The sequence below is a fragment of the Pantoea sp. EKM21T genome, from assembly GCF_011800405.1.
Classification (GTDB): domain Bacteria; phylum Pseudomonadota; class Gammaproteobacteria; order Enterobacterales; family Enterobacteriaceae; genus Pantoea; species Pantoea agglomerans.
Map to the genome: position 1 here is coordinate 285,744 of NZ_JAALFV010000002.1, position 115,343 is coordinate 401,086.

General features: G+C 56.4%; 109 protein-coding genes (2 of these 109 cut by a window edge). 59 read left to right on the forward strand and 50 right to left on the reverse strand.

What is annotated here, in order from left to right; all coding sequences use genetic code 11:
• Positions 1–774: the 3' portion of an NAD(P)-dependent oxidoreductase gene (locus tag HFD87_RS04865; RefSeq protein ID WP_167423012.1), read on the forward strand. The gene continues 117 nt to the left of window position 1, outside the view; only the last 774 of its 891 coding nucleotides appear in the window; the start codon falls outside the window, past its left edge; its stop codon occupies positions 772–774.
• Positions 771–1,550 carry a helix-turn-helix domain-containing protein gene (locus tag HFD87_RS04870; protein ID WP_061901464.1) on the forward strand — a complete coding sequence of 260 codons (780 nt, stop codon included), beginning with the start codon at positions 771–773 and terminating at the stop codon, positions 1,548–1,550. Before HFD87_RS04865 ends, HFD87_RS04870 begins: the two co-directional genes overlap by 4 nt.
• On the opposite strand, the gene leuA is transcribed toward HFD87_RS04870, so the two are convergent.
• Complete coding sequence (gene leuA, locus HFD87_RS04875; RefSeq protein ID WP_089414204.1) at positions 1,471–3,186, reverse strand: 2-isopropylmalate synthase; 1,716 nt, start codon at positions 3,184–3,186, stop codon at positions 1,471–1,473. The two genes, HFD87_RS04870 and leuA, sit on opposite strands and share 80 nt — an antisense overlap.
• A 656-nt stretch (positions 3,187–3,842) precedes the next feature.
• Positions 3,843–4,853 (reverse strand): hypothetical protein, encoded by a 1,011-nt coding sequence (locus HFD87_RS04880; protein ID WP_167423013.1) that lies wholly within the window; start codon positions 4,851–4,853, stop codon positions 3,843–3,845.
• Between the two features lie 349 nt (positions 4,854–5,202).
• Here HFD87_RS04880 and HFD87_RS04885 point away from each other — a divergent pair, with 349 nt between their 5' ends.
• The 17 genes from HFD87_RS04885 to HFD87_RS04965 all read left to right on the forward strand — a co-directional run bounded on the left by HFD87_RS04885 (position 5,203) and on the right by HFD87_RS04965 (position 19,365).
• Positions 5,203–6,219, forward strand: coding sequence for a dipeptidase (locus tag HFD87_RS04885; protein ID WP_033757585.1), 1,017 nt, complete (start codon positions 5,203–5,205; stop codon positions 6,217–6,219).
• A 143-nt stretch (positions 6,220–6,362) separates the two neighbouring features.
• The gene (gene pqqA, locus HFD87_RS04890) at positions 6,363–6,434 is read left to right on the forward strand and encodes a pyrroloquinoline quinone precursor peptide PqqA (protein ID WP_167423096.1); all 72 of its coding nucleotides are present in this window, start codon (positions 6,363–6,365) and stop codon (positions 6,432–6,434) included.
• A 54-nt stretch (positions 6,435–6,488) separates the two neighbouring features.
• On the forward strand, positions 6,489–7,406 hold the full coding sequence (gene pqqB / locus HFD87_RS04895) for a pyrroloquinoline quinone biosynthesis protein PqqB (RefSeq protein WP_061901461.1): 918 nt from the start codon (positions 6,489–6,491) through the stop codon (positions 7,404–7,406).
• Positions 7,407–7,409: 3 nt separating this feature from the next.
• Positions 7,410–8,165 (forward strand): pyrroloquinoline-quinone synthase PqqC, encoded by a 756-nt coding sequence (gene pqqC / locus HFD87_RS04900; RefSeq protein ID WP_010245074.1) that lies wholly within the window; start codon positions 7,410–7,412, stop codon positions 8,163–8,165.
• A 3-nt stretch (positions 8,166–8,168) separates the two neighbouring features.
• A complete protein-coding gene (gene pqqD / locus HFD87_RS04905) occupies positions 8,169–8,447 on the forward strand; it encodes a pyrroloquinoline quinone biosynthesis peptide chaperone PqqD (protein ID WP_010245072.1) in 279 nt (92 codons plus the stop codon).
• Positions 8,410–9,576: a pyrroloquinoline quinone biosynthesis protein PqqE gene (pqqE, locus tag HFD87_RS04910; RefSeq protein ID WP_161939645.1), complete on the forward strand. Its 1,167-nt coding sequence runs from the start codon at positions 8,410–8,412 to the stop codon at positions 9,574–9,576. The genes pqqD and pqqE overlap by 38 nt, the downstream gene beginning before the upstream one ends.
• Positions 9,576–11,858, forward strand: a complete 2,283-nt coding sequence (gene pqqF, locus HFD87_RS04915) for a pyrroloquinoline quinone biosynthesis protein PqqF (RefSeq protein ID WP_167423014.1) — start codon at positions 9,576–9,578, stop codon at positions 11,856–11,858. The genes pqqE and pqqF overlap by 1 nt, the downstream gene beginning before the upstream one ends.
• 114 nt (positions 11,859–11,972) lie before the next feature.
• Complete coding sequence (locus HFD87_RS04920) at positions 11,973–12,557, forward strand: YceI family protein (RefSeq protein ID WP_167423015.1); 585 nt, start codon at positions 11,973–11,975, stop codon at positions 12,555–12,557.
• A gap of 458 nt (positions 12,558–13,015) precedes the next feature.
• A complete protein-coding gene (locus HFD87_RS04925; RefSeq protein WP_064691303.1) occupies positions 13,016–13,996 on the forward strand; it encodes a 6-phosphofructokinase in 981 nt (326 codons plus the stop codon).
• A gap of 10 nt (positions 13,997–14,006) precedes the next feature.
• Positions 14,007–14,321: a PTS sugar transporter subunit IIB gene (locus HFD87_RS04930; protein WP_010245062.1), complete on the forward strand. Its 315-nt coding sequence runs from the start codon at positions 14,007–14,009 to the stop codon at positions 14,319–14,321.
• Positions 14,314–15,681, forward strand: coding sequence for a PTS sugar transporter subunit IIC (locus HFD87_RS04935; protein WP_008925155.1), 1,368 nt, complete (start codon positions 14,314–14,316; stop codon positions 15,679–15,681). The genes HFD87_RS04930 and HFD87_RS04935 overlap by 8 nt, the downstream gene beginning before the upstream one ends.
• The gene (locus HFD87_RS04940; RefSeq protein ID WP_010245055.1) at positions 15,668–16,510 is read left to right on the forward strand and encodes a class II fructose-bisphosphate aldolase; all 843 of its coding nucleotides are present in this window, start codon (positions 15,668–15,670) and stop codon (positions 16,508–16,510) included. Before HFD87_RS04935 ends, HFD87_RS04940 begins: the two co-directional genes overlap by 14 nt.
• 95 nt (positions 16,511–16,605) lie before the next feature.
• A complete protein-coding gene (locus HFD87_RS04945; protein WP_010245053.1) occupies positions 16,606–16,875 on the forward strand; it encodes a hypothetical protein in 270 nt (89 codons plus the stop codon).
• 9 nt (positions 16,876–16,884) lie between these two features.
• Positions 16,885–17,322, forward strand: a complete 438-nt coding sequence (locus tag HFD87_RS04950) for a PTS sugar transporter subunit IIA (RefSeq protein ID WP_167423016.1) — start codon at positions 16,885–16,887, stop codon at positions 17,320–17,322.
• Positions 17,319–17,942 (forward strand): ATP-binding protein, encoded by a 624-nt coding sequence (locus HFD87_RS04955; RefSeq protein ID WP_163851504.1) that lies wholly within the window; start codon positions 17,319–17,321, stop codon positions 17,940–17,942. The genes HFD87_RS04950 and HFD87_RS04955 overlap by 4 nt, the downstream gene beginning before the upstream one ends.
• Complete coding sequence (locus HFD87_RS04960; RefSeq protein WP_167423017.1) at positions 17,911–18,351, forward strand: thiol-disulfide oxidoreductase DCC family protein; 441 nt, start codon at positions 17,911–17,913, stop codon at positions 18,349–18,351. The genes HFD87_RS04955 and HFD87_RS04960 overlap by 32 nt, the downstream gene beginning before the upstream one ends.
• A gap of 114 nt (positions 18,352–18,465) precedes the next feature.
• On the forward strand, positions 18,466–19,365 hold the full coding sequence (locus HFD87_RS04965) for a LysR family transcriptional regulator (protein ID WP_010245041.1): 900 nt from the start codon (positions 18,466–18,468) through the stop codon (positions 19,363–19,365).
• Here HFD87_RS04965 and HFD87_RS04970 read toward each other — a convergent pair.
• The 5 genes from HFD87_RS04970 to HFD87_RS04990 form a co-directional block, all read right to left on the reverse strand.
• The gene (locus HFD87_RS04970; protein WP_033757594.1) at positions 19,340–20,149 is read right to left on the reverse strand and encodes a substrate-binding domain-containing protein; all 810 of its coding nucleotides are present in this window, start codon (positions 20,147–20,149) and stop codon (positions 19,340–19,342) included. The two genes, HFD87_RS04965 and HFD87_RS04970, sit on opposite strands and share 26 nt — an antisense overlap.
• 10 nt (positions 20,150–20,159) lie before the next feature.
• Positions 20,160–21,467, reverse strand: a complete 1,308-nt coding sequence (locus tag HFD87_RS04975; protein WP_088234226.1) for an MFS transporter — start codon at positions 21,465–21,467, stop codon at positions 20,160–20,162.
• A gap of 325 nt (positions 21,468–21,792) precedes the next feature.
• A complete protein-coding gene (locus tag HFD87_RS04980) occupies positions 21,793–22,503 on the reverse strand; it encodes a helix-turn-helix transcriptional regulator (RefSeq protein WP_167423018.1) in 711 nt (236 codons plus the stop codon).
• Between the two features lie 4 nt (positions 22,504–22,507).
• Complete coding sequence (locus tag HFD87_RS04985) at positions 22,508–22,891, reverse strand: amino acid-binding protein (protein WP_010245033.1); 384 nt, start codon at positions 22,889–22,891, stop codon at positions 22,508–22,510.
• 1 nt (position 22,892) lies between these two features.
• A complete protein-coding gene (locus HFD87_RS04990) occupies positions 22,893–23,207 on the reverse strand; it encodes an antibiotic biosynthesis monooxygenase (protein ID WP_010245030.1) in 315 nt (104 codons plus the stop codon).
• A 125-nt stretch (positions 23,208–23,332) separates the two neighbouring features.
• Between HFD87_RS04990 and HFD87_RS04995 the strand changes: the two genes are divergently transcribed.
• Positions 23,333–24,226 (forward strand): dihydrodipicolinate synthase family protein, encoded by an 894-nt coding sequence (locus HFD87_RS04995; RefSeq protein ID WP_167423019.1) that lies wholly within the window; start codon positions 23,333–23,335, stop codon positions 24,224–24,226.
• A 19-nt stretch (positions 24,227–24,245) separates the two neighbouring features.
• Here the strand turns inward: HFD87_RS04995 and HFD87_RS05000 are convergent, their stop codons facing one another.
• The 3 genes from HFD87_RS05000 to HFD87_RS05010 form a co-directional block, all read right to left on the reverse strand.
• Positions 24,246–24,740, reverse strand: coding sequence for an ATP-binding protein (locus tag HFD87_RS05000; protein WP_010245024.1), 495 nt, complete (start codon positions 24,738–24,740; stop codon positions 24,246–24,248).
• Positions 24,741–25,061: 321 nt separating this feature from the next.
• Positions 25,062–25,301 (reverse strand): hypothetical protein, encoded by a 240-nt coding sequence (locus HFD87_RS05005; protein ID WP_010245020.1) that lies wholly within the window; start codon positions 25,299–25,301, stop codon positions 25,062–25,064.
• Positions 25,302–25,567: 266 nt separating this feature from the next.
• Positions 25,568–25,897 (reverse strand): cupin domain-containing protein, encoded by a 330-nt coding sequence (locus tag HFD87_RS05010; RefSeq protein ID WP_167423020.1) that lies wholly within the window; start codon positions 25,895–25,897, stop codon positions 25,568–25,570.
• A gap of 139 nt (positions 25,898–26,036) precedes the next feature.
• Between HFD87_RS05010 and HFD87_RS05015 the strand changes: the two genes are divergently transcribed.
• Positions 26,037–26,675, forward strand: a complete 639-nt coding sequence (locus tag HFD87_RS05015; protein ID WP_003853539.1) for an RpiB/LacA/LacB family sugar-phosphate isomerase — start codon at positions 26,037–26,039, stop codon at positions 26,673–26,675.
• A gap of 70 nt (positions 26,676–26,745) precedes the next feature.
• Here HFD87_RS05015 and HFD87_RS05020 read toward each other — a convergent pair whose 3' ends face one another.
• From HFD87_RS05020 to HFD87_RS05045, 6 genes are all read right to left on the reverse strand, one after another.
• Positions 26,746–27,510, reverse strand: coding sequence for an ABC transporter ATP-binding protein (locus tag HFD87_RS05020; RefSeq protein ID WP_167423021.1), 765 nt, complete (start codon positions 27,508–27,510; stop codon positions 26,746–26,748).
• Positions 27,511–27,519: 9 nt separating this feature from the next.
• Positions 27,520–28,386 carry an ABC transporter ATP-binding protein gene (locus HFD87_RS05025; RefSeq protein ID WP_167423097.1) on the reverse strand — a complete coding sequence of 289 codons (867 nt, stop codon included), beginning with the start codon at positions 28,384–28,386 and terminating at the stop codon, positions 27,520–27,522.
• Entirely contained in the window at positions 28,358–29,263 is a 906-nt protein-coding gene (locus HFD87_RS05030; RefSeq protein WP_167423022.1) for an ABC transporter permease, read from the reverse strand. Before HFD87_RS05030 ends, HFD87_RS05025 begins: the two co-directional genes overlap by 29 nt.
• Entirely contained in the window at positions 29,260–30,291 is a 1,032-nt protein-coding gene (locus HFD87_RS05035) for an ABC transporter permease (protein ID WP_010245000.1), read from the reverse strand. Before HFD87_RS05035 ends, HFD87_RS05030 begins: the two co-directional genes overlap by 4 nt.
• Positions 30,288–31,919: an ABC transporter substrate-binding protein gene (locus HFD87_RS05040; RefSeq protein ID WP_167423023.1), complete on the reverse strand. Its 1,632-nt coding sequence runs from the start codon at positions 31,917–31,919 to the stop codon at positions 30,288–30,290. Before HFD87_RS05040 ends, HFD87_RS05035 begins: the two co-directional genes overlap by 4 nt.
• A 123-nt stretch (positions 31,920–32,042) precedes the next feature.
• On the reverse strand, positions 32,043–33,197 hold the full coding sequence (locus HFD87_RS05045; protein ID WP_167423024.1) for a mandelate racemase family protein: 1,155 nt from the start codon (positions 33,195–33,197) through the stop codon (positions 32,043–32,045).
• Positions 33,198–33,543: 346 nt separating this feature from the next.
• Here HFD87_RS05045 and HFD87_RS05050 point away from each other — a divergent pair, with 346 nt between their 5' ends.
• The 4 genes from HFD87_RS05050 to HFD87_RS05065 all read left to right on the forward strand — a co-directional run bounded on the left by HFD87_RS05050 (position 33,544) and on the right by HFD87_RS05065 (position 37,805).
• Positions 33,544–34,659 (forward strand): ABC transporter substrate-binding protein, encoded by a 1,116-nt coding sequence (locus HFD87_RS05050; RefSeq protein ID WP_167423025.1) that lies wholly within the window; start codon positions 33,544–33,546, stop codon positions 34,657–34,659.
• A gap of 165 nt (positions 34,660–34,824) precedes the next feature.
• Positions 34,825–35,232 carry a hypothetical protein gene (locus HFD87_RS05055; protein WP_010244987.1) on the forward strand — a complete coding sequence of 136 codons (408 nt, stop codon included), beginning with the start codon at positions 34,825–34,827 and terminating at the stop codon, positions 35,230–35,232.
• A gap of 12 nt (positions 35,233–35,244) precedes the next feature.
• Entirely contained in the window at positions 35,245–36,546 is a 1,302-nt protein-coding gene (locus tag HFD87_RS05060) for a sorbosone dehydrogenase family protein (protein WP_010670132.1), read from the forward strand.
• A gap of 626 nt (positions 36,547–37,172) precedes the next feature.
• Positions 37,173–37,805: a DapH/DapD/GlmU-related protein gene (locus tag HFD87_RS05065; protein ID WP_010244979.1), complete on the forward strand. Its 633-nt coding sequence runs from the start codon at positions 37,173–37,175 to the stop codon at positions 37,803–37,805.
• A gap of 16 nt (positions 37,806–37,821) precedes the next feature.
• On the opposite strand, the gene HFD87_RS05070 is transcribed toward HFD87_RS05065, so the two are convergent.
• Positions 37,822–38,706 carry an EamA family transporter gene (locus tag HFD87_RS05070; RefSeq protein ID WP_022625667.1) on the reverse strand — a complete coding sequence of 295 codons (885 nt, stop codon included), beginning with the start codon at positions 38,704–38,706 and terminating at the stop codon, positions 37,822–37,824.
• The gene (locus HFD87_RS05075; RefSeq protein WP_167423026.1) at positions 38,703–39,914 is read right to left on the reverse strand and encodes an MFS transporter; all 1,212 of its coding nucleotides are present in this window, start codon (positions 39,912–39,914) and stop codon (positions 38,703–38,705) included. The genes HFD87_RS05070 and HFD87_RS05075 overlap by 4 nt, the downstream gene beginning before the upstream one ends.
• 129 nt (positions 39,915–40,043) lie before the next feature.
• On the opposite strand from HFD87_RS05075, the gene HFD87_RS05080 reads away from it, so the two are divergent.
• Entirely contained in the window at positions 40,044–40,499 is a 456-nt protein-coding gene (locus HFD87_RS05080) for a helix-turn-helix domain-containing protein (RefSeq protein WP_167423027.1), read from the forward strand.
• Positions 40,500–40,854: 355 nt separating this feature from the next.
• Positions 40,855–42,285, forward strand: coding sequence for a cytosine permease (locus tag HFD87_RS05085; protein WP_167423028.1), 1,431 nt, complete (start codon positions 40,855–40,857; stop codon positions 42,283–42,285).
• A gap of 92 nt (positions 42,286–42,377) precedes the next feature.
• On the opposite strand, the gene HFD87_RS05090 is transcribed toward HFD87_RS05085, so the two are convergent.
• Positions 42,378–43,700 (reverse strand): MFS transporter, encoded by a 1,323-nt coding sequence (locus tag HFD87_RS05090; protein WP_167423029.1) that lies wholly within the window; start codon positions 43,698–43,700, stop codon positions 42,378–42,380.
• Positions 43,701–43,891: 191 nt separating this feature from the next.
• On the reverse strand, positions 43,892–44,905 hold the full coding sequence (locus HFD87_RS05095; RefSeq protein ID WP_132498621.1) for a GT-D fold domain-containing glycosyltransferase: 1,014 nt from the start codon (positions 44,903–44,905) through the stop codon (positions 43,892–43,894).
• A 667-nt stretch (positions 44,906–45,572) separates the two neighbouring features.
• Between HFD87_RS05095 and HFD87_RS05100 the strand changes: the two genes are divergently transcribed.
• From HFD87_RS05100 to HFD87_RS05130, 7 genes are all read left to right on the forward strand, one after another.
• Complete coding sequence (locus HFD87_RS05100) at positions 45,573–47,930, forward strand: membrane-bound PQQ-dependent dehydrogenase, glucose/quinate/shikimate family (protein ID WP_010244959.1); 2,358 nt, start codon at positions 45,573–45,575, stop codon at positions 47,928–47,930.
• A 308-nt stretch (positions 47,931–48,238) separates the two neighbouring features.
• Positions 48,239–49,219: a TIM barrel protein gene (locus tag HFD87_RS05105; RefSeq protein WP_022625661.1), complete on the forward strand. Its 981-nt coding sequence runs from the start codon at positions 48,239–48,241 to the stop codon at positions 49,217–49,219.
• 55 nt (positions 49,220–49,274) lie between these two features.
• On the forward strand, positions 49,275–50,315 hold the full coding sequence (locus HFD87_RS05110) for a substrate-binding domain-containing protein (RefSeq protein WP_010244953.1): 1,041 nt from the start codon (positions 49,275–49,277) through the stop codon (positions 50,313–50,315).
• A gap of 16 nt (positions 50,316–50,331) precedes the next feature.
• Positions 50,332–51,834: a sugar ABC transporter ATP-binding protein gene (locus HFD87_RS05115; RefSeq protein WP_167423030.1), complete on the forward strand. Its 1,503-nt coding sequence runs from the start codon at positions 50,332–50,334 to the stop codon at positions 51,832–51,834.
• A 32-nt stretch (positions 51,835–51,866) separates the two neighbouring features.
• Positions 51,867–52,838 (forward strand): ABC transporter permease, encoded by a 972-nt coding sequence (locus HFD87_RS05120; RefSeq protein ID WP_010244946.1) that lies wholly within the window; start codon positions 51,867–51,869, stop codon positions 52,836–52,838.
• A complete protein-coding gene (locus tag HFD87_RS05125; protein ID WP_010244943.1) occupies positions 52,838–53,695 on the forward strand; it encodes a MurR/RpiR family transcriptional regulator in 858 nt (285 codons plus the stop codon). Before HFD87_RS05120 ends, HFD87_RS05125 begins: the two co-directional genes overlap by 1 nt.
• A 2-nt stretch (positions 53,696–53,697) precedes the next feature.
• Positions 53,698–54,558, forward strand: coding sequence for a PfkB family carbohydrate kinase (locus HFD87_RS05130; protein ID WP_061703957.1), 861 nt, complete (start codon positions 53,698–53,700; stop codon positions 54,556–54,558).
• A 41-nt stretch (positions 54,559–54,599) separates the two neighbouring features.
• On the opposite strand, the gene HFD87_RS05135 is transcribed toward HFD87_RS05130, so the two are convergent.
• Positions 54,600–55,631, reverse strand: coding sequence for an NADP-dependent oxidoreductase (locus HFD87_RS05135; RefSeq protein ID WP_167423031.1), 1,032 nt, complete (start codon positions 55,629–55,631; stop codon positions 54,600–54,602).
• A gap of 319 nt (positions 55,632–55,950) precedes the next feature.
• Here HFD87_RS05135 and HFD87_RS05140 point away from each other — a divergent pair, with 319 nt between their 5' ends.
• A complete protein-coding gene (locus tag HFD87_RS05140; protein ID WP_167423032.1) occupies positions 55,951–56,349 on the forward strand; it encodes a VOC family protein in 399 nt (132 codons plus the stop codon).
• 120 nt (positions 56,350–56,469) lie between these two features.
• Positions 56,470–56,988 (forward strand): glutamate racemase, encoded by a 519-nt coding sequence (locus HFD87_RS05145; RefSeq protein ID WP_167423033.1) that lies wholly within the window; start codon positions 56,470–56,472, stop codon positions 56,986–56,988.
• Here the strand turns inward: HFD87_RS05145 and HFD87_RS05150 are convergent.
• Positions 56,981–57,730 (reverse strand): DeoR/GlpR family DNA-binding transcription regulator, encoded by a 750-nt coding sequence (locus HFD87_RS05150; RefSeq protein WP_010670143.1) that lies wholly within the window; start codon positions 57,728–57,730, stop codon positions 56,981–56,983. The two genes, HFD87_RS05145 and HFD87_RS05150, sit on opposite strands and share 8 nt — an antisense overlap.
• An 83-nt stretch (positions 57,731–57,813) precedes the next feature.
• Here HFD87_RS05150 and HFD87_RS05155 point away from each other — a divergent pair, with 83 nt between their 5' ends.
• A complete protein-coding gene (locus HFD87_RS05155; protein ID WP_010670144.1) occupies positions 57,814–58,398 on the forward strand; it encodes an NUDIX domain-containing protein in 585 nt (194 codons plus the stop codon).
• A 43-nt stretch (positions 58,399–58,441) separates the two neighbouring features.
• On the opposite strand, the gene HFD87_RS05160 is transcribed toward HFD87_RS05155, so the two are convergent.
• Both HFD87_RS05160 and HFD87_RS05165 read right to left on the reverse strand, forming a co-directional pair.
• Positions 58,442–59,542: an NADH:flavin oxidoreductase/NADH oxidase gene (locus HFD87_RS05160; RefSeq protein WP_031592311.1), complete on the reverse strand. Its 1,101-nt coding sequence runs from the start codon at positions 59,540–59,542 to the stop codon at positions 58,442–58,444.
• Positions 59,543–59,806: 264 nt separating this feature from the next.
• Positions 59,807–60,556 (reverse strand): glucose 1-dehydrogenase, encoded by a 750-nt coding sequence (locus HFD87_RS05165; RefSeq protein WP_033787857.1) that lies wholly within the window; start codon positions 60,554–60,556, stop codon positions 59,807–59,809.
• A gap of 152 nt (positions 60,557–60,708) precedes the next feature.
• On the opposite strand from HFD87_RS05165, the gene HFD87_RS05170 reads away from it, so the two are divergent.
• Positions 60,709–61,632 (forward strand): LysR family transcriptional regulator, encoded by a 924-nt coding sequence (locus HFD87_RS05170; protein WP_050679537.1) that lies wholly within the window; start codon positions 60,709–60,711, stop codon positions 61,630–61,632.
• Positions 61,633–61,646: 14 nt separating this feature from the next.
• On the opposite strand, the gene uraH is transcribed toward HFD87_RS05170, so the two are convergent.
• Entirely contained in the window at positions 61,647–62,069 is a 423-nt protein-coding gene (gene uraH / locus HFD87_RS05175) for a hydroxyisourate hydrolase (protein ID WP_010244915.1), read from the reverse strand.
• A 739-nt stretch (positions 62,070–62,808) separates the two neighbouring features.
• Here uraH and HFD87_RS05180 point away from each other — a divergent pair.
• The 8 genes from HFD87_RS05180 to HFD87_RS05215 all read left to right on the forward strand — a co-directional run bounded on the left by HFD87_RS05180 (position 62,809) and on the right by HFD87_RS05215 (position 72,563).
• The gene (locus HFD87_RS05180; RefSeq protein WP_010244912.1) at positions 62,809–63,828 is read left to right on the forward strand and encodes an alpha/beta hydrolase; all 1,020 of its coding nucleotides are present in this window, start codon (positions 62,809–62,811) and stop codon (positions 63,826–63,828) included.
• Positions 63,829–65,568: 1,740 nt separating this feature from the next.
• A complete protein-coding gene (locus HFD87_RS22925) occupies positions 65,569–66,087 on the forward strand; it encodes a LuxR family transcriptional regulator (protein ID WP_223565442.1) in 519 nt (172 codons plus the stop codon).
• A 20-nt stretch (positions 66,088–66,107) separates the two neighbouring features.
• Positions 66,108–66,653 (forward strand): fimbrial protein, encoded by a 546-nt coding sequence (locus HFD87_RS05190; RefSeq protein ID WP_010670150.1) that lies wholly within the window; start codon positions 66,108–66,110, stop codon positions 66,651–66,653.
• 57 nt (positions 66,654–66,710) lie between these two features.
• A complete protein-coding gene (locus tag HFD87_RS05195) occupies positions 66,711–67,457 on the forward strand; it encodes a fimbria/pilus periplasmic chaperone (protein WP_010670151.1) in 747 nt (248 codons plus the stop codon).
• On the forward strand, positions 67,429–69,990 hold the full coding sequence (locus tag HFD87_RS05200; protein ID WP_243207461.1) for a fimbrial outer membrane usher protein: 2,562 nt from the start codon (positions 67,429–67,431) through the stop codon (positions 69,988–69,990). The genes HFD87_RS05195 and HFD87_RS05200 overlap by 29 nt, the downstream gene beginning before the upstream one ends.
• Positions 69,968–71,320 (forward strand): fimbrial usher protein StbD, encoded by a 1,353-nt coding sequence (gene stbD, locus HFD87_RS05205; RefSeq protein ID WP_050482648.1) that lies wholly within the window; start codon positions 69,968–69,970, stop codon positions 71,318–71,320. The genes HFD87_RS05200 and stbD overlap by 23 nt, the downstream gene beginning before the upstream one ends.
• Positions 71,286–72,002: a fimbrial assembly chaperone gene (locus tag HFD87_RS05210; protein WP_167423099.1), complete on the forward strand. Its 717-nt coding sequence runs from the start codon at positions 71,286–71,288 to the stop codon at positions 72,000–72,002. The genes stbD and HFD87_RS05210 overlap by 35 nt, the downstream gene beginning before the upstream one ends.
• Positions 72,003–72,227: 225 nt before the next feature.
• Positions 72,228–72,563, forward strand: coding sequence for a gamma-glutamylcyclotransferase family protein (locus tag HFD87_RS05215; protein ID WP_158149307.1), 336 nt, complete (start codon positions 72,228–72,230; stop codon positions 72,561–72,563).
• Positions 72,564–72,927: 364 nt separating this feature from the next.
• Here HFD87_RS05215 and HFD87_RS05220 read toward each other — a convergent pair whose 3' ends face one another.
• The 5 genes from HFD87_RS05220 to hipB form a co-directional block, all read right to left on the reverse strand.
• A complete protein-coding gene (locus tag HFD87_RS05220) occupies positions 72,928–74,973 on the reverse strand; it encodes an FUSC family protein (protein ID WP_052271942.1) in 2,046 nt (681 codons plus the stop codon).
• A 114-nt stretch (positions 74,974–75,087) separates the two neighbouring features.
• A complete protein-coding gene (locus HFD87_RS05225; protein ID WP_167423034.1) occupies positions 75,088–76,470 on the reverse strand; it encodes a Xaa-Pro peptidase family protein in 1,383 nt (460 codons plus the stop codon).
• 171 nt (positions 76,471–76,641) lie between these two features.
• Positions 76,642–76,848 carry a type II toxin-antitoxin system MqsA family antitoxin gene (locus tag HFD87_RS05230; protein ID WP_010244885.1) on the reverse strand — a complete coding sequence of 69 codons (207 nt, stop codon included), beginning with the start codon at positions 76,846–76,848 and terminating at the stop codon, positions 76,642–76,644.
• Positions 76,849–76,952: 104 nt separating this feature from the next.
• Positions 76,953–78,266: a type II toxin-antitoxin system HipA family toxin gene (locus tag HFD87_RS05235; RefSeq protein ID WP_022625645.1), complete on the reverse strand. Its 1,314-nt coding sequence runs from the start codon at positions 78,264–78,266 to the stop codon at positions 76,953–76,955.
• Positions 78,266–78,514, reverse strand: coding sequence for a type II toxin-antitoxin system antitoxin HipB (hipB, locus tag HFD87_RS05240; RefSeq protein ID WP_010670157.1), 249 nt, complete (start codon positions 78,512–78,514; stop codon positions 78,266–78,268). The genes HFD87_RS05235 and hipB overlap by 1 nt, the downstream gene beginning before the upstream one ends.
• 180 nt (positions 78,515–78,694) lie before the next feature.
• Here hipB and HFD87_RS05245 point away from each other — a divergent pair, with 180 nt between their 5' ends.
• Positions 78,695–79,132, forward strand: a complete 438-nt coding sequence (locus HFD87_RS05245) for a GNAT family N-acetyltransferase (RefSeq protein ID WP_167423035.1) — start codon at positions 78,695–78,697, stop codon at positions 79,130–79,132.
• 33 nt (positions 79,133–79,165) lie between these two features.
• Here the strand turns inward: HFD87_RS05245 and HFD87_RS05250 are convergent, their stop codons facing one another.
• From HFD87_RS05250 to HFD87_RS05265, 4 genes are all read right to left on the reverse strand, one after another.
• Positions 79,166–79,960, reverse strand: a complete 795-nt coding sequence (locus HFD87_RS05250; RefSeq protein ID WP_033767265.1) for an inositol monophosphatase family protein — start codon at positions 79,958–79,960, stop codon at positions 79,166–79,168.
• 23 nt (positions 79,961–79,983) lie between these two features.
• The gene (locus tag HFD87_RS05255; protein WP_033757668.1) at positions 79,984–81,045 is read right to left on the reverse strand and encodes an ABC transporter ATP-binding protein; all 1,062 of its coding nucleotides are present in this window, start codon (positions 81,043–81,045) and stop codon (positions 79,984–79,986) included.
• The gene (locus HFD87_RS05260) at positions 81,042–83,267 is read right to left on the reverse strand and encodes an iron ABC transporter permease (RefSeq protein WP_062757662.1); all 2,226 of its coding nucleotides are present in this window, start codon (positions 83,265–83,267) and stop codon (positions 81,042–81,044) included. The genes HFD87_RS05255 and HFD87_RS05260 overlap by 4 nt, the downstream gene beginning before the upstream one ends.
• Positions 83,268–83,354: 87 nt before the next feature.
• A complete protein-coding gene (locus tag HFD87_RS05265; RefSeq protein WP_033779163.1) occupies positions 83,355–84,380 on the reverse strand; it encodes an ABC transporter substrate-binding protein in 1,026 nt (341 codons plus the stop codon).
• A 221-nt stretch (positions 84,381–84,601) separates the two neighbouring features.
• Between HFD87_RS05265 and HFD87_RS05270 the strand changes: the two genes are divergently transcribed.
• The 3 genes from HFD87_RS05270 to HFD87_RS05280 all read left to right on the forward strand — a co-directional run bounded on the left by HFD87_RS05270 (position 84,602) and on the right by HFD87_RS05280 (position 88,721).
• Complete coding sequence (locus HFD87_RS05270; protein ID WP_022625638.1) at positions 84,602–85,636, forward strand: LacI family DNA-binding transcriptional regulator; 1,035 nt, start codon at positions 84,602–84,604, stop codon at positions 85,634–85,636.
• A 264-nt stretch (positions 85,637–85,900) separates the two neighbouring features.
• Entirely contained in the window at positions 85,901–86,794 is an 894-nt protein-coding gene (locus HFD87_RS05275) for an SDR family oxidoreductase (RefSeq protein WP_167423036.1), read from the forward strand.
• A gap of 103 nt (positions 86,795–86,897) precedes the next feature.
• Entirely contained in the window at positions 86,898–88,721 is a 1,824-nt protein-coding gene (locus tag HFD87_RS05280) for a glycoside hydrolase family 15 protein (protein WP_010244855.1), read from the forward strand.
• A gap of 39 nt (positions 88,722–88,760) precedes the next feature.
• Here HFD87_RS05280 and HFD87_RS05285 read toward each other — a convergent pair whose 3' ends face one another.
• The 5 genes from HFD87_RS05285 to HFD87_RS05305 form a co-directional block, all read right to left on the reverse strand.
• Positions 88,761–89,231: an RES family NAD+ phosphorylase gene (locus HFD87_RS05285; RefSeq protein ID WP_010244853.1), complete on the reverse strand. Its 471-nt coding sequence runs from the start codon at positions 89,229–89,231 to the stop codon at positions 88,761–88,763.
• The gene (locus tag HFD87_RS05290) at positions 89,231–89,683 is read right to left on the reverse strand and encodes an antitoxin Xre/MbcA/ParS toxin-binding domain-containing protein (protein ID WP_010244850.1); all 453 of its coding nucleotides are present in this window, start codon (positions 89,681–89,683) and stop codon (positions 89,231–89,233) included. Before HFD87_RS05290 ends, HFD87_RS05285 begins: the two co-directional genes overlap by 1 nt.
• 89 nt (positions 89,684–89,772) lie before the next feature.
• Entirely contained in the window at positions 89,773–90,927 is a 1,155-nt protein-coding gene (ampC, locus tag HFD87_RS05295; RefSeq protein WP_167423037.1) for a class C beta-lactamase, read from the reverse strand.
• Between the two features lie 31 nt (positions 90,928–90,958).
• Positions 90,959–91,204 carry a hypothetical protein gene (locus HFD87_RS05300; protein ID WP_022625634.1) on the reverse strand — a complete coding sequence of 82 codons (246 nt, stop codon included), beginning with the start codon at positions 91,202–91,204 and terminating at the stop codon, positions 90,959–90,961.
• 67 nt (positions 91,205–91,271) lie between these two features.
• Positions 91,272–92,453, reverse strand: a complete 1,182-nt coding sequence (locus tag HFD87_RS05305; protein ID WP_022625633.1) for a glycosyltransferase family 4 protein — start codon at positions 92,451–92,453, stop codon at positions 91,272–91,274.
• A 619-nt stretch (positions 92,454–93,072) separates the two neighbouring features.
• Between HFD87_RS05305 and hpxO the strand changes: the two genes are divergently transcribed.
• Entirely contained in the window at positions 93,073–94,230 is a 1,158-nt protein-coding gene (hpxO, locus tag HFD87_RS05310) for an FAD-dependent urate hydroxylase HpxO (protein WP_010670169.1), read from the forward strand.
• Positions 94,231–94,281: 51 nt separating this feature from the next.
• Here the strand turns inward: hpxO and dcp are convergent, their stop codons facing one another.
• From dcp to guaD, 5 genes are all read right to left on the reverse strand, one after another.
• Positions 94,282–96,327 carry a peptidyl-dipeptidase Dcp gene (gene dcp, locus HFD87_RS05315; RefSeq protein WP_010244836.1) on the reverse strand — a complete coding sequence of 682 codons (2,046 nt, stop codon included), beginning with the start codon at positions 96,325–96,327 and terminating at the stop codon, positions 94,282–94,284.
• Positions 96,328–96,388: 61 nt separating this feature from the next.
• Positions 96,389–97,165, reverse strand: a complete 777-nt coding sequence (gene xdhC, locus HFD87_RS05320) for a xanthine dehydrogenase accessory protein XdhC (RefSeq protein WP_010670170.1) — start codon at positions 97,163–97,165, stop codon at positions 96,389–96,391.
• Entirely contained in the window at positions 97,152–99,518 is a 2,367-nt protein-coding gene (gene xdhB / locus HFD87_RS05325) for a xanthine dehydrogenase molybdopterin binding subunit (protein WP_167423038.1), read from the reverse strand. The genes xdhC and xdhB overlap by 14 nt, the downstream gene beginning before the upstream one ends.
• Positions 99,508–100,950 carry a xanthine dehydrogenase small subunit gene (xdhA, locus tag HFD87_RS05330; RefSeq protein ID WP_167423039.1) on the reverse strand — a complete coding sequence of 481 codons (1,443 nt, stop codon included), beginning with the start codon at positions 100,948–100,950 and terminating at the stop codon, positions 99,508–99,510. Before xdhA ends, xdhB begins: the two co-directional genes overlap by 11 nt.
• On the reverse strand, positions 100,947–102,275 hold the full coding sequence (gene guaD, locus HFD87_RS05335) for a guanine deaminase (RefSeq protein ID WP_167423040.1): 1,329 nt from the start codon (positions 102,273–102,275) through the stop codon (positions 100,947–100,949). Before guaD ends, xdhA begins: the two co-directional genes overlap by 4 nt.
• A 401-nt stretch (positions 102,276–102,676) precedes the next feature.
• Between guaD and ydfG the strand changes: the two genes are divergently transcribed.
• Positions 102,677–103,423 (forward strand): bifunctional NADP-dependent 3-hydroxy acid dehydrogenase/3-hydroxypropionate dehydrogenase YdfG, encoded by a 747-nt coding sequence (ydfG, locus tag HFD87_RS05340; protein WP_033757999.1) that lies wholly within the window; start codon positions 102,677–102,679, stop codon positions 103,421–103,423.
• 31 nt (positions 103,424–103,454) lie between these two features.
• Here ydfG and HFD87_RS05345 read toward each other — a convergent pair whose 3' ends face one another.
• The gene (locus tag HFD87_RS05345) at positions 103,455–103,781 is read right to left on the reverse strand and encodes a YnfA family protein (protein ID WP_031292947.1); all 327 of its coding nucleotides are present in this window, start codon (positions 103,779–103,781) and stop codon (positions 103,455–103,457) included.
• A 279-nt stretch (positions 103,782–104,060) separates the two neighbouring features.
• Here HFD87_RS05345 and HFD87_RS05350 point away from each other — a divergent pair, with 279 nt between their 5' ends.
• Together HFD87_RS05350 and HFD87_RS05355 are read left to right on the forward strand one after the other, a co-directional pair.
• Entirely contained in the window at positions 104,061–104,384 is a 324-nt protein-coding gene (locus HFD87_RS05350) for a DUF1283 family protein (protein ID WP_010244816.1), read from the forward strand.
• 45 nt (positions 104,385–104,429) lie between these two features.
• Positions 104,430–104,726 carry a DUF1161 domain-containing protein gene (locus HFD87_RS05355; protein WP_010244813.1) on the forward strand — a complete coding sequence of 99 codons (297 nt, stop codon included), beginning with the start codon at positions 104,430–104,432 and terminating at the stop codon, positions 104,724–104,726.
• Between the two features lie 39 nt (positions 104,727–104,765).
• On the opposite strand, the gene HFD87_RS05360 is transcribed toward HFD87_RS05355, so the two are convergent.
• Positions 104,766–106,232 carry an MDR family MFS transporter gene (locus tag HFD87_RS05360; RefSeq protein WP_061703939.1) on the reverse strand — a complete coding sequence of 489 codons (1,467 nt, stop codon included), beginning with the start codon at positions 106,230–106,232 and terminating at the stop codon, positions 104,766–104,768.
• 392 nt (positions 106,233–106,624) lie between these two features.
• Here HFD87_RS05360 and HFD87_RS05365 point away from each other — a divergent pair, with 392 nt between their 5' ends.
• Genes HFD87_RS05365 through osmV form a run of 4 tightly spaced genes read left to right on the forward strand, consistent with a single transcriptional unit; the run spans position 106,625 to position 110,063 of the window.
• Positions 106,625–107,341: an ABC transporter permease gene (locus tag HFD87_RS05365; protein ID WP_010670176.1), complete on the forward strand. Its 717-nt coding sequence runs from the start codon at positions 106,625–106,627 to the stop codon at positions 107,339–107,341.
• Between the two features lie 17 nt (positions 107,342–107,358).
• On the forward strand, positions 107,359–108,270 hold the full coding sequence (locus HFD87_RS05370) for a glycine betaine ABC transporter substrate-binding protein (protein WP_167423041.1): 912 nt from the start codon (positions 107,359–107,361) through the stop codon (positions 108,268–108,270).
• A 9-nt stretch (positions 108,271–108,279) separates the two neighbouring features.
• Complete coding sequence (gene osmW, locus HFD87_RS05375) at positions 108,280–108,927, forward strand: osmoprotectant ABC transporter permease OsmW (RefSeq protein ID WP_010244802.1); 648 nt, start codon at positions 108,280–108,282, stop codon at positions 108,925–108,927.
• Positions 108,927–110,063, forward strand: coding sequence for an osmoprotectant ABC transporter ATP-binding protein OsmV (gene osmV / locus HFD87_RS05380; protein WP_010244799.1), 1,137 nt, complete (start codon positions 108,927–108,929; stop codon positions 110,061–110,063). Before osmW ends, osmV begins: the two co-directional genes overlap by 1 nt.
• Positions 110,064–110,571: 508 nt before the next feature.
• Here the strand turns inward: osmV and HFD87_RS05385 are convergent.
• From HFD87_RS05385 to HFD87_RS05400, 4 genes are all read right to left on the reverse strand, one after another.
• Positions 110,572–111,948, reverse strand: a complete 1,377-nt coding sequence (locus HFD87_RS05385; protein ID WP_167423042.1) for a nucleobase:cation symporter-2 family protein — start codon at positions 111,946–111,948, stop codon at positions 110,572–110,574.
• A gap of 180 nt (positions 111,949–112,128) precedes the next feature.
• On the reverse strand, positions 112,129–112,827 hold the full coding sequence (bioD, locus tag HFD87_RS05390) for a dethiobiotin synthase (RefSeq protein ID WP_010244793.1): 699 nt from the start codon (positions 112,825–112,827) through the stop codon (positions 112,129–112,131).
• 113 nt (positions 112,828–112,940) lie between these two features.
• On the reverse strand, positions 112,941–114,158 hold the full coding sequence (locus HFD87_RS05395; protein ID WP_010244790.1) for an ROK family transcriptional regulator: 1,218 nt from the start codon (positions 114,156–114,158) through the stop codon (positions 112,941–112,943).
• 130 nt (positions 114,159–114,288) lie between these two features.
• The gene (locus tag HFD87_RS05400) at positions 114,289–115,182 is read right to left on the reverse strand and encodes a LysR family transcriptional regulator (RefSeq protein ID WP_167423043.1); all 894 of its coding nucleotides are present in this window, start codon (positions 115,180–115,182) and stop codon (positions 114,289–114,291) included.
• A 95-nt stretch (positions 115,183–115,277) separates the two neighbouring features.
• Here HFD87_RS05400 and HFD87_RS05405 point away from each other — a divergent pair, with 95 nt between their 5' ends.
• Positions 115,278–115,343: the beginning of an MFS transporter gene (locus HFD87_RS05405; protein WP_167423044.1), read on the forward strand. Its footprint extends 1,188 nt past the window's final position; only the first 66 of its 1,254 coding nucleotides appear in the window; it begins with the start codon at positions 115,278–115,280; its stop codon lies beyond the right edge, outside the window.

Below are 115,343 nucleotides of genomic sequence, written 5' to 3' on the forward strand. Positions count from 1 at the left end.
CATGGCTGGAACCGCACCCGCGCGCGCGGCGAAGATCTGCTGGATGCGGGTTTGCAGCTGGCTGACTCGCCAGCCGAGGCGGTGCGTGAAGCAGATGTCGTGATCGCCATGCTGTCTGATGGCGACACCACTGAGCAGGTGCTGCATCAGGTCAAAGAGGCGTTTAAGCAGGGCGCGACGCTCTGCCAGATGGGCACCATCGGCGTAGAAAAAACCGACGCGCTGATCGCCTTTTTCGCAGAAAAACGCCCCGATTTGTTACTGATCGATGCGCCAGTCTCCGGCACCAAAGCACCAGCAGAGAATGCGCAGATTCTGGTGCTGGCCAGCGGCGATCAGAGCCGGGCGCAGGCCGCAGAAGCGGTATTTGCTGCCATCAGTAAAGGCACTCAGTGGCTGGGCGAGGCGGGAAAAAGCACCCGGATGAAGCTGGTGATCAACAGCTGGCTGATTGGCATGATGCAAAGCCTGGCGGAGAGTACCCGGCTGGCAGAGCAGTTCGGCTTTTCCACCGACGATCTCTGGCAGGTGCTGGAGGGCGGTCCGCTGGCCGCACCCTATGCGAAAATGAAGCTCGGGATGATCGCCAGCGACGACTTCACGCCGCAGATGCATCTGGTCTGGGCGCTGAAAGATGCCCGCCTGGCGCTGGATGCCGCAGAGACGCCGCTGCCGGCGCTGGAGAATATCGCCCAGCTCTGGCAGCAGGCGGTGGAGGCCGGACACGGTGAAGAGGATCTGGCGGTGATCTACCGCTACCTGAAGGCGCAATGAGTCAGCAGCATTTTGACTTCAGCACGCGTCCGCTGGTGCCGCTGGCGCACGATTACCTGCACGGTGCCAGCGAACCCTGGCACCAGCACGCCTGTGCCCAGCTGATCCACACCCTGAGCGGCGTGGTACGGGTGGAGACGGAGTATGGCAGCTGGATTGTGCCGCCGAGTCGCGGCGTCTGGCTGCCCGCATTTACCCGTCATGCGTTGCAGATTACCGGCAGTGTGGCGGCGCGCACGCTGTTTATCGATCCGCTGGCGCGCGCCGATCTGCCCGCCAGTTGTCAGGTGGTGCAAATCTCACCGCTGCTGCGCGAGCTGATTGTTACGGCGCTGATCCTGCCAGAGCGTTACGCCGCAGGAAGTCGGGCCGAGCGGGTGATGGAGTTGATTCTGGATGAAATCCGCGGCATGGATGTGCTGCCCTTTGCGCTGCCAACGCCCGACAGTCCCCGTTTACAGGCGCTGTGCGAGCTGATTCAGCAGACGCCCGGTGAGAGCTGGACGCTGCTGCGGGCCAGCGCCCACCTGAATGTCTCGGGCCGCACTCTGGCCCGCCATTTTATGCGCGAAACCGGCCTGCAGTTCAGCGACTGGGTGCGGCGTGCCCGACTGGCTATCGCCCTGACGCGACTGGCTCAGGGCGACTCCGTGCTGCGGGTGGCGCTGGAACTGGGCTATGAAAGCCCCAGCGCCTTTAGTGCGATGTTTCGTCGTCTGCTGGGCGTCTCTCCGACTGACTATTTTCCGCCTGCAGAAACTGGCCTGCCGCGCTGAGCAGCGCCTGCAGGGCGGCGCGGGCGGTGTCATTGTCGATACTCACTCCCCAGGCTCGCGCGCCACGGGCATCCACGCAGCTGATATAGGCCACCGAGCGGCTGTCACTGCGTCGTCCCAGCGTATGCTCGTGATAGTCCTCAATGGTCAGATGCAGATCAAACGCGCTGCGCAGGGCATTGACCGCCGCCGACAGCCAGCCGTTGCCGCTGCCGGTCAGCATCAGCGATTGCGTCTGATACACCACGCTGGCGCTAATCTGCGTCTGCCCGCCACTGTCACTCTGGCTGTCAGCCCGCTGTAAGGCCACCGCGGGCTGCGTGACGCCATACTGGCGGCAGAAGAGCTGCCACAGCGCGTAGTGCGTCATCTCTCCGCCGTGCCGGTCAGTCTCCTGCTGAACACAGCGGCTGAAATCCTGCTGCAGCGCTCGCGGCATTTGTAACCCGTGATTCTGCTCCAGCAGCCAGGCGGCCCCGCTTTTTCCCGACTGGCTGTTAACGCGGATCACCGCCTCATAGCTGCAGCCAATGTCGGCCGGGTCCAATGGCAGGTAGGGCATCTGCCACTCTGTTTCCTGCTGTTCGGCGCGGATGGCGAACCCTTTTTTAATCGCATCCTGATGAGAACCAGAGAAGGCGGTGAAGACCAGCTCGCCCGCATAAGGATGGCGCGGATGAACCGGCAGCTGGTTGCAGCGGGTTACCACTTCAATCACCTCATGCATCTGGCTGAAATCGAGCTGGGGCGAAACGCCCTGGGTATAGAGATTCAGCGCCAGCGTCACCAGATCCACATTGCCGGTGCGTTCACCGTTACCAAACAGACAGCCCTCGACCCGGTCAGCGCCCGCCAGCAGCGCCAGTTCTGCGCAGGCAACGCCGGTGCCGCGATCGTTGTGCGGATGCACGCTGATGCAGACGGCATCACGGCGGCTGAAGTGACGGCAGAAATACTCAATCTGATCGGCATAAACGTTGGGGGTATTCACCTCTACCGTGGCAGGAAGGTTAATGATCATCGGGCGCTGGGCGTCCGGTTGCCAGACATCGGCTACCGCCTCGCAGATCTCCAGCACAAACTCCGGCTCGGTAAAGCAGAAGGTCTCTGGCGAATATTCAAAGGTCCAGTGGGTTTCCGGCTGCGCCTCGCATTCGGCGCGGATCTGCCGTGCACCAGCGGTGGCCAGCGCCACGATTTCCGCTTTGCTCTGTTTAAATACCCGCTCGCGAAACAGCGGCGCGGTGGCGTTATAGAGATGTACGATGGCGCGTGGCACACCCTGCAGCGCCACAAACGTGCGGGCAATCAGGTCCTCCCGCGCCTGAGTCAGCACCTGTAACGTCACATCCTCCGGGATACGCTGCTGCTCAATCAGGTCGCGGACGAAATCGAAATCAGTCTGCGACGCAGAGGGAAAGGCGACCTCGATCTCCCGGAACCCGCAGCGCAGCAGCAGATCCCAGAAGGCCATTTTGCGTTCCCGATCCATCGGTTCTGCCAGCGCCTGATTGCCGTCACGCAAATCGGTGGAGAGCCAGCGCGGCGCCTGGGTCAGCTGGCGTGAGGGCCACTGGCGATCGGGCAGGGTGATCAGCGGGGAGGGACGATATTTATCAGCGGGTCGGGTCAGCATAAGAGTCTCCTGTGGTTTTTTTATCAGTCTGCCGACACGCCTCCGGGTCCGCGCGCGCAGGGCTGACAACCTGACGCGCAAAAGTGACAATACACATCAAGGCGAATACTCAAACTGTAACAGGGCTGTTGCGCCTGAAAGCGCAGATGGCTGATGGAGCATTGAAGGGCTTTAAGTCGATGGCAGATTTGGTGCTGGATAGGCGCTGTAGTCGCGTACTAAGCCCACATAATGGGCTAGTAACGTTATGTGGCGATAAGCTTAGTTTTCACCTGAGAATGCTCAATATCAGAACAGCCAGCGCTGTTCCGAGATAGCAGATTCCTGCAAACATCCACAGTCGTGATAAATATATCATCCACCGACTTACTGACAGTCTGTTTTCGCTGAAAAAGGAATAAGCAGGACTATCCTTGTTAAGGGAGGATATTCGTTTATTCATGCTCAGCTTAATGAAAAACCTGCACACCTGGTATGCGCCAAAAAAACCGACCATGTGATAGAACGAATAGGGGGGAGGGAACTGATATTTTTCCAGAAACAATGAAATGAGTTTGTCATATTCTTTTTTGTTAAAAAAATAAAGGAAGAAAGATATGAAAATAAAAAAGCTGCCTGCCAGGCCAAAGAACAACCCCATTCTTGATATATAAAAATCAGTCACCTGTTGACCCCAGTAAATAATCAACTGCTTTTTCGCCGGCTGTACTACCGATATAACCGCCGACCACGGAACCCACAGCCGCGCAAGCAACACCTCCGGCCCCTGCGGTCACTATCCCAATGGCCGCGCAACCCGCTAACGCAGCAGAACCCCCCCATGCACCAGCATACATTGCACCACCGGTGCCGACAGCAAACCTTGTGTAATCTCTTACAGCTATTTTCCTGCATTCATTTTCGCGCCCTTCTGAGCAGGCATTCACCACATCGTTACTTGTCCCGACGAAAGCAAACCCGATACCTATATATCCTCCGGTCTTAAGGAAGCGCGCTGCCCTTGCTGCATTGCCGACATAATACGAATATCCTGGAATGCCACCTAACCCAACGGTAGACCACTCATGCACAATCGAACGACTGGAGAGGTTTAATGCTCGCTTCATATTGTCATACTGTTGGAATTTCACGATATACCGGGCGAGAGATTTTAACAGGGGTTTATTGACGAGTTCCTTTAGCTGATTAAGCAACTGATTACGTTCCACAAAGAACTGCTGGCTGATTAATGTCCCCTGAGTACGAAATTGATTCTGATAGCTGGCTTCAATTTTTTTCAGTGTCTGCTCAATAGCTTTAAAATACTTTTCGCCGACATCGCCCACAGTGCCGAAAACCTTGTCTCCGGCACCAGTCAGCGCAGCAATCATTCCGTAATGTTTCTGCATAAATCCGGCATCGTCGCTACCCAAGCCTATAAGCGCTGCGTTGGTTTTATTTTTAGCCTGTCTGAGTGTCGTCAGCATCTGCATTGTCAGGTGATCAGGCGTGTACGGATCAGCAACAATTAAAATTTGGCCCGGTTTCAGATACTGCGTATCCGCATTAAGTTTCATAAACAGACTGGCAGCCGGGGAGCGAATATCCCTGAAGAGTTCCCGTGCCTGATACTCCAGCGTGCCAGGTCTTTCCACAACACAATATCCGGGGGCTATGTTACGCGCCATGCTTCCATTCTCCATCAGTATTGGTGTTAAAGGAACAGCACTTCATATTCCTGAAAAACTGAAATAAAGATAAATAAATTTACTGCGTTACGCAAAAACAATTCTAAAGTGTTGTGGTACAGTTTAAAGCCGATATCTGCCCATTAAGGATCAGGATCCGGGCTGTCACCCTTAGTGATGCACACCTGCCTTCCAAATCGCGCCTGCTTCTTTGATTCTGCCTGGCCCATGATAAAAATCCTCTGCACCGTACCATGCAATATTCAGGACAACACCCTGCGTGCGCTCTGGTTTGGTGAATCCGCCGGGCAGGGTTAGCATGGTCGCCTGTTTATTTGGGTGGACTTATATGCTGATTTTTGACGGTCACAACGATCTATTGCTTAATCTCTGGCTGCATCATCGTGATGCGCCCGCGCAGGCGTTTTATCAGGGGATTGAACAGGGCCACCTCGATTTTCCGCGCATTCAGCAGGGCGGGCTCGGCGGCGGGCTGTTTGCGATCTTTGTGCCTCCGCAGGAGTACATTGCCCGCACCGTTCCGGCACGTGCCGACGAGCCGTTTCAACCGCTTCAGATCATGTGGCAACAGCTTGAGATCCTGCAGCAGCTGGCTGATGCGTCAGGCGGGCGGGCGCGACTCTGCCGCAGTCATGACGAAATTGCCGCCTGCCGCGCCGCAGGCGTACTGGCGATGGTGGCACACATCGAAGGTGCTGATGCGCTGGATGAGGAGGGCGAGCAACTGCACGCCTTCTGGCAGGCGGGGGTGCGCAGCATCGGGCCATTCTGGAATCTGGCCAGCCGCTTTGGTGAAGGCGTCAGCGGCACCTTTCCTGGCTCGCCCGACACCGGGCCAGGCCTGACCCGCGCCGGAGAGAGGCTGATTCAGCAGGCGAGTGACCTGAAGATGATGATTGACGTGTCGCATATGAATGCAAAAGCCTTTTGGGACACCGCCCGGCTCTCCAGCGCGCCGCTGGTCGCCAGCCACTCCAACGCGCATGCTCTCTGTCCGCAGCCGCGTAATCTGACGGATGACCAGCTGGTGGCAATCCGCGACAGCGGCGGTCTGGTCGGCATTAATTTCGGCAACGCTTTTCTGCGCGCCGACGGTAAACGCGACGCTGACACGCCATTAACAGAAATTGTTAAGCATTGTGATCACTTGTTGAAGATAATGGGCAGCGACCATGTAGCCTTTGGCTCTGATTTCGACGGGATTACCCCACCGGCTGCGCTGGGCGATGTCAGCGGATTGCCGCGATTGCTCGCCGCTTTTCAGGAAGCGGGCTATGATCAGACACTGACAGAGAAACTGGCATGGGGAAACTGGCAGCGGGTTTTACATCTGACCGGGCTGTGATAACAATTTCCTGATGTTCCGGGCTTGATCCCGACGCGCCATTGGCGCAACATCTGCCTGGAAATTGTGACGGCGGTCTCATTCAATGCCGGTCACACTGATTTCAGGCAGCTCATTTACTGTTAACCAAGAGGAAGTAACTCATGTGGAAAAAACCAAATTTCGTTGATATGCGTCTCGGTCTGGAAGTGACTCTCTACATCTCCAACCGTTAATCGTTCTGCCCGCCCTCTGAGCGGGCATTTTTTTTCAACTTCTGGTTTTCCTCTATGTTTATCAAAATCCTCGGTTCAGCCGCGGGCGGCGGGTTTCCGCAGTGGAACTGTAACTGCGCCAACTGCCACGGCGTGCGTAACGGCACGATTCAGGCCCAGGCACGCACGCAATCGTCGATTATCCTCAGCGATAACGGCGAAGATTGGGTGTTATGCAACGCTTCACCCGACATCAGCCAGCAGATCCTGCATACGCCAGAACTGACCCGCAAAGGGGTGTTACGCGGCACGGCGATCGGCGCGATTATCCTTACCGACAGCCAGATCGATCACACCACCGGGCTGCTGAGCCTGCGTGAGGGCTGTCCGCATCAGGTGTGGTGCACGCCGGAAGTGCATGGTGACCTCAGCACCGGCTTCCCGATATTTCCTATGCTCACCCACTGGAATGGAGGCTTACAGCACCGTCCCATTGCGCCACTGACGCCGTTCAGCGTCGATGTCTGTGATGATCTTCAGTTCACCGCAATTCCGATTATCAGTAATGCACCGCCTTACTCGCCGTATCGCGACCGGCCGCTGCCGGGCCATAACGTGGCGCTGTTTATTGAAAACCGCGCGAATGGCCAGACGCTGCTCTACGCGCCAGGCCTGGGCGAGCCGGATGCGGTGATCCTGCCGTGGCTGCAAAAAGCGGATTGCCTGCTGATTGATGGCACCGTCTGGCAGGATGATGAGCTGCTGACCACCGGCGTGGGTCATAACACCGGCAAGGCGATGGGCCATCTGGCGCTGGCGGAAGAGCAGGGGCTGATGGCACTGCTGGCGTCGCTGCCGGCAAAACGCAAAATTCTGATCCACATTAACAACACCAATCCGATCCTTAACGAGCAGTCACCGCAGCGTCAGTTTCTGACGGAGCAGGGAATAGAGGTGAGCTGGGACGGAATGGCGATCCACCTTCAGGGCTAAAACATGCAGATCACTGACACGCTGTCGCCGCAGGCTTTTGAACAGGCCCTGCGCGACAAAGGCGCTTACTACCATATCCATCACCCGTATCACATCGCGATGCATAACGGTCAGGCCACGCGCGAGCAGATTCAGGGCTGGGTGGCGAATCGCTTCTATTACCAGACCACCATTCCGCTGAAAGATGCGGCGATCATGGCCAACTGCCCCGATCCGGCTACCCGTCGTAAATGGGTGCAGCGCATCCTCGACCACGACGGCAGCAACGGCGAAGAGGGCGGCATTGAGGCCTGGCTGCGGCTGGGCGAGGCGGTCGGGCTGACGCGCGAAGAACTACTTTCAGAGCAGCATGTGCTACCAGGCGTGCGGTTTGCGGTGGATGCGTATATTAACTTTGCCCGCCGCGCCAACTGGCAGGAGGCGGCCTGCAGCTCACTCACCGAGCTGTTCGCCCCGCAGATCCACCAGTCACGGCTCGACAGCTGGCCGCAGCACTATCCGTGGATCAAAGAAGAGGGCTATTTCTACTTCCGCAGTCGTCTGGGTCAGGCGAACCGCGATGTGGAACATGGCCTGGCGCTGGCGCTGGAATATTTCACCACCGCTGAGACGCAGAACCGCATGCTGGAAATTTTGCAGTTTAAGCTCGATATTTTATGGAGCATGCTGGACGCCATGACCATGGCATACGAGCTGAAACGTCCGCCTTATCACACCGTGACTGATAAAGCGGCGTGGCACACCACCCGACTGGTATAACAGATGAATGAAAACTCGATTGCCGCGTTTCGTCGCGGCTACCGTATGCAGTGGGAAGCCGCCCAGGATACTCATGTGGTGCTCTATCCCGAAGGCATGGCGAAGCTGAACGAAACCGCCGCCGCCATCCTTGAACTGGTGGATGGCAAGCAGGATATCGCCGCGATTATCGCAACGCTGGATAGCCGTTTTCCGGAAGCGGGCGGCGTGGGTGCAGACGTTTTAGAGTTCCTGCAATCAGCCTATGAACAGAAGTGGATACAGTTCCGTGACCCCGCATAAACCTGACGTGAATCCGCCGCTCTGGCTGCTGGCCGAGCTGACCTATCGCTGTCCGCTGCAGTGTCCCTACTGCTCCAACCCGCTGGATTTCGCCCAGCAGGAGAAGGAGCTGACCACCGAGCAGTGGATTGAGGTGTTTCGTCAGGCGCGGGCGATGGGCAGCGTGCAGCTCGGATTCTCGGGCGGCGAGCCGCTGGTCCGTAAAGATCTGCCGGAGCTCATCAAAGCGGCGCGCGACCTCGGCTTCTACACCAACCTGATCACCTCGGGCATCGGCCTGACGGAGAAGAAGCTGGATGCGTTCAGCGAGGCGGGTCTGGATCATATCCAGATCAGCTTCCAGGCGAGTGACGAAACCCTGAATGCGGCGCTGGCCGGTTCGAAAAAAGCGTTTCAGCAGAAGCTGGAGATGGCGAAAGCGGTGAAAGCCCACGGCTATCCGATGGTGCTGAACTTTGTTCTGCATCGTCATAACATCGACCAGATCGACAGGATCATCGATCTCTGCATTGAGCTGGAAGCGGATGACGTAGAACTGGCGACCTGTCAGTTCTACGGCTGGGCGCAGCTTAACCGTGAAGGCCTGCTGCCCACCCGCGAGCAGATCGCCCGCGCAGAGGCGGTGGTGAAAACCTACCGCGAGCGGATGAGCACCACCGGCAATCTGACCAACCTGCTGTTTGTGACGCCAGACTACTACGAAGAGCGCCCTAAGCCCTGCATGGGTGGCTGGGGCGCCATCTTCCTCAGCGTTACGCCAGAGGGCACCGCGCTGCCGTGCCACAGTGCGCGTCAGCTCCCGATAGAATTTCCCTCAGTGCTGACGCAAAGTCTGGACGATATCTGGTATAACTCATTCGGCTTCAACCGTTATCGCGGTTTTGACTGGATGCCAGAGCCATGCCGCTCCTGTGATGAGAAAGAGAAAGATTTTGGCGGCTGTCGCTGTCAGGCTTACATGCTGACCGGCAATGCCGACAACACCGATCCGGTCTGCAGCAAATCACCGCATCACGGCAAAATCCTTGACGCCCGGCGTGAGGCGGATTGCAGCGACATTAAAATTGGTCAGCTGCAGTTCCGTAACCGCAGCAACTCACAACTGATCTATAAAACACGGAACCTCTGATGAAAACGCGTTGCCTGGAGATAAACGGTCTGACGGTTGAACTGGTGCATCAGCCCGATGCCAGCCAGGCCGCCGCCCTGATTCAGGTGGGCGCGGGGAGTCACGACGAACCCGATCGCTGGCCCGGACTGGCGCATCTGCTGGAACATCTGCTGTTCACCGGCAGCACCGGCTGGCCTGATGAGGGCCGGTTGATGAGCTGGATTCAGACGCAGGGTGGCAGGGATAACGCCACCACGCTGGCCCGGCGCAGCGCGTTCTTTTTTGAGGTTACGCCGTCGCTGCTGGCTGAGGGGCTGGCGCGGCTGCAGGATATGGTCTGCCATCCGCTGCTTGATAATCAGGCAATCGGTCAGGAAGTGGCGGTGATTGATGCGGAATATCAGCTATTGCAGCGTCATCAGCCGTCACGCATTGAAGCGGCACTGCTGCACGCCGCAGCGTCACCTGCGGAATTCCACCGGTTCCATATTGGCAGCCGGGCGAGTTTTGGCGATGAGCTCTCTGCACTGCAGCGGGCCCTGCGCCAGTTCCACCAGCGCTACTACTTCGCCAGCAATATGCGGCTCTGGCTGCAGGGGCCGCACTCACTGGATGAGCTGGAACAGCTGGCGCGTAACGTTGCTGCCGCGCTGCCCACCGGTCAGTGGCGACAGGATCTGCCACCGCCGCAGCTGACCAGCGATACCTGCTGGCAGCTGGCAGAGACCGCACCTGGGGCGCTATGGCGCAGCTGGATACTGGATAACAGTGACAGTGACAGTGTCACGTTATGGCGTGAATTTCTACTGGATGAAGCACCCGGATCGCTGCTGGCTACCCTGCGTGAGCAGGGGCTGGCGGAGTCGCTGGAGCTGAAGTGGATCTATCAGGCGGGAGGCGCGCTCTGGCTGGCGCTGGGCGTTGAAACGCATCAACCCGAAACCGTTAATGTCTTGATCGACAGTTATCTGGATGCACTGCGCCAGACGAATGAGCCACAACATCAACACTACCACCAGCTGGCGCAGCAGCGATTTGTGACACTGTCACCGATGGAGCAGTTACGCCAGCGCGCAATCGGCTTTGCGCCAGATGAAGCCGTGCCTGCGTTACAGCCGCTGCTGGCGCGTCTCACCGACGCGCCGGGCACGCTGCTGTTCTGCACGTCGCACCCGGCTGAGGAAACCCTTCAGACGCAGGGATTCAGCCTTGCGCTGACCGCCTGGCAGCCAGCCCCGTCTGAGGCGCTACCTCCGGCGCATTTCACATTCTACCCGTTCGAGACTGCCTTAACGTCTGAGCCGCTGCCCGCACAGGCGGTGGCATTGCCGCATCATCAGCCTGATGACCTGCAGGCGACGCTGATCCTGCGACCAGAGTTCTGGTCAACGTTCACCGAAGCGGCAGGCGAAGCGCTGGGGCGGCGGTTACGTCCGCTGTTTGCCGCGTTGCGTCATCAGGGCGGCAACGGCAGCTGGCAGGAGGTGGAGGGCGTGTGGCAACTGACGCTACAACTGACGCCGGATGAGGCGGTGGCTGACCGGGCGCTGAGCCAGATTGTCGCCGCACTGACGCTGCCGGTTGAGGCGGCGCAGCCTTCTTCGGGGGAAAGCATCGCGATTCGTGCACTGCTGCGGCAGTTGCCTTATCAGCTGGCCGCCACTATTACGCCACATTGCTGGCGGGCGGCGCTGAAAGGCGGCAACGCGGCACTGCATTCACTGATTGCCCGGCGGCTGAGCGCACTGTCGCTGCCGGTTAACCCTGACACGCCGCCAAAGCGCATGACGACGCAAACCGGTATGACGCGCCTGCCACACAGCAGCGCGGACAATGCTCTGCTGCTGTTTATCCCGCTGCATCGTCCTGAACAGCTGGCGGCGCTACGCGCGCTGGCGCTGATCTACGAGCCGCGCTTTTTCCAGCGCTATCGCGTTGAGCAGCCTATCGGTTATGTGGTCAGCAGCCGCTATATGCGCTGTGCCGATGAAGATGGGGTGCTGTTTGCGCTGCAGTCGCCCGATTACAGCGCGCTGTCACTGCTGCGCTACTGCCGCAACTTCCTGCGGTCACTGAACGAGACGCTGGCGGGTTACGATCTGGCGGCACTGAAAGCGCGTCTTCTGAGCCGGGAAGTGGATCAGCCACTGGCGTGCTTACGCGCAGAAAATGGCCTGGCAGAACCGGATGCGGCGCAGATTGAGGCGCTGACACTTGCGGATCTGCAACAGCTTCACCGCACGCTGATTCAGGATCGCCGCCGCTGGCGGGTGCTGTTCACCGGCGGTGAAAATGTGTAGCGCCCGGTATAAAGTTGCTGAATTTATTTGAAAATTACCGACAAATCTCTTCACTGTCTATTCCGGGCGAACTGGGCCACACTCAATTCACTTTGTCCGCATAAGGAATTGACCGTGAAAAACTTCAAACGTATTGCACTGCCCCTGTTAGCCGCTGCCACCCTCTACGCCCCGTTGTCTCAGGCTGAGGCGATGCACTACCAGCTGAATCCTGAGCATACGTCGGTGATTGTTGCCTGGAACCACTTCGGCTTCTCAAACCCTACCGCTGATATCCCTGATGCAACCGGTAACCTGGTGTTTGATAAAGATCATCCAGAGGCATCACGCGTTGACGTGACCCTGCCAGTCAGCAAAATAGACAGCCACGTGGCTGCGCTGACCAAAGAATTCAAAGGCGCTGAGTACTTCGACACCGCTAAATATCCGACTGCGACCTTCCACAGCACCAAAGTGGTGGCGAAGGGCGACAACAAATTTGATGTTGAAGGCAACCTGACCCTGAAAGGCATCACCAAGCCAGTTACGCTGCACGCGACGCTGAACAAGCAGGGCGAGCATCCGATGGTGAAAAAGCAGGCGATTGGTTTTGATGCCACCGGCATCATCAAGCGTTCTGACTTCAAGCTGGACAAATATGTCCCAGCGGTAAGCGACGAGGTCACTCTGACTCTGTCTACTGAAGCCTACGCCAAGTAAGCTTTTTGGGACGTAGCGGCTTGCTGCTACGCCCCTTATTCGTTTTTTCTGCGCCTTCTTCCCCTCGGAAATCTATTCTGCCCGCCTGTTTATCTGCCATAAAATAATCCGGATATCTCCTCATCAACTATTTTCTGAACGCTTTATCTGGCCCGGAACCGGGAAAAATGAGGCGAAAGTCACAAATTTGCAACAGCATGGAATAAGCCCCTCTGTGCCGCTGTGTGGCGAAATAAAATTCAGATGTCTTCTGAAATAACTCATTGATTTATATCGTTTCACTCTAATCGGCCTTCCCGCGAATAGTGTGATTTTGATCTCAAAAACCGCCGTTCAGACACCCCTGTCAATAACTCCGCCCAAAAAATACCGCTCGTAACTGTGATCTCCTCTGCAAATAGCAACCCCACGAACCGGAAGAATGGCCCTCAGCAGATTAAGACAGCGAGGTGAGGGAAATGCGAATTGGAATGGTGATCAGTGGCGGTGATGTAACCGGCATTAATAATTTTGTCTTCCAGTTAGGGCGTCTGACGCAGGCGGAGATCGTGATATTTGATGGTGGCATTCCCGGCCTGCTGGCAAATAACCATCGTGATATCAGCCAGCGTGATCTGCTCGACTTTTCAATTGCCTCAATTCCGGTTATGCAATCGGGACGCACGCAAAAGAAACTGGTGCGCAGCGAATATGAATGTATTGCCCGCCAGCTGAAAAACGCCCGTATTGAAGTGTTAATTATGGCGGGCGGTGACGGGTCGCTGCAATTTCTCCATACCCTGTCGGAGTCTGGCGTTAATTGTTTCGGCGTCGGCATGACTATCGATAATGATGTCTTCGGCAGTGATTACACCCTGGGTTTTTCCACCGCCTGCGAGCAGGTATTAAAAGAGGTCGCGAAACTGCGGAATACCGGGCGCGCCTTACCTGGCCGGGTATTTATGCTGGAGTTACTCGGCGGCTACTGCGGCGAATTAACCCTGCAGTCGGCGATTAAATCCAATGCGGACATTGCGCTGATCCCGGAGTGCCAGATTCCTTTGCCACAGCTGGCGCAGCGCATCACCCAGCGACTGGCAGAACAGAACAGCGTGATCATTCTCTGTTCAGAAGGCTACACCCGCGAATATTCGCCCGGTTTTCAGGGGGCTATCGACACCTTAATCAAACAGCTTGAGCCGCTTATTGGCGTACGCGTCCGTAAAACTATCCTCGGTTACGGGCTGCGGAATGGTGATCCCACCTGCGAAGAGATTTATCAGGGCACCATTATGGCCAGTGAAGTGGTGCGTTGTATTCAGTCAGGCATGCGGAATAAAGCGGTCATTATTAACGGCAGCAATAAACCGATTCCGATTGATTTAATAAGCATGCAAAAACGCCTGGTCGATATTGACGGGCACCATTACAAACTCGCTAAACAACTCAATATATTGTGAGGAGAAAACCATGCTGAAAATATTATGTGTCTGTGGTTGTGGCTTAGGATCCAGTTTTGCGATTGAGATGAGCGCAAAAGCGGTTTTAAAAAAACTGGAGATTGAGGCCGATATCGATCACACCACCATTTCAGAAGCGAATGCCTTTAAGTCGGACATGATTCTGACGCAAAAAGCCTTTGCCGATGTGTTAAATGCCGATGCCAGTCCGGAACAGATTAAGCGGGTCATTATTCTTAACCGGCTCACCGATAAAGCGGAAATAGAGCAGAAGATCCTGGCCTTTTTAAAAGAACGCAACGTAAAGGTCGCCGCCCATGAATAGTGTGATCGACTTCCTGGTAAAAGATCTGCTGGGGCAGGCGTCTATTCTGATCGCCTTTATTGCCCTGATTGGTCTGCTGCTGCAAAAGAAATCTGCAGGCAAGGTGGTGGAAGGCACCTTTAAAACCCTGCTCGGTTTTTTAATTATGATGGCGGGTATCAATATTATTGTGGGAACCCTGACGTTCCTCAATACCATTTTTACCCACGGCTTTGGCATGCGCGGCTATATCACCGATGTTGCCGCCATTGCCGGGCTGGCTAACCGTGAGCTGGGGTCTGAAGTGGCACTGACGCTGCTGGTGATCTTTATCGTCAATATCATCATCGCGCGACTGACGCCCTTTAAGTACATCTTCCTCACCGGCCAGGCCCTGCTGTGGATGGCGACGATTGGCGCGGTGATTGGCTATAAAGCGGGGCTGACCGGTCTGCCGCTGATCCTGACCGGCGGTATCTTTGGCGGGATCATGGCCGTGGTGATGCCTGCGCTGGCGCAGCCGGTGGTACGGCGTATTACCGATTCGGACGACGTTGCCCTGGGTCACTTCTGCACCATTGGTTATCTGGTCACTGCGGCGGTCGCCAAAGTGGTCGGCAAAGGATCGCGATCCACTGAAGATCTTAAGCTGCCCGATAACTTCAAGTTTCTGCAGGATACCTATCTGTCGATGGCGCTGGTGATGGTGCCGATGTACCTGATCCCCGCCGTGGCGGCCGGTCCGGCGTTTATCGCCCAGTACAGCAACGGCATGAACTACCTGATGTACGCCTTTATGCAGTCGATTCAGTTCGTGGCCGGAGTCTTTGTGCTCTACAGCGGCGTTCGTCTATTGCTGAACGAGCTGGTGCCTGCCTTCCGCGGTATCGCCATGCGTGTCGTGCCGGATGCCAAACCGGCGCTGGACTGCCCGGTTATGTTTCCCTATGCCCCGAACGCGGTGATTGTTGGCTTTCTCGCCACCACGCTCGGCTCAATTGTCGGCATGCTCGTCTTCCCGATGTTTGGTCTGGCGATGATCCTGCCTGGCCTGCTGACCAACTTCTTTGCCGGTGGCACCGCCGGGGTATTTGGTAATGCCATGGGCGGACGGCGCGGCGCGATGATCGGCGGCTTCGTCCACGGCCTCTTTATCACCATTCTGCCCGCCATCCTGGTGCCGATGCTGGAGAGCTATGGCTTCACCGGTGTGACCTTCAGTGACTCAGATGTCATCAGTACCGGCCTGGTGCTCGGCCACGCCTTCCAGAATAACTGGCTGTTCGTCGCCCTGTTTATTGCCTTTGTTACCGCGCTTGCCTGGTTTGTTAATGGCAAATCCACAAAACCTCAAGAGGAAAAAATCCATGAAACTTTATAACTTCGCCGATCTGTTACAGCTGGCTAAACAGCGCGACTTTAAAGCGGTGGGTTCTTTTAATCTTCACTGCCTGGAGATGCTGCCCGCCTATTTTAAAGCGGCAGAGAAAACCAATAGTCCGTTAATGATTCAGATCTCCACCGGCACGGCGAAATATCTCGGCCATAAATTACTGGTCGATGCCATTAAATCGCTGTCAGAGAGCAAAAATGTCCCGACCTGTCTGCATCTCGATCACTGTTCCGATTTAGCGGCAATTCAGACAGCGATTGATGCCGGATTCAGTTCCGTGATGTATGACGGGTCCCATCTGTCAATTGAGGAGAATATTGCCAATACCCGCCGGGTGATTGATATGGCGCGTCCGCACAATGTTTCGGTAGAAGCCGAACTGGGTGCGATTGGCGGCTCGGAAGATGGTAAATGTGTGGAGATGGAGGCGATTGCGTTTACGCCGGTGGAAGATGCGCGCCGCTTTGTCGAAGAGACCGGCGTCGATATGCTGGCGATCTCCATCGGCACCGTGCATGGGCTTTACACCGGCAAAGCGCATATTCAGCATCAGCGGCTGGCAGATATCACGGCGGCAACCCACACGCCACTGGTGCTGCACGGCGGCACCGGCGTCAGCGATGAAGATATGCGGCTGGCGGTCAGCAGCGGTATTGAGAAGGTCAATGTCGGCACCGAAATGAATGTTCAGTGGGTGGCGCAGTGCAAATCGACCTTTGAAAAAGGCAAGGTCAATGACAGCGTGCGTAATTTCCTGGTGCCGGCCAATGATGCGGTAACCAGTGTGCTGGTAGAGAAGATGCAATTATTCCGGTAATCGCCCGTTTCGCTATCACCGGCTTATTGCGTCAAACCTTTTATAATTACCTATTAATCTGAGCCACCCCGACATGCTACGGGGCAGGAGAGCCTATGTTTGGATTCTTAAAAAAGTCTCCGGCTGTGGAACAACCCAGCGAGCAGCAGCAGGATCATCTGGCGGAATTAAGTCGCGAGAAAATAACGCAACTGGAGCAGCAGCTGGCTATTAATCCGCGTGATGGCGAAACGCAAAAACAATTAATGCTGGAATATAACCGGGCATTAAGCTTATTTGCGAAAAGCCGTCGCTATCGCAATGAAATTGATGCGCTGTTTGTCAAAATCGATGAATTACGCAATGTGGTTCGCCAGTCGATTTAAGGAGAGCTGATGACGATTAAGCAGTTATTGCAAGAGGCAAACGCTATTCAGATTGGTATCGACGCCACGGACTGGCGTCAGGTTATCGCGCTGGCTGCCGAACCCCTGGTCAGTGGCGGCTATCTCAATGCCTCTTATCCTGATGCGGTCATCGCCAATACGCTGGCCCATGGCGCTTACTACGTGTTTGAGGAGGGGATCGCCATTCCCCATGCGCGACCGGACGCGGGGGTGATCCGCGACTGTTTCAGTATGATTCTGTTAAATGAGCCGATCTCGTTTGAGGGCAGTGATAAAGCGGACATTGTGATTATGTTTGGCGCGCGTGACAGCAATGCGCATATAGAAGAGGGGATCCGCGCGATTGTGTCGCTGCTGGAAGATGAGGAAACGCTGGTCCGGTTACGTCAGGCCAGCAGTGTCGCGGAGGTCATCGATATCTTATGACGCAAAACATCCCCCCCAAACGCGTGGTGCTGGTTAACGGTATTCCGGCATCGGGTAAAAGCACCCTGACGCGCGTGCTGTCACAACACTTTGGCTGGCCGGTGCTGACGCTCGATAGCCTGAAAGAGCCGTTTATGCACGCTTTTGCGCCGGTCGATCGCCAGCGTAACCGGCAACTGGGCTGCGCGGCCTATCAGGCGATCTGGAACATCGTCGCGCAGGCTCCCGCCAGTCAGATCTGGCTGATCGACGCCTGGTTTGGGTTCCAGCCCCGTACGCTGCTGGAGCAGGGACTGAAACAGGCGGGCGTCGAAGAGGTGCTGGAGCTGTGGCTGAAGATTGAGCCGGAGGTGGCGGTGGCGCGCTATCAGGCGCGGCTGTCGCAGCGGCTGCCGGGCCATCCAGGGGCTGAGTATCTGCCGGAACTGCGCCAGCTGGCACAACAGGCCACTCCGATGGCGCTGGGCCAGGTGTATGAGGTTGATGCCTGCGCCCAGGATCACGCTGCCGTCATTCACTGGCTGCAGCAGCAACTGACCAGAACCCGCTACACTTCAGTTCATCATCAGAGGAGTGAGGAGTTGCAGGATGTCGTCGCCCCCTTATCTGCAAACCGGTGAAAGCGCCGTGCTCTACGACGGTGTCTGTAAGCTGTGCAACGGCTGGGTTCAGTTCCTGCTGCGTCACCATCTGGCGCGGCAGGTCCGTTTTGCCTCGGTGCAGAGCGAGCAGGGCAAAGCGCTGCTGCGCTGGGCCGGACTGCCGGAAGAGAACATCAGCACCATTGTCTACATTGCCGATAACCAGCACTGGCTGCGGGCGCAGGCGGTGTTCCGCGTGATGCAGCACCTGCCGGCACCCTGGCGCGGGCTGGCGGTGCTGCGCCACTTTCCCGACGCGATCAGTAACTTTGCCTACGACCGCATCGCGTTAAACCGCTATAAGCTGTTTGGGCGTTACAGCGCCCAGCACGCTATCCAACCCGATTATCCTGGTCGATTTCTGCATGAGGTTGATTCAGCTCACTAATCTTTAACAGCCAGTCGCAGGTGGCAATGAGATCAATGAGAACAATGATGTTATTGTTATGTCCACCGAATGTTAGATAAATGTGATGCTTTCAGGAAGCGGTAAGAGGGATTTATGCCGGTTAATTTCGATCTAAACGATCTCTACGCGTTTCGCGCGCTGGTGGAGTTTGGCAATTTTCGCCTGGCGGCAGAATCGATCTGTCTCTCACAGTCGGCGCTGAGCCGCCGGATAGATAAGCTGGAAACCTCGCTGGGGATCAAACTGTTTGAGCGTACCACGCGCCGCGTCACGCTGACCCTGAAGGGGCATGCGTTTGCTCAGCGCTCGGATAAGTTGCTGGCTGATTTTGAGGAGGTCATGGCCGATCTCAGTGAGGTGAGCTTAGCCCGCACTGGCCTGATTACCGTGGCCTGCGTGCCCTCAGCCGCCTACTACTTTATGCCCAACATTATCCGGCTGTTTCAGGCGCGCTATCCCCGCGTACGAGTCAAACTGATCGACAGCAGTGCGGCTAACGTTTATGACGCGGTGATTGGCGGTCAGGCCGACTTTGGCATCAGTTTTTCCAGCCGCTCGCAGCCGGATGTGCATTTCCAGCCGCTGATGGATGATCCCTACGTGGCGGCCTGTCGGCGTGACCATCCTATAGCTGGCAAAAAGAGTCTGAGCTGGCAGGCGTTTTATCAGTATGAATGGGTCGGGCTGGATAAAACCTCCGGCAATCGCAACCTGCTGGATCAGGCGCTGCAGGCGATCATGCCGGAGAAACCCTGTATCTGTGAAACCCGGCACGTCACCACCATGCTGGGGATGGTTGAGGCGGGGCTGGGCATTGCTGCCGTCCCCGCTATGTCGATGCCTGGCTACGATCACGCCCTGCTGATGGCGGTTCCATTGACCGATCCGCAGGTGAAACGCACCGTGGGTCTGCTACGTAAAAATGGCCGGACGCTGTCGCACATTGCGGGCGAACTGGAGAACCTGATTATTGAACAGTATCAGCGTCTCTGACCGGTTTTGACGCTTTCACGGTGTGCAGTCCGCTGGCGTGCACCGCCTGTTGTGCCTCAGAGGAGGCGAGCCAGCGCAGCAGCTTAGCCGCCTCATCCGGCTGAGCTGACTTGCGCACCACGGCACCGGCGAAGCGGGTGGTGTATTGCAGCTTGTCCGGTAGTTCGCCAATAAAAGTGACGCCCGGCACCGGCAGCAGCTCACTGACCTGCTGAAAGCCGATAGCGTATTTACCGGCCGCGACCTCTGAGGCCACCGGGATGCGCTCAACCTTCACCGCTTTCCCCTTAACCTGATCTTCAATGCCCAGGCGGCTGAACAGCTGGCTGCTGACATACTTACCGCTGGCGCTGTCAGAGTAGGCGATGGAGCTGGCGTTCAGCAGAGCAGTACGCAGCGCGCTTTCGCTGCCGATCTTAACCGGCGTGGCACCCTGTTTGATCACCGCGCCGATGCGGGAGTCTGCCAGCTCAACCCGTGTACCCGGCAGCGTCTCGCCCTGCTTTTGCAGATCGCTTAGCGCATCGCCGACCATAATCACCACATCGGCCGGTTCACCACGCGCCAGTCGGGCCGGAATCGCCTGCGGGGTTTTGCCCATAGACGGACCGGCGACGGTGTTGATAGTGATCCCTTCACGCTGGGCGAAGCGGGGCGAGAGCGTATCCCACGCTGCTTTAAACCCGCCGGAGATCATCACCGTCAGCTCTTTTGCCTGCGCCGTGGCGCTGCCCGCCACGCTGAACAGCAGAGCAGCGTAAAGCGACATCGTTTTCAGTTTCATTTTACGTTCCTCAGCTAACGGTTTCATGGGCAGGCGATACGGCACTGCGTGTACGACGATAGAGATAAAGTGTTGCCCCCAGGGCGCAGACTGCTGCAAAACTCATCCAGTAGCCTGGCGAGGCTTTATCGCCGGTCATCTCAATCAGGCCGGTTGACATCACCGGCGTAAATCCGCCAAACAGCGCAGTTGCCAGGCTATAGGCCAGCGAGAAGCCCGCCACGCGCACTTCCGCTGGCATGATTTCGGTCAGCGCCGGGATCATCGCGCCGTTGTAGAGACCATAGATCATTGAAAGCCACAGCAGCACGCCCAGCATCATCGAGAAGCCCGGTGCGGCGGCCAGCATGCTCAGAGCCGGATAGGTGGTGACTATTGCCAGCAGGGTCATGGCGACCAGCACAGGCTTACGGCCAAAGCGGTCGGAGATCGCACCGCCAATCGGCAGCCAGATAAAGTTCGACACCGCCACCAGCAACGTCACCAGCAGGCTGTCAGAGGCGCTGAGCAATAGCACTTTCTTGCCAAAGGTCGGCGCGTAAACCGTAATCAGGTAAAACGCAGTCGTGGTCATTGCTACCATCAGCATCCCGGCAATCACCACCTGCCAGTTGGCGAGCAGGATGCGGAACACCTGCTTCACATCGGGATGGCTGCGACGGTTGTTGAACTCCTGGGTCTCTTCCAGCTTGCGACGCAGCACGAAAATAAACGGCACAATCAGGCAGCCAAACAGGAACGGAATGCGCCAGCCCCATTCACGAATGGCGCTCTCTTCCAGCACCGCGTTGAGGATAAAGCCCATCGCCGCCGCCACCATAATCGCGACCTGCTGACTGCCTGACTGCCAGCTGGTGTAGAAGCCCTTGCGGCCTGGTGTGGCAATCTCTGCGAGATAGACCGACACGCCGCCCAGCTCTGCACCGGCGGAGAAGCCCTGCAGCAGCCGACCGATCAGCACCAGCAGCGGCGCCCACAGGCCAATACTCTGGTAAGAGGGGATCAGCACGATCATAAAGGTGCCTGCTGCCATGATGGAGAGCGTGACGATCAGCCCTTTACGACGGCCAACCTTATCGATGTACGCCCCCAGCACTACCGCGCCAATCGGGCGCATCAGGAACCCTGCGCCAAACACGGCAAAGGTCATCATCAGTGAGGCGAACTCACTGCTGGCCGGGAAAAAGGTATGGGCGATATAGGTGGCATAGAAACCGAACAGGAAGAAGTCGAACTGTTCGAGAAAGTTGCCTGAGGTAACACGGAATATTGCGCCAATCCTGGCGCGGTGAGTCATGGGTGAGGTTGTCTGCATCAGTAGCTCCAGTAAGGTATGACGCTTTTTGCCGCGCCTGTCACTGAAGAGTGGATCAGCGCCCGGCGCTAAATAAGTGCAAAAAGGGCATCGATTAATGTGCCAGCCGCATGATTGCCAGGCGTTATCACTTAAAGTGTTTCGCATTCAACAGGTTAAATGGCGGGATGGTTTTTTTGTGCCTGTTAGTGAGCCTGTGAGGAGTTTGCGGAAATGTGACAGATTTCATAAGCGTGTTGCAGGCGAATAGGGGGAATCTGGCTTGTCTGAGGCCATCAGCGCAGAGTCTGGCGGCAACAAAAAGGTTCAGAACGCAGGCAGCAAGGCGTCAGGGAAAGGTTATGCCAAAAATCTGATGTAAATGTCGGACGCCCGCTACGGTAAAAACCACTTCACGGTAGCCAGGCTGCCGGGTTAGCCAGCCTTGCGTTTCAAAGGCACTCAGCAGCGCTGCACCCGCGTAGCCGCCGAGATGGAACCGGCGCTCACTCCAGTCGAGACAGCCACAGCAGGCTCTGCGGCGTCCGGGCTGCGACAGATCAATCTGCAACGCCGCAAACTGCTGCAGACCCAACAGGGTGACAGCGCTGCCTTCCGGCGTGATCCAGCCCTGTTGCGCCATTACGGCATAAATCTGCACCGCAATCTCACCGGCCAGATGGTCGTAACAGGTGCGGGCGGAGCGAAGCGATGTTGGGGTGGTGCTCGCCGGCGCGGCAATCCGTCGCCAGGACACGCCCATCATGTTCTCAATCAGCGTAGCGATGTCACTGCCGGTCAGTCGGTAATAACGGTGACGCCCCTGCGCCACGCAGACGATCAAGCCGCTGGTGATCAACCGGTTCAGATGGGCGCTGGCGGTTGAGGGCGCCACGTCGGTGACGGCACTGAGTTCGGTGGCGGTCCAGGCGCGTCCATCCATCAGCGCGGACAGCATCTTCACCCGTGACGGATCGGCCATTGCGGCGGCGACGCCCACAATCGCATTCTCAAGTGCTTCGCTATCGTCAGGTGCGTTATGCGGTTGTGGAGTTGCCATCAGATTACAGTGCCCATTCTGTGGTCAGCCCGGCGGCTGATCGATTGTTATCGGTAATCAGGATCAGCTGGTTAGCGTGATCGCTGTATTGCACCAGGATGTTGATTCCGGCATCGGCAAGGCGTGCAGTGATCGCCCCCAGCTCGCCGGGACGCTGTTGCGGTAACCTGCGAATAAGCGGGACGTTAACTGCCTCGACGGCGATACCTTCTGCTTCAAGCACGGCCCGCGCCCGTTCGCCTTCCTCAACCAGAAAATGAGCGTGGCTCTGCTCACCAAAGGAGAACAGGCCGCCGCCTTCCAGGCCAATCCCATGACGGCCCAGCAGCGTGGTGAGCCGGGAAAGTGTGCCTGGACTATTTTGCAGGATGACATGAATATCGAACATGTTAATTTACTCCCTGTTGTGAGGCATATTCTCTGATCAGCGTGACGATGCGAAGACGGTAACCGGCAAAAAGGGTCTCGCGGCCTTCACGCTGTGCGGCCTGGTGACAAAGGTTGCGCTTCCAGGCCAGCACCGATTCTTCATCGCGCCACCAGGAGAGCGAGAGAATTTTTTTCTCATCGGTCAGGCTTTGAAAGCGCTCAAGAGAGATAAACCCGCTGTTTTGCATCAGCAGCGGTTTAAGGTCGGCAGCCAGTTGCAGGTAACGCATCTGGTGTTCGGGTCGGGCTTCGGCTTCAAATAGTACGGCAATCATCGCTATCCTCCTTTGGGTGATAGCGCAAAAATAGCGGGCGGGGCGGGTTGATGCTTCGGCCGGTAACGAAATATGGCTGCAGGGGCGACCTCCAGCCGGTGCAATCTTGTAATGGAGCAGATGATATGTTCAGCGGACTCAGTGCGTTCCCCCTTACTCCCTTTGCGGCAGGCAAGCCCGATGAAGCGGCTTTTTTGCGGCTGCTGCGCAGGCTGACTGATGCAAAAGTCGATTCCCTTGGCGTGCTGGGGTCCACCGGCAGCTACGCCTATCTCACCCGCGCGCAGCGCAGGCGTATCGCAGAAATGGCGGTGGAACATGCAGAGTCAATTCCGGTGATGATCTGCATTGGTGCGGTGGGCACTGACGAGGTGCTGGCGCTGGCGGAGGACGCGCAACAGGCGGGCGCGGCCGCGTTACTGCTGCCGCCGCTGGGTTATCAGGCGTTGAATGAAGATGAGGTGTTCACGCTTTTCGAGACCGTAACGCGACACGCCTCGGTGCCAGTCTGTATCTATGACAATCCCGGCACCACCCATTTTACGTTTTCCGATGCGCTGCTGAGCCGGATCGCCGCACTTTCCGGTGTCGGGTCAGTGAAAATTCCTGGGGTACCGGCGGAGCAATCTGCGGCTAACGATCGCCTCGCTCAGCTGCGCGGCACGCTGCCAGATTCCGTGTCGATTGGCGTCAGTGGCGATGCTTCTGCCGCCAACGGGCTGATTGCGGGCTGTGATGGCTGGTATTCGGTGTGCGGCGGACTGTTTCCGCGCGTTGCAAAAGCGATGACCGAAGCGGCGGCCGCAGGCGACCATCAGAGCGTCAGGGCGCAGTCCGATCGCCTGCAGCCGTTATGGGCGCTGTTCCGCCAGCATGGCGGCAGTTTCCGGGTGATCAGCGCTGCGGCGGGGCTGCTGGGACTGACCGAACGCGACTGCCTGCCGCGCCCGCTGCAGCCGCTCTCCGATGCGCACTGCCAGCAGATTGCTGACGTGCTCGCGGCACTCGACCTCTCTTAAGATCCCGCGCCAGAAGGCATTAACCGTGGCGCACCAGGTTAAAGCCTTCTTCCTCCTGCGGCGCTTCGAAATAGCGGGTAATCAGCGCGAACTGCTCGTCCGTTGCGGCAAAGGCGTGTTCGCCACCCTGATTTCGGGCGTGCAGGCGCGATTTACACAGCGCATCCGGTACGTCCAGATAATGCAGGCGATGGTCGGCAGAGGATGCCTTAATCACCGACATCATCCAGTCGCGATTCGCCCGGGTGTTGGCAGGAAAATCGAGCACCACCGACACCCCTGCGTTAAGCAGCGCGACCAGATGAGGCGTCATCGCCTTTCTGAGTTTTGCCGCATAGCGCACGTAATCGGCCACCGACTGCATCTCGTCCTGATAGAGCGCGGCGAGCCACTGATCCTCGCTGATCACCACGCAACCGGGGGCGGCGCTCAGCTCCGCCGCCAGCGTCGATTTCCCGGAGGCAATTTTTCCACACAGCAGATGCAGCGTGGCGGGGGCAAAAGTCATGGTCATATCACTCCTGTGTCAGCCTGATAGTGAACCGCGCGCATTACGCGAAGGGAAAGTAAAGCAGGTCTCGCCGAAGCGGGATTCAGGCTAACAAAACAGGGGAGAGATAAGCAATGAGAGGCAAAAAGTTGCTGGTGAGTAAAACCCGGTTTACCGCGCGTAACAGTCTCTGCTGCTGCGGGCGTTACTGCATTCAGAAAAAACCGCGGCTTTCGCTGGGCATGTTGACACGCCTGAACGGGGAAGTGCGGTCAGGCGTTGAGTGCAATATCAGATACGCTTTCAGAAAGGGGGGAATTGGCGCTGAACAGCTGGCAACTGACTTCATTTTTGTGCCATCAGCAACGTCAGCAGTTCGCGGCAGCATGCCTCTTCTTCTGCACTGTCTGCGGATGCCAGATGGCGCAGCAGTTCCATACAGCTTTTTTCCTTGCCCGCTTCCAGTAACTCTTCGATCAGAAAGTTGAGTTTGTCCTGTTCAGACACCGCAAAGGATGAACTAAACTCATTTTTGACCGGGCCACTGTGATTCACCGGCAACGTGAGGGTGTTTTGCATTGGCATAATATTGTCCTGTTTCGGGTTAAAAAATGTTCGGCGATTGCTATTAAACTTATACAACGATCCGGAATTTGTACAGAAATCTGCCCGATTGATTTTCAGGACGAAGCTAAGCGCAGCGCGGTTGCGGCGTAAATGTCAGCTAATCATTAAGTTAGCGGGATAAGGAATTTCAGAAAAATTCTGCGGGCCTGAAGCAGGATGCGGAGGCGGGAAAAACCAGGTCAGTCCTGCGTCAGGTCAACAGGCGGCCCATCGGGCCGCCTGCACTATTCAGCGGTCAGGAAATCTTCGCGCTGCGGTGTAAACGTATCCAGTAACGTGCCCGCCTCAAGACAGACACAGCCATGAACCACATTGGGCGCTTTGTAGAGCGTATCTCCTGCGCCCACCTCACGCGTTTCACCATTGATGGTGAATGCAAAACGTCCGCTCAGCACATAGGTCAGCTGCTCGTGGGGATGGTGATGCAGCGGGCCGACAGCCTCTTTCTCAAAAAACACTTCTACCGCCATCATAGTGCCGCCGTATGCCAGCACGCGGCGGGTCACGCCGTTGCCCAGATCTTCCAGTGGTCGCTCTTTATGGTAGATAAACATCGCAATCCTCCTGCGGTTGCCCCTGCTGCGGTGACCGTTTTGTGATGGATCTCACAGCACTCGGGTGAATTAGTTTATGCACTTTAGTGGTTTTTCACTAAAATGAAACGGTGTTTCAATTAATTTATAAGGGTAGATCATGAAAATCGCGTTAATGATGGAAAACAGCCAGGCCGCTAAAAACGTTACCGTGCTGAAAGAACTGGAAGGCGTCGCACAGCCGCTGGGCCATCAGGTCTTCAACGTCGGTATGAGCGATGAGCAGGATCACCACCTGACCTATATTCATCTCGGCATTCAGGCCAGCGTGTTGCTCAACAGCCAGGCCGTGGATTTCGTGGTCGCGGGCTGCGGCACCGGGCAGGGCGCGCTGATGTCGCTTAACATTCATCCGGGCGTTGTCTGCGGCTACTGTATCGATCCGGCGGATGCCTACCTGTTTGCCCAGATCAACAACGGTAATGCTTTATCTCTGCCATTCGCCAAAGGCTTTGGCTGGGGCGCTGAACTTAACCTGCGCTTTATCTTTGAAAAAGCCTTCACCGGCGAGAAGGGCAATGGCTATCCGCCAGAGCGTAAAGAGCCGCAGGTGCGTAATGCCGGCCTGCTGAATCAGGTCAAAGCTGCCGTGATCAAAGAGAACTACCTCGACACGCTGCGCGCCATCGACCCTGAACTGGTGCGTACTGCCGTTAGTGGCCCACGCTTCCAGCAGTGTCTGTTTGAGCATGGCAAAAATCAGGAAATCGTCGCTTTTGTGCGTCAGCTGACCCACTAACGCATCCGGGGTCATAAGGCCGGTCTGACCGGCCTTTTTTTATTCTCTCTTTCCCGACATCAGCTGAATGTCAGCTCTGCTGCGCAAGCGCCGGATTGTAATGACGACTCGCCTCTACCAGCATCCGGGTGTAGGGCATCGCGGCGCGGTCGGCCACCAGCGTCGGCAGATCCAGCGTCTCCAGCACCTTGCCCTGTTGCATAACCGCCACGCGATGGCAGAGGTGCGCCACCACGCCGAGATCGTGTGTCACCATCAGATAGGTCAGGTTCTCCTGCTGCTGCAGATCGCTGAGCAGATTGAGGATCTCCGCCTGCACCGAAACATCCAGCGCGGAGGTCGGCTCATCCAGCAGCAGCACGCGCGGCTCTAAAATCAGCGCCCGGGCAATCGCCACGCGCTGACGCTGACCACCGGAAAGCTGGTGCGGATAACGCGTCTGCCAGGCACGATTCAGCCCGACCTTATCCAGCATTGCCACGACGCGCTGCTGGCGCTGCCCGATACCCTGAATCTGTAATGGCTCTTCAAGAATATCGCCCAGTGTGTGACGCGGATGCAGCGAGCCATAAGGGTCCTGAAACACCATCTGCACCTGACGGCAGCGCGCCCGATCGATGCGGTGTGCCAGCGGCTGTCCATCAATGGTCAGCTCTCCCTGCCAGTGATTAAACAGGCCCGCCAGACACTTCAGCACCGTGGTTTTGCCCGAACCCGACTCACCGACCAGCCCGAAGATTTCACCCTGTTTAACCTGCAGGCTCACGTCGAACAGCACCTGATTACGGCGACCCTCTTCACCAAAACTCAGGTTGAGATTTTTCACCTCAATCATCGTAACTCCTTAGTCAGTTAGCCAGCTGGCGTGACGTTGTAACACCGGCAGACGGGTGCGCCGCCGATCAAGGTCGGGCAGTGCTGCCAGCAGTCCCTGGGTGTAGGGATGCTGCGCGCGGTCAAGTTCGCTGGCGGCCAGCGACTCCACCACGCGCCCGGCATACATCACCAGCACCCGATCGCAGAAGCTACGCACCAGATTGATATCGTGACTGATAAAAATCAGTCCCAGACCGCGCGCTTTCACCAGATCATCCAGCAGCGCCAGCACCTGCAGGCGAACCGAGACATCCAGCGCAGAGGTAGGCTCATCGGCAATCACCAGTTCCGGCTCGGTGATCAGCATCATGGCGATCATCACGCGCTGCCCCTGGCCGCCGGAAATCTCATGGGGATAGAGCTGATATACCCGTTCAGGATCGCGGATCTGCACCTCCTCCAGCATCGCCAGCGCCCGCTGACGTGCCGCCGATTTCTGGCCGCGATGGTGACTGCGCCAGGCTTCGGCAATCTGTTCGCCAACCCGGATCACCGGATTCAGCGAATATTTCGGGTCCTGCATAATCATCGAGATGCGTTTGCCACGAATAGCGCGCATCTCTGCCGGGCTGGCGTGCAACAGGTCGATATCGCCAAACTGCATCCGGCTCGCCTCAATGCGCGCCTTAGCCGGATGCAGCTGCAGCAGGGCGCGACCCACGGTCGATTTACCGGAGCCGGACTCACCGACAATCGCCAGCTTCTCCTGACCGAGCTGAAAGGAGATGCCACGCACCGCCGGGGTTATCTGGCGTCCGTTAACAAAGTTCACGTGCAAATCGCGCACGTCGAGCAACGGCGAGGCGTTACTCACTGCGGGGATCGAGCAGGTCACGTAGGCCATCTCCTAAAAAGTTAAATGCCAGGCTGTTAATCAGGATCGCCAGACCGGGAACGGTCACCACCCACCAGCACTCCAGCATGTAGGTGCGGCCACTGGCGATCATCGCGCCCCATTCCGGATCCGGCGGCTGCGCGCCCAGCCCGAGAAACCCCAGCCCGGCGGCGGTGAGGATAATGCCCGCCATGTTCATGGTGATGCGGATAATCACCGACGGCAGGCAGAGCGGAATAATGTGCTTCCAGAGCACCCGCAACGGCGACGCGCCCTGTAAGCGCACCGCCGAGATAAAGTCCGCCTGACGCAGCGACAGCGTTTCAGCGCGGGCCAGACGGGCAATGGGTGGCCAGGCGGTGAGCGTAATCGCAATCACCACATGCTCCAGACCTGGCCCCAGCGCGGCAACAAAGGCCAGCGCCAGTACCAGGCTCGGGAAGGAGATAAAGATATCGGTGACGCGCATCAGCACGCCGTCGACTTTGCCGCCAAAATAACCGGCGGTGACGCCCAGCAGCAGGCCCAGCGGCCCGACGGTGACCGATACCAGCAGCACGATGTAGAGCGTGATGCGTGCGCCCCACACCAGACGACTGAAGATATCCCGGCCAAACTCGTCGGTGCCGAACCAGTGGGCCGCGCCGGGAGGCGTCAGCGCATTGTTCAGATCCTGAACCAGCGGCTGATACGGCGCGATCCAGGGCGCGAACAGCGCCACGATGCAGAGCACCAGCACAATGCCACCACCAATCGCGGTCAGGGGATTACAGGCCATGCGCCAGAGGAAATAGCCGCAGCGGGCAGCAAAACGCTGACAGCGCACCAGCCGCTCACGGGAATGACTCACAGACGCAGCGTCAAAAGAGATCGTCATACTTTGGTCCTCGGATCGAACACCTGATAGAGCAGGTCGGAGATCAGGTTAAGCAGCACAAAAATCAGGCCCACCACAAGCACACAGCCCATCACCGCATTCATATCGCCCAGCATCAGGCTGCCGGTGAGGTAGGAGCCAAAGCCGGGCCAGGAGAAGACGGTTTCAATCAGCACCGCGCCCTCCAGCAGCGAGCCATAGGCCAGCGCCACCACGGTCAGCAACTGCACCAGGATATTGCGGAAGGCGTGCTGCCAGATCACCTGCCATTCAGTCAGGCCTTTGACCCGCGCGGTCAGAATGAACTCCTGCGACAGCTGCGCGAGCATAAAGCTGCGCGTCATGCGGCTGATATAGGCCATGGAGTGAAAGCCGAGCAGCGAGGCGGGCAGCACCAGATGATTCAGCGCATTCCAGAACACCTGGCTGTTGCCCGCCAGCAGGGCGTCAATCAGCATAAAGCCGGTGCGACGTGGCACGATGCCATCCAGGCTGAAGTCCACCCGACCTGCGCCGCCGACCCAGCCGAGATGGGCATAGAACAGCAGCAGGCCAATCATGCCGACCCAGAAGATTGGGGTGGAGTAACCGGCCAGGCTGAGCATCCGCACCACATAGTCGATGACGCTGTTGCGACGCGCCGCCGCCAGCACACCCAGCGGCACGCCCAGTCCTGCGCCAATCACAATCGCCAGCGTGGCCAGCTCTACGGTTGCCGGAAAGACGCGCACAATGTCATGCACCACCGGCTGACCGGTGAGCAGCGCATGGCCGAGATCGCCATGCAGCAGCGCGTTAAGGTAGATGCCAAACTGCACCCACAGCGGTTTATCAAAGCCGAGCTGGTGATAAACCTGCTGATAGGTGGCCTGATCGGCGTCGGGGCCGACAATCGCCAGCACCGGATCCAGCGGCATTACCCGGCCAATAAAAAAGGTCAGTAGCAGCAGGCCGAACAGGGTAATCACTACCTGCACCGCGCGATGGCTGATGCGGCGGCACTGAGTTCGGGTCAGGGTCAGGATCATAGGGTGCCTCCCGCTTTGGCTTCAGGGGTTTTCCAGACATCGCGGAGGAAGGTGGTCGCTGAGGGATGCGGCTGATAAGCCTGCACCCGGTTGCTGACCACCACGGAGTCGAGCATTTGTGAAATCGGCATCAGTGCAGGCACCAGCTGGTCATAGCGCTGCTGGATGGCGTAATAGGCCTGCTGCTGGCGGGTTTTGTCGCGCTCTACCAGCGCCTGATCGATCATGCTGTTGAGCTGCGCGTCGTAGAAACCGGTGCGCCACCCCTGGAAGTTGGTCAGCCGGGCGCTGTCAGCATTATTCGGGTTATAGACCAGCGAGCGCAGACTGGAGTGGGGATGTGGCTCCACGCCGCTGCCGCCGCGTCCGACCAGCAGACTGAACTGGCGATCGCGCATCGCGCCATAGATCTGGTTACCGGTGCCGGTGATGATTTTTGCGCGGATCCCGCCCTGGAGCAGCGTCGACTGAACCGCGATGGCGATGTTCAGAAAGGGCTGATCGGCCAGCACCCGCAGCGTGGTGTCGAAGCCGTCCGGATAACCCGCTTCAGCCAGCAGTGCGCGGGCGCGCGGCACATCGAGCCGGTAACCGGGGTCGGGCAGCGTGGCGGGCATGCCAGCCTGAATCGGGCGCTGATGCAGCTCGCCATAGCCGGTCATCAGACTTTTATTGATGCCCTGATAATCGACCAGGTAGCGTACCGCCTCCCGCACTTTGATATTGTCGAAGTGCGGATCTTTCATGCTCATCGCCAGGTAGTAGATCGTTCCTTTTCTTACCGCATCAATGGTGAGGTCGGGGTCGTGCCGCAGGGCGCGCACGTCGGGGATCGCCATGTTACTGGCGATATCCAGATCGCCTTTCTCCATCATCAGCCGCAGGGTTTGCGACTCCTGCAGATGGCGGAACACCACCCGCGACATCTTCGCCTCGCCGCGCCAGTAATCAGCCGCACGACTCATGCGCAGCACATCTTTTGCCTGCCACACATCCAGCCGGAACGGGCCGGAGCCCGCTTCATGGGTCGTGAGCCAGCGGTTGCCCCAGTCGCCATCCACCTCATGCTGCTGCACGGTTTTGCTGTCCAGCACCACCATGCTGCCCAGCGCCGCCAGCGAGTAGATCACCAGTTGCGGATCGTTAGGTCTGGGCAGGTTGATCACCAGCGTGCGGTCGTCGGGTGCGGTAATCATCTGGTCAACGTTGTCGCGGCTGAAGCCGTACGATTTCCACACCGACGCCTGCGCGAGGTTCAGATGCAGCACCCGCCGCATCGACCAGACCGCATCGGCGCTGGTCAGCGGATTGCCGGAGTGAAACCTGACGTTGTCGCGCAGGTGAAAAGTCAGGGTGCGGTTATCCGGGCTGACTGACCAGCGTTCCGCCAGCGCCGGGCGCACCTCGGTGAGTTGCTGCGGGTTCAGCTCGACCAGTCCGTCATAGAGATTTACGACAATGCCGACCACTTCGTTGCCGGTCATAGCGGCCGGATCCAGGGTGAGCAGGTTATTCATATTCATGCCGACGATCAGCTGGTCATCCGGGGTCTTTGCCTGGATTGACGCGCTGCCCGTCAGCACCAGCAGTGTGATCAGCCACGCGCCACATCGTTGTGTCAGGGTCATAGGTAAAGTCCAGCAGGTCAGAGGTTTTCCCGTTTACGACTCTGCCTGCTGCTGGCCACCGGGATGGCAGGCAGCAGGCGGGCGACGGGGTTATTATTGTTTGCCGTACTTCGGTAGTGCGATTTACCAGCGGTTCAGCGTGTGCGTCTCAATCCAGCTTAAGTTAATATCCTCACCCAGCCCGCTGCGGGTCGGCAGGGTGACAAATCCCTGATCGTCCATCGGATCGATTAGGCTGTTGAGGTAGGCGGGCGGTGTTTCATAATCCAGGAAGGGATGCAGCAGGCCGCGCTCATACCAGCGGCAGTTACGGATCGCCCCGACCACCGCCAGGCTGGCCGCACCGTTGCCGTGCACTTCGCAATCCATGCCAAAGGCTTCAGCCAGATTCGCCACTTTCAGGGTGGGCGAGATGCCGCCTACGCCATTGGCACCGGCTCGCAGAATGTCGCAGGCTCCGGCACGCACCCAGTCGGCGCGGCTGTGATGTTTACCGCCCAGGCTCTCCGGACCAAGCACGTCGATAGAGAGGTTTTCGGCCAGCCAGGCGTAAGAGGCCATGCTCTCTTCCTCCATCGGCTCCTCGAACCAGGCGAAATTAAGCTTTTCCAGCGCCTTGCCGATGGTCAGCGCGTCACTGCGGCTGTACCAGTGATAGCCATCCAGCATCAGCGCGATATCGGGGCCCACCGCTTCACGCACCGCCGCGCAGGCTTTGATATCCATCGCCGGGCTGGGTGCGAAGGAGACCGGCGGCATCCAGGTGTGCAGCTTGATCGCCTGATACCCGCGCGCCACCAGCTTTTCCGCGAACTGCGCATACTCATCCGGCGTTGATAATCCACCGCTCAGCTCGTCACCACACATGGTGCTGCCGTAAGCCGGGATCTTCTCGCGATAGCCGCCCAGCAGTTTGTGGACAGGCTGTTTCAGCTTCCGTCCAATCAGATCCCACAATGCCTGCTCCACAGCGGAGAGCGCCCGCTCGGTGAGCTGATGGGCGCTGCCGCGCTGCCAGTGCACCAGATCCTGCCAAAGACGCTCCCGGTCAAAGGCGTTCTGACCGATCAGCACTTTGCGGAAAAAGGCATTAACCACATGGGATCGCACCACTTCCGGCGGCGCAAAGGCGTAACCACAGTCGCCTTCCTCGCTGGTCAGGGTCAGTAGCGCCATCTGCGCATCATTTTCCGGGCCAGGGTGGGAGTGTCCGGCGCTGTCGGCGCAGCGTTGGGTGGGATAGGTAAAAAGGGTGACATCAATGGCGCTGATCTTCACGGTTAAGCTCCTGTGGCAGTCTGTCCTGATGAATTATTAAAACGCTGTTTCATTTTCAATCTAGCCTTCACAATTCATTAACGCATTAGCCAAAACGATACGATTAATGGCTAATATGTGTGCAACTGCCCAGGGTGTTGTGAACATATTCACGAAAGCTGACCGTTTTGTGAGCAGCGACACGCTCCGCTTTTTCCTCTCAAGGGATCTCTTTGAGCGCTACTCCGCCAGTTAACCCCGCCGCAAAAAACATTTAACCGGATGACTTCCCCTGACCACTGTTTTAGGTGATAGTAACGCCGCTTTACATTAATAATTCTCATTATCATTTGTGCGGGTTTTTACAATGAAAAAATGGTTTTTAGCGCTGGGTCTGCTCACGCTGGCAGGGACGGCTTCGGCCAAATTGATTACCGATGTCGCAGGCCGTCAGGTCGAGGTGCCGCAGGAGGCAAAACGCATCATTCTGGGTGAGGGTCGTCAGATGTATCTGCTGGCGGCATTTGATACTGATGCCCCATTTAAACGGGTGATTGGCTGGCGTGACGACTTCCCGAAAGCGGACTGGGACGGCTATCAGGCTTACGAAAAACGCTATCCGGAAATTAAAAAATTACCGACCTTTGGCGGGGCGAAAGATGGCACTTTCAACGTCGAGCAGGCGTTAACCCTGAAGCCCGATCTGGTGCTGATGAATCTGGAATCCAAAGCCGCCACCGATGAAGGCAAGCTGATTGAAAAACTGCAGGCAGTAGGCGTGCCGGTGGTGTTTATCGATTTCCGCGAAGCACCGATGGTGAATGCTGAGAAAAGTATCCGCATCATGGGCGAACTGGTGAACAAACCGGCGCGTGCCCAGGAAATTATCACCTTCCGCCAGCAGCAGATTGACCTTGTCACCTCGCGTCTGAAGAACTTTACCGGCTACCGCCCGAAAGTGATGATTGACCGTGCAGGCGGCTACAGCGACGAGTGCTGCATGTCGTTTGGCAATGAGAACTTTGGTCAGATGGTCGAGATTGCGGGCGGTCGTAACATCGCTAAAGATCTGATCCCTGGCACCTTCGGCACCGTTAACCCGGAACAGATTATCGCCAGCCAGCCGGATGTGGTGGTGGTGACCGGCGCTAACTGGAAGAATTACAATACCGTGGGCAAATGGGTCGGCGTCGGTCCGGGTGCCAATGTCACCGAGGCTACCGCGCGTCTTAAGGAGCTGATGATGCGCGATGCTTTTAAAACCCTGCCGGTGGCGCACAACGGCAATGTCCACGCCATCTGGCATCAGTTCTACGACAGCCCTTACCAGTTTGTGGCTATCCAGGCGCTGGCGAAATGGCTGCATCCCGATCTGTTTGCCGATCTGGATCCGGACGCCACCTTCCGCACGTTCCACGAGAAGTTCCTGCCGCTGCCTTATCAGCCAGGATACTGGGTTACTTTACCCGCTGATAAACCCTGACTGACCGGCGATGACAGGGACGTCATCCGCCTGATTTGCAATTCCTCCCGAATAAACCCTCTGTTTCTCTTCAGATTTACTAATCTTTTACAGGCGCGGAGTCAGTTGCTCTGAGCAGCGCGACGTCTGACGCGGTCCGCATTCACGTTAAAAATGGAGAGAAACATGCGCAATACCCTGGGAAGATCGGCCTTTGCCGTGACGCTGTACGCTCTGCTGGAGCCGGTGCCGCTGGGCTTTTTTGTCGCGGCCTGGCTGTTCGATATTCTCTATAGCCAGACCTTTGTGTTGTTCTGGACGGATGCCGCAGGCTGGCTGATTGCGCTGGGACTGATACTGGCGATTGTGCCGCGACTCATCGCGCTGGTTTATCTGTTCCGCGGCAGTGACAGTGCGGAAAAGAGTCATTTCTGGCTCTGGCTGGTGGCGATTGTGATCGCTATCGTCAATGCGTTTATTCACAGCCGTGATGCCGCCGCTGTCATCCCGCTGGGCGTGACGCTTTCGACGCTGGTGGTAGCGCTGCTGCTGCTGGCGAATGTGCAACTTGCGTTACGTCAGCGTAGCGCTTAAGGAGGAGCCACCATGAAGATACCGCATAAAACGTTGCTCGCGCTTACCCTGACAGCACTGCTGGCAGGCTGTGATGATGGTGCGCTTGTCGATCCGCAAAAGCAGATCGGACCGAATCCTGAACTGCCGCAGGCACAGAACTTCTTTATGCCGCCGATGCAGGTGCCGGAAGGCACGCCGTGGAAAGCGGGCGAAATGCCAAAAGTGGCTGACGGGCTGAAAATCGAAAAGATCGCTGACAATCTGCAGCATCCGCGTCAGGTTTATGTGCTGCCGAATAACGATGTGCTGGTGGCGGAATCCAACGGCCCGGCCAAACCCACCACCCGGCCTAAACAGCTGATTATGGGCATTGTGCAGAAAGCGTCAGGTAAGGGCGGCGCTGGCGGCAACCGGATTACGCTGCTGCGCAACGTCAATGGCAAATGGGAGCAGCACCGCTTTATTGAGAATCTGCACTCGCCGTTTGGTATGCAACTGATTGGCAATACCCTTTACGTCGCGAATGCTGACAGCCTGGTGAAGTTCCCCTATCGCGAAGGGGAGACGGAGATCCGCACCGCGCCTGAAGAGGTGACGGAACTGCCGGGCGGGCCGATTAACCACCACTGGACCAAAGCGCTGTTGGCCAGCCCCGATGGCAGCAAGCTCTATGTGGGTGTCGGCTCCAACAGTAACGTCACCGAGAACGGCATTGGCGCAGAGTATCGCCGCGCCGCGGTGCTGGAAGTGGACGCGGCCAGCGGTGCCAGCCGGATCTACGCCAGCGGATTGCGCAATCCGACCGGCTTACAGTGGGAACCGCAGAGCGGAAAACTGTGGGCCATCGTCAACGAGCGTGATGAAATCGGCTCCGATCTGGTGCCTGACTACATGACCTCAGTGCAGGACAAAGGCTTCTATGGCTGGCCCTACAGCTACTTTGGTCAGCATGTGGATACCCGTGCCGAACCGCAGCGTCCCGATCTGGTTGAGAAAGCGATTAAGCCTGATTATGCCCTGAGTTCGCATGTCGCTCCGCTGGGGCTGCTGTTCTACGGCGCAGATAACATGCCGCAATACCAGGGCGGTGCGTTTATCAGTGAACATGGCAGCTGGAACCGTACGCCGCTGAATGGCTACAAAGTGGTGTGGGTGAAATTTGAAAACGGCAAGCCAGTGGGTCAGCCGCAGACGGTGGTCTCGGGCTTCCTGACGGACGACGAAAAGCAGGTGCGTGGATTACCGGTCGGTCTGGCCAGCGACAAACAGGGCGGTGTCCTGATTGCTGATGATGCGGGTAATACCGTGTGGCGAATCAGCGCCGCGAAGTAAGCATTGCGCTGCTTTTTTAAGCAGAAAGCAGGCATAAAAAAAGGATTTGGCATTTCGCCAAATCCTTTATTTTTTGTTCGCTACCCGGCTGGTAACCGCGCTGCGAACGAGGTGCTCAGCACTCTCCACAAACAAGATTGTAAAATGTGCGGCTAAGGATTTCAAGTTTCGCCAAAATGCTGTATGTTTATACAGGTGTTGAGTGTTGAGCATCGCCTCATTGTCGACTGGCCGCTCCCAGGGGCACGGTTTTAAAATCCCGGCAGGCATCAGGTGGTGCTGGCCTGTGGCTTTAACCATGAGTGCCGCTCAGCTCTCTCCACAAAGATGTGCTTAGGCGCCCGGCGGGTAGAGTCAAAGCCCTGGTTGCCGAACAGCGCGCTCCTGTAAAAGGAGAAGGAAAGTGATGGAACTGACTAAGCTGATTCTGGATCTTATCCGGGTCATCTTGCAGATCATCGTTGCCCTTATGCAACTGACCGGTCACGCAGGTTAACCGGAACTTGAAACAAGGCGGAGCTAACCACTCCGCCTTTTTTCTTTGTCAATTCTCTGTCATCGGAGGCGGGTAAGGTGGTGCGGCAAAGCACGCCGCCGGGGCGCTGCTTATCCAGACCGGGAGTTTTATGTCCATTGCCGCCGTTATGCCCGCCCGATTAGCGCACACCTGGATTGATGAGAGTGTGAAGATGCGCGAAACCACTGTGGGTCAGCAGTGTGAGATCCTGGCGCACAGCACGCTGGAATATAGCGAGCTGGGTGACTTCTCCTATGTCGGTGAACACTGCTGCCTGGCCGATACCCAGGTGGGGCGCTTCTGCGCCATTGCTAATCAGGTGCGCATTGGCGCGCCGAATCATCCTATGGACCGCGCTTCCCAGCATCGCTTTACCTACTGCCCGGAGTATTACCACCCCGACGCCCGGCGCGATCAGGGGTTCTTTTCCGCCCGTCGCGCCGATCGGGTGATAATCGGTCACGATGTGTGGATAGGTCACGGCGTAATTGTGCTGCCTGGCGTCACCATTGGAGATGGTGCGGTGCTGGCTGCGGGTGCAGTCGTGACGAAAAACGTCGCGCCCTACAGCGTCGTGGGCGGGGTGCCGGCCAGGCCACTGCGGGTGCGCTTTACACCGGCTATCGCCGCACGTCTCCAGCGCATTGCCTGGTGGAACTGGCCCCTGGAGAAACTGCTGGCGAATCTGCCCGATTTTCAGCACGGTGACATCGAAGCGTTCTGCCAGCGGCACGGTGCATAGCCACCCCACGGCGCCGTCAGCCGGTTTGTACGCCGAAATAGCGCACAACCCGCTGGCCATAGAGCCCGACGGCCAGTCCGGCGACGATCAGCAGCAGCGCGGCGATTTTCTGAGGTGAAACCGTTTCGCCAAATATCGCCACTGAACCCAGGATGCCGAACACCGGTACCAGCAGCGACAGTGGCGCGACCGTAGAAACCGGATAGTGTTTCAGCAGCCAGTTCCACACCCAGTAGCCCAGCAGGGTATTGGGATAGACCTGAAACAGTATCGACAACACCGCCTTCACATCCAGCTGGGTGAACAGTGCGTGATAGCCCGCGCTGCCATTGACCAGCCCGTCCAGCAGGAAGAGTGGAATGGGTGCAAAGGCGCTCGACCAGACCAGAAAAGCAAAAACCTGCCGGGTGCCCGCTTTTTTATTGATGATATTGGCAATACTCCATGCGACCGCGCCTGCCAGCACCAGCAGCATGCCGGAAAACGTCACTGAGCCATCGGTAATGAAAAAAATGCTCAGCAGACCGGCGCAGGCCAGCGCACACCCGGCGATCTGATAGCGGCTGAGACGCTCTTTAAATACCCAGCCACCGAGCAGCAGCGTGAAGAAGGCGCTGAACTGCAGCAGCAGCGAGGCGATGCCCGCCGACAGTCCGGTTTTAATCCCCAGATTCACCAGACCCCACAGGCCAATCCCGAAGACCAGGCCATAGCTGATCAGGTAGCGCCACGGCACGTCCGGTTTCTTAATAAAGAACAGCGCTGGCAGGGCGCAGAGCGTAAAACGGATGCCTGCCAGGATAAACGGGTCGACCGCCTGCAGGCCGAGTTTGATAACGGAAAAGTTAACCCCCCAGATGGCGGTGATCATGACGGCGAGCAGCAGATGCGTTAATTTCATGATTGACGTACTCCGGACCAGCAGAGAAAGGCAGAGGCACTGACCGCTGCACCGGCATAGCAGACAGCCTGCCATCCCCAGTGTGTATAAAGCTGAGTGGCGGCGATGGCCCCCAGCGCACTGCCCAGCGAGTAAAAGCACATATAGGCACCCACCAGACGACTTGCCGCCTCAGGTCGGGCGGCCACGATCAGGCTCTGATTAATCACATGCACCGTCTGGACGGCGAAATCGAGCAGGATCACCCCGAAAATCAGCAACAGTAACGAGATGTGAAGCGCGGCTATCGGCAGCCAGGAGAAGGTCAGCAACGCCAGGGCTAAGCCAGTGGCACGCTGCCCCTGGCCCAGGTCAGCCCATGCGCCTGCTCTGGAGGCCGCCAGCGCACCGGCAAGTCCGGCCAGGCCGAACATCCCGATGTGGGTGTGTGACAGTGACAGGCCGGTAAGTGGCAGTACCATCGAAGACCAGAGCATACTGAAGGACGCAAAAATCAGCAGCGCCAGGATCCCGCGTCTGCGCAGCTGCGGTTCCGTGAGGAAGAGACGGAAAACAGACAATAAGAGGTGAGGATAAGATGTGCGCCGCGTCTGACCTGCTGTGGCGGGCAGCACTTTCGCCAGGATGAGCGAGATCAGGAGTAACAGGCAGGCAGCCGTCAGATAGACCGCCCGCCAGCCCGCCAGGTCAGCAATCATCCCGGAAACAAACCGCGCCAGCAGGATGCCGATCACGATGCCGCTGGTCACGCTGCCCACCACCTGTCCGCGCTGTTCTGGCGATGCCAGCATGGCGGCCCACGCCACCATTAGCTGCGTGACCACCGCCATTAATCCCACCAGCAGCATTGCGCAGAGCAGCGTCATCAGGTCTGGCGCAACCGCAGCAGTGATTAACGCCAGCACGGAAAGCAGCAACTGGATAATCACCAGTTTTTTGCGGTTCACGCAGTCGCCCAGCGGCACCAGAAAGATCAGCCCGAGGGCGTAGCCGCTCTGCGTAGCCGTTACCACTGTGCCAATGGTGCCGGTGGAAACCTGCAGGCTGGCGGCGATCGACTCCAGCAGAGGCTGTGCCGAGTAAACATTGGCGACCGCCAGCGCAGAGGTGAGTGAGAACAAAAAGATCATCCGGGACGAGAGCACCGGGATCGCGGCTGGGGGCGAATCGGCTTCAGGATCACGCGCCTTGCCAATCGTACAGGTCATGTTGCTTTCCTTTCTGGTTTTTATTTGAAACTGGATTGGCGATATCTTTAACCGGGCTGGTTTTTTTTTGCAACTTCTTTTCGGAGTGGCTAAACTGCCATCATGAGACAGGCAGCGTGAGAGAAGAGCATGGCTAAGCAGGAATCCCTGAGAACCAGCGAGTGTCCGGTCGCCAGAACCCTGGAGTCGATAGGTGAGCGCTGGTGCATGATGATCGTGCGTGAAGCCTTTGATGACGTCCGCAGATTCAGTGACTTCCAGCGGAATTTAAGGCTGGCGAAAAATATCCTGGCGTCACGCCTGAAGCAGCTGGTGGAGATAGGGGTGTTTGAGATTGCGCCGGCCTCCGACGGCAGCGCCTACAGCGAATATGTCCTGACCGAAAGAGGCCGTTCGCTGTTTCCGGTTGTGGTCGCGATGCGCCAGTGGGGCGAGCGTTACCTGTTTGAGAAGGGCGAAACCCACTCTGTGCTGCTGGATAATGCGGAAGGAAAGCCGCTGCCGCGCCTGGAGGTTATCTCTTCACAGGGGCAAAAACTGGAACCGGCCGACTGTCATCGTCAGCGGGTGGTGGCTGAAGGGTAATCGTCAGGGTTTTTCCTCTTCCGCACACTCTGAGACTGGCAGGCCTGACATCGTACGCGTTACCCGATCATCGCTGTCGCCTGTAGCGGTGATCGAACAAAATGCCTTACTCCCGTTTTACGCCCCGCCATAAGGGCGTTATCCCCGGAAACAGGTCCCCGCGCTTCCTCATCCTTTCCTGCCCCGCATCTTGACAGGCCTGTCGATATCATCACATTTTCCAATGACCGGTTGCCTTGTAACTTCCCGATGCGCATGACAATATCGCTGCTTGTATAGACATGTACTCTCAACCCTGGACTGGGCAAATCACGCTTTCAGTCAACACGTCTCTCACTGTACCAGCGAGGAATCTATGTCGGTCAAATCATCTGTATCAGATTATTCAGGCTCAGAGAAACAGGGCCTGTCAGAAACCCGCTCCATTGATTACATCCCGCTGGGTGAACGTCATGGTCATCCCTTTAACCAGTTTACGCTCTGGTTTGGTGGCAATCTGCAAATCACGGCTATAGTCACGGGTGCGCTGGCCATGGTGCTGGGTGGAGACGTCGTGTGGTCTCTTATCGGCTTACTGGTGGGGCAGATTCTGGGTGCAGCGATCATGTCTTTGCATGCGATCCAGGGTCCGCGCCTGGGTTTACCGCAGATGATCACCAGCCGTATGCAGTTTGGCGTGTTTGGTGCTGTTATTCCTCTGGTGCTGGTGTGCATTATGTATGTGGGATTTTCAGCCAGCGGGACAGTATTAGCCGGGCAGGCGCTGGCTAAACTTATCCATGTCAGTCATTCAACCGGGATGATCCTGTTCAGCACCCTCATCGTGATCATTGCGGTGCTGGGCTATCGCGTGATTCATCAACTGGGCAAGCTGGCGAGCGTCATTGGCGTTTTAGCCTTTGCTTATCTGTTTATCACGCTGTTCTCTGCGCATGACTTATCAGCTGTGTGGCAGAATCAGCACTTTACCCCGGCAAATTTCCTGCTGGCGGTCTCACTGTCTTCATCCTGGCAAATTGCCTTCTGTCCTTATGTCTCTGACTATTCACGCTATCTGCCAGCTGATGTCTCTGCGAAGAAACTCTTCAGTTCAGTCTTTTTTGGCACTGTACTTGGCACGCAGGCTTCAATGACGCTGGGGGTGATTGTCGCTGCCATTGCCGGAAGTGCGTTTGCAGGCAATGAGGTCGGTTACATCGTGAGCATGGGTAGCACGGCGACCATGGCCATGGTGATTTATTTCGCCATTTGCTTTGGAAAAATCACGTTTACCACGCTGAACGCCTACGGCAGTTTTATGTCACTGACCACCATTGTCTCTGGCTTCCGGCAGAAAACCACGCTGAGTCGGGGTGGGCGCATTCTGTTTGTGGTGCTTATGGTTACGCTGGCCTGCGTCATTGCTCTGCTCAGTGAACCGGCCTTTCTGAAATCCTTCACCCACTTCCTGCTGTTTCTGCTGGCTTTCTTTGTGCCGTGGAGCGCGATCAGCCTGACCGATTTCTATCTGATCACCAGGGGCAGGGTTGATGTCCCGGCACTGTCGCAGCCGGACGGGCGCTATGGACGCTGGAACCTGGCCGGTATTACCGTCTATTTTCTGGGCGTGCTGGTGCAACTGCCGTTTATCGATAATCCGCTGCACCATGGATCGCTGACCTGGATTTTTGCCGGTAATGATGTCTCGTGGATCATCGGCTGGTTTGCGACGGCACTGTTATGGCTGATTGCCAGCCGCTGGGATCGTCGGGGCATCCCCGAACAGTCAATCTATCCCGCCCAATAACAAGGTCAGGCCGCCTGAGCGGCAGCCTTTCAGGGAGTGTCACTCTTCGCGGGTGTGTGATCACCCGCGTGTCAGGAAATCCTCTTTTAAGATCAGGCGGCAGAAACGTCCGCTGCGCCGGTCTGCGCCTCGGCCACCAGCGGCTTCTCCGGTTGCAGCAGTGTCATTGCCAGCATACTGCCAAAGGCGATCAGCGCGGTGACGGTAAACATCGCGTTGTAGCCGTAATATTCCGCCAGCCAGCCGCAGAGCATCGGAGAGATAATCGCTGCCAGATTGGCTATCGCCAGCGTCATGCCACTGTAGGTGCCCACCGACGCTTTAGGGGTGACATCAATCACCACCGACCAGTAGACATTGTTTACCAGTGCATTCAGCGCATTGCCCAGGGTCATCAGTGCAATAATCCCCGCAGCCGACTGCACATAGGGGATCGCCATAAAGCAGCAGGCGGTGCCGCACAGCGTGACGGCGGCAAACAGATTGCGCGCCAGACGCAGATTACGGAAGCGAGCCAGCAGGGCATCGGCAATGCGACCGCCCAGCAGCACCGTGATACAGGCGCCGCTCCACGGGATCATCGCGACGTACCACAGTGAGTGCAGGTCGTAATGGAAATTATCCTGCAGATATTTCGGCATCCAGGTCACCAGGGTAAAGGTGATGTAGAGGAATGAGAAGTAGCCCAGCGCGTTGCAGACCAGGGTGCGGCTGGTAAAGAAGCGCCACCAGGGCAGTGGTACGCTGTCGCTCGCGCTGCGGCGCTGACCGGTCTGGATAAGCTGACGTTCTGCGGCATTGGTATGTGGACTTTTCTCCGGGCTGTCGCTGAAGGTGCGGGCAAACAGCGCCATCGCCAGCAGGGAGAAAACACCGAGCAGGATAAACATCATGCGCCAGTCATGGGTCAGCAGCAGCAGGCCCACCGCAATCGGGGCGGTCAGCAGCGCGCCAACCTGGGTCGAGAGCAGGCCGATGCCCAGTGCAAAGCCGCGCTCATTATCGGGTGCCCAGTGAGCAATCGCCTTGTTCATCAGCGCATAGGCCGGGCCTTCGGAAAAACCAAACATGATGCGAAGGGCAGCAAAGCCCATAATGGCGGATCCGCCAAACAGCGCCATGCCCAGTTCCCCCGCCCAGGCGGTGGCGATCTCCAGCAGCGACCAGAGTACGCCTGCCAGCAGCCAGACTTTTTTCGTGCCGATGCGGTCGGCAAGAAAGCCGCCACACAGCGAACCAAACAGATAGCCAAAGCCAAAGTAGCCCAGCACGGCTCCGAGCTGGACTTTGCTGAAGTGATACTCCGCCGCAATGGCGTTAGCCGCAAACGACAGGGCGCCGCGATCGATATAGTTGATCAGGGCGATCAGGAACAGCAGTGAAAATATGGTGTAACGGTAACGGCTGATTGTCATCTCACTTCTCCTGATTAAATGTCTCAGGAGAGCAGAAGCAAAATTGATGCCGGAAAGGGTATTTATCCGGCAAACCGCGGACAAGCACAGAATTCGGCCCCCTGAGCCCGCCCCGAATAGGCTTAACTGATCCCGCTAATAATTCGCCTGCGCTTCAATGCGGTGCAGCCGCTGCCTGTCGGTGGTGAGGCTCAGGCGGCGTTATGATGGTTGGGGCTGACGTGTGGCAGCGGGATAACCACGGCTTGCGTGACTGCTTCTGTATCAGCCGTCCCGACCTGGGGTATTTCGCCAACGTGTTGTAAAATCTGCTGCTGATAAGTCGCATCTGCCACCGTAGTCTGTTCACTCAGCAGTACGCCCGCCTCATTGACGTTTTTTCCGTCCACTTTTATTTTGCTGGTGGCACTGGCCAGCATCCACTCATATTCAATATCGACGTGGCCGCTATCAATACAGCGGATACCGTGCTGACTTAAATCATATGCCAGCACGGTTGCGGTCGGCCCTAATGAAATCAAGACCAGGTCAAAGTTGACGGCATTCTTTAAAACGGTATCAAACAGACGATCATAGACGGAAAAGGCATTACGGTTCAGCGTCGTAATACGTTTCACTTCGCTGGCTCCCTCCAGTAAATCATTGCCTAATCCCAGACGTGTGCCACTGCCTTCCACAATTAATACCCGGCGGCCCTGATAGAGCTGTTTAAACTTATCAAATATCGTCCGGGATAATTGCTTGCCTTTATAATCGTGATAGGGACGGGTCACCGAGGTATTTCCATACTGGTACTGTTTATTCAGCAGACCCTCATAATATTTAAAATAAAATGATTTATGGAAGAACCAGAACAGGGCCGACCCGCCCCGCATATTACGGGTGGTACGAAAGGCATCCGGCAGACAGATCAGACAGTTCGGGTTGGCTCCTGAATCTTGCTGCAGCAAGGCTTTGAGCCGTGCAGAGAGATTCGGGTCAAATGGCTGAAAACCGATATTTTTATACCAGGTCATTTCCAGTTCACCGTCGCCATAACGGGCCAGAGATAATTGTGGGTTACGTAATAACAGATCGACAGTCTCTTCTATCGACATGACGGAATAACGCTTTACCCGTGCCTGCGCGGCAGGATAGCGAATGGCAGCATTAAGAAACTTAAAAGGGAAACGAAACTTGCGATAAATAGCGTGAAGTGCGGTCATAGTTAACCTGCCTGGTTCATTGCTGCCAGAAAAATCCCGCCTGCTGGCCGGATAAACGAATATAAGAGAGCTGATATATATCACAGATAAAATAAGCGTCATGCTACGGAATATCTGAAATCGTTTTCATCGGCAAAATCCCTTTGTTCATTAATCTATTTCCTGAGTGTTATTTTTCAGGAAAATAATAAAAACGCGTTCAGGCTGGCACAATTAAATCATTTGAACAGCAGCGACACCGCACCAGCGTTGATGAAGCCGCCAAGAATAACAGCAGGGCAGTAACATTCCCGATTTCAGCAATAAGAGTTATTTCAGAACAGAGTTAATAAACCATTATGATTATTTGACTCTGAAAATCTTTCGTCGGGCACACTTTAGCTGGCGTTACAGAAGGGCGGCTTGTCTGTTAATTAATCGCCTTTGAACAAAAGGTGCGGTCGTTAGCAGCCTATGGTTAATTTTTTGTGATGGATATCCCGTAATCAGCCCTTCAGAAAGTAAAAAAAGCGGCCTGACCGCATTAACAGGTGACATTTATAATAAATATTTCTAATGATTAACGCTTATACACGTTTTTACATATTTCGTGCGTAAGTTAAAATCTCGTTGAATTTATGTTTCCAGCTTAACCTTTCAATTGCCGCTAATGACCCGAGGATGGATCATGATCAATAAAATAACCAGTATAATCATGGTGATATTTGCTATCGCCCTGATTTACATGGGAGGACAACTCCTGCTTGCAGGAGGCAGCGCGTTCTATGCGCTGATGGGCGTGGGCGTTCTGCTCAGCGCGATTCTGCTGTTGATGAACAAACGCAGTGCGCTGACGCTTTATGCGCTGCTGATGTGGATCACTCTGTTCTGGACTATCTGGGAAGTGGGCTTCGACAAATGGCAGTGGATCCCGCGCGGCGACCTGTTTGGCGTGCTGGGTCTCTGGCTGGCGCTGCCGTGGGTGGTGCGTCCGCTCTATCAGGGGCAGCGTCGTTTCCATCCTTTCCTCGGGGGTTCCGTCGTCCTGATGGTGCTGCTGGTCATCGGTCTCTGCTTCTACGATCCGCTGCCGCAGCAGGGCACCATTAATACGCCGCGCAACGCCTCTGCGACCGGCGGTGCCGCTGAAGAGTGGAGCGCCTATGGCGGAACGGCTGATGGTCAGCGTTTTTCGGCGCTGAAGCAGATCACTAAAGATAACGTGAAAGATCTGGAAGTGGCCTGGACCTATCACACCGGCGATCTGCGTCAGGGTGACGATGCGACCGAATACACCTTTGAAGCGACACCGCTGAAAGCCAACGGCATGCTCTACTTCTGTACGCCGCACAACGAAGTCCATGCCCTTGACCCGGAAACCGGTGCGGTGAAGTGGAAAACGACGCCGGATAAAAACCGCTCTTATCTGCAGCAGCACCAGACCTGTCGTGGCGTGAGCTACTTCGATGCCGGTCAGCAGGCGCAGCAGCAGACGGGCGCATCGCCGGCCATCTGCCGCAAGCGTATTTTCAATGCCACCACCGATGCCCGCCTGCTGGCGCTGGATGCCGATACCGGTAAAGCCTGTGCTGACTTTGGTGACAACGGTGTGGTGAATCTGCGCGCCAACATGGGCGAGGTGCGTCCGCACGCGCTGATGCAGACTGCCGCGCCACTGGTGGCAGGCAACCTGGTGATTGTCGGCGGTTCGGTGATGGATAACGGCTTCAACAGCGGTAACCCATCAGGTGTGATCCGTGCCTATGATGCCGTCAGCGGTCGTCTGGTGTGGAACTTCGATCCGGCTAACCCGGATAACACCGCACCGGTCGCTGAAGGGGCAACCTATCCGCAGGATACCCCGGTCGCCTGGGCCACCCTGAGCGCCGATCTGAAAAACGGCCTGGTCTATGTGCCGTTTGGTAACGCCTCGCCGGATGAAGTGGGACTTGAACGCGATCCCGCCAGCAACACTGAAAAATTCCGTGATGCGCTGGTGGCACTGGATCTGAAAACCGGTGCGTTCAAATGGCGTTATCAGAGTTCGAACCACGACCTCTGGGATCGCGATAATCCGTCACAGCCGTCGCTGGTGGACATCAACTATCAGGGCAAACCGCAACCGGCGGTGATCCTGCCGACCAAAACCGGCAACCTGTTTGTGCTGAACCGCCTGACCGGCGAACCGGTTTATCCGGTAGAGCAGGTTAAGGTCTCCACGGATGGTATTAAAGGCGAGCAGTATGCGGCGACCCAGCCGGTCTCCAGCCTGAACTTCATTCCGCAGCCGCTGACTGAGAAGTCAATGTGGGGCATTACGCCGTTTGACCAGATGGCCTGCCGCACCACGTTCCGTGAGCTGCGCTATGACGGTAACCCGTGGACGCCACCAACGGAGAAAGGCTCGCTGATCTTCCCGGGCAACATCGGGGTGTTTAACTGGGGTTCAGTAGCGGTTGATCCACAGCGTCAGATGCTGATTGCGGCACCGGTGCGCCTGGCTTACAAATACAACCTCATCAGACGCACGCCGGAAACCGAAACCCAGCGTACCTTCACCAAAGATGGTACGCCGTACTGGAATGAGAACTTCCACGGTGACTACGCTATCCACATCCAGCAGATGGCGTCGGGTCTGGGTATTCCCTGCATCGCGCCACCGTGGGGACGGATGGTCGGTGTGGATCTGACCACCGGCAAAACCGAATGGCTGCGTCGCGTCGGCACCACCAAAAACCTCAAGACCAGCTTCCTGCCTGGCCGCTTCCCGCTCGGTTTCCCGATGGGTATGGTGGCGCACGGCGGACCGCTGCTGACGGCGGGTGATCTGGTGTTCCACGGCGCAACGGCAGATAACTTCTTCCGTGCTTACGACAGCACCACCGGCGAACTGCTGTGGCAGACTGAACTGAGCGCGGGTGCGCAGGCCACGCCATCCACCTTTATGGGCAAAGATGGCAAGCAGTATGTGGTAATTGCCGCGGGCGGCCACGGCTCGCTCGGCACCACGGCGGGCGACAGCGTTGTCGCTTTCCGTCTGAAGTGATTTTTTAAAAAACCGACCCGCTGAGCGCCGCCCTGGCGCTCAGCTTTTTTTTATGCTTCTGCCTGTCAGATCTCACACCCGGCTTCGCGCGACAACCTGTTGTATTTCATCTCAATTCTTTCATCTCCGCATTCACATCATCTGATAACGCATCGAAACCATTTCGTGACAGCGCTCCCGCTTTAACGATTTCTCCTGCCTGACAGACTTGCGCATTAAGCCGCGAGGCGTAGATTAATATATGACTTCACAATTAATCGTGAATAAGAAAAGTACTTCACAATACGCACTCTGAAGGATTGATGCTCATGTCGGAACTGAAATTTGCTACCCGTCTTAACTCTTTCGCCTCGGGGGCGCACCTCTACTGGCCCGATCAGCAGGGTAAGCCCTCTGTGCTGCAGATGGTTGCCCGTGCAGGCAAGGTCAAAGGCTTAACGCATCTCGACCTCAACTTTCCGCAACATCTCACCAGCGATATCCCCACACTGCGCCAGGCGATCAGTGATGCGGGTCTGGCCGTTAACGGTATGCAGATGCGCTGGGACGCGCCGCAGTTCAAAATCGGCGCGTTTACGCATCCCGACGCGAAAGTGCGTCGCGAAGCGATTGAGCTGACCAAACGGGGCATTGACGCGGGTCGGGAATTTGGTTCACGGCTGATGACGCTGTGGATGGGGCAGGACGGTTTCGATTACTGCTTCCAGGCGGACTATAAGAAGATCTGGGAGGATGCGGTCAGCGCCGTGCGTGAAGTGGCGGAGTATGCACCGGACGTTGACGTCAGCATCGAATATAAACCCAATGAGCCACGCGCCTACAGCATCTTTCCCAACGCCACCACCTGTCTGCTGGCCGTGGAAGAGGCGGGCTGCGCCAACCTGGGGATCACCCTGGATTTTGCTCATGTACTGTTTGCCAATGAGATCCCGGCTTACGCCGCCGCCATGGTGGCGCGCCGCTCACGGCTGCTGGGGCTGGACCTTAATGACGGCTGGGGCAAGCGTGATGACGGCCTGATGGTCGGCTCAGTTAACCCACGCGCCACGCTGGAGTTTCTCTGGCAGATGCAGCGTGATGGTTATCGCGGTGCCTACTACTTCGATACCTTCCCGGATGCCAGCGGTCTTGACCCGATCCGTGAAGCAGAAAGCAATATTGCGACCGTGACTCGTCTGCTGAGGCTGTGTGACCAGCTGCACGACAACGCGGCGTTACTGGCGGCCATCGGGCGTCAGGATGCGGTGGCCTCTCAGCAGATCGTCAATGACATCATGCTGGCGCGCTGACAGCCGATTAATCATAAAAACATCACACCTCTACCCAACACCCTGAGAATAAAAAATGAAAAAACGCCTGCTTGCTCTTATCGCCTCCTCACTGCTCTGCAGCACGGTTTATGCGGCAGAACTGGCACCGCTGCAATCCGATACCGAACCGGATCGCACCGACTGGACCCAGCTCGACACCAAATATGGCGCACTGCCAAAAGTCGATAAGTCGCTGAAGATTGGCGGGGTATCGAAAACCCTGACCAATGAGTACTGGCGCTCACTCGGCCAGGGCTACCAGAACGCGGCGAAAAAGTATGGTTTCACTGTCGCTTATCAGGCGGCGGCCAATGAAGACGATCAGCTTGGTCAGCTCTCCATTGCGGAAACCCTGATCTCGCAGGGCTTTAACGGCCTGCTGGTTTCGCCGCAGACCGATATCAACCTGGAGCCTGCACTGGAGAGTGCCAACAGTAAAAATATCCCGGTGGTGAACGTTAATGATGCGGTGATGCCGAATGCGCGCTACTACGTCGGCAACGTCCAGAAGGACAATGGCGTGCGGGTGGCGAAATGGTTTATTCAGCACCATCCGCAGGGCGGCAACGTGGCGGTGATTGAAGGGCAGCCAGGGGTTTATGCCGCCGGACAGCGCACCCGTGGCTTTAAAGAGACGCTGGACAGCGCCGGTAAGTTCACCATCGTGGCCAGCGTGCCCGCTAACTGGAGTCGCGAGCAGGCCTTTAACGCCGCATCGACCATTCTGCAGCAGCATCCTGATTTGATCGGCTTCTACGCCAACAACGACACCATGGCGCTGGGCGTGGTGGAGGCGGTACGCGCGCAGAACAAAGCATCACAGGTGGCCATCTTTGGCACTGACGGTATTTCCGATGCCTACGCCTCGATTAAGCGCGGCGAGCTGACCGGCACGGTCGACAGTTTCCCGGTGCTGACCGGTGAAGTGGCGATGGACGTCATTATCCGGCTGATCAACGGACAGAAACTGTCGCGCGTTGTCTCGACACCCCAGGCGCTGATCACCAAAGAGAATGTCGAAGCGTTCTCAACCAAAGACAACAACCGGTTGCGTCAGCTGCTGGCTCAACAATAAGTCAGCGGGAGCGGGTATGGAACAGTTTCGCTTAATGATGCGTGGCATCAGCAAAAGTTACGGTAACGCCGCCGCGCTGCAGGATGTCGATTTCTCAGTGCGGCCCGGCGAGGTACACGCGCTGATTGGGGAAAATGGCGCGGGTAAGTCGACGCTGCTGAATATCCTCTCCGGCGTTCGCGGTGCGGACAGCGGAGAGATCAGCGTCAATGGAAACCGGGTGCAGATTCGCAGTCCGCTCAGCGCCCGTGAGGCCGGGATCGCGATGATCCACCAGGAGTTACAGCATGTGCCTGAGCTTTCCGTGGCGCAGAACATGTTTCTGGGTCGCCCGCTGACCCGCGCCGGAGGCTGGTGGGTGGATAAAAAGGCCCAGCTGGCGCGGGCTACCCTGATTCTGAAGACGCTGGATCCCACTATCGATCCCGATACGCCGATCAGGAACCTCAAGGTATCGCAGCAGCAGATCGTTGAGATTGCCCGGGCGCTGCTGGATGACGCCAAAATCATCGCCATGGATGAGCCGACCTCCAGCCTGACGCCACGCGAATTTGACCGGCTGGCAGAGCTGATTGGCGATCTGAAGTCGACCGGCGTCTCGCTGATCTATGTCTCGCACAAGATGAATGAGATTTTCCGGGTGTGCGACCGCGCCACCATTATGCGTGACGGAAAGCAGGTTGGGGTGGTCAATATCAGTGATGAGGATGAGGAGAGCATCGTCGCCAAAATGGTCGGACGGAAGATCGACAAGCTTGACCATCAGGCGTTTGTCACCGATCGCGAAGTGCTGCGGGTAGAGGATCTGACGCGTGGCAATGAGGTGGTGGCGGCAAACTTCAGCGTTCGTGCGGGCGAAGTGCTGGGCATTGCCGGACTGGTCGGCGCGGGGCGCACCGAACTGCTGAAGCTGATTGCCGGTATCGACAGGCGCACCCGTGGCACGGTGAGCGTCAACGGTGCCGCGGTTAAGAACCACAACGTGCGTGCGGCGATCAAGGCGGGCATTGGCCTGGTACCTGAAGACCGCAAAAAAGAGGGCATTATCAAAGAGCGGGCGGTGAAGATGAATATGGCGCTGCCGTCGATGCACCGCTTCACGTCGGCGGGGCTGATGAACCAGGCCAGGCTGGACCGCGAGGCGCTGAAGGTCATGGGCGACCTGAAACTGCGCCCGCTCGACATTGAGAAAACCATCGGCACGCTGAGTGGCGGCAATCAGCAAAAAGTGATCATCGGCCGCTGGGTTGCGGCGGATGCCAATGTGTTTCTGTTTGATGAGCCGACGCGCGGTATCGATATTGGTGCCAAGTCTGAAATCTATCACCTGATTGAAAAACTGGCCCAGGCGGGCAAAGCCATTGTGGTGGTGTCGTCAGAAATGACCGAGATCATGCGCATCTCCGATCGGGTGCTGGTGATGCGCGAGGGCCGGATAACCAAAGAGTTAACCGGCAGCGCGATCACCGAAGAGAACATTGCCCGTTATGCCATCAAAGATATCGACCAGACCGCCTGACCGCTTACCTGACACTATTTAAGGTTATAACTATGACAACTCAGACATCTACCGGGCCGGGTACCCGACCTGCGCTGCGGCTTAAATTTAATCTGCGTGATGCCGGTACCTTAATTGGCTTACTGATTATCGTGGTGACATTTTCGTTTCTGTCGCCGGTCTTTTTCACGCTGCCTAATCTGCTGAATATTCTGCAGCAGTCCTCAATCAACGCCCTGATTGCACTGGGCATGACGCTGGTGATTATCTCCGGCGGGATTGACCTCTCGGTCGGCCCCACGGCGGCGCTCTCTGCGGTGCTGGGTGCAACCCTGATGGCATCGGGCGTGCCGGTGCCGCTGGCGATCCTCGCGACGCTGGGTGTGGGCGCGATGTGCGGGCTGTTCAGCGGCACACTGATCGCCTATGCCGGGCTGCAGCCGTTTATTGTCACGCTGGGCGGCCTGTCGCTGTTCCGGGCCATTGCGCTGATCTACACCGGCGGCAATCCCATCTTTGGTATTCCGCTGGAATTTCGCAGCCTGATCAACAGCACGCTTTTCGGTATCCCCACGCCGATTGTGATTGTGGCAGTGATTGCACTGCTGCTGTGGACGGTGATGAATAAGACCCCGCTGGGGGAATATATTCTGGCGATTGGCGGCAATGAAGAGGCGGCGCGGGTCGCAGGTGTGCCGGTTAAGCGCACCAAGGTCACGGTCTATATCTTCTCCGGCCTGCTTGCCTCACTGGCCTCGCTGATTCTGATTGGTCGTCTGGGGGCTGCCGAACCGACCATCGGCAACCTGTGGGAACTGGATGCGATTGCGGCGGCGGCCATTGGCGGTGCGTCGTTAATGGGTGGCAAGGGCAGTATCTTCGGGACGCTGATCGGCGTGGTTATCCTCGGTGCATTGCGTAATGGCTTGACCTTACTGAACATTCAGGCCTTTTACCAATTGCTCGCTACCGGCCTTATTATTATCATAGCGATGTTGATTGACCGGGCGACCCGAGGCAAGTAATGAAGCAAGATCCGCGAGCCATTGGCGCTCAGATTCGTATGCGTTTGCCCCAGCTGACGCCGTTAGAACGTCGGGTAGCTGAGGCGATAATTGCCCGAACCGACATTACCGAGCAATCCTCATTAAAGGAGATTGCGCGGGAGAATAATGTCTCTGAAGCGATGATCGTTAAGATTACCAAAAAACTTAACTTCACCGGCTTCAGGCATTTCAGAAGTGGCCTGATCTATTACAACCAGTCTGAAGTGGCAGGGCTGCATGCGGAAATTGAGCCGGATGATTCGTCGGAGCAGTTGCTGGCCAAAGTTTTCAGAACCTCTATCCAGGCGATTGAAGAGACCTTATCGATTCTGGATGTTTCTGAATTCAATCGTGCGGCGGACATTATCTTTAAAGCGCGTCATATCGATCTCTATGCCGTGGGCGGCTCTGCCGCCGTGGCGCGGGACCTGTCACACAAGATGCTGAAGATTGGCATTAAGTCGACTGCCTATGACGACGCCCACATCATGCTGATGTCAGCCGCCGTGTTATCTGATGACGATGTGGTTATCGCCATCAGCCATTCGGGTGCTACGCGTGCGGTGAACGATCCGGTCAGACTGGCGGGGAGGAATGGCGCGAAAGTTATCGCCATTACCAACTACGCCGAATCCCCGATCGCGAAGAGTGCGCATGTGGTCCTCAATTCAACCTCTCAGGGATCGCATCTGCTGGGTGAAAACGCCGCGTCACGCATCGCCCAGCTCAATATTCTGGATGCGCTGTTTGTCGCTATCGCCAAGAAAGATCTGAAGCGGGCGGAGAAGAACCTGATGAAAACCCAGCATGCGGTTCAGGATCTGCGGGAATTCTAGCTATGAGCAAAATTGCAGTCACCGGCAGTCTTCACTACGACATTATGCTGGATGCACACCATCGCCCGGAAAAAGGCGAAACGGTGATGGGCAGCGCCTGTCACTATAAGTTTGGTGGCAAGGGGGGGAATCAGGCCGTCGCAGCGGCACGCGCGGGTGCCGCTGTGCGCTTCGCCGGTTCAGTGGGGCGCGATCAGCAGGGGCAATTCCTGCTGGATCATCTGCAGCAGGCCGGGGTCGATTGCACCGCCGTCAGCATCATTGATGCGCTTCCCTCCGGGATGAGCGTGGCGATTACCGATGCCGAAGGAGATTACGGTGCGGTGGTGGTCTCCAATGCTAATCAGCAGATCCCGCTGGAGACCTTTGAGCAGCCCGGCTTCTGGCAGGAGGTGTCGCTGCTGGTGCTGCAAAATGAAGTTCCGGAAGCGGTGAACCTCTGTGCGGCCCAGGCGGCACAGCAGCGGGGGATTACGGTCTGCGTCAACGCCGCGCCCGCCCGGCCGTTGTCAGCCGCGTTTGAAAACTGTATCGATCTGCTGGTGGTGAACGCCATTGAAGCGCGCGATATGTGCGGGATTAGCGTGCAGGATCTGACGTCGGCGCGCTCAGCAGCGGAATCGCTGGCCAGCCGGTTTGCCAGAGTGGTGGTTACCGCTGGTGAACATGGTGTGGCTTACAGCGAGGCGGGAGAGACGCATACACTGGCGGCGCAGAAGGTGACACTGGTGAGCACCCACGGTGCCGGGGATTGTTTTGTCGGCGTGTTGTGTCAGCGCCTGAGTAGCGGGGTAACGCTGGCAGAAGCGGTGAGTGCGGCAAATCGTGCAGCTGCCGAACACGTTTCCCGGCAGCCGCACTGATTAATGGCGTGCCACGTCAGTGACGCGGCACGCTAACGTCATCAGGGGCCGACGTTCACCACGGTTTTACCGAAGTTTTTGCCATTCAGCATATCGATAAACGCCTGTGGCGCGTTCTCTAATCCTTCAATCATGTGCTCGCGATAGTGGATTTTTTTGTTCTCCACCAGCGGACGCATCGCCTCCAGGAACTCAGGGTAACGGTCACCATAATCCTGGAAGATGATAAAGCCCTGCATACGGATACGGCGTTTCAGAATGCCCGCCATGATCAGAGAGGTTCTGTCCGGGCCTTGCGGCAGCTCACGCTGGCTGTAAGCCGAGACCAGACCACAGACCGGCACGCGCGCAGCGGTGTTCAGCAGCGGGAATACGGCATCAAACACTTTGCCGCCGACGTTTTCGAAGTAGATATCGATACCATCCGGGCAGGCATTTTTCAGCTGCTCTTCAAAGTCGGCGCTGTGGTGATCGAGGCAGGCATCAAAGCCAAGCGTATCGACGGCGTAACGGCATTTCTCTTCACCGCCCGCCACACCAACGACACGGCAGCCTTTCTGTTTACCCAACTGACCGACCGTTGCGCCCACCGGACCGGTTGCGGCGGCAACGACCAGGGTTTCACCCGCTTTCGGCTGACCAATATCCATCAGACCCATATAGGCGGTAAAGCCTGGCATACCGAGAATACCCAGCGCCCATGAGGGATGAGGCAGATCGTTGCCCAGCTTCGCAATCTCTTTGCCATCGGAGACGGCATATTCCTGCCAGCCGCTCTGCGCCAGCACCCAGTCACCGGTCTTAAAGTCGCTGTTTTTCGATTCGGCGACCTGACAGACGGTGCCGCCCACCATCGGCTGATCCAGCTCTGCCGGCGCGGCGTAGGATTTACCCTCGTCCATCCGCCCACGCATGTAGGGGTCAAGCGAGAGATAGATGGTTTTCAGCAGTACTTCACCCTCTTTGATTTCCGGGACGGGCTGCGCCACATGGCGGAAATTCTCTTTGGTCGGCTCACCGTGAGGGCGTGAAGCCAGTAACCAGGCATGGTTCTGGGTTGCTTGTTCAGTCATATTGTCATCCTTTTATAGCCGGGCAATGCTCAGGGCATCGCCTTATGAATACCGGTAAAGTGTAGATGACAGCGGCGGGAATGCGTTTAGCGCTGTGAGCGGTAAACTGATTTACCGATAACAGGGCATAGGGTGCTAACCACGGGGACACAGCGGATGCAGGACCATTCGCGTCACGGATTCAGGCTGATGGCTGTTCACATCCGCTTGCAAAAAACGGGCAGGCGAGTCAACAGCAGTGCGGCATGACACGCATCCGGCGTCACGGGAAGCTCTGAAGATTGTGATAAATATCAGTGAACTCTACAGGGAGAGAACCATGATTATCCAGCATCTGCGTATTGCCCGACCGGTGACAGACCTGACGCAAAGCAGTCAGAACTATTGTGACGGGCTGAGGTTGCAAGAAATCGGTGAGTTTACTGATCATCAGGGGTTCAGTGGCGTGATGCTGGGCGCTGAAGGGCTGGCCTGGCATCTCGAATTCACGCTCTGTCACACGCATCCCGTCCGGCCATCGCCAACAGATGAGGACCTGCTGGTGCTCTACATTCCGCAACGGCCTGACTGGCTGGCCCGATGTGCCTGTATGGATGAGGCAGGATTTATGCGGTTGAATTCATTTAATCCCTATTGGGACCAACGGGGCGTGACATTTATCGACAGGGATGGTTATCGTGTTGTTATCCAGCATGCAGCCTGGCAATCCGCAATCTGACCTGTACCGGAGTTCACCCTGAACATTCTTTGCTTTCACACCGCGGCCAGTAATATCGCGATATTTGATGATGCCGCCAGCGCACTGACACATGACAATCCACCGCTGAATCATCTGGTGATGCCTGCGCTGTTGGCAGAAGCGGAACGCAGCGGCGGGATGACGACTGCGTTACGCCGCCGTATTGCCCAAATGATTGAAACGTTGCTGCCGCAGTTTGATGCGGTACTGATCACCTGCTCGACGCTGGGCCCAGTTGCCGGTGATTTCAGCGCGCAGGATCGGGTTATGCGCACCGACGGAATGTTAGCGGAGGCGCTGCAGCGTCAGGCAGGGCACACAGTCGCACTCTGTGCGGCAGAGTCAACGCTGGCGGCGACGCGGACACTTTTCAGCCAGCCCGGCAGCCAGGTGGAGGTCGTGCTGGTGGAGGGAGCGTGGACGGCGTTTAAAGCGGGGGAGACAACACGCTATTTTGCACTGATTGCAGCAGCAGCAGAGCAGGCTTATCAGCAGGGAGCCGTTACGGTGGCCCTGGCGCAAAGCTCAATGATGCCAGTAGCACAGCAGTTTCCTGACACACAGCGACCATTGACCGGTCCGCATCTTGCGCTGCAGGCCTGCTACGAACTCAAATGACCGTCACACCCTGCTGGCTCAGTGCCTGTCGCAGCGCCTCATCCGGCTGCGTTTCCACGACCAGCGTGCTGGCCAGCGACAGGTCTCCTATGGCAAACGCCGAGGCGGAGTTCAGCTTTTCCGCTGACGCCAGCACCACGGTTTCCGCTGCACGTCCTGCCAGCGCACGCTTGACCGTCGCCTCTTCGAAATTACCGGTGGTCAGGCCCGCCGCAGGATGCACGCCGGTGACACCCATAAAAAAGAGATCGGCATTGATGCGGTTGATCGACTCCAGCATCGCTGCGCCCACCGTCACCACTGAATGTTTATAGAGCTGCCCGCCAATCAGTATGATCTCCACGAGTGGATGATCGGCTAACGCCAGCGCCACGCTGGGACTGTGCGTAACCGCGGTAAAGCTCAGCGTGGCGGGTAACAGTCGCACCAGTTCCGCGCTGGTGGTCCCGCCATCAATCAGTACGATCTGTCCCGGCTGGATCAGTGAAACGGCTTTTTGCGCAATAACCTGTTTGGAAGCAGTCTGCACGCTTTTGCGTGTTTCAAAGGTGGCCAGCGCAGCGGAAACCGGCAGCGCGCCGCCATGTACCCGCTGCAACAATCCTTCAGCCGCCAGTTCACGCAGGTCGCGGCGGATAGAGTCTTCGGAGAGGCCAAAGCGCTGGCTGAGATCGCGCGACTGCACCTGTTTTTCCTGGGCGAGCAGGGCGAGAATTGTCTGTTTTCGCTGGCTGGATAGCATGACTGGCCTTTGCATGTTTTTTCTTGAAGTTGCACGATTGTGCATGATAGCGTGATGGCTGTCTACCTATCCTGGAGAGCATCATGCAGCAGAACCATCCCCGCGTGCGCATCATCAATGAGCAGTTGCTGTCAGACAACTGGTATACCCTGAAGAAATATACGTTCTCGCTGCTGCGCCGTGACGGTCGCTGGCAGGAGCAGAGCCGTGAAGCCTATGACCGCGGTAATGGCGCAGTGATCCTGCTCTACAACCGTGACAAACGTACGGTGGTACTGACCCGTCAGTTTCGCTTTCCGATTTTCCTGAACGGGCATGATGGCTTTCTGATTGAAGCAGCCGCCGGTCTGCTGGATAACGCCTCGCCGGAAGCGCGTATTGTTGCCGAAGCCGAAGAGGAAACCGGTTTTCGTGTCAGCCATGTGCAGAAGGTGTTTGAAGCCTTTATGAGCCCCGGTTCGGTTACTGAAAAACTCTACTTTTTTATTGCCGAGTATGGCGATCAGCAGCGTAGCGGTGAAGGCGGCGGAATAGCGGAAGAGGGTGAGGATATCGAGGTGCTTGAGATCGGTTTTGACCAGGCGTTACAGGCGATTGACCAGGGTGAGATTGTGGATGCCAAGACCATCATGCTGCTGCAGCATCTGCGGCTGAAAGGCATTTTATAAGAGAACGGGCAGACCGGTGTTAATGCGGTCTGCCCGTTAAAGCTTACTGATCCTGCGTCAGGATGCCTTTTACATCGTGCGGTTCAGAACGCAGATACTGTGGCGGAACCTGGACTTTACCATCCAGCGCAGCGGCTGCGTGCCACGGCCAGCGCGGATCGTAAAGAATACCGCGCGCCAGCGCCACCAGGTCAGCTTCACCCTGTTGCAGCAGATCTTCTGCCTGCTGCGGCTCAGTAATTAAGCCGACCGCAATCACCGGAATCGACACCTGCTCACGAATATCGCGGGCGAACGGCACCTGATAGTTGGGTCCGACGCTGATTTTCTGGTCTTCCGACAAACCACCACTTGAGACATGAATATAAGCACTGTTCAGCGCTTCCAGCTCACGCGAGAAGGCGATTGACTGATTGATCTCCCAGCCGCCTTCAACCCAGTCAGTGGCAGAAATGCGCACGCCTACCGGCACGGAAGCGGGTACGGCATCGCGAACGGCTTTGAAGACTTCCAGTGGGAAGCGCATACGGTTTTCCAGCGAGCCGCCATATTCATCACTGCGCTGATTCGACAGCGGCGACAGGAACTGATGCAGCAGGTAGCCGTGTGCGGCATGCACTTCGATGAGCTGAATTCCCAGACGCACCGCACGCAGGGCGCTGTCGACAAAGGCCTGTTTTACCCGCGCCAGATCGTCAGTGTTCATGGCAACCGGTTTCACTTCATCCGCGCTGTAGCTCAGTGCGGACGGAGCCACGGTTTGCCAGCCGCCGGCTTCAGGCGCAATCTGCTTACCGCCTTCCCAGGGTACGGCACACGACGCTTTGCGTCCCGCATGGCCCAGCTGAATACCAACCGGAATAGAGGAGTAGCGGCGGACATCTTCCAGAACCGTTTTCAGCGCAGCTTCATTATCATCATTCCACAAACCGAGATCGCCTGGGGAGATGCGACCAATATCCTCTACGGCGGTGGCTTCAATGATCATCAGACCTGCGCCGGAAAAGGCCAGCTGGCCAAGATGGATACGGTGCCAGGCGGTCGCATTGCCCGCCTCAGCGGAGTACTGGCACATCGGCGCAATCACAATGCGGTTATCCAGCGTAAGTTCGCCCAGCGAGACAGTGGAAAAAAGTTGGCTCATGTTATCTCCATGGTTTTTATGACTGACGTGACAGGCAATAACTATAGCGGGGGATTTGCCAGGCGGGTGTTTCTTCAACGTGACATTTTATGACGGCGTGCCGGATTCAGGTTACAGATCAACGCAGCCTGCTGCCTTTGACAGGGGTTATTACGTTAACGGTTCAGCCAGGCGCAGCTTTGCTGCTCACGCCCGGCGAACCGGGATTTTGCGTACCGGATAAGGACAATCATCAGGGTCTGATATTCAGCTACAGGGTGAGTCTCAGACCTGTGCCATTCCGCCATCAACAAACAGTTCTGCCGCATTGATAAAGCTGGCGGCATCCGAGGCGAGAAACGCAACGGTGCGGGCAACCTCCTGCGGTTCACCCAGGCGGCCAAGCGGTATTTGTGCTGCCAGCGCATCAAACAAGCCCTGACGCTGATCTTCACTGACCAGATCACCCAGCCCAGGCGTACGGACAGGGCCGGGGCTCACGACATTGACCCGGATTCCGCGATCTTTCAGATCCAGCGCCCACGAACGGGCAAAATTGCGCACTGCCGCTTTACTGGCGCTGTAGACGCTAAAAGCCGCAGTACCCTGCGCTCCGGCAGTCGATCCGGTCAGAATTACCGATGCGCCATCAACCAGCAGAGGCAGGGCTTTCTGGACGGTAAACAGCACGCCGCGTACGTTAGTGCCAAAGATACGGTCAAAATGCTCTTCAGTAATCGCCCCCAGCGGCAGCATGTCGCCGCCCCCGGCGTTGGCAAAGAGAATATCGAGGCGTCCCGCCTGCGCTGCAATTCGCGAGTAAACCTCATCAAGATCGTGCAGTTGTGAGGCGTCTGCGCGGATGCCGCTGACGGTTCCGCCGATTTCAGCGACGGCGGCATCCAGCTCCGCCTGACGACGGCCGGTTATAAAAACCTGTGCGCCCTGTGCCGCCAGCTCCCGGGCGGTGGCCAGGCCAATTCCGCTTGTTCCGCCCGTAACCAGTGCAATTTTTCCTGCGAGTGATGCGTTCATAAGTTCTTCTCCGGATAGTCTCTTAGACAGTTTGGGTTATTCCCGGTCAGCGGGGCTGCCGGACTGATTGCTACTGTAAGAGAGGAGGATTGACTGATAAATCCGCTAAAATGAAAATGACTATCCACACGGGTGGATAATAGGGGGATGGAATGGATCAGCTGCTGGCGATAAAAGCCTTTTCACGGGTGGTGGAAAGCGGCAGTTTTACCCGGGCGGCGGACTCGCTGAATATGCCGAAAGCGACGCTGAGTAAGCTGGTTCAGGAGCTGGAAGCGCATCTTTCCGTCAGGCTACTGCAGCGCACCACCCGACGCGTAACCGTCACCGCAGAAGGGCGTGAATACTATGAGAAAGCGCTGCGCATCCTGCACGATCTCGAGGATATTGATGCCTGTTTCAATTCACTGCGCAGTAAGCCGCGTGGGCAGTTACGCATCGATGTCGGGGGATCTACCGCCAGGGACGTTCTGATTCCGCTGCTGCCTGATTTCTTTGCCCGCTATCCTGATATTACGCTGGATCTGGGCGTATCCGATCGCCCGGTCAATCTTATCAGTGACAACGTTGATTGTGTGATCCGCGGCGGTCCGCTGGTCGATTCCTCACTGATTGCACGCCTGATAGGGCACGCTACGCTCATTACCTGCGCGACACCCGCCTACCTTAAAGCGTTTGGTGTGCCCGCCTATCCTGATGAACTGCGCAACGGACACCGGCTGGTGAGTTATCTCTCGCCGCAAACCGGCAAGCCATTTCCGCTTCGGTTCGAACGTCATGGAGAGAAAATTGAGATCACCAGTGCGCATCGCATTGGCGTCAATGAAAGCAACGCGCATCTGGCCGCGGGACTGGCAGGGCTTGGGATCATTCAGACATTTAATTATTCGCTGTCGTCGATTCTGCGGCAGGGAGAAATGGTTGAGATCCTGCACGACTGGCGTCCGGCGGGTTATCCGTTTCATCTGGTTTATCCGCAAAACCGGCACGTAACGCAACGGCTACGGGTATTTATCGACTGGCTGGTGGAGTGCTTTCCGGCGCGGGTAGCGGGAGAGGGGAAATCCGGCACCTGAGTGCCGGATCGGGATCAGTTGCCGCGATAGGTAGAGTAACCAAACGGGCTCAGCAGCAACGGGATATGGTAGTGCTCACCGCTGGCCTCCATGTTGAACTCAACCGGGATCTCCGGGAAGAAGGTTTTCTGGTTGTTCTTTTTATAGAAGTCACCGGTTTTAAACACCACGCGGTAGCTACCCGCACTGGCTGTTTTGTCCTGCGGGAACAGGGCGCTGATGCGACCATTGTTATCGGTGACGCCTGATGCCAGTTTCACCCAGTTATCCTGCTGCTTCTGATCCAGTTCAACTTCGATGCCTGCCGTTGGCTGGCCAGTTTGCAGGTTAAGAACGTGCACGCTCAGTGGGTTTTTAGCGGTAGCAGGCTGAGCAGCGATAGCGGATGCGCCAGAGGTCATCAGTAATGTTGCGATCAAGGCATATGAAGTTTTCATCAATGTTTCCTTTATTGATTGTCTGAAGTCGGGTGACAGTGCAGAGAGAGTAATGCGCCTGAGGGCAAAGAGATATTTAGCCGCAGGAAATGTGAAATTTCTGAGAAAGAAGGAAAATGTCTTTAGTTACATCATACAAAATCTCTGGTTAATCACAGTCCAGCACCTGTGCAGTAATAGCTAATCAGGGAACAGAAGCACCAGATGAAATCCTCTCTGAATTCAGCAATAAAACAAAGCCTGGCCCCTGGCGGGCAACGTAGCGATAGCAATCCTCTGATCTATCCACAGAATCGTCTCGTCAGTTATCAACTGCCGTATATGTGTCGACTCGCGGGCGGGCTGTTTTCTGGCGCGAATGGCGTGAGAAAGTGAATCCGGCACACCTGATCAGCGAGCCGGATACTTACAAAGGTCTGACCGTGACAGGGTGTGTAACCGAACGGACTCAGCAGCGGCAGCGGGATAGGGTAGCGAGCACCGTTGGCGTCCATGCTGAACTTAACCAGAAAAAACACCATGCTTCTGACTTTTTCAGGTGCTCATGCGTCGTGCTTAATTGCTGAAAATAGGTACAGATAGCAGCAAAGTAGTCTGTTAATGACGAAAATAGTCAGAGAGGGTAAAAGCTTGAGATAAATAGTGTGCTATTTAGTAGTTTACAATCCAGGTTCGCCGTGTCATTGTCCTGCCAACCAGATAGCACACTACTTAATAGCAAGTTAATTGGAACCCTGTGATGAAAATGAAACTGATCGCCAGTGCATTATTGTTAGCCAGCCAGATGAGTACCGCGTTTGCTGCACCCACTGAAAACAGTCCGCAACCGACCGCAGGCGTGGCCGCTTTCCTGAAGGCGCTCAACAGCGGGAGTGGTAAACCGATTGAGCAACTCTCCGTCAAAGATGCCCGAGCGGTGTTGACGGGGGCGCAGAAGGGCGCAGAACTGCCGCCGGCACAGATTTCACAGAAGATCATTACCGTACAGGGCAAGCCTCTGACGCTGACCATCGTTAAGCCCGAGCACGCCAGCAGCACCTTGCCGGTGTTTATGTTCTTCCACGGCGGTGGCTGGGTGCTGGGTGATTTTCCGACCCATGAGCGACTGGTACGTGACATGGTGAATGCATCCGGCGCTGCTGCGGTATTTGTCAATTATCAACCATCGCCAGAAGCCCATTTCCCGGTGGCAATTACTCAGGCTTATGAAGCCACTAAATGGGTCGCCGAACATGGCGCTGAAATTGGCGTTGACGGAAAACGTCTGGCGCTGGTTGGTAATAGCGTTGGCGGTAACATGGTGGCGGCGGTTGCCTTGCAGGCGAAGCAGTTTAAAACGCCGGCCATCCGTTATGATGTGATGCTGTGGCCGGTTACCGATGCGCGTTTCGACACCGCGTCGTATGATCAATTTGCTGACGGACATTTCCTGACGAAGAACATGATGAAGTGGTTCTGGGATAACTATACCGTTTCGGAAAAAGATCGTAATAACATCCTGGCATCACCGTTGCGTGCCACCACTGAACAGCTGAAAGGGCTGCCGCCAACGCTGATTCAGACTGCAGAGCTGGATGTGTTACGTGATGAAGGTGAAGCGTTCGGTCGTAAGCTGGATGCTGCAGGCGTGCCGGTTACCGTAACGCGCTACAATGGCATGATTCATGATTACGGTTTGCTGAACGCGTTAAGTCAGGAACCCACGGTCAGAACAGCTATTAATCAGGCGGGTGAAGAGTTGCGTTCGCATCTCAAATAACTGACCGGTCACATGAAACCAACCCCGGACCGAATCTTCGTCCGGGGTTCTTACCATACAGTAAGTTTGAAGGAATCAGGTCGAAGACGCAGGGCAGTGCGATTGCCGGAACACCAGGAAAGAACGGAGCAGTATCGAAGCGATAAGTGAGCTGTTAATATCTTATTTAACATAATATACATTATGCGCATATTGATTATGATCGGGAGCGTGATGCTCTATTGTATGGTCTGCTCACCATTTTGGGCTGATCCTGACTGTTTTACTCTTTACAGCAAAATCTGTCAGAAACGATCACAATGTCTGCCTGACCTTGTTACTGTCGCTTACTCTGTTCCGAAACTGAAATAATGTGATGCTACGTTATTCAGCATGGCTTTCCCTGCGGGACATCTTCTTCAGCGACTCTACACGCGATCCTCTCATCAACAAACCTGATATCGGAGATTTGCAGCCGGACGATGCAATGACGACTTCGCCCTTTGCGGCTGGCTGGATGCACTGCTGCGCATTCTGACCGTTTCTCTGCTCAGGTGCTTTGCACAACTTAAGCAGTGACGTCGCTACGTGAAAATTAGCGCATTCATCAGGGCTGTCGGCCACAAAAATGCTGTAGAGGCGTCTATGCATCACCGCTTTATGTTCATCCTCGTTGTCTGCCGTGCGTACCATTAAATTGTCGTAAACGCGTCCACGTGTAACTACGCTTTCTTCACTCCGTTCCTTGCCAGGTTAATCCTGTAATGATCAAGAAAGCCTGAGTCAGCTTTCTGCTGGCTGTCTGGTCAGCCGGACTCATACCGGCTATTCGCATTGCGATTGCAAGGCAGTCACCGCAGCGCAGTGATGCTTTTGCCCTGAGCATTGAAAATAAGAGTCAGTGACATCCGGTCGTTTTCAGCACTATCAATGACACGCAAAATGAGGTGTAACGTCCCTGCTCTGTCCTGTCATCCAATAACTATCTCGTATAATCTGACAAAAAAGCAGAACGTAAATTTCGCACAGCAAGAATGATTCTTCGTATACAAAATCTGAATGATAACGCCCGGGAAAGAAATAAATATAGATCTCTTTTCTTTTAATGACACTGACCAAAATAGTGATGTTTCCATGCACTAAATAACTGATTTAGATCAATATTTATAGCAAGTGCGTCAATTAACATCTTTGTTACCAGGAGTATTCTTAATAAAATGGGATGTGAACTATAAATATCGTCGCTAATTTTTTTATAAAAGCCATTTAAAATGCAGATCGTTTCAATGAAGTAAGGGAGAAAGCAATAATAGAGTCAGTAAAAAATCATTTATCAATGCCATCATAGTGGCCGCTATATACAAAATTGATCACTGAACAAAATTCGCTCATATTTAGCATTGAGTGCGGAATTTTTATTGATCAAAGTGGCGTTATTTGCGAAATATTCCTAACGGACGTAAAAAAATCCTGGTCTCTCAGCACTGCTGAGGGCGTCGTCGCCCTTTTTGTCCCGAATTTTCAACAAATATTACTCCCGCCCGTGGAGGTGACCCCTTAAGAAAAATCCGAATGAAGAAAATAGCGGATAATTTTCATCGCCTTGAAACGCGGAGATTTTTATCGATAAAATAATCACAACTCTCGCAACAACGCCAAAATATTATGATAAAGATAACCAGAGAGGAAATTCGCTGCGCCAGTTGTAAATATGGCTGTGATCTCACCCATCGCGCATCAGACATTTATAACAGATGTCCGTTGCAAAAAATTACCACCTGGCCTGGAGGGAATCATTTTTTCTCTTCATCCATACTCAGCATGGTCGCTGGAAAATATGAGAGCCTCTTTTGCAGAGGATGTGTATTCGTTGACTTCTCCAGGGAAAATGTCAGGTATTTTACCAATAGCAACTGGATTGAGTATTTGAAACATACGGGATTAATGCTGATTATCGTCAGTGATCGCCATATGGAGCCGCTTGCGGCGTACTGGCAAAAAGAGGACCTGCGTATACAAACTGTGATTTATGCCGATTTGTCCCTGGATGAGATAAACAGACAAATCCAGGGCTGTTATTTCGGTTTAAAAGGCGAGGTCAGGAAAAAAGTGAATGCACTTAAACAGGATGAAGTTCGGTTCCTTGATCTGGCGATGAACGGACTGTCACTACCGATTATTGCCAGAGAAATGGGAGTTGAAGTCAAGCGTGTTTATAACATCAAAGATGCCATTCGCCGGAAAATGGGCATCAGCCTCAATCAGTTATTTTCCGCATAATTATGATAAAGGAGTATTAAATGAACACCAAATTCAGAACGCTTAATCTTGCTGTGTTAATCAGTGCCGGGCTGGTGTCAGCCAGCGTGTTTGCAGCTTCAGATAACACCATCAACTTTCAGGGAGAAGTGACCACTGAAACCTGTTCTGTTTCCGTAAATGGCAACAATGCGTCCCCTGTCGTGCTGCTGCCAACGGTCAGTACTTCGGACCTTGCTGCCTCTGGTGCAACTGCGGGTGATACCACCTTCACCGTGGGCGTTAGCGGCTGCGCCGGGGACAGTACCTCGGCCACAAAAATCTCGACGGTGTTTGTGGGGAATAACGTTAGCGCTGCCGGTAATTTATCTAACACCGGAACCGCAAAAAATGTTGAGGTACAAATCCTCGATCCGAAAGATGCGGTGGTTAATCTGACCAGTGGTTATACCGGCAGCGGTGATCTGACACTGCAGACCGGTGAAACTTCTGGCTCTGCCACCTACTCTGCCCGTTATTACGCATCCGGCACCCCAACGGCGGGTACCGTTACCGCATCACTGCAATATGCCGTGACTTACCAGTAATATTTTTCGTGCGTATCTGGATAGCCAGATACGCACACCACGCTTGAGATATCCGACATGTATTCGCGCATTATGCTGTTCCCATTAAAAATGGTAATACTGATTTTTTTGATGACGTTTATTTCGGATAACGTCCAGGCAAGCGTCACTATTCTTGGCAGCCGAATTATTTATCCGGGTAATGCTCTCTCCGTCGATGTTCAGTTAAAGAACAACGATAATATTCCTTATGTCATTCAGGCCTGGCTTGATAATGGCAATATGGATTCGCAACCTGGCGATAAGAGTGACGTGCCTTTTATTATCACGCCACCGCTGTTTCGGATCCAGCCTCTGACCGGCCAGGTTTTAAGAATCCGATTCATACCTAATGTCTCATTACCACAGGATCGCGAGACGATTTACTGGTTCAACTCCCTGCAGATCCCCCCCGGTAATATTCAGGCGGAATCAGGCCGTAACAGTATTGTTTTAATGTTACGTAACCGCATGAAACTCTTTTATCGTCCTAAAGCGATTGGTCAGCCGGTTAATGTTTTCGACGGTGTAAAAGTAACGATGCAAAAAGAGGGGGTTGAAATCAACAACACTCAACCCTGGTATCTCTCACTTACAGAAGTTGCAATAAAAACAGCAGGCAAAAAAACAGCCTGCGAAGCCGAAATGATTGCGCCCTTTGCCAAAAAAATAGTCAGGTGTAAACCGGCAACGCACTCTTTATCAGCTAATAGCGTGATTTCTCTTTCAGCAATGAATGACCAGGGAGCTAAAGTCAGTGAAGACTATCCGATTGCAGGCAGGTAATATCCGCATCTTTTTTTTGCCTCTCTGTGCATCATTTACTTTTTCACCGTATGGACACGCTGATGAGTACTATTTCGATCCTTCGCTGTTTAAAGGTTCCGCCTTTGGCCAGAATATTGATCAGTTTAACAATCAGACTATCGCCCCCGGCAACTATTATGTCGATATCTATGTTAACAATAAGCTGGTTAAAAGCGGCGTCACCCTGAACTTTCTGTCAGCAGAGAAAGGTCAGCCGATAGAACCTTGTCTCCCGCTGACGGTGGCTGAATCATTAAGCCTTAAGTCACTGAATAAATCCTCAACCAGCGAGGGCTGTCAGCCCTTGCGTCACTGGTCATCAGCGGCCCGCTGGCAATTTGATCAGGCTTCACTGCGGCTGCAGTTCACCATTCCGGATGCGGAGTTAATTCATCTGCCCAGGGGAAATATTCCCGTCGCCGAATGGGATAAAGGGATCTCCGCCCTTTTCATCCGGCATAACACCAATTATAGCTGGACGGAAAATAGCGCTTCCGGTTACAGATACCAGTATCTCTGGAGTGGCATCACGGCGGGCACTAATATTGATAACTGGCAGCTGCGCCATCAGGGCAATCTGCGGTTTATCGACAATAACGTTACCGGCAGCGATGTTCGCTACACAACGGTCAGAACCTGGCTTCAGCGCCCCATTGAACCGCTGAACAGTCTGCTGACACTGGGCGACAGCTATACAGAAAGTTCGCAGTTTGGCAGCCTTTCTTATAATGGCATTAAGCTCACTACCGATGAAAGGATGCGTCCGCAAAGCCGGCGTGGTTATGCGCCCGAAATTCGCGGTGTGGCCTCCTCCAGTGCCCGGGTTATCGTCAGGCAACTGAATCGCGTTATTTATGAGACCAGCGTGGCGCCTGGTCCCTTCGTGATCAACGATTTGTACAATACCCGTAGCCAGGGCGATCTCGATGTTGAGATTATTGAAGCCAATGGCAAAACGTCCTCGTTTACCGTTCCTTATGCCTCTGTGCCTGATTCGGTCAGGCCGGGAAACTGGCATTACTCGGTTGCACTGGGTCGGGTACGGCAATTCTACTCAGTTAATAACACCTTCTTTGAAGGGCTGTTGCAGCGCGGTATCAGTAACCGACTGACCGCTACGGCAGGATCGCGGCTGGCTCAGGACTATCAGGCCTGGCTGCTTGGCGGTGTCTGGACTTCGGCAGCGGGCGCAGTGGGATTAAACACCACCTTTTCTGATGCAAAGGTCGCACAGAACAGAAATGCCTCGGGATGGCGCGCCGAGCTGAGCTACAGCAAAACCTTTGCTACCGGCACCAACCTGGTCCTGGCCGCCTATCGTTACTCAACCAGCGGTTATCGCGACCTGCAGGATGTGCTGGGCGTTCGGCGCCAGCAGGACAATGGCATCAGTTACTATTCAGATACGCTGCATCAGCGTAATAATTTTTCTGTGACCCTGAGTCAGTCAATGGCCGATTATGGCTTAATCAGCCTGAGCGGCAGCACGGCGGATTACTATAATAACCGGTCACGTATTACTCAGCTTCAGTTAGGTTACAGCAACAGCTGGAATAACATCAGTTACAGTCTCAACGTTGCCCGTCAGCGTACTACCTGGAATTATGATCGTTTCGGGCTGAACCTGGACGATGGTGATAACGCATACCGCGAGAAATATACCGAAAATACCGTTTCACTGAATGTCTCGGTTCCGCTGAACTGGGGCAATCACACTACCTCTGTGGCCTATAACTACAACCAGTCTAAAGAAACACGCAATTCGACGTTCTCACTGACCGGTTCATCTGGCGAGAACAATCAGCGATCCTGGTCCCTGTATGGCGGAACCGAAAATACGCAAAGTAACAGCGGCCACAGTGTCTCGTTCGGCGGAAATATTCAGCAGAATACGCGCGCAGGCGCGGTCAGAGCGAATTATGGTCAGGGGGATAATTATCGCCAGGCTGGATTAGGGCTTTCTGGTACGTTGCTGATTCATCGCGGCGGCGTCACCGCCGGACCTTATACCAGCGACACTTTTGCGCTTATCCATGCGGATGGTGCCCAGGGCGCCAGCGTACGCAATGGTCAGGGTGCCGTCATTGATCATTTTGGTTACGCTATCCTGCCGTCGCTGACGCCATATCAGGCCAACACCGTCAGCCTTGATACACGCTATATGAATGCTGATGCCGAATTAAGCGGTGGAAGCCAGCGCGTTGTGCCCTATGCCGGTTCCGTTACCCGAATTAATTTTGCCACGCTGCAGGGTAAGGCCGTCTTAATCGCGCTCAAAAATGAAGATCATGAAATCCCGCCAATGGGCACCGAGGTCCGTGATGCTGATAATACCGTGATAGGTATTGTGGGCCAGGGTGGTCAATTATATGCACGTGTACCGCATGACTCTGGAACCTTAAAGGTAAACTGGGAATATAAGGGCAATAAAACATGTTTTGTTAATTATCAAATAACCGGTCGCGTGAATGAGAATATTGTTCGCCTGGATGCTGTCTGCCATAAGGGTTAATCGTGTGAGAATCGAAAAATATTTCCTGTATATCTTATTATTGCTGTTCAATGTGCCCGCCTGGGCTAATTGCAGTGTTGTTACCGCCACATCCTCGTTGTCTCAAAGCGCGATTGCAGCTGGTTATACCGCCGCCTACTGGACCGGCGCCTGCGACACCTGCTCAGGGAATGTGGGCCTGCCATCTGTGATCAGCATCAATAGCGGAAAGACCTTCCAGCCCTCTGGCACACTGCTGGCCAGCTCGGTAGGCAGCTTTCTGTCATCGGCCAGCAATGTTTCCTACTCAGCTAACCAGATTCTTTACCGCTGCGCCGTGGCAGATGCAGACAGTTTGTATGAGATGTATGCCACCAATGGTGACAGCCCCTATGCCGGTCAATATATTACCTCTGAAGTGGACGGCGCCTATTATGATGTCGCTGCAAATGTTGCCGTCAGGCTAACTAACCTGACAACCGGCGAATATTACAGTCGCTACTGGAAAGCCCGACAGCTGACAGCCAGTGACTGGTATTCTGATGGCACCTATATTTATATTCCGGCCAGTGCTTTCAGCAATGTGCTGTATGAAATGTTTAAAATAGACTCTACGCGCTATTACGCCAGCAACAGCAATCGCTATGTGGACAACTGGACACAACCTCGCGGATATATTGCTTTTAAAGGACCCGGGCTGGATACCAATAATCTGAAAGTGGGCCAGGATAGTCTTTCTTACTGGTATGGTTTTTACCGTAACTGGCCCGCTGCCTGGAGCACCTTCTCAAATGTCACCTATGTGCGTGGCGCGCTATGCGAAGTCCAGGATTATCCTTCGGTGGTGCTGCTGCCGACCGTAAGCGTGAATACCCTTGCCGCGGGCGGGAAAAGTCAGGCTCCTTTTACTATCACTATCCAGTGCGAGTCCGGTGCCATCTCCGGCACCAGTACATCGACGATCACGTCAGCAAATGTCGCTATGGGCTTTCTCGTTAACCAGTCAAATGCGGTGACGCAGGCAAGAAATCTGGGGCTGAGTACAGCTGGCGGCGGGCTAACCTGGCTGCTGGATACCCACTATGGTAGCAGCGCTGCCGCCTCCGGCGTCGGTATAAAAATTTATGACAGTCATAATATGGCGCTCAATTTACTGCCTGACAGAACAGTGACGGGCACGGGCAACAGCCGTGGCTGGTATGCCTATAAAGATTTAACGTCGCAAATCTCCTCAGGAGGCGCTGATATTTACAGTGGTGATTTCACCGCCTCTCTTGAAGCGCTCAGCGGGCAAACTATTACAGCAGGAACAGTCAATGCGCAGTTACAGGTTGTGGTCAGTTTTCAGTAACGTCGTTGTGTTATCTGGCGTCCTGCTCTCATTCAGCGTCTGGGCGGTGGTCAATGTGGATAAAACCCGGATCGTTTTCAATCAATCGGATCTGAGCCAGTCTGTTAACGTCGTCAACAGCGGCGGAAACGAAACGTATTTGCAAATCTGGACAGATGACGGTGACCTGACTCTCTCACCCGACGCCAGCATCACGCCCGTCATAGTCATACCGCCGGTGGTAAAAATGTATCCGGGAGAAATGCGATCGTTGCGTCTGGTACTCACTTCACGTCAGGCGCTGCCCGCGGACAAAGAGAGCCTCTACTGGTTAAATATTTATCAGATCCCTGGGCTGAAAAAAGAGCTTAACGCGGCTGAACGTAAAGTGGTGTTACCGCTGCGAATCCGGCTAAAAATCTTTATACGGCCTGAGGGACTAAACGCCCCGCTGACCACCGATCCGGAAAAGCTCCGTTTCGCGGTAAAGGGAAATAAAATCGCCATAACCAACCCTACTCCCTGGTTCATGAGCATGAATGTCTATTCTGAAGGTCAGCAATCAATAAAAAATCTCACTCTTGCCCCACAATCTGATGCTTACATTGACAGTCACACTCTGCCGAAACCCGGTGAGTCAGTGAGTTATGCGGTGATCAATGACCAGGGGATTCCGGTTAACTACACGACAACCTTGAAGTAACCGGACGGGAGTGCCCTCTGCCGACAGGCAGAGTGCACATAAATCCGACCTTTTGCGGCAGTCCAGGGCGTCGCTACATGAATTCTGCACATCTGATGGGGCTGGGCAGTACGCAGAATTTACCTACGCATGGCGTTTTGAGAGGCTGAAGAGGCAGTTCCGCAAGACAATCCATTTTAGCCGCGCTAGAGTTGCTGGCTTCCACTGTTTCAACGACGAGAAAAAATGAAACGCTTATTTGTCTATGGCACGCTCTGTCCGGGACGCGAGAATGCCCATATCCTGGAAAATATTGGCGGAGAATGGCTGGCCGGTTCGGTGAACGGTACCTTCTATCAGCGCGGCTGGGGCGCAGCGGCTGATTTTCCGGGCATCGTTCTGGATGAGCATGGGCCCGACGTGCCGGGTTATCTGTTTCTCTCCGACCAGCTGGACGCCCACTGGCCGATGCTGGATGCGTTTGAAGATGGCTACGATCGCGTCGAAGTTTGTGTTTCTGCCGAAGATAATCGGCAATACAGTGCGTGGATTTATCAGCTTCAGCCGCAGGAAAGCCGCTGAGTTATTACCGCTGAACGTTTCCTGCAGTGAGATGCGCGCGCCCTGCTCTTATTGCAGGCTTCTGGCGCAGCAGGACGCGTTTATGGCCTGTATCAACCAGGCGTGTCTGGCTAGAGAATTTAATGCAACAAACTGAATTTAAAACGGTATGATGCCTGCGCTTCACGCTCAGGCCATTGCTGGCCATTTTTACCAACCTTTCCACTCTGCTGATCTTATTTTCCTGTCAGACAATATATGCGGGCACGTTGCCTGATTCTCAATTTAATTAAGACCTAATGTATGATGTAACTAAAATAAGATTGTCCGCTCTGGTCCCGGCAAGCGCTCTCTTAGCCCCACCAGCCAGCCCTGTTATACCGGGTTAATCTGGCCAGCGCTGATGTGGAAACAGTGATACACGAATATTAAACAGATGGATTAAGGGCGCAACAGCCACACTCTCCTCTCGGGCGATCGGCTCCAGTCTTAGCAGCAACAGATCCAGCTCATCCAGCAGATCCTGATGTGGCGCTAACTGCAGCGACTTCATCTTGCGCTTCAGGTATAGCGCCAGTTCGTGAAACATCTGACCACTATCAATCTGATGACTCTCCAGCACCTCACGATAACGTGCGTAGAAGTCATAACAGTTGGCGCCCAGCCAGGTTTCAGTAATCAGATACCCCCCCACCACGATATCCGGCACCGGATCGAGCCTTTTACGCGGCAGAATGATATTCACCCGGTCGAGCATCCGCGCAATAAATTGCTGCCGTGACAGTAGCGTGGCGGAATTGCGCTCCACCATTTTAATAAACCCTAACAGATCGCGCAGCCCCCGTTGCACCGCTCTTCTGGCTATCCATGACGGCCGTTTGTTGCGGATCAACGCCGTCAGCACCACCGCAAACATAATCCCCACCATCGAGGAGATGGCCGCATTCAGCGTGACGATCAGATTGGGGACATAGTGATGGCTTAAGCCGATAAAACCGGGGATTTGAATGGCGACACTCAGCCCTACCAGATTGGTCGCCGGATTGGCAATGACCAGGCTCAGCAGCATCAGACCGGGCAGCAGTATGATCATCAGCGCCTGTAAGGTATTGGCCTGCGGGATCAGAAAAGCGATGTAGAACAGGCTGACCACCAGCGCAATCATCACCCCTTTCACGAACAGCTTCATCGGCGTTACCGGGGAATCGACACCAGCAAAAAATGAACTGATGATCGCCGCCATTAGAGGTGCATTCGCCCCATCGGCCCAGCCGCTGCCGATCCAGAACAGGCTGGAGAGGAAGGTCGCCAGAAATGCCGTCAGCGCGGACAGCCGTAACAGTCCCTTGTCGATATGCCGGTGTTCCCGGATATTGCGGATCGCCGCCCCATCCCCGTGGCTGTAGAGATCCCCTGCGCGCGCACTGACATTCTCATAAGCATCGGCAATGCGCACAAAGTTAGCCAGCCGCTCCAGCAGACCAATCAGCAGCAGGCTCTCTTCGGTTGCCAGCAGCCCGGCCCGCCATTCGTGCTCCAGGGTTGCCTGACTGGCAGCAATCGCTTCACGCAGTCCGGCAATATCGTTAATCCGATCGTGATGCAGCCACAACAGGAACTGCTGAAACACGTCGGTGACGCACGGCGGAAAACGAATATTCAGTTCGGCCAGCACACCCAGCCGTGATTCAATCGCCGTCAGTGTCGGCAGCAGATAAGTCAGATGCTGATACTGTACGCTGACCAGACGGATGACATTACGCGCCGCTTCGCCCTCATAGACGCAGTGGGTCAGCAGCGTTTCAACATTCAACGGATAACCCGCCATCTGAATCAGGATATCTTCGCGCTCCAGCGATTTGTTCTTTGCCATTCCGCTGATCAGTTCATCACAGAGTTTGCGCGCGTTCTGAAACCAGAGATTAACGCTCTGCCCCAGCAGATGATGCATCGAAACCGGAAACACCAGCCGGTGAACCAGCGTGCTGCAAAGGATGCCCAGCGTAATCTCCTCAATACGTGAAACTACGGTGTTGATGATTGCCAACGGTGACTCAACGTCTGGAAATCCCATAATCGCTGCGCTGTAGCCGGCCAGCATAAAGATATAGCTCTTCGGCGTGCGGTCATGCAGAGAGAGCCAGAGGCAAACCGTTACCCATAGCGATACGCACAGGCTGAACAACACTGGCGACTGCACCGTTTCGGGGTAGATCAGCAGAATAAAGATGCCGCCCAGCAGCGTGCCCAGCAGGCGAAACAGCGATTTCGAGACGGTCGATGCTGCATAGAGTTGCGAGGTGACAAACACCGTGGTCAGCGCCCAGGCGGGTTTTTCGAAGTTAAGAACGAGCGCCACAGAGAGTGCGATAAACGCGGCAAAGGAGGTTTTGCAGGCAAACAAAACCGCGTTTTTGGTAAACCATTTCATCGAATGAGAGCAACCAGGAACTTTCTGAGGCGCGTATCCTGACAGATGCGCCTGCGTTTTACTCTCAGTTAAATTTTACAAATTATTACCGGCCGCATCAGGCCGGTTAAGCCCCTACTGGCGCACCAGTGCACGGCGCTTATCCAGTAAAAAAGGGCGCAGATAGCCTACCGTGTTCGAGAGCAAAATCACCTCTTCGGCAAGCTCAATCTTCAGCACGTCTGTCAGATACGCTTTGCGCTGAGTCATTCGTTGCCAGAGATCGGGAAAACGACGCGCCAGCTCATCACGCAATGCCGCGTCCGCCAGTCCGACCGTATCCTCTATACTGCAGCCGCCATAACCCGGCACCGACGGGATAATATCAATCTGCAGCAGCATACCGCTTTTCAGTGTCACGGCTGAATCGGGATAGATGGGCGAGCTTAGCCACTCTTCGTCAGCCACCAGATGCCCCGGATTAAGATGCCAGCCATACTGCGCTTTCGGCAGCACCGTTTCGATAAGCGAATAGAGTTCGCCGCCGGTGATCCCGATCCGCAGCTGCTCCAGCCAGCTGACCACCGCGTGATAATAGGGGATCGCCAGCCGGGTCAGCCAGTCGGAGACGTTACACTGTAACTCAGAAGCTTCACTGACCACGTAAGCCGAGCGGCTGGTCAGCCCGCCTTTGTAGCCGGTGGTAAGAGAAAGCTTGTCGCCTGTCGCAATCCGTTTATCAGACGGATAGAGCCGGGCCTGGGCGAAACGATCGCCGGTCGCGGCAATCGTCACCACCGTGTTTGGCTGCCCTTCTGCGTTCAGACGTGCGCCTAACGCCTTCTCTGTGACGCCCGGCGCTACGCTATCCAGCGCAGCCAGCATCGCGGTTGAAGCAAGATTGGCCCCCGCCTCATAAAACGCCACTTCATCGGCGCCGTTAACGCAGCGTGCACCGTTGTCAGGCGAGATAAACAATCCGGTGGCGTTTACCAGTTGTGCATCGCCGCCCGCTGCCTGCGCCGCCGCGGCATAGATGAACTGCGGCAGATCAAACATCCCTTGCTGCCTGCCGGTAAATAACTTCCAGCCCACCAGCCCGGTGCGTTCTCCCGCCACTATCCCTGCCTCTGTTAACAGCTGATCCAGGGGCTGCTCCCCGCGCATAGGCTGGTTGGGCAGAGAAAAGACCGCCGCATGCAGACAGCGTCCCGGATTGCGGGCAAACGGCACCAGCTTGAGGTTCTCATTACCCATGATATAGGTGAGCTCGCCCTGCTGAGTCACCACCAGCAGCGCCTCCTCAAAGCGCGGAATGAATCCCGCCAGATACTCAAAATTGCTGCCGTGCTCTTTGTCGGCATAGATAATCAGTTGCGCAATCTGCTGCTGCTGCATCCGCTCAATAATGGCGGCCAGACGGCGATGCAGTGTTTCATCAGACATCACAGGGCTGGCAGCACCGGGAAATGCCGGCGGTGAGGGGATTGTTTCCAGGGCATAGCGATTGGCATCCATAACGCACTCCAGTGGCCAGATTGACGGGGTTTGATTTCCGTTCCCAGGGTAAACCTGAGGTTTAGCCTGTAGGGTGCCACAATCACACAACTTACTCGTTGCGTGTTATCAAAAGAGGGACATTCACCTGTAACAGAGACAAAGAAGCCCGCGCTAAACGGGCTCTCTGTGTTATTTGATGGGCACGCCTGCATTCTCCAGCGCTTCAGCCTTTTCGGGATATAACTCCGACGTTCCGGCATTCATAATCACCGCTCCACAGCGGATGCAGTGATCGCCCTTCACATCTGGCACAACGTCCTCCGGATTACCCGTATTAAGACTGACGTCGCGCGTGGCGTACACAAACGCCTCTCCTTCACATCCCGGACACTTCATACCATGACTCTCCTGTTAAGCCTGTCAGATAAGCATAGCCGACAGGCTTTTAGCCATACACATGAGGAGAGGTTTTTCAGGATATTGCCAGCTCATAAGCGCCATCACTCTTTGTGCCGCAGCCGCTCCAGCATAATCAGTGAGTGACTGAAGATGGCGTCGGCGATGTGCTGCGGGAAATCGGGCGGCAAGGCATCGCGCACCGAGACCACTGCCTGGGGAAAGGCCTTAATAAAGAAGTCGAAGATCTGCTGCAAACTGTCACGATCAAAACTGACGCTTTTTGCCGTGGCGATAAAATGGCGCGGGAAGATTTTGTCGATCTCTGTCTTCTTCCCCTTAGTGGCACGCAGACCCATCGCCAGTTTCAGCGCTCGCTTGTTCAGACCGGTGCCGCCCAGTACCGGATAAGCGGAGATCACATCATAAAAGGGAGTCAGTCGATAACTGCCGCCGCGCTCAATAAACAGTGAGAAGTTCTTGGCGTGACCGTCGGTTGCGCCAATCAGCCACTGAAACACCTGGAACATCATAAAGCGATAGCGATCTTCGATGGCGTTGCTCGATCCCATCAGTATCTGCATGATCTCCGCAATGCCTGGCCCGCCATCCGACTCATATTTGGTTGAAGATGGCAGTCCCAGCGCCTGACAGAAATCCTCCTGCGGCAGGCGAATCAACCGGGTTTTATCGCGTGACCAGCGGCGGTCGAAACGTTCTACCGCCAGGGCGCGCATCTGTCCGGCACGAATAATCGTTGCCTGCGGCACGTCGATACCGAGTGCACGGGCCAGCGCCAGACAGAGATACTCATTCTCCACACTTTCACGCATATCCAGCGTCGCGGCCGGCTGTTTAATCTCTCCGATCGGCAGCTTAATGATGTGCGAGGTGGGCGTGGCACCGGCAGGAATGCTCCAGCCTTCATCGGTCAGCAGCAGTGCGGTTTTCTCCTGCGCCCCCGCGACCGAGATACGGAAATCGGTCTCTTCACGCAGCATCCCCAGCGGGATATCTGACTGATAGGCCGACAGCACGCTTTCGAGCCGGGTTTCATCCAGCACTTCATAGCGGGCCTGCAGTGCGGGCAGTGGCATATCGGGCGGCAGCAGCATAGTCGCCCCGACGCTGTCACGTCCCACTTCCTGCAACAGATCAAAGGGCTGACGGGATTTAATCTGGTAACGCGCCACGATTCTGTCGCGAATCAATGGGCTATCCGGCAGCAGGTTATCGAAGAAGTTAATCACGGCGTGTGAGGTGAGAGCCTTTACCTGCAACGGCATCGAAAGTGACAGCGGCCTGGAGAGCGGATTACTCAGCCAGCCGGTATCATACTGAAACTCATGAGCGCCGTTTCGCTGGCGGGTGAGTACGCCTACCCGCTCGCCGTTCATCCACGCAATCAGCCTTTGCATTACCACTCATCCTCATCATGCACCTGAGGCGCACCGGCCTCCTCTTTCTCCTGAACTTCCAGACTCAGCTCCAGCGACTGTAACAGCTTAAACAGCGTTGCCAGCGAGGTACTGTCAGGGGCATTTTCAAAGTGAGAGATGGTGGCCTGTTTCAGGCCGACCTTTTTCGCCAGCTCACTTTGGGTCCAGCCATTACGCTGACGAATGAGCTTTAGCCGGTTTGCCAGCTGTAGCGGGCTGTATATCATGGGGTGGCTCCTTCTGGATCACAGGCTGTAAGCATAGCGCAGGGGCATTATCCCCGACAGGGTATAAAACAGCTTTTACCCCCTGAAGAGGATAATAATTACTTTATACCCTATAGCGGATAATCGCACAATTATCCTTTCCAGGGGATAAGCCGGAACCATGAATAAAAGAGGACGAGGATGAGCACATTTACCCTTACCCATCAGGTCAACGACGACGATCGGGAAGAGTTGCTGGCAGGACTGGGGGCTTACAACCGGCAATTTATCAGCCGCGATAACTGGGGACCGCTGTCGGTTTCTCACAGGGACGTACAGGGAATGTTGCGCGGGGGAGTGATCGCCGCACGCAAAGGAAACTGGCTCTGTATCGATTATCTCTGGGTGGACGAAACGCTCCGTGGCAGTGGTCTGGGCAGCGCACTGCTGGAAGCCGCAGAGCAGGAGGCGGGAAAGATGGGATGTCTCTATGCGCTGGTGGATACCTTTAGTTTTCAGGCCCTGCCGTTTTATCAGAAACAGGGTTATCAGCCGCAGATGTCCCTGCCCGATTTTCCGCAAACCGGTATGCAGCGTCACTATCTGACCAAAACGCTACGGCCAAAGGCATCACGCTGACCGCAGTACCATCAGCGTGACAGGGTCACATAATTACAAACCGGCAATGCGCCGCAGATCCGCTTCGGCACCCGGTGCCACGGCCAGGACCTGCGCGCCTTTAGTGATGCGATCGCCTTCGGTGTTAAACGGGTGGTACCAGCCGCCCGCCTCTTTCACCAGGCAGTAACCCGCCAGGCAATCCCAGGCGTGCATATAGGGTTCGTAGTAACCCACGACCCGACCGGCGGCGACCCAGGCCAGCATCAGTGCGCCGGAACCAATGCGGATAAAGTTACCGCCTGCCGACAGCAGCGCTGCCACAATCTCGCCTACCTGCTGCGGGCTGACATAACTGTTGGCACCAAAACCGGTAACGTGGTTTTGCAGCGTGCGTGTGGGATCGACCTGCAGACGATGACCGTTGAGCGTCGCGCCCTGCCCCAGTGCCGCCACGTAGCACTCCTGATAGGTCGGCGCGAAAATCACCCCGATGACCGGCACATCGCCGCGCAGTACCGCGACGGAAACACACCAGCTCGGCATCCCATTGAGAAACGGGCTGGTGCCATCGATTGGATCAACCACCCAGGTGTAGTCAGACTCTCCCGCCTGCAGTCCCGACTCCTCACCCAGAAAGCCATCAGCGGGAAACGCATCCCGTATACGGCTGGCGATCAGCTGCTCCACTTCACGGTCGGCAATCGACACCACATCCTGCAAATCGTACTTGGTCTCCACCACCAGCGTCTCGCGACGGTTGAAGTAAGATAACGCCGTCGCGCCACCTTCACGGGCAACGGCTTCCGCTAAAGCCAGACGCGCCATTATTTCATCATGCGATTCCATGCGAACTCCTTGAGTTAGTCAGATTAACGGGCAATCAGGGCAAGGCCCTGCGGCTTGAAGTTGACGCCAACTGTGGTGGCGAGCGGCAGACGCTGTTCCATCTGCGGATCGATAATGAACAGCGCGCCCAGTTCGGTGGCGACTTCATATTCGATATGGTCACCCAGCCAGGTGCTGTGAATGACCTCCCCCTGCAGCGCCCCCTGACCGTCGCCGGACAACGTAATAAACTGCGGTCGCACCGCCAGCTGAGCACTGCCGGTTTTTGCACCGGCACCTCGTACCCGGAAGCGCTGATTACCCAGGCGGACCAGCGCGTCATCCGCATCCGCCTCTTCCACTTCACAGGGCAGAATATTCGCCTCCCCCATAAAGTCCGCGATAAAGACCGAATTGGGCGAATGGTAAAGCGTCTCCGGCGCACCCTGCTGGGCAATATCCCCCTCTTTCATGACAATAATCTTATCGGAGACCGCCAGCGCCTCCTCCTGGTCATGGGTCACGTAAACCGCTGTAAACCCAAGCCGCTGCTGCAGATCGCGGATGTCGGTGCGCACCCGACGGCGCAGACGCTCATCAAGGTTCGATAGCGGCTCATCAAGCAGCAGCACCTGCGGTTCCAGCACCAGCGCGCGGGCGACCGCAATACGCTGCTGCTGTCCGCCAGAAAGCTCCGACGGCAACCGCTGCCCCTGACTCTCCAGACCCACCAGCTTCAGCCCCTCGCGCGCCCTGTCCTGCGCCTCGCGTTTGTTCATGCCCGAGGAAAGCAGCCCGTAGAGAATATTGTCGATGGCGTTCATATGGGGAAACAGCGCGTAGGACTGAAACACCATCGCCACGTCGCGCTCGTTGGCGGGCAGATGGGTGACATCTTTGCCGCCAATCAGAATCCGCCCTGCGGTGGGATGCTCCAGCCCGGCCAGCAGTCGCAGCGTAGTGGTCTTGCCGCAGCCGGACGGCCCGAGCAGCGTCACCAGCGTACCCGGCTCTACGGTGAGCGACAGATCCGGCACGGCAGTAAAACCGGCAAAACGCTTTGCGACATGTTCAAACACCACCGATCCGGCGTTAATGGTCGTCATACGGCTCTCTCCTGAGTCAGAGTGGATGCAGAGGGTGCGGCAATAATCACCGCCGGTTGGATTGCACGACGCAGGCGACGTTCGCCCACCAGCAGCTGGAAGAGGCCAATGATCAGCAGCATCACCACTATCAATACCGAGGAGTAGGCAATCGCCACGCCATACTCACCGTTCTCCACCAGCCCGACAATGTACGAGGTCGCCATGTTGTACTGGGCGCTGACCAGGAAAATCACCGCGCTGATAGAGGTAATGGCCCGCACAAAGGCGTACACCAGCGCGGCGCTGATGGCCGGTTTCAGCAGCGGCAGCACCACTTTACGCAGGGTACGGAAACTGTTTGCGCCCAGCGTCAGTGAGGCTTCATCCAGGCTTTTATCCAGCTGGCTCATCGCCGCAATACCACCACGCACGCCAACCGGCATATTACGGAAGACAAAGCAGGCGATCAGGATCATCGCGGTACCGGTGATCTCCAGCGGCGGCAGGTTATACGCCATGACATAGCTCACACCAATCACCGTGCCGGGAATGGCAAAGCTCAGCATCAGCATGAATTCAAAGGTCTGACGACCGGCAAACTTCTGTCGCACAATCAGCCAGGCAGTCAGCAGTCCGACAATGGCCGTGAGCGGCGCGGCGATCAGGGCGATCTCCAGCGTGGTCCAGAAAGAGCTCCAGGCGACGCCGCTCCAGACCAGTTGCCCCTGATTAACGCTGACGCTAAAGGCGCGGATGTAGTGATCCAGCGTCAGGTTGTTATTCAGCCCCCAGGACTGCACAAAGCCGCCAATCATGATCATGCCGTAGATCACCAGGGTGAACAGACCCCAGGGTATTACCATGCCATAGACGCTGTAGCGCACCGGACGCGGCAGCATCACATGACGGCCGCCATCGCCTTTGCCGGTGACAGTGGCGAAGCTTTTGCCGGAGAGCCAGACGCGCTGCACCAGAAAAGCGGCCAGGGTGAAGCCCAGCAGGATCATCGCCAGCACCGCCGCGCGACTCGGGTCGTTCTGTGCGCCAACCACGGAGAAGAAGATCTCCGTCGACAGCACGCCGTGACTGCCGCCCAGCACCATCGGGTTACCGAAATCGGCCATGCTTTCGATAAAGCTGATTAAGAAGGCGTTGGCCAGCCCCGGCGCCATCAGCGGCAGCGAGATGCGGGAGAAAGTGCGCCAGCGGCTGGCACGCAGGGTCTGTGACGCCTCTTCCAGTGACGGGCTGACGCCCTCGACCACGCCAATCAGCACCAGAAAGGCGATGGGGGTAAAGGAGAGTACCTGGGCAATCCAGATGCCGGTCATGCCATAGAGCCAGCGGCCCGGCTCGATGCCGAACAGCGTCGCCAGCGATTCGGTGACCACGCCAGAGCGGCCAAACAGCAGGATCAGCGCCAGACCGATGACAAACGGCGGCGTGATAATCGGCAGAATGGTCAGCATCCGCAACGCTTTTTTACACGGCAGCGAGGTGCGCGTCGCCGCCAGTGCAAACGCCAGTCCCAGCAGCGTAGCGCCACTGGCCGTCATCAGCGCCAGTCCCAGCGTGCGCCAGGCGGTGCCGCAGGTGCCACCGGTAAAACAGCCGAGGCTCCAGATGGCGGGATCCTGCATATTGGCAATCAGTCCGTCAGGTTTAAAACTGCCATCAATATCCTGCACCGAGGCGACAAACAGGCTCAGCACCGGATAGAGCACAAAGGTCGTGACCAGCGCCACCAGCAGCACAATCGACGCCACCACAAAGGCATCGCCTTTCAGCACGCCGCGCTCCGCCAGGGCAAAGGCGAAAATCAGCAAAAATATGGTCAGCAGCAGCAGCGCGCCCGCGCCCATCGCCGGTTGCCCCTGCGCCAGCGGGCCGGTGAGGTTCTCCAGCCATAACCAGTTCCAGCCACTGAAACCGATGGCATGCCCTTCCAGCACCAGAAACAGAATGCCGCAGGTGCTGAACAGCAGCAGCAGCGTGCTGCGGGTGCGGCCCGGGGGCAGAAAGGCGCTGCCAGCACAGAGCAGCCACAGCGCCACGGCGATGCCCAGCCAGCTGTGTAACGCGAGCTGCCCCAGCGCAGGCGCATTGGTCTCATCGCCCCATAAGCTGAACAGCCAGTCACCCGAGAAGAAGCCCTGCTCCAGGCTATACCAGGGCAGCAGCGTCAGCGCGCTGGCGCCCGCCAGCAGCGCGCCGGTTAAGCGACGATTGTGCGCATTCATAAATCACCTCGATCAGGAAGCGGACATCAGGCTTACGCCACCGCGGTCTGGCACAGACCCGGCTCAGGTGGCCGGGGCGCACCACCGTTATTGTGCGCTGGCACCAATCTCTTTATCCCAGCGGCCCAGCAGCGCTTTGCGTTTTGCTGAGTCACCATAGGTTTTAAAGTCATAATCGATCAGCCTGATGTTCTCGAAGCGCGGTGCATATTCAGAGATCTCCGCCTTGCGGTTAGAGGGCAGCTGGAACGATTTGGCCTCTTTCATATGCGACTGTGCTTTAGCGCTGAGCGCCCAGTCATACCAGGCTTTGGCATTGGCCAGGTTTCGTGCCCCTTTGATGATCGACATCGAACCTATTTCATAGCCAGTGCCTTCACAGGGCGCGACGGGCTTAATCGGGAAGCCATCTACTTCCATCGCGACGGCATCATGCATAAAGACAATGCCGATGGTGGTTTCACCGCGCGCGGCGGCTTTGACCGGAGCAGAGCCGGACTTGGTATATTGCGAGATGTTGGCGTTGAGCTTCTTCAGGTAGTCAAAGGCTTTGTCTTCGCCCATGATCTGCACCAGCGTCGCCAGGGTGTTATAGGCCGTGCCGGAAGAGTTGGGATTGGCGATCTGAATCTCGCCTTTAAAGCCAGGGTCGAGTAAATCCGCCCAGCAGGCAGGCACTTTCTGCTTTTTCTCCGCCAGCAGTCTGGTGTTATAGCCCCAGCCCAGCGCACCGGCATAAACGCCCACGGTGCGATAACCGGAGATCTCCGCCACTTTTTGTGACCAGGGCTGTTGCTGATCGAGCAGTGGCGATTTATAGGCCTGGGTCAGCCCCTCTTCGGCGGCCTGCATATGCGGATCGCCGGTACCGGCCCACCAGATATCGGTACGGGGATTGCGTGCCTCGCTGCGGATACGGGCATAGGCTTCACCGGCAGAGAGCCGCACCATGCTGAGTTTGATATCGGGATGGGACTGGCTGAACAGCGTGGTCATCTGTTCGCACACCACCACGTCGGCTGAGCAGATCATATTAAGATTGCCCGCCGCCGAGGCAGCAAACGGCACTATAGGGCAGACGATTACAGCAGCGAGCAGAGAGGAATAACGCATGGTGTTCTCCTGGGCTGGATGACGCAGGCGCGCCAGCTTTTGCACATGTGTGCAAACATATGTGCAGATTAGTACGGCGGCCCTGCTGCAGTGTCAATTCAGTTGTTAAGCAATTGTCAGTCGCTGTCACAAATTTGAAACCTTTCGCCCATCTGTATTTTTTGCACAGCCTTGCAACTTCAGGCAAACTCAGTGCAGACAATGTCAGGCGAGGAGAGAACATGCAGCAGCTAAAGGCGGTGGTGAGTGCGCAGGATGTGGCTGACCGGGCGGGCGTCTCCCGCTCAGCAGTCTCCCGCACCTTTACACCGGGGGCCAGCGTGTCAGATGCTACCCGTCAGCGGGTGATGAAAGCGGCGGAGGAACTGGGCTATCACGTCAATCATCTGGCGCGCGGCCTGGTGCGCAACCGCAGCGGCATCGTCTGCTTAATTGCCTCCGAGGTTGACACGCCCTACCGTGCCAGCCTGGTGCGCTGGATGACCCAGTATCTGCAGGAAGCGGGAAAAGTGGCGATGCTGATTAACACTGACCGATCCGATGCGCGCGTTTCCGCCGCGTTGCAGCAGGCGATTAATTTTCGCGCCGACGCATCGATTATTCTCTCCGGCATGCCGGACAGCGGTATCACCCGGCTCTGCTACAAACATGGTCAGCATCTGGTGCTGATTAACCGCGACGAATCCCTGCCCGGCACGCTCAGTATCAACCTCGACTCCCGCCCCGCCGCAGAAATGGCGGTTAACGCGTTTGTGCGGGCGGGATGCAGCCGCATCGCCTTTGTCAATTCGCTGGCGGGAACGCCGAGTCTGCTGAAGCGCGAAGCGGATTTTCTGGCCGCCGCGCAGAAAGTGGGCGTCACGGTTCAGGTGGAGCGGTTCGGCACCACCTCTTACGAAAGCGGCCAGATTCTGGCGCAGCGTCTGCTGACGCGTAAAGTTCGCCCTGATGCGGTGTACTGTGCCACCGACCTGCTCGCCTGCGGCTTTATGGATGAGGCGCGTCACCGCTTTGCGCTGCGTATTCCGGACGATCTCTGCATCATCGGACACGATAATATCGCGCAGTCGGGCTGGGCCTCTTACAACCTCACGACCTTTGCACAGCCGGTGGAGCAATTCGCCCGCGATGCCATTGCCTGGCTGGTGGAGACGGAAGCGCAACCGGAGACGCTGATGCCAAAAAATGAACAGCAGCAGGAGCGGAGAATATATCCGGTAGATGTGGTCTGGCGCGGTTCGGTACGCGGCGGTTAACCGCCCTTTTTTATTTTCTTCCGCTATGTAATTACGCCCTGAAATAATCCACAACCGATCTTACGCTTCGCTTTAAATATCCCGCCCCTTCACTGAAAAATAATCGGACGCTACTGCACAGTGTTCCGATTTTCTGTCTACGCTTTATCTGCATTATTAAGTTCTTCTGGTTTTAACTGCTCAATGAATCAGCAGTCAGATGTGACAAATATCACATTTGTGCCAGGCTTAATGTCTCAGATAACTCTGTTCAAGGAGCATACAATGGCTACACCAACTAACAAGACGCTCGATCTGGATCAATTTCCTAAACCTCCTTTTGAGGACCAGCCACAACAGGCGCCAGGCCTGGCCAGCAAAATGATCCCGGTTCCCGACCACGGTGAAACCAGCTATCGCGGCACGGGCCGACTGACCGGCCGCAAGGCGCTGATCACCGGCGGTGACTCCGGTATTGGCCGCGCGGTGGCTATCGCTTATGCCCGTGAAGGCGCAGATGTGGTGATTAACTACCTGCCGGAAGAACAGCCCGACGCCGATGAAGTGATTAAATTAATCGAAGCGGAAGGCTGTAAAGTTTTTGCTATTCCGGGCGACATTCGTTCTGAAGAATTTTGTCAGCAGTTGGTCAAAGAGGCAGCCGATAAATTAGGTGGCCTGGATATTCTGGTTAATAACGCCGGTCGTCAGCAATTTAATGAGTCCATCCGGACCCTGAGTACGGAAGATTTTGACGCAACGTTTAAAACCAACGTTTATGCGATGTTCTGGATCACCAAAGCGGCGCTGGAATATCTGCCACGCGGTGCGTCTATTATTAATACCTCGTCCGTACAGGCGTTTAAACCCAGCGATATTCTGCTCGACTATGCGCAGACCAAAGCGGCCATCGTCGCCTTTACCAAATCCCTGGCGAAGCAGCTGGGTGGTGACGGTATCCGGGTCAACGCCGTTGCACCAGGGCCGTACTGGACCGTGCTGCAGTCCAGCGGCGGACAGCCGATGGAGAAAGTGAAGCAGTTTGGCGCCGACTCACCGATGGGCCGTCCGGGCCAGCCGGTTGAAATCGCCCCACTCTACGTTACCCTGGCCTCAACCGAGAGCAGTTACTCATCCGGGCAGGTCTGGTGTTCTGATGGCGGCACCGGTACGCTGTAATTTCACTCAGGTGGCCGCATAACGCGGCCATTTTTTTGTCCCGCTTTTGCCCCGCTTAAGAAACCTCGCCACCGTGATATACCGTAATATAAGGAAGCAGATTATGGAAAACCCGATCTTTCATTCGCCGGTCAGAAAAGAGGGCTTTGCGGGCCTGGGTGATTATGCCGCCATTGGTGAAGGCCGTTCTGTTGCGCTGATTGCGCCGGACGGTTCCATTGACTGGTGGTGCGCGCCCAATCTCGACGCAAAGCCCCTGTTTGATCGCCTGCTTGATGCCGGACTTGGTGGCTACTTCCAGATTGTCCCGCGTGCGCCTTATCAGGTCTCACGCCGCTACCGCGATAACAGCAACGTGCTGGAGACCCGCTTCGAAACCCGTGACGGCACCGTGCTGCTGACCGAATCGATTAACAGCACGCTGGCGGGCCGTCTGCCCTGGTGCGAACTGGCTCGCCGCATAGAGGGTGTCAGCGGTGAAGTGGAATTAGCGATCACCCTGCGCTTCGGCACCGCCGCCGAAACCCGTTCACCGTGGGTGGCCGATAATGAGAAAGGCAAGGTGTTTCACATCGCGGAGATCATGGCGATGTTGCGCACCAGCGAAGATATTCAGATCACAGAGCTGGATGACGAGCAGGTCTGCGCCACGCTGCGTACCTATGCCGGTTCCCGCTCGCTCTGCGCGCTGCTGGTGACCGAGAAAGAGCCGCTGGCGGTGCCGCCGCTGGAGGCTATCGATCAGCGGATTGAAACCAGCCACACCGGCTGGACCAGCTGGGTGGAGAGCCTGAGTTATGAGGGCCGCTACCCGACGCTGGTGAAGCGCTCAGCCCTGTCGCTGAAGTTTCTCTGGTACTCCCCGACCGGCGCGCTGGCTGCTGCTGCCACCACCTCCCTGCCGGAGGGGATCGGCGGCGAAAAAAATTATGATTACCGCTACGCCTGGGTGCGCGATGCCTGCCTGATTATTAAAGCCTTCGTCTATCTCGGGGCGCTGGAAGATTGTAAGGCGGCCTTTTCCTGGCTGTCGCAGACCATCATGCGCCATGGCGTCAGGCTGCGCGCCTGCTATGCCCTGAATGGTGATGAGGTCCCCGCTGAGCGTTATCCGCCGCTGAGCGGCTATCAGAACTCTCAGCCCGTGCGGGTCGGCAATAATGCCCGTGACCAGCTGCAGCTCAGTATGTATGGCGACATGCTGGTCACCGCGCAGCATTTTATCGAGGCGGGACACGTGCTTGATATCACCACCTCGCGCATGCTGGGCGAGCTGGCGAACTGCTGCGCCGATCACTGGCGGCAGAAGGATTGCGGCATCTGGGAGCTGCCGGAGTTGCAACACTACACCCACTCCAAAATGGCCTGCTGGATGGCGCTGGATCGGGCGGTGGCGCTGGCAGAAAGCCAGCATATCGAACCGACCTGGCTGGGACGCTGGCAGCGGGAACGTGACCGTATCCGCGACTGGATTGAGTCTCACTGCTGGTCAGAGCAACAGCAGGCTTATCTCTTTTATGCCGGCAGTGACGATCGCCTCGACGCGTCGCTGGCGCTGGTTCACAGCTACGGCAACGCGGTCAATCCGCAGCGGATGCTCTCGACCTACCGTGCTATCCGGCAAAAACTGGGTGACGGCAGCGCCATGCTCTATCGCTACAGCGGGGTCAGAGAAGAAGAGAGTACCTTTCTCGCCTGCGCCTTCTGGCTGGTGGAAGCCTGGGCAGAGATAGGTGAGACGGATGAGGCAGAACAGGCGATGCAGGAGATCCTGACTACGCTGAACGGCCATGGTAACGTCGATATCTTCAATGAGATGTATGACGTCCGCAGCCAGAGCTGGCGCGGCAATATGCCGCAGGGGCTGAGTCATCTGGCACTGATCTGTGCGGCGCAGGCGCTATCAGAATCGCAGGCGCCTGCGTGATGTGAGATGTTGCGGTGAGAAAAGTGGCGAATCCGCGCCCTACTGCAGCCTGAAACGCGGGTCGAAGAAAAATGGCTCCACCACCACCTTACTAATGATGCCAGCCGCTGCCGGATGACGGGGATTGAACAGCGCATTCCACTCGCCGGTCAGCGTGCTCGGTACCTTCAGCACCAGGCCGTTATCCGGGCTGGCAAGCCAGTCGTCACCAATTTGCCGCGTGGACGATGGCGCAGGATCGGCCTGCCAGTCATCGGGGAGTGCCGCCAGCGAGAGCTCGGTAATCAGCGATTCAGGGACGCTAATCGACAGCATAGAGTAATCGTGTGACAGATCCTGAATGGTGAGATGAACCAGCGCCTCAAGTACACAGAGCGCCCGGCTTGATCCCATATAGACACAGACCGTTCCCACGGAATTCCAGCGCCCCCCGTAAGTGCGGGCACCAAAACCATCAAAGGCGCTCATCGCATACTCACTCTTCACCAGGCGAAAGAAACGTACTGCCATCAGGTAATCACGCCATGCTCAAGCTGGCCAATCAGGTTAATCACCGCTTCTGCACCCGCCACCGTGGTGGTCATCTCCGCCGGTTTCTTACCGCCCAGCGCTTTGGCGGGCGTTTCCAGCCACTGCACCAGACGCTGCCTGTCGTCGCGGAACAGTTTGCTGGCGGCAGAGAGGACGCGGATCAGCATGTAGATCCGTCCGCTCTGATCGGGCGAAAAGGTCTGCTGTGGATCTTTGACTTTGCGGTTGTAGGTGGTGCGATCAATGCCCGCCAGACGGCACAGCCAGCCCTCGTCAAAGGTGGACAACGACGCCGTGCGTTTCAGCACGCCGCTGCTGAACCCTACCGCAATACGCTGGTGCGCATCAGGCAGTGTTTCCGGCAGATTCAGGGCATGCAGCAGCGAATTGTCGCGACGATGCTGAGCGGGTGTGTAGATGGCGATAGACATAGCAGCCTCCTGTTCATTTGATTTTTATTTTAGCGCAAATGAACAGGCGGTGCCAGCTTTACCCCGTCGCTGAGCAAGCGTGATGCCTGTTACTCAGGCTTCTCCTGCTGTAACGCCTGCAGAATCTGCCACGCCGCCTTTATACGCAGCGGATTAGGGTAATTCTTGTTGGCGAGTATCACGACGCCGCTGTTCCTCTCAGGAATAAAGGCGATATAGGCACCAAATCCATTGGTTGCACCGGTTTTATGCACCCAGCTGGCGCTCTGCGACGGCCCGACCGGATTGAGCAGCGTTGCCGGGCGGGGTTGCAGCGCAACACCATTATCGCTGTCGCCCATCAGCGTATCGGCAGTCACCGGCCAGTCGTAGATCTCCCAGCCCAGTCCCTGAAACAAAGTGCCGACTTTGAAGTAGCGCGCCTGCGCGGTGCGAATGGCATTACGCAGCACGGCATTCCCCGAAGAGAGGCGGTTAGGATCCACATTTGCCTGCATAAAGGTGAGCATGTCACGCGCAGTGGATTTAACGCCGTAGGCTTCTGCATCCAGCATGCCGGGTGAGACCCGTACCGGCTGGCCATTTTTATAGCCCCAGGCGTAGTCCAGCATCATTGAGGGCGGCACGGTGATATAGGTGCGCGTCAGACGCAGTGGCTGAAACACATTTCGCGCCATCGCCTGCTCATAATCCCCTTTCACCATCAGCGAACCAAACAGACCGATGCTGGCGTTAGAGTACTGCCGGAGCGTGCCGGGCGCTGCCTCTGGCTGCCATTCCTGATAGAAACGCAGCAGCGAAGCCTGATCGGTGACATCATCCGGCAACTGTAAAGGCAGTCCGCCCGCGGTATAGGTCGCCAGATGCAGCATCCGCACCGGACGCCACTGCTCACCGGTCAGCTGCGGCCAGTACTTCTGCACCGGATCGTTAAAGCGTATTTCGCCGTTGCGGATCATGACGCCAGCCAGGGTGCCGGTAAACGTTTTGCTCACGGAGCCCAGCTCAAACAGCGTGTTTTCCGTGACCCGGCGGCGTGATTCGAGATCGGCCACGCCGAAGTTCACAAACTGCGCCCGGCCTTTGTAAAGCACCGCCACCGACATGCCGGGGATCTCCTGCTGCTCCATCAGCGGTTCGATCGCGGCTTTAACCAGAGAAGTAACCTGCTGTGAAGAGAGATCGGCGGCGACACAGCTGGCAGAAAGAGAGAATAACGCGACATAAAACAAAGACTTTTTCATTGGCAACTAAGGGATTCTTCACTGAATTAAATTATTTACACTGGTCGGCACAGGCCTGCACGCACATCTGAGCCTGAGAACTGCAGCCACCGTTGTCCCGGGTGTTGCAGTGCGATTGTTCTGTGTAGCAGTTGGTCTGACAGGCGGAGACATCGCAGCGGGCAGCGACGGGCGTCAGCTGTGCCAGGGGCGCGCGGGCCGGAAAAAGCGGTGCGGGCTGAGCGAAGGCGCTGCTGCCCAGTAATCCGGACAGCAGCAGGCTGATGATCATTTTCATATGAGTTCTCCAGAGGGACGCTGCACTAAGTATGGCCAGTCTGGCGCGCCCCGTCAGAGAAATCTAATCAAATTGAGACCACAGGGGGATGTTGAGTGACATTAATCACGCCACGGCTGTAGATATCGTTGAGCCGGGCAATGTAACGCTGGGTGTCATGCTGATCTTTGATGCGCAGAATCGCCGCCTCACCTTTCTCCTGCAGCATCTCAGGACGGTCGATAATGGCGAGCAGTATCGATTTCAGCCCCTCCACCAGCGACTGGCGTAGCTGCGTTTTCTGCTCTGGCGAGGTAATACTGTATTCACGGTCAGCGTTAAGCGGACTCGCAATCACCCAGCCTGCGCTGGCAGGATTAATCTCTGGCAACGCGCGCACGTTGCTGGTGATCACCGGGCAGCCGTTAGCCTGCATCTCCAGTACCGAGAAACCGTACGTCTCCTGCCAGGTTGGTAGCAGTCCGGCATCGCTCTGGCGGAACAGCTGCATCAGGGCGCCGTTATCCATCTGTGAATGATGCGTGAAGCAGCGATAGCGTTTGATGCGGTTCTCAATGCCACTATAGAAGGTCTCATCATCCTGGAACTGGCGGTGCGCCACGTTACGACGCTTGGCGAGGTCGCCAATCAGCTGCACATCCAGCTGGGACTCTTCCAGTTTGCGCTCTTCAATCAGCTCACTGATCGCCAGCACGACTTCAGCCCCGCCTTTGCGGTAGAACTCGTTACCGGCAAAGGTCAGTTTCAGAATACCGGGCTGACGCGGCGTTTTCTGCTGGACAAACAGCTTCTGCGGCGGATGCAGCACCAGGGTTTTACGGCGGATTTGCTGGGCAATATCCGGCCTGAACAGTTTCATCTGAATGTTCAGGGTGGCATCTGAGATGGCAATCAACCCCAGGCAGTTATCTTTTAACAGATAAGGAATGAGGCGTTTCAGCTCGGGGTTATCCTGCTTGGCGACGCCCGCCACCGGCAGCACACGCGGCAGCTCCGTTTCAAACGACGCGACCCACTTCTGATGGGTTATCGCCACTTCATTGAACAGATGCAGGATGTCAGCCCGCGATGCCCCTGAAAAAGGCACAGGCTGAAAGACAAAGGTTTTATTTTTTTTGAGCAATCGGGTTCGTAACGGATTAATAAAGTAGAACAGATTGCTCTTTTTCAGATTGATATATTCGTTATCCGGATTAACTAAGATATTACGCTGCTCCGGATACTGGTTATTCGTGATTCCAATTTTCATGTTCGCCTTCCAGAGTCCTTGTGTCCGGAGTGATCTATATCACGTGATCGTGACTGGCGGGTCTGAGCAATATCCTAAAAGCCCGTAATGACGCGGCCTGAACGCTTTTGCTAATGATTGCGCACGGTGCTAAAACAGACACAATTGTGTCTGGTTATGAATTTGCATTTTTTATTAACAGGTGTGTTTAACTGTGTCAGGCTAACCCCTTATTGAATATGGCGATTATTTTCCGGGAAATATTCGCGCCAGTTGTTATGTAAATGTTTAATTAATTGTCAGGAATATTAGCGAAGCGGATGAGGATTTTAGTTAATAACTTTTAAAGTAATAAGAATGACCATGCTGAAAAGTGCCCGGCGCGTTCCACTGGCTGATGATTAACACAAACACAGACGGGCGATAATGAAACAAATGATGCAGCACGGTTATAGCCGCACCCTTTTTGCACGCCCGTTTGCCACAATTCAGTGCAACTGATTAAGAGGAAGGCGGGAGTCAGGTGCCCCCCATTATACATTAAGCCTATGATTTACATTGTTATTTATATGAAACTCTCTACCACCATCTCTCTGGTACAAAAGTTGCAGGAACTGACGTATGCAGACAGGAGAGCATTATGAAAGCAATCGTGATTGGTGGCGGTATAGGCGGCATGAGTAGTGCCATTGCGCTGGAGAAATCCGGAATTGACGTTGAGGTCTTTGAAGCCGTAAAGGAGATGAAGCCCGTCGGCGCGGCGATTTCCATATGGCCCAACGGGGTTAAATGCCTGAATGCGCTGGGCATGAAAACCGCGCTGCGTGAGCTGGGCGGGAACATGGCCTATATGGCCTATCACGATGGCACCACCGGCGCGCCCCTGACCCGCTTCAGTATGGCGCCGCTGGTGCAGCAGGTTGGCGAATATCCCTGTCCGGTGGCGCGGGCAGAACTGCAGGCGATGCTGATTGATACCTTCGGGCGTGAACGGGTGCAGTTTGGTAAGCGGGTGATCCAGGTCGAGCAGACCGGCAGTGGCGTGATTGCCACCTTTTCCGACAACACTCAGGCCACCGGCGATTTCCTGATTGCCGCCGATGGCACCCATTCGGTGATCCGCGAGTATGTGCTGGAGCAGAAACTGGAACGACGTTACGCCGGTTACGTTAACTGGAATGGCCTGGTCACTGTAGATGAGAGGATTGCGCCCGCCGATCAGTGGACCACCTTTGTCGGTGACGGCAAGCGGGTGTCGCTGATGCCGGTCAGCGGCAATCGATTCTACTTCTTCTTTGATGTGCCGCTGCCGAAGGGACTGCCGCAGGATCGCAGCACGGTGAAAGCGGACTTAACCGGCTATTTTAAGGGCTGGGCGGAGCCGGTACGGCAGCTGATCGCGGCAATCAATCCTGACACCACCAATCGGGTTGAGATCCACGACATTGAACCTTTCAGCCGCTTTGTTAAAGGACGTGTGGCCCTGCTGGGCGATGCCGCCCACAGCACCACGCCCGATATCGGCCAGGGCGGCTGCGCGGCGATGGAAGATGCCGTGGTACTGGCCTCGACGCTGGCTTCTCATTCACTGGGTATTGAAGATGCACTGCTGCGCTATCAGGCGCGACGGGTTGAACGGGTAAAAGATCTGGTGCTGAAAGCGCGCAAACGCTGTGACGTCACCCATGCGCGCGATCCGGCGATCACGGCAGAATGGTATGACTCTCTGAAAAGCGAAACCGGTGAACGGGTGCTGGCCGGAATGTGCGAAACCATTGAAGGTGGCCCGCTGGGCTAACACGAATAAAACCGGGCTGTCAGCGCGACCAGCGCGTGACAGCCCGTTCTGCTATGACTCCGCCAGACCACGATTTTTCAGCATGGGCTCCAGCTGCGGAGGCCCGCCCCGCCAGCTTTCATACAGTGTTTTGAGATCGCTGCTGTTCCCCCGCGACAGAATTTTCTGCCGGAAGAGGTCGCCGTTCTCGCGCGTCAGTCCGCCATGTTCCGCAAACCACTGATAGCCATCGTCGGCGAGCATCTGCGTCCAGATATAGGCGTAATAACCTGCTGCATAGCCACCGCCCCAGATGTGCTGGAAATAGCTGGAACGATAGCGCGGCGGCACCGCCGTCAGCGCCAGATTATCGCTCTGTAACGCCTGCTGCTCGAATCCCTCCACGCTTTGCGGCGCGGAATCACGGTTAAGGCTGTGCCAGTGCAGATCCAGCAGCGCGGCAGCCAGCAGCTCGCTCATCTCGTAGCCTTTGTTGAACGTGGCGGCCCGGACGATTTTTTCATGCAGCTCAGCGGGCATCAGCGCCTGAGTCTGATAGTGGCGAGCGTAGTTGCGGAACACCGCTGGCTCGCTGGCCCAGTGCTCGTTGATCTGCGAAGGAAACTCGACGAAATCGCGCGGGGTTTCCGTTCCCGACAGGCTCGGATAGCGCTGGCTGGCAAACAGACCGTGCAGCGTGTGGCCGAACTCGTGAAACATCGTGATGACGTCGTCCCAGCTCAGCAGCGCCGGTTCACCGGCTGGCGGTTTGGTGTAGTTACAGACGTTGTAGATCACCGGTTTGCTGTCGAGCAGCGTGGACTGGTTGACGAAGTTGCTCATCCAGGCGCCGCCGCCTTTGCTGTCGCGCTTAAAGAAGTCGGTGTAAAACAGCGCCAGCGGGGTCTCATCGGCGTCAAAAATCTCATAGACCTGGACGTCGGGATGGTAAACCGGCAGATCCTGTCGCGGCGTGAAACGGATGCCATAGAGCTGCGTCGCCGCCCAGAACACGCCATTCTGCAGCACCGAATTCAGTTCAAAGTAGGGCTTAATCTGGCTCTCATCCAGATCGTAACGGGCGCGCCGCACCTGTTCGGCATAAAAACGCCAGTCCCAGGCCTGCAGGGTAAAATCGCCCTGCTGCTGGTCGATGGTCTGCTGGATAGCCGCCGCTTCACGCTCCGCACGACCGCGCGCGGCAGGCACGATGTTATGCATAAACGCCAGCGCCGCCTTAGGCGTTTTGGCCATCTGATCCTGTAACTTCCACTCGGCATAGCTGGCAAATCCCAGCAGCCGCGCCTGCTCGGCCCTGACCTGCGCCAGACGTAATACCAGCTCGCGGGTGTCGTTCTCATCGCCTTTTTCAGTGCGCGTCACGCCCGCCTTAAACAGCGCTTCACGGGTTGCGCGATCGGCCAGGCTCTGTAGTGCGGGTTGCTGGGTGGTGTTTTGCAGCACCAGCAGCCAGTGCTTTTCCAGTCCGCGTGCCTGCGCTTCCGCCTGCGCCACCGCCAGATCGGCCGGTGAGAGTCCCGCCAGCTTCTGCAGATCATCGACGACCAGCCCGCCCGCTTTAGTGGCGGCCAGCAATTTGTTGGTGAAGCGGGTACCGAGGCGGGCCGCTTCCTGATTCAGTGTCTTGAGCTGCTGTTTCTGCGCTTCCGGCAGATTAGCCCCCGCCAGTTGAAAGCGCTGCCAGATCACCTCGACCAGCCGTTTTGATTCAGCATCCAGTTTAGCGCGCTGCAGATAGACCGCATCGAGCCGCGAAAACAGCGGGCGGTTAAGCATGATGTCATCGTTGAGCGCGGTGAGCTGAGGCGCAATTTCCTCATCCACCTGCTGCAGATACGGGCTGGTATGCGCCGAGGTCATGGCACTGAACACCAGATTCACCCGGTTGAGCAGTTGTCCGCTCCTCTCCAGCGCCTCATAAGTGTTGAAAAAGCTGGGCGCGTCGCTGTTCAGTGCGATCGCCTCGATCTCCTGACGCTTCTCCTCAATGCCCGCCTGCAGCGCGGGCAGAAAATCCTGCTCCTCAATCTGGTCAAAAGGAGGAGTCTGGTAAGGCAGTGTGCTGACGCTAAAGAAGGGATTCTGACGGGCGTTCATGGTTCGCTCCTGGTGGGCATCGCAAAGTCTTATCCTGACAGGTTGCCGCGAAAGCGACAACTCAGGCAACGTGCTGCTGATAAACGCTGATGATTTCACCGGCAATCGCCACCGCAATCTCGGCGGGCAGCTTGCCTTTGACGTCCGGCAGGCCAATCGGACAGCGCAGGCGCGCCAGCGGTTCGTTCGCCACACCCTTGCCCGCCAGCCTGTAGCGGAAACGCTGGTTTTTCGTTTCAGAACCGATCACCCCGGCATAGCGGAAATCGCCGCGCTTCAGCACCGCCTCGCACAGTTCGAAGTCGAGGGGATGATGATGGGTCATGATGATGAAGTAGCTGCCTGCGGGTGCCTGTGCTACGCAGTCGAGCGGATCGTCCGGCTGAAGCGTCACCACGCCAGCCGGAACGTGGCTGAACTGCGCCGGGCGACTGTCGATCCAGTTTATGTGACAGGGTAACGTTGACAGCAGGTTGACCAGGGCCTGTCCCACATGGCCTGCGCCAAAAAGGTAGATCTCCGGCTGCGCCTGCAGCAGCGGCTCAAACAGCAGCGTGGTTTTGCCGCCACAGCACTGTCCGAGCCGCGCGCCAAGGCTGAAATCCTCGGTGTGTGGCGCAGTCGCCCCACTCTGCAACATCGCCCTGGCCTGGGCGATGCACTCAAACTCCAGATGACCGCCACCGATGGTGAGATAACTCTCCTGCTGCGTCACCACCATTTTGCTGCCGCTGTCGCGCGGCACCGAACCGTGCTCACTGAGCACGGTGATTAATACGCAGCTCTGACGTTTTTCACGCAACTGATGCAGCACGCCAATCCAGTCATGATAAATCATCAACCCCTCCCGCCAGGCGCTGCACGCCCCAGAAGATGCGCTCCGGCGTGGCGGGCGCGTCCAGCAGTGGGTGCTGCCGGTAATCGGAGACGCTGGCGACCGCATCCTGCAGGGCACACCAGGCGGCGATGCCCAGCATAAACGGCGGTTCACCAACGGCCTTGGAGTGGAACACCGTGTCTTTAGGGTTTTTGCGGTTCTCCAGCAGCGTGACCCGCAGGTCCGCCGGAACGTCGCTGATGGCAGGAATTTTGTAGCTCGCCGGGCCATCGGTCAGCAGCTGGCCTTTATCACTCCACACCAGCTCTTCGCAGGTGAGCCAGCCGACGCCCTGTACAAAGCCTCCTTCAACCTGGCCGATGTCGATGGCCGGATTCAGCGACGCCCCGACGTCATGCAGAATGTCGGCGCGCAGCAGGCGGGATTCACCGGTTAAGGTATCAATCACCACTTCACAGCAGGCTGCACCGTAAGCGTAGTAATAGAACGGCGTCCCGCGTCCCGCGACCCGGTCGTAATGAATCCCCGGCACGCGGTAGTAGCCGGTGGCGGAGAGCGGCACCTGATTCAGCCACGCCAGCTTCGCGACCTCGGCGAAGGTGTAATGTTTATCCCCGGCGCGCACCACCCCGTTGCGGAAGCTCACTGCCGCCGCGTCGCACTGGTGTAGCTCGCAGAGCATGGCGGTCATGCGATCGCGCAGGATCTCAGCACCATTCTGGGCCGCTTTGCCATTGAGGTCAGCCCCGCTGGAGGCCGCGGTTGGCGAGGTGTTGGGTACTTTGCCGGTGTCGGTAGCGGTGATCTGAATTTTATCGATCTCAATCTGCAGCACTTCGGCGACAATCTGAATCACCTTGGTGTTCAGGCCCTGGCCCATCTCGGTGCCGCCGTGGTTAAGCTGCACCGTGCCGTCGGTGTAGATCAGAATCAGCGCCCCCGCCTGATTGAGAAAGCTGGAGGTAAAGGAGATGCCGAATTTCACCGGCGTCAGCGCCAGACCGCGTTTCAGCAGCGGACTGCGGGCATTAAACGCCTTAATCTCCGCGCGGCGAGCCTGATAGTCGCTGCTCTGCTCCAGCTGTTCGGTAATCTCATCCAGCAGATTATCCTCTACCTGCTGGTGGTAATGGGTGATGTTGCGATCCTGCTTGCCATAGTAGTTACGCTTGCGCAGCGCCAGCGGATCCAGCCCGCGCTCACGGGCGATGTGATCCATAATCTGTTCAATCGCTACCATGCCCTGTGGCCCGCCAAAACCCCGATAGGCGGTGTTCGAGGCGATGTTAGTGCGGCAGCGATAGCCGGTTACCCGCGCATCCCCGAGGTAATAGGCGTTATCGGAGTGGAACATGGCACGGTCGACAATCGATCCACTAAGATCCAGCGAATAACCGCAGTTTCCTGCCAGATCGATTTTGATGCCGCACAGACGCCCATCCTCTTCAACGCCCGCTTCGTAGCGCACAAAGAACGGATGGCGTTTGCCGGTGACGCGCATATCGTCGCGACGTGAAAGCCGCATCTTCGCCGCCCGGCCGGTCTGCCGCGCCACGATGGCGCAGAGACAGGCGACACCGGCCGCCTGCGTCTCTTTACCACCAAAGCCACCGCCCATCCGGCGCATATCTATCGTCACCTGATTCAGGCTGATGCCCATCACTTCCGCCACCAGTTTCTGCACTTCGGTGGGGTTCTGGGTTGAGGAGAAGACCTGCAACTGCTGATCTTCACCGGGAATAACCATTGCCGTCTGGGTTTCCAGATAGAAATGCTCCTGGCCGCCAATGTGAAACGCCCCGCTGACCCGATGCGGCGCACGCGCCAGGGCCGCTTCCACATCACCGCGCTGGTGAATGTGAGGTTCCTGCACAAAGCTGCCCTGTGCCAGCGCCTGTTCCACATCCAGCAGCGGTTCCAGCACCTCATATTCAATTACCGCAGCGGCCGCGCCAAGACGCGCAGCCTCGGGGGATTCCGCCGCCACCGCGATCACGATCTGTCCCAGATACTCTACTTTGTCATGGGCCAGCAGCGGGTCGCCCGGCTCCAGCGGCCCGACATCATTGATGCCCGGCACATCCTGCCAGGTCAGGACGCTGACGACGCCGGGAACGGCATAACTGGGCTGCACATCAATATGCAGGATGCGCGCATGAGCATACTCACTCAGGCGCGGACAGAGATGCAGCAGACCCGGCAGCTCCGGCTTATCGTCGATAAAACGCGCCTCGCCGGAGACATGTTTTTCCGCGCTCTCATGGCGGTTACTGCGACCGACGCCGCTCTGTAAATCAGCGGCATACTGCGCCTTAATGACCTCTTCGTTGAGTTCAGGACGGTTATGAGACATAGCGGGCCACCTCAATACAGGTTATTTCGCCGTTGTGGCGATGCCAGTAGCGTCGCAGCAGGTTGCGTGCGACCTGCAGACGATAGTCACTGCTGGCGCGGAAATCGGAGAGCGGCTGGAAATCCTCTGCCAGCGCCGCGGCTGCGCGTGACACCGTCACGGCATTCAGCGGCTGACCGATGAATGCCTGTTCACAGTGACGGGCACGCTGCGGTGTTGCCGCCATGCCGCCAAAGGCGATGCGGGCACTGCTGACTACGCCCTGTTCAATCTGCAGATTAAAAGCGGCGAACACGGCGGAGATATCATCGTCCAGCCGTTTGGACACTTTCCAGGCCACAAGATCAGGTGACACCGTCACTTTATCAATGCGAATGGCGCGAATAAACTCCCCTTTTTCGAGCCGGGTCTGGCGATAGCCGGTAAAGAACTGATCCAGCGGCAGGCTGCGCTGCTGCTCACCGCGCTGTAACAACAGGCTGGCGTTCAGGGCCAGCAGCACCGGCGAGGCGTCGCCAATGGGGGAAGCGTTGCCGATGTTGCCGCCTAATGTGCCCTGCAGACGGATTTGCAGCGAGGCAAAGCGTTGCAGCATCTCGCTGACGCCGGGAATGCGGCTGGCAAGAAATTCGCTGACCTGCTGCAGCGAAGCCCCTGCGCCCAGCAGGTAGTGATCATCAAATTCGCTGCAGACTTTGAGCGCGGCAACCTGCTCCAGCGCAATCAGCAACGGTATTCTTTTATGCTGCTGGGTAATCTGCAGGCTGAGATCGGTGCCACCGGCAATCAGCCTCGCCTCGGGATGTGCCAGATAGATCGCCGCCAGCTGAGCCGGGGTTTTGGGCAGGAAGCAACGGCGGCCCTCACCCCCTAATTCCTGCATCTCCGGGGTTGCCAGCGCCTCAAGCCGCTGCACGGTTGCGGCGGCACCTTGATCGAACTGGTCTGTCACCGGCTGCGAGCAGAGCTGTTCGGCGGCGGCCATAATCGGCCGGTAACCGGTACAGCGGCAGAGGTTGCCCGCCAGCGCAGTTTCCGCCTGATGGCGATCCCAGCCCGAAGCGGTTTTTTGCAGGCTGAACAGCGACATCACAAAGCCCGGCGTGCAGAATCCGCATTGCGAGCCGTGGCAGTCGACCATCGCCTGCTGCGCCGGATGCAGTGCGCGGCCGTGACGCAGATCCTCAACCGTAATCAGCTGCTTGCCCTGTAACGCGGAGACCAGCGTCAGGCAGCTGTTGACCGTTTCATACTGCATTGTTCCCCCTACGGCTTTGCCCAGGGTCACGCTGCAGGCGCCACAGTCGCCAGATGCACAGCCCTCTTTGGTGCCAGGGCGTTGCTGACGGGTGCGCAGGTAGTTGAGTACCGTGAGGTTGGGGTCGAGCGCGTCCTCGCTGACCAGCTGGTTATTTAACAGAAACTGGATCATGCGGCTTGCTCCTGTGCGTCGCGCTGCCAGACCGGACGACCGGCTACCCAGGTCTGGGCAATATTGCGGTCGTCGCCGAGCGTCATTAATACAAACAGTTTTTCCCAGATATCTTTGCTGTTGCCGATGCGCAGTTGCTGCAGGGCAGAAACCGCCGGGTCCAGCACCACAAAGTCCGCTTCTTTACCGATGTTGAAATTTCCGATGACGTGGTCGAGATCCAGCGCACGTGCCCCGCCCAGCGTGGCGTGATAAAAGGCTTCGGCCGCGCTGAGCCGGTAGTGCTGCAGCTGGCCCACCTTGTAGGCTTCGCCCAGGGTCTGCAGCATATTAAAGGTGGTGCCCGCGCCGACATCGGTGCCGATCCCCACTTTTACCCCCTGCTGCCAGCTGCGTTTCAGGTTAAACAGGCCGCTGCCGAGAAATAGGTTTGAGGTGGGACAGAAAGCAATGGATGAATCGGTATCGTGCAGACACTGCCATTCGTTCTCTTCCAGATGCAGACAGTGAGCAAAGACGCTGCGGCGGCCGGTCAGCTGGTGATGATGATAAACATCCAGATAGCCTTCACGCTCCGGGAACAGTTCTTTGACCCAGGCGACCTCCTGCGGGTTTTCGCTGAGATGGGTATGCAGCCAGGTATCCGGGAACTCCTGACGCAGCTGCTGCACTTTTTCCAGCAGCTGTGGGGATGAGGTCGGCGCAAAGCGCGGCGTCAGGGCGTAGCTCAGGCGTCCGCGCTGGTGCCAGCGCTCAATCAGCGCCCGGGTCTGCAGGTAGCTCTGTTCAGGGGTTTCGATCAGGTTGTCGGGCGCATTGCGATCCATCATCACTTTCCCGGCAATCAGCCGCATGTTCAGCGCTTCGGCGGCGCTGAACAGCGCCTCCACCGATTGCGGATGGACGGTGCCAAACACCAGCGCGCTGGTGGTGCCGTTGGAAAGCAGCTGATGCAGGAAGAAGGCGGACATCCGCGCAGCATGATCGGGACAGTGATACTGCGCTTCAACCGGGAAGGTGTAGTGATTCAGCCACTCCAGCAGCTGTTCGCCAAATGCGCCAATCATCTCTGTCTGCGGATAGTGAATGTGGGTATCGACAAAGCCCGGCACGATCAGTCTGCCGCGCAGGTCGATGACCGGATGCCCCGCCAGCATCGCCTCGCTATTCTCCCAGCTATCCAGCCCCACTACGCATCCATCACGCAGCAGCAGCACCGCATCCTCAAGATAGCGGGCCTGGCCGGCCAGGTCGTCGGGACGATCCACCACGCCGGTAAAGTCAAAGAAGCTGGCGCGTATCGCCGTGTCGGTTGCTGAAAGCATGGGTAGTCCTTTCTGAAAGCGCGATGTTATATCTGCAGATGATTATCTGAATAATCCTGTGCAACCTGCGTGCCAGAATTGAAATAGAATAAATTCTTTAAATATCAGTCAGATAAGTTAAAAGAGGAAAGTTGCGCAACAAATAAGGACTGAGATGGCTTAGCAACCGTTTGCGGAACGGATGCAAACGGTTGCTACTCAATATTGCGCGCCCTGAACATTTTGAGTATGGCGGGTTACCCGCAAACCTGCCCTTTAACGGTGCAATCTGCCCTGAAAAGGCGCAGCTAGCTACCCGTTAAAATCCGTTTACAGGTCAGGCAGTTTTTCCACGCGCAGAAGCGGAAATGAAATGCTATGGTGAAGCCATCGACTCTGAAAATGGCATAAGGAACAGTGAGATGATTATTTTTGTCACCGGTGCGACCGCCGGTTTTGGTCAAAGCATCACCCGTCGCTTTATTGAGAATGGTCATAAAGTGATTGCCACTGGACGACGGGCTGAACGTTTAAAAGCGCTGAAGGAAGAACTGGGCGAGAATATTTATACGGTACAGCTCGATGTGCGTAACCGTGCCGCCATTGAAGAGGCGGTGGCGCAGTTACCGGCGGAATGGCGCAATATCGACGTGCTGGTCAACAACGCCGGTCTGGCGCTGGGCGTCGAACCGGCGCACAAGGCCAACGTCGAAGACTGGGAAAACATGATTGACACCAACACCAAAGGCCTGGTCTATATGACCCGCGCCCTGCTGCCACAGATGGTGGAGCGTGATGTCGGTCATATCATCAATATCGGTTCAATTGCCGGCAGCTGGCCCTATGCCGGCGGCAACGTCTACGGCGCCACCAAAGCCTTTGTGCGCCAGTTCAGCCTGAATCTGCGAACCGATTTACACGGCACCGCGCTGCGTGTGACCGACATTGAACCGGGTCTGGTCGGTGGCACAGAGTTTTCCAACGTGCGCTTTAAGGGCGATGATGACAAAGCGGGTCAGGTCTACGAAGGGGCTACCGCCTTAACGCCGGAAGATGTGACAGAAGCCGTATACTGGGTGGCCACACTGCCTAAACATGTCAACATCAATAGCCTTGAGATGATGCCGGTCAGCCAGACGCTGGCGGGGCTGAAAGTGCATAAACCTTAACTCCCTGCAGCGCCAGCCCTCACGGCTGGCGTTACCCGCGTCCCCAGCCCATCACGATAATCAGCATGCCGCTGAATGCGATCAGAGCCCCGCTCCAGTCCCACACACTTAGCTTCACGCCATCCACCACCCGCAACCAGAGCAGCGCGGTAAGCACATAGACGCCACCGTAGGCGGCATAAACCCGTCCGCTGGCCGCGGGATGCAGCGTCAGCAGCCAGACAAACAGCGCCAGACTTGCTGCCGCAGGGAGTAGCAACCAGGCTGAGCCGCCTTTTTTCAGCCATAACCACGGCAGAAAGCAGCCGGTGATCTCCGCCAGTGCGGTAATAAAAAACAGCAAGGCGGTTTTAATCAGCATCCTTACCTCTCCTTAACGTAAACAAACGACTCACTGCTGGTGAGCAAAGAAACGGCGATGATATACTAATAGCCAGGCCCATCAGGCTGTTTTATTTGTCCGTCTGAACCCGGGCAGTGCTTACCCTCCTCACGTACACCCTGTACGCACCGGTTGTTATGCGCTGTCGGTGTTCAGACTTCTGCCTCAATGCCCCCTGATGAGCCAGGCTCTAAGCATGCCCGCTGCAACCGCTGTCGTGGATGGCGATGTTTGCGTTAACTAAAGGATAGTGTGATGAAAAAAATGATCCCTGCCGTGCTGATGGTTCTCCTCTCCACTGCGGCATTCACTGCCACTGCGAATACTAATCGTCTGATTATCGAAGATGGCAGTTCCGCGCTGAGCAATGAAGCAGCGCGCCAGGATAAAGAGCAATGGAATGACACGCGCATGCTGCGCAATAAAGTGAACACCCGGGTCGAAAAAGAGTTTGATAAAACCGATCGCGCGTTTGATACCCGCGACAAGTGCGAGCAGAGCCTCAATCTCAACGCCTACTGGGAGCCCAACACCCTGCGTTGTCTGGATCGTCGTTCCGGTCGCCCGGTAGCGCCGTAAATTTGAGCTATAGTAATGACGGACGACTAACATAAGGAAGACGTGATGAAGCTACAGAGGGTTTTGTTAAGCGCGGCGTTATTTGCTCTGCCGCTGATGGCGCAGGCATCCTGTGAATCGGTAAAAACCGAAATCAGCCAGAAAATTATTCAGAACGGTGTACCTGAGTCGGGTTTTAGTCTCGACATCGTCGCCAACGATCAGGTTGATCAGGCGGGTGGCCAGGTCGTCGGACATTGTGAGAACGACACACAAAAAATTGTTTATAAGCGCTCAGGCAGTGACAACGAAGCCAGCGTACCTGCCAGTGCCGGCAGTTCGCAGGACTCACCTGCTCAGTAGCTCTGTTCAAATCAGGGCGACATCCTGTCGCCCTGCCTGTTAGTCCGCCTGTTCCGGTCGCTGACGCGGCATCATCCATGCCACACCCACCGCAAACAGCGCAATCACCAGTGCCACCACGAACACCCAGTGCAGTGAGGCGGCAATGGCTGCTGTCATCTGCTGCAGGGTTTCCGGCTGTAACTGCTGACGGCTGGGTTCGGACATAATCTTCTGCACCGGATCCTCGACCTGCGGCAAACGCCACTGCAGATTGAGATTCAGCACCGCGCCCATGATCGCCGTCCCTACCGCCGACCCGATCATCCGGCTGAACATAATTGAAGCGGTACAGATGCCGCGAATCTGGTAATCCGCCTGGTTTTGTACTGAAACCAGGAACGTGGTGCTGGTCATTCCCATGCCGGTACCGATCAGAAACGCCGTAAAGCCCGCCTGATAGAGTGAGCTTGCGGGCTGTAAAAACAGCAGCAAGGCACTACCGGTCACCAGCAACAGCGCCCCGAGCTGGGCGGTGAAGCGGTAGGAGGTGTGCAGCATCAGTCTGCCGCTGAGGGTGCTGGCCAGCGGCCAGCCAATCGACATCATCGCCAGCACACTGCCCGCCTGTAACGGTGAACCGCCGCTGATCCCCTGAATCCAGGTGGGCAGAAAAGCGCTGATGCCCATCATGGCCGCCCCGATGATGAGGTTGCCCGCATTGCCCGCCACGATAAGCCGGCTGCGCCAGATTATCAGCGGAAACAGCGGTGCCGCTGAATTCAGCTCGTGGCGTCTGAGCTGCCAGCCAGCGAACAGTGAGAAGAGCAGAAACGGCACCAGCCAGACGCCCAGCTGTTCCGCCTGCAACAGCGCAATCAGCAAGGCCGTCACGCAGAGCATCAGCCAGCCGCTGCCCGCCAGGTTCAGCGGCTGCGATTTCTCCTCCTTCTGGTGCGACGGTAGCCAGCGCCACAGCATCAGCATGCTGATCAGGCCGATGGGCAGATTGACCCAGAAAATCACCGACCAGCTAAAGTGCTGTACCAGCCACGCGCCGGTCAGCGGCCCCACTATCGCCGCTACACCCCAGACGCTGGAGAGCCAGCCCTGCACGCTGGCGCGTTCACGCGGCGAATAGATATCTGCCACGATGGTGGAGCTGAGGGGCATGATCGCCCCCGCTCCCAAACCCTGAAACGCCCGGAACAGGATCAGCCAGGTCATGGTATGGGCAAAGCCACACAGCACCGACCCCACCAGGAAAATCGACGTGCCGACAAAAAACATCGTTTTGCGACCCACCATATCCGCCAGCCGCCCATAGAGCGGCACGCTGACCGCCTGGGTCAGCAGATAGATCGAGAAGACCCAGCCAAACTGCGAAAAACCGCCGAGGTCAGCAATGATGGTGGGCATCGCGGTGGCCACAATAGTGACTTCAATGGCCGCCATAAACATCGCCAGCATGCAGGCGATCAAGATCCAGTGGCGATGTCCGGTCCGGATTTGTGCGCTTTCAGTCATAGGGTTCCTTTTTTAATCTGCAAGGCTAGCTGAAAAACAGACAATGCAGTTTCCCGCGCGTGCGCATTTTCTGCGCCCTCTGTGACAGTGTCACCAGAAGTCGATGAAAATTTTTTATTGTCGCATTAGCCCAGCGGCTACGCGGCTTTAACACCATTTTAACCTGTTTCTATCTCTCTGATTTGTGGCTTAAAAGCTGGCTTGTGCAATAAAGGGCTGCTATAGCATTACACCATCTTATTCAGTATTCACTGAAAAAGAGTGGGTAAACAGTCATTTTATCTACATTTTATCGCAGTTTCGGTATTGGGCGCGGCGGCATTTTTTGCCGTACCTGTCGGGCTGTTTATGGTTGTTATAACAATTGAGATCGTAATCAGGGAGATTCTCCGATGCAAAATGCTTCACTGGCCCGACGCGCCGGTCTGGCACTGCTTGCAGTGGTCGCGGTGATCGCGGTGCTGATCTGGGGCCTTGGCTGGGATCAGCTGGTCGCACGTAAAGTCGATCTGCTTTATCTCGGGCAACAGCACCTCTTCTTAGTCTTCTGGTCAATGCTGTTCGCTTTGCTGGTCGGTATCCCCAGCGGCATCCTGCTTAGTCGCCCGTTTGCACGTCGCTGGGCAGAGTACGTGATGCAGATTTTCAATATCGGTAACACCCTGCCACCGCTGGCGGTACTGGCTCTGGCGATGGTTATTATCGGGATTGGCGACCGTCCGGCACTGATTGCGCTGTTTCTGGCTTCGCTGCTGCCTATCGTCCGCAACACCTTCTCTGGTCTGAGCGCAGTTCCCCCGTCGCTGATTGAAGCGGCCAACGGCATCGGTATGACCAAATGGCAGCGTCTGCGTCAGGTAGAGCTGCCGAATGCCTTGCCGGTCATCCTCTCTGGCGTGCGCATCGCCACCGCCATCAATGTCGGCACCGCCCCACTGGCGTTCCTGATTGGCGCCAGCAGCTTTGGCGAGCTGATCTTCCCGGGCATCTATCTGAATGACTTTCCGACGCTGATACTCGGCGCCGTCGCCACTGCACTGGTGGCACTGGTACTGGATATGATGCTGGCCGCGCTGGGCCGCTTTCTGAGTCCGCACGCTGCGGCCTGACCACAAGGAGCTTTGCAATGCTAACGCGTTGGATTAAGAAAAGCGTTGTCGCGCTGACCGCGACACTGCTGTTAAGCCAGACGGCACAGGCTGCTGCACCGCTGGTGATGGCGACCAAAAGTTTTACCGAGCAGCATATCCTGTCAGCAATGACGGTGCTCTGGCTGCAGAAGAAAGGCTTCGAGGTGGTGCCTAAACGCAATATCGCCACCACCATTGGCCGTAATGCGCTGCTGAATAAGCAGATTGATATGGTCTGGGAATATACCGGCACCTCGCTGATCATCTTTAACCATATCAACCAGCCGATGTCTTCACAGCAGGCGTATGAGACGGTGAAAAAGCTGGATGCCAGACTGGGGCTGGTCTGGCTTAACCCGGCACCAATGAACAACACCTATGCCTTTGCCATGACCCGTGAACAGGCCGAAAAAGAGGGCATCAGCACCATGTCGCAGCTGGTTGCGAAGATTGAGCAGGTGCGTAAAACCGATCCGGATCATAACTGGCGACTGGGTCTGGACCTGGAGTTCTCGGGTCGTTCAGACGGCATGAAGCCGCTGCAGAAAACCTACAACCTGACGCTGGATCGCCCGCAGATCCGCCAGATGGACCCCGGTCTGGTCTATAACGCGATTCGCGACGGATTCGTGGATGCCGGTCTGATCTACACCACCGATGGCCGGGTTAAGGGCTTCAACATGAAAGTACTGGAGGATGATAAGCACTTCTTCCCGAGCTACAACGTGACGCCGGTTGTGCGTCAGGATGTGCTGGCGAGTCATCCGGGGCTGGATACCGCGCTTAATCAGCTTTCTGCGCAGATCACCGATGAGGCGATAACGGAGCTGAACAAGCGGGTCGATATCGATCATCAGTCACCGGAAACCGTGGCGCGTGATTTCCTTAAATCCAAAAACATGCTGTAAGGAGGCACTGTGGATACCCTTCACTACATCATGGATAACTGGAGCACCCTGCTCACCCTGAGCTGGCAGCACAGCTGGCTGGTGCTGGTCGCGGTCGGACTGGCAATTGTGATTGGCGTGCCGCTTGGCATTCTGATCGTGCGTGTAAGATGGCTGGCAACGCCGATTCTCGGTATCGCCACCGTGGTGCTGACTATTCCCACCATTGCGCTGTTTGGTCTGATGATCCCGCTGTTTTCACTCATCGGTCAGGGCATTGGCGCGCTGCCGGCGATTACCGCCGTATTCCTCTACTCGCTGCTGCCGATTGTCCGAAACACCCACACCGCACTGGAGAATCTGCCGGACGGCCTGCGTGAGGCGGGGCGTGGTATCGGCATGACTTTCTGGCAGCGCCTGCGCTGGGTTGAAATCCCGATGGCGCTGCCGGTGATCTTCGGTGGCATCCGTACCGCCGTGGTGATGAACGTTGGCGTCATGGCGATTGCCGCCGTGATTGGCGCGGGCGGTCTGGGCCAGCTGCTGCTGGATGGTATCAGCGGCAGTGATATTCGTATGTTAATTGCCGGGGCATTGATGATCTGTCTGCTGGCTATTTTTCTTGACTGGCTGCTGCACCGTTTGCAGCAGGCGCTGACTCCAAAGGGGATTCGATAATGATTACGCTGGAAAACCTGACGAAAACCTTTACACAGAAAAACGGCACGACCAATAAAGCCGTCGATAACGTCAGCCTGCACGTGCCAGCCGGTGAGATGTGCGTGCTGCTGGGACCCTCGGGCTGCGGGAAAACCACCACGCTGAAGATGATTAACCGCCTGATTCCCGCCACCAGTGGCCGGATCCTGATTAATGGCGAAGATACCAGTACGCAGGACACCACCACCCTGCGTCGCAACATTGGCTATGTTATCCAGCAGATTGGTCTGTTCCCCAACATGACCATCGAAGAGAACATTACCGTGGTGCCACGCATGCTGGGCTGGAACAAAAAGCAGTGCCACGAGCGGGCTACCGAGCTGATGAGCATGGTTGCGCTGGATCCCACCAAATTCCTGCATCGCTATCCGCGTGAGATGTCAGGCGGTCAGCAGCAGCGTATCGGGGTGATTCGTGCCCTGGCGGCGGATCCACCGGTGCTGCTGATGGATGAGCCGTTTGGCGCCGTTGACCCGATTAACCGCGAAGTGATCCAGAACGAGTTTCTCGACATGCAGCGTCAGCTGAAAAAAACCGTGATGCTGGTGAGCCACGATATTGACGAGGCACTGAAGCTCGGCGATCGCATTGCGGTATTTGGTCAGGGTAAAATCGTGCAGTGCGCCAGCCCGGATGAACTGCTGGCGACCCCTGCCAATGAGTTCGTCGGCTCGTTTGTGGGTCAGGACCGTACGCTTAAGCGCCTGTTACTGGTGCAGGCGGGCGATGTGACTGACCAGCAGCCGACCATCACCGTCCGCCGCTCTACTCCGCTGGAAGAAGCCTTTGGCACCATGGATGAGAACGATATGCGGTCGATTACCGTGGTCGATGAGGATGGCAAACCGCTGGGCTTCGTGAAGCGTCGCGAGGCGCGTAACGTCAGTGGCCGCTGTGAAGAGCGACTGCACACCTTTAAGGTCACCGGTAAAGCGGAAGAGAACCTGCGCGTGGTGCTGTCAAAACTCTATGAGCACAACACGGTCTGGATGCCGATTGTCGATGAAGAGGGTCGCTACAGCGGTGAGATTTCGCAGGATTATATTGCGGATTACCTCAGTTCTGGTCGTACCCGCCGTCGTCTGAATCCATAATTTCGTCACCTAAATGGGTCTTACCGGCCCATTAAAACAGCAGATATAAGCAGATATACCCAAGCCTGGGTAAATCAGACAGCAACAAACAAGCTTAACGCGCAGGGAACCGGGTCAGAGGAGGAAAGCGTCCCGCGCCATGGACAAAAACGCCGGGAGCGTTTTTGAACAACGCAACGCGTTGGCCCGGTACGGGCGCACCTCAGGGATGAGGTGCGTAATTGCGCGGGCCGAGCGTGCCACGGATGGCGGCTTTTGCGACTTTCCGATCTGACCCTGTTCCCTTCGCAGACTCCATCTTAAAGCCAGTTAAGTCACGGCCTGTCCTGTCTGTCAATTCAGGTAGTAGCTCAGGGAGCATACGCCTGTAGCAAAGACGCAAAAGATGCCATCCATGGCATGCTCAGCGCGGCCCATCCCTGGTCCGCGATGCTTTGATACAGGCATATGCTCCCATCGCTTTGGATTTTTGAGCCGTATGTGAGAGATACATCGGCTCTTCTGCTTTTTAGCTCTCCGTCAGCGTTTCCGCCTCCACCTCTTCCACCACAGGCGCCTCGTCCGGCAGCACCATGTTCAGCACAATCGCCAGAATACCGCCGGTCGTCACCGCATGACCAAACAGACTGTTAATCAGCGGCGGGAACTGCTTCAGCACATCCGGCACCGCCTCCACACCCAGACCAATACCAAAAGCGATCGCCACAATCAGCATCTCGCGGCGACCCAGCGGCGTCTGGGTCATCACCCGGATGCCCGCGGCAACCACGCTGCCAAACATCACGATTGTCGCCCCGCCCAGCACCGGCGGCGGGATCTGCTGCAACAGGGAGCCAATACAGGGAAACAGCCCCAGCAGCGCCAGCATGATTCCCAGCAGCATACCGACGTAACGGCTGGCGACGCCGGTCATCTGGATAACGCCATTGTTCTGCGCAAACGTGGTGTTGGGAAAGGCGGAGAAGACCGCTGCCAGCACACAGCTCAGGCCGTCGGCGACAATGCCACCCTGCAACCGCTGCTGAAAAGGTTTACCGGTGATCGGCTGCTGTGAAATCAGGCAGTTAGCGGTAAGGTCGCCGACGGCTTCAATTACCGCGATCACTGACACCAGCGCGATCGGCAGGAAAATGGTCCAGTCAAAGGCAAAACCAAACCGGAAGAACGCGGGCAGCACCAGCCAGTTGCTCTCCGGCGCAACATTAAGTCGCAGATGACCGGTCAAGGCCGCGGCAACGCATCCCACCGCGATTCCGGCCACCACCGCCACCAGCCGAGCCCAGCGATTTCGCGAGCGGTTCAGCGCCACGATCACCAGCAACGTCAGCGCCCCCAGCGCCAGATTTCCCGGCGATCCAAAATCTGTGGCGTTGTGCCCGCCCGCCCAGTCGGTAATGCTGACTTTTATCAGGCTGATGCCAATCAGGGTGATCACCGTGCCGGTCACCACCGGCGTCAGCACTTTGCGCAGCGAGCCGACGCAGCGGCTGATCAGAATCGGAATCAACGCCGCCACCAGGTTACAGCCAAACAGCATCGCCATAATCTCTTCCGGCGAACCACCGCGCCCTTTCACCATCAGACCACCCGAGAGGATCACCCCCAGAAACGCGAAGCTGGTGCCCTGCAGACAGATCATACCCGCCCCGATGCCATAAAAGCGTCTGGCCTGCATAAACGTGCCTAAGCCGGAAACGAACAATGACATGCTGATCAGATAAGGAATATAGGCCTGCAACCCCAGAACGGAGCCAATAATCAGCGGCGGCGTGATGATTCCCACCACGCTGGCCAGCAGATGTTGCAGTGCGGCGAAAAACGCCGGGGCGGGGCCAATGCGGGCTTCAAGCCCATATAACAAACCTTTCTCGTGCGAGTGCGACATGATGGGGCTCCAGCTCAGTGTGATAAGCGGAGTTAATGCATTTTCTGCGCCATGACGCCACGATTTCGCAATATCCGAGCCAGGTCTTTCAATTCTAAATGGAAATAGTTAAAGACAGCCGACAACAAGCCTGAAACTTTAGGCTCATTGCCGACTCAGATGACTTAGTTTGTTTCATAATCAGGCGATCTTTGCACTCACAGCGTGCAGATTGTTCTGCTCCAGCAGAGAAATATCGATGTAAGGCGTCAAATCGCGCTGTTCTGCACGCGGCAGATAAGGCAGCTCGCCCAGCAGCGGCGCACTAATTTTTTCACGCAGAATCTCAATAATATCGCTGTACTGCGCCAGTCCCGGATTGATGCGATTGGCCACCCAGCCCACCAGTGGCAGTCCATCCTGCGCTATCGCTTCTGCTGTTAACAGGGCGTGACTGATACAGCCCGACTGGATACCGACCACCAGCACCACCGGCAGCTGCTGCTCAACGACCCAGCAGGAGAGCGGACGTCCGTCGTTCATCAGGCTGCGCCAGCCGCCAGTGCCCTCCACGACCACGCGATCGGCCTGCTCCGTCAGGCTGCTTAAGCCCTGTGTCAGCAATGCGTAATCAATGATCTGGCTCGGATGGGTGCAGATCTCCTCTTCCTGAAAGGCCAGCGGATTGATCGCCTGATAGGGCAAATCGATGGATGAAGCGCTTTGCAGAACCTGTGCATCTTTGTTACGCAGGCCGTCAGCGGTTTTGACCGCGCAGCGCGCGACGGGCTTGTACCCGACGGCACTGAGCCTGGCCTGGATAAAACTTTGTAACAGGGCGCGTGACACCACCGTTTTGCCCACTGCGGTGTCAGTGCCGGTAACAAATAGTCTGTTCACTCAACTTCTCCTCTCGAACCTTTGTGGTTAATCGGTGATTAACCTTGCTGCGAACCGGCATTTTAAGGAATGGAGGATGAGAACAGATTGCGTTAGCGCAAGATTAGGCCCGCTTAACCTTGCAACAGTTTCACTAACAGGTGTCCGTTATAGAGCGCGTCTTTGATCAGGGCTGCGCCGCCTAACGTTCCCGGCTCGCTAAATTCGGTAGGTGCCAGCTGGATACTCGCGCTGTAGGCCGGGAGTGATTGCTGCAGAATGGTGTTGCTCACGGCCGGAAACAGCACATCCGCGGCGGCATTCAGGGGGGAACCGATAAGAATATGTTGAGGATTGAAGATGTTGACCATCATCGCCAGAATCCGGCCAACATGATGACCCACGCTGGCGATGGTGTCGCGCGCCAGACGGTCGCCAGACTGCGCCGCCGCGCACAGCGACTCCAGCGTCAGCGGCTGATTATTGAGCAGGCTGTCGGGCTGGGCCGGCAGACGCTGCGCCGCCAGCGCCAGCAGACTGCCGGTGCTGGCCACGGTCTCCAGACAGCCATGATTACCGCAGTAGCACTGCTGACCATAGGGGTCGATCTGAGTATGCCCGATCTCGACCAGCGCCCTGCCACTTTTATGCAGCAGTTGACCGCCACTGATCACCCCGGCTCCCACGGTTTCATCAATCACAATCTGAATCACATCCTGCGCCCCACGTGAGGCACCAAACAGCGACTCCGCCAGCGTCCAGGCTGAAATATCGTGCTGCACAAACACCGGTAAGCCGGTTCGTGCCGCCAGCGCATCGCCCAGCGGCATATCGCGCACCTCATAACCCGGTAGCCGATGCACCACACCTGACGCGGCGTTGATCAGCCCTGGCAATGTAATGGCAATGGCCGTAAGGCGTTCCAGCTTCTTCTGATGACGAATAAAGAAGGCATCAACCTGTTCAATCAGCGCGGTAAGTAACGGCTGAGCAGACTCATCAGGCAGCGGCAGGCTCTCTTCCACCAGTTCCTTGCTGCTGAGATCGCGCAGCGTAAACGTCATGGCGCCGCGATGCAGGCGAATAGCCAGATAGTGCCAGGCGTCGGTATCCAGTATCAGGCCTATCGCCGGACGACCACGACTGCCGGGATCCTGAAACTCGGTCTCCTGCACTAAATGTGCGTCCAGCATTTCACGCACAATTTTGGTAATGCTGGCCGGAGCAAGCTGGGCTCGGCGGGAAAGTTCGATACGCGAAATGGGACCATAACGGTCAATTAATCGATATACGACACCTGCATTAGTCTGCTTGATCTGGTCAATGTGGCCAGGTTGACTGTCCGGATTCACAACCCTGCTCCCGGTTATTTTCGCGCTTCTAAATAAACATGCGCCATGGTGAGCCAGATCCGGCGACAGCGTCAAATATTTGATTAGAAATGTGATTTATCGCACAGATTGATGCGGTGTTGCCCGCGCATCAGTGCCGGTTTCGCCGCAGCAACGCCATCATGTTTTCCATCTGTGCATTTATTTCGCGTCCGGCTGACCAGACCAGCCACAGCTCTGAAATGGCATCCTCTTCCGTTAATGGCAACCAGACCAGATCGGCCAGCCGCGCCCGACGAAATGAGGCAGGCAGAATGGAGACGCCTAACCCGGTTGCCACCAGCCCAAGGATGGTCATCGCCTCACCCACTTCCTGCGTAATAAAGGGCTTGATATGGTAGCGGTGCAGCAGCGCCAGAATATCGCTGTAGAGCGCGGTTCCGCCCTGAGGGTCAAAGAAGACAAAGGGTTCCGCCGCCAGGGCAGTGACAGAGATTTTATCGGCGTCAGCCAGCGGATGCGCCTTATGCACCACCGCATAAAGCGGCTCACTCAGCAGCAGCTGATGACGCAGATCGGCGGGAAGTGGCGTGTTGCGCATCACGCCAAGATCGAGCCGTCCATCATGAAGCGGTGCCAGCTGCTGGCGGGTATTAATCTCCTGCATCTGAATATGTACCTGCGGCCAGCGCTGACGAAACCGGAATAGCGCGTCAGAGACCACGGCGGTAAACGGGGCCGAGGAGGTAAAGCCAATCCGCAGCTCCCCCTCTTCACCACGATGCAGCCGGGCGGCGCGATCGGCCGCCTGCTCGACCTGCAACAGAATCGCGCGGGCGTCACTCAGCAGTTGCTGTCCGGCAGCGGTAAGCTGCACGCTGCGGTTAGTGCGATTGAACAGCCTTGCGCTCGTTTCTGTTTCCAGCTGAATAATCTGCTGGCTGAGCGGCGGCTGAGAAATGTTCAGTCGCTGGGCCGCCCGCCCGAAATGTAATTCTTCCGCCACCGCAACAAAGTAGCGCAGATGACGCAGTTCGATATTCATATCTTAAACGTCTCATTTGAGATTATTAATATATTAGACATCATAATGCCGCTTTCCTAAGCTGACGACAGGTTTTCTAAATTTGAGGAAGATGTGTGAGTCGCTCAACACATGCTGTCACAGTGGATGAGAATGCGGTCTCTGCGCCGCCAGAGTCAGTT

Bases quoted from the DNA above. Each gene is read 5' to 3' on its own strand.
- HFD87_RS04870 (WP_061901464.1), top strand. From the start codon at position 771: ATGAGTCAGCAGCATTTTGACTTCAGCACGCGTCCGCTGGTGCCGCTG.
- leuA (WP_089414204.1), bottom strand. From the start codon at position 3,186: ATGCTGACCCGACCCGCTGATAAATATCGTCCCTCCCCGCTGATCACC.
- HFD87_RS04880 (WP_167423013.1), bottom strand. From the start codon at position 4,853: ATGGCGCGTAACATAGCCCCCGGATATTGTGTTGTGGAAAGACCTGGC.
- HFD87_RS04885 (WP_033757585.1), top strand. From the start codon at position 5,203: ATGCTGATTTTTGACGGTCACAACGATCTATTGCTTAATCTCTGGCTG.
- pqqB (WP_061901461.1), top strand. From the start codon at position 6,489: ATGTTTATCAAAATCCTCGGTTCAGCCGCGGGCGGCGGGTTTCCGCAG.
- pqqC (WP_010245074.1), top strand. From the start codon at position 7,410: ATGCAGATCACTGACACGCTGTCGCCGCAGGCTTTTGAACAGGCCCTG.
- pqqD (WP_010245072.1), top strand. From the start codon at position 8,169: ATGAATGAAAACTCGATTGCCGCGTTTCGTCGCGGCTACCGTATGCAG.
- pqqE (WP_161939645.1), top strand. From the start codon at position 8,410: ATGAACAGAAGTGGATACAGTTCCGTGACCCCGCATAAACCTGACGTG.
- pqqF (WP_167423014.1), top strand. From the start codon at position 9,576: ATGAAAACGCGTTGCCTGGAGATAAACGGTCTGACGGTTGAACTGGTG.
- HFD87_RS04925 (WP_064691303.1), top strand. From the start codon at position 13,016: ATGCGAATTGGAATGGTGATCAGTGGCGGTGATGTAACCGGCATTAAT.
- HFD87_RS04930 (WP_010245062.1), top strand. From the start codon at position 14,007: ATGCTGAAAATATTATGTGTCTGTGGTTGTGGCTTAGGATCCAGTTTT.
- HFD87_RS04935 (WP_008925155.1), top strand. From the start codon at position 14,314: ATGAATAGTGTGATCGACTTCCTGGTAAAAGATCTGCTGGGGCAGGCG.
- HFD87_RS04940 (WP_010245055.1), top strand. From the start codon at position 15,668: ATGAAACTTTATAACTTCGCCGATCTGTTACAGCTGGCTAAACAGCGC.
- HFD87_RS04945 (WP_010245053.1), top strand. From the start codon at position 16,606: ATGTTTGGATTCTTAAAAAAGTCTCCGGCTGTGGAACAACCCAGCGAG.
- HFD87_RS04950 (WP_167423016.1), top strand. From the start codon at position 16,885: ATGACGATTAAGCAGTTATTGCAAGAGGCAAACGCTATTCAGATTGGT.
- HFD87_RS04955 (WP_163851504.1), top strand. From the start codon at position 17,319: ATGACGCAAAACATCCCCCCCAAACGCGTGGTGCTGGTTAACGGTATT.
- HFD87_RS04960 (WP_167423017.1), top strand. From the start codon at position 17,911: ATGTCGTCGCCCCCTTATCTGCAAACCGGTGAAAGCGCCGTGCTCTAC.
- HFD87_RS04965 (WP_010245041.1), top strand. From the start codon at position 18,466: ATGCCGGTTAATTTCGATCTAAACGATCTCTACGCGTTTCGCGCGCTG.
- HFD87_RS04970 (WP_033757594.1), bottom strand. From the start codon at position 20,149: ATGAAACTGAAAACGATGTCGCTTTACGCTGCTCTGCTGTTCAGCGTG.
- HFD87_RS04980 (WP_167423018.1), bottom strand. From the start codon at position 22,503: ATGGCAACTCCACAACCGCATAACGCACCTGACGATAGCGAAGCACTT.
- HFD87_RS04985 (WP_010245033.1), bottom strand. From the start codon at position 22,891: ATGTTCGATATTCATGTCATCCTGCAAAATAGTCCAGGCACACTTTCC.
- HFD87_RS04990 (WP_010245030.1), bottom strand. From the start codon at position 23,207: ATGATTGCCGTACTATTTGAAGCCGAAGCCCGACCCGAACACCAGATG.
- HFD87_RS04995 (WP_167423019.1), top strand. From the start codon at position 23,333: ATGTTCAGCGGACTCAGTGCGTTCCCCCTTACTCCCTTTGCGGCAGGC.
- HFD87_RS05000 (WP_010245024.1), bottom strand. From the start codon at position 24,740: ATGACCATGACTTTTGCCCCCGCCACGCTGCATCTGCTGTGTGGAAAA.
- HFD87_RS05005 (WP_010245020.1), bottom strand. From the start codon at position 25,301: ATGCCAATGCAAAACACCCTCACGTTGCCGGTGAATCACAGTGGCCCG.
- HFD87_RS05010 (WP_167423020.1), bottom strand. From the start codon at position 25,897: ATGTTTATCTACCATAAAGAGCGACCACTGGAAGATCTGGGCAACGGC.
- HFD87_RS05015 (WP_003853539.1), top strand. From the start codon at position 26,037: ATGAAAATCGCGTTAATGATGGAAAACAGCCAGGCCGCTAAAAACGTT.
- HFD87_RS05020 (WP_167423021.1), bottom strand. From the start codon at position 27,510: ATGATTGAGGTGAAAAATCTCAACCTGAGTTTTGGTGAAGAGGGTCGC.
- HFD87_RS05030 (WP_167423022.1), bottom strand. From the start codon at position 29,263: ATGACGATCTCTTTTGACGCTGCGTCTGTGAGTCATTCCCGTGAGCGG.
- HFD87_RS05035 (WP_010245000.1), bottom strand. From the start codon at position 30,291: ATGATCCTGACCCTGACCCGAACTCAGTGCCGCCGCATCAGCCATCGC.
- HFD87_RS05040 (WP_167423023.1), bottom strand. From the start codon at position 31,919: ATGACCCTGACACAACGATGTGGCGCGTGGCTGATCACACTGCTGGTG.
- HFD87_RS05050 (WP_167423025.1), top strand. From the start codon at position 33,544: ATGAAAAAATGGTTTTTAGCGCTGGGTCTGCTCACGCTGGCAGGGACG.
- HFD87_RS05055 (WP_010244987.1), top strand. From the start codon at position 34,825: ATGCGCAATACCCTGGGAAGATCGGCCTTTGCCGTGACGCTGTACGCT.
- HFD87_RS05060 (WP_010670132.1), top strand. From the start codon at position 35,245: ATGAAGATACCGCATAAAACGTTGCTCGCGCTTACCCTGACAGCACTG.
- HFD87_RS05065 (WP_010244979.1), top strand. From the start codon at position 37,173: ATGTCCATTGCCGCCGTTATGCCCGCCCGATTAGCGCACACCTGGATT.
- HFD87_RS05070 (WP_022625667.1), bottom strand. From the start codon at position 38,706: ATGAAATTAACGCATCTGCTGCTCGCCGTCATGATCACCGCCATCTGG.
- HFD87_RS05075 (WP_167423026.1), bottom strand. From the start codon at position 39,914: ATGACCTGTACGATTGGCAAGGCGCGTGATCCTGAAGCCGATTCGCCC.
- HFD87_RS05080 (WP_167423027.1), top strand. From the start codon at position 40,044: ATGGCTAAGCAGGAATCCCTGAGAACCAGCGAGTGTCCGGTCGCCAGA.
- HFD87_RS05085 (WP_167423028.1), top strand. From the start codon at position 40,855: ATGTCGGTCAAATCATCTGTATCAGATTATTCAGGCTCAGAGAAACAG.
- HFD87_RS05090 (WP_167423029.1), bottom strand. From the start codon at position 43,700: ATGACAATCAGCCGTTACCGTTACACCATATTTTCACTGCTGTTCCTG.
- HFD87_RS05095 (WP_132498621.1), bottom strand. From the start codon at position 44,905: ATGACCGCACTTCACGCTATTTATCGCAAGTTTCGTTTCCCTTTTAAG.
- HFD87_RS05100 (WP_010244959.1), top strand. From the start codon at position 45,573: ATGATCAATAAAATAACCAGTATAATCATGGTGATATTTGCTATCGCC.
- HFD87_RS05105 (WP_022625661.1), top strand. From the start codon at position 48,239: ATGTCGGAACTGAAATTTGCTACCCGTCTTAACTCTTTCGCCTCGGGG.
- HFD87_RS05110 (WP_010244953.1), top strand. From the start codon at position 49,275: ATGAAAAAACGCCTGCTTGCTCTTATCGCCTCCTCACTGCTCTGCAGC.
- HFD87_RS05115 (WP_167423030.1), top strand. From the start codon at position 50,332: ATGGAACAGTTTCGCTTAATGATGCGTGGCATCAGCAAAAGTTACGGT.
- HFD87_RS05120 (WP_010244946.1), top strand. From the start codon at position 51,867: ATGACAACTCAGACATCTACCGGGCCGGGTACCCGACCTGCGCTGCGG.
- HFD87_RS05125 (WP_010244943.1), top strand. From the start codon at position 52,838: ATGAAGCAAGATCCGCGAGCCATTGGCGCTCAGATTCGTATGCGTTTG.
- HFD87_RS05130 (WP_061703957.1), top strand. From the start codon at position 53,698: ATGAGCAAAATTGCAGTCACCGGCAGTCTTCACTACGACATTATGCTG.
- HFD87_RS05135 (WP_167423031.1), bottom strand. From the start codon at position 55,631: ATGACTGAACAAGCAACCCAGAACCATGCCTGGTTACTGGCTTCACGC.
- HFD87_RS05140 (WP_167423032.1), top strand. From the start codon at position 55,951: ATGATTATCCAGCATCTGCGTATTGCCCGACCGGTGACAGACCTGACG.
- HFD87_RS05145 (WP_167423033.1), top strand. From the start codon at position 56,470: ATGCCTGCGCTGTTGGCAGAAGCGGAACGCAGCGGCGGGATGACGACT.
- HFD87_RS05150 (WP_010670143.1), bottom strand. From the start codon at position 57,730: ATGCTATCCAGCCAGCGAAAACAGACAATTCTCGCCCTGCTCGCCCAG.
- HFD87_RS05155 (WP_010670144.1), top strand. From the start codon at position 57,814: ATGCAGCAGAACCATCCCCGCGTGCGCATCATCAATGAGCAGTTGCTG.
- HFD87_RS05160 (WP_031592311.1), bottom strand. From the start codon at position 59,542: ATGAGCCAACTTTTTTCCACTGTCTCGCTGGGCGAACTTACGCTGGAT.
- HFD87_RS05165 (WP_033787857.1), bottom strand. From the start codon at position 60,556: ATGAACGCATCACTCGCAGGAAAAATTGCACTGGTTACGGGCGGAACA.
- HFD87_RS05170 (WP_050679537.1), top strand. From the start codon at position 60,709: ATGGATCAGCTGCTGGCGATAAAAGCCTTTTCACGGGTGGTGGAAAGC.
- uraH (WP_010244915.1), bottom strand. From the start codon at position 62,069: ATGAAAACTTCATATGCCTTGATCGCAACATTACTGATGACCTCTGGC.
- HFD87_RS05180 (WP_010244912.1), top strand. From the start codon at position 62,809: ATGAAAATGAAACTGATCGCCAGTGCATTATTGTTAGCCAGCCAGATG.
- HFD87_RS05190 (WP_010670150.1), top strand. From the start codon at position 66,108: ATGAACACCAAATTCAGAACGCTTAATCTTGCTGTGTTAATCAGTGCC.
- HFD87_RS05195 (WP_010670151.1), top strand. From the start codon at position 66,711: ATGTATTCGCGCATTATGCTGTTCCCATTAAAAATGGTAATACTGATT.
- stbD (WP_050482648.1), top strand. From the start codon at position 69,968: ATGCTGTCTGCCATAAGGGTTAATCGTGTGAGAATCGAAAAATATTTC.
- HFD87_RS05210 (WP_167423099.1), top strand. From the start codon at position 71,286: ATGCGCAGTTACAGGTTGTGGTCAGTTTTCAGTAACGTCGTTGTGTTA.
- HFD87_RS05215 (WP_158149307.1), top strand. From the start codon at position 72,228: ATGAAACGCTTATTTGTCTATGGCACGCTCTGTCCGGGACGCGAGAAT.
- HFD87_RS05220 (WP_052271942.1), bottom strand. From the start codon at position 74,973: ATGAAATGGTTTACCAAAAACGCGGTTTTGTTTGCCTGCAAAACCTCC.
- HFD87_RS05225 (WP_167423034.1), bottom strand. From the start codon at position 76,470: ATGGATGCCAATCGCTATGCCCTGGAAACAATCCCCTCACCGCCGGCA.
- HFD87_RS05230 (WP_010244885.1), bottom strand. From the start codon at position 76,848: ATGAAGTGTCCGGGATGTGAAGGAGAGGCGTTTGTGTACGCCACGCGC.
- HFD87_RS05235 (WP_022625645.1), bottom strand. From the start codon at position 78,266: ATGCAAAGGCTGATTGCGTGGATGAACGGCGAGCGGGTAGGCGTACTC.
- hipB (WP_010670157.1), bottom strand. From the start codon at position 78,514: ATGATATACAGCCCGCTACAGCTGGCAAACCGGCTAAAGCTCATTCGT.
- HFD87_RS05245 (WP_167423035.1), top strand. From the start codon at position 78,695: ATGAGCACATTTACCCTTACCCATCAGGTCAACGACGACGATCGGGAA.
- HFD87_RS05250 (WP_033767265.1), bottom strand. From the start codon at position 79,960: ATGGAATCGCATGATGAAATAATGGCGCGTCTGGCTTTAGCGGAAGCC.
- HFD87_RS05255 (WP_033757668.1), bottom strand. From the start codon at position 81,045: ATGACGACCATTAACGCCGGATCGGTGGTGTTTGAACATGTCGCAAAG.
- HFD87_RS05260 (WP_062757662.1), bottom strand. From the start codon at position 83,267: ATGAATGCGCACAATCGTCGCTTAACCGGCGCGCTGCTGGCGGGCGCC.
- HFD87_RS05265 (WP_033779163.1), bottom strand. From the start codon at position 84,380: ATGCGTTATTCCTCTCTGCTCGCTGCTGTAATCGTCTGCCCTATAGTG.
- HFD87_RS05270 (WP_022625638.1), top strand. From the start codon at position 84,602: ATGCAGCAGCTAAAGGCGGTGGTGAGTGCGCAGGATGTGGCTGACCGG.
- HFD87_RS05275 (WP_167423036.1), top strand. From the start codon at position 85,901: ATGGCTACACCAACTAACAAGACGCTCGATCTGGATCAATTTCCTAAA.
- HFD87_RS05280 (WP_010244855.1), top strand. From the start codon at position 86,898: ATGGAAAACCCGATCTTTCATTCGCCGGTCAGAAAAGAGGGCTTTGCG.
- HFD87_RS05285 (WP_010244853.1), bottom strand. From the start codon at position 89,231: ATGGCAGTACGTTTCTTTCGCCTGGTGAAGAGTGAGTATGCGATGAGC.
- HFD87_RS05290 (WP_010244850.1), bottom strand. From the start codon at position 89,683: ATGTCTATCGCCATCTACACACCCGCTCAGCATCGTCGCGACAATTCG.
- ampC (WP_167423037.1), bottom strand. From the start codon at position 90,927: ATGAAAAAGTCTTTGTTTTATGTCGCGTTATTCTCTCTTTCTGCCAGC.
- HFD87_RS05300 (WP_022625634.1), bottom strand. From the start codon at position 91,204: ATGAAAATGATCATCAGCCTGCTGCTGTCCGGATTACTGGGCAGCAGC.
- HFD87_RS05305 (WP_022625633.1), bottom strand. From the start codon at position 92,453: ATGAAAATTGGAATCACGAATAACCAGTATCCGGAGCAGCGTAATATC.
- hpxO (WP_010670169.1), top strand. From the start codon at position 93,073: ATGAAAGCAATCGTGATTGGTGGCGGTATAGGCGGCATGAGTAGTGCC.
- dcp (WP_010244836.1), bottom strand. From the start codon at position 96,327: ATGAACGCCCGTCAGAATCCCTTCTTTAGCGTCAGCACACTGCCTTAC.
- xdhC (WP_010670170.1), bottom strand. From the start codon at position 97,165: ATGATTTATCATGACTGGATTGGCGTGCTGCATCAGTTGCGTGAAAAA.
- xdhB (WP_167423038.1), bottom strand. From the start codon at position 99,518: ATGTCTCATAACCGTCCTGAACTCAACGAAGAGGTCATTAAGGCGCAG.
- xdhA (WP_167423039.1), bottom strand. From the start codon at position 100,950: ATGATCCAGTTTCTGTTAAATAACCAGCTGGTCAGCGAGGACGCGCTC.
- guaD (WP_167423040.1), bottom strand. From the start codon at position 102,275: ATGCTTTCAGCAACCGACACGGCGATACGCGCCAGCTTCTTTGACTTT.
- ydfG (WP_033757999.1), top strand. From the start codon at position 102,677: ATGATTATTTTTGTCACCGGTGCGACCGCCGGTTTTGGTCAAAGCATC.
- HFD87_RS05350 (WP_010244816.1), top strand. From the start codon at position 104,061: ATGAAAAAAATGATCCCTGCCGTGCTGATGGTTCTCCTCTCCACTGCG.
- HFD87_RS05355 (WP_010244813.1), top strand. From the start codon at position 104,430: ATGAAGCTACAGAGGGTTTTGTTAAGCGCGGCGTTATTTGCTCTGCCG.
- HFD87_RS05360 (WP_061703939.1), bottom strand. From the start codon at position 106,232: ATGACTGAAAGCGCACAAATCCGGACCGGACATCGCCACTGGATCTTG.
- HFD87_RS05365 (WP_010670176.1), top strand. From the start codon at position 106,625: ATGCAAAATGCTTCACTGGCCCGACGCGCCGGTCTGGCACTGCTTGCA.
- HFD87_RS05370 (WP_167423041.1), top strand. From the start codon at position 107,359: ATGCTAACGCGTTGGATTAAGAAAAGCGTTGTCGCGCTGACCGCGACA.
- osmV (WP_010244799.1), top strand. From the start codon at position 108,927: ATGATTACGCTGGAAAACCTGACGAAAACCTTTACACAGAAAAACGGC.
- HFD87_RS05385 (WP_167423042.1), bottom strand. From the start codon at position 111,948: ATGTCGCACTCGCACGAGAAAGGTTTGTTATATGGGCTTGAAGCCCGC.
- HFD87_RS05400 (WP_167423043.1), bottom strand. From the start codon at position 115,182: ATGAATATCGAACTGCGTCATCTGCGCTACTTTGTTGCGGTGGCGGAA.